Annotated in this window: 85 protein-coding genes, 1 tRNA gene, 1 pseudogene and 1 riboswitch; of the genes and pseudogenes, 35 read left to right on the top strand and 52 right to left on the bottom strand. The window is 68.0% G+C overall.

Annotated features, from left to right (window positions below; all coding sequences use genetic code 11):
- Both D472_RS0104025 and D472_RS0104020 read left to right on the top strand, forming a co-directional pair.
- The coding region (locus tag D472_RS0104025; protein ID WP_017603218.1) for an ABC transporter transmembrane domain-containing protein at window positions 1–1,147 on the top strand (1,147 nt) is incomplete at its 5' end.
- Complete coding sequence (locus tag D472_RS0104020; RefSeq protein WP_017603217.1) at window positions 1,144–2,961, top strand: ABC transporter ATP-binding protein; 1,818 nt, start codon at window positions 1,144–1,146, stop codon at window positions 2,959–2,961. The genes D472_RS0104025 and D472_RS0104020, both read left to right, overlap by 4 nt.
- 547 nt (window positions 2,962–3,508) lie before the next feature.
- Here the strand turns inward: D472_RS0104020 and D472_RS28560 are convergent.
- Complete coding sequence (locus tag D472_RS28560) at window positions 3,509–3,796, bottom strand: ribbon-helix-helix domain-containing protein (protein ID WP_017603216.1); 288 nt, start codon at window positions 3,794–3,796, stop codon at window positions 3,509–3,511.
- A 466-nt stretch (window positions 3,797–4,262) separates the two neighbouring features.
- Between D472_RS28560 and D472_RS0104010 the strand changes: the two genes are divergently transcribed.
- Window positions 4,263–4,643 carry a hypothetical protein gene (locus D472_RS0104010; protein ID WP_017603215.1) on the top strand — a complete coding sequence of 127 codons (381 nt, stop codon included), beginning with the start codon at window positions 4,263–4,265 and terminating at the stop codon, window positions 4,641–4,643.
- 61 nt (window positions 4,644–4,704) lie between these two features.
- Window positions 4,705–5,184: an NUDIX hydrolase gene (locus tag D472_RS0104005; RefSeq protein ID WP_017603214.1), complete on the top strand. Its 480-nt coding sequence runs from the start codon at window positions 4,705–4,707 to the stop codon at window positions 5,182–5,184.
- Between the two features lie 96 nt (window positions 5,185–5,280).
- Here D472_RS0104005 and groL read toward each other — a convergent pair whose 3' ends face one another.
- The 3 genes from groL to thrC all read right to left on the bottom strand — a co-directional run bounded on the left by groL (window position 5,281) and on the right by thrC (window position 8,914).
- Window positions 5,281–6,912 (bottom strand): chaperonin GroEL, encoded by a 1,632-nt coding sequence (gene groL / locus D472_RS0104000; protein WP_017603213.1) that lies wholly within the window; start codon window positions 6,910–6,912, stop codon window positions 5,281–5,283.
- Between the two features lie 413 nt (window positions 6,913–7,325).
- A complete protein-coding gene (locus D472_RS0103995; RefSeq protein WP_017603212.1) occupies window positions 7,326–7,604 on the bottom strand; it encodes a ubiquitin-like small modifier protein 1 in 279 nt (92 codons plus the stop codon).
- Between the two features lie 50 nt (window positions 7,605–7,654).
- Window positions 7,655–8,914 carry a threonine synthase gene (gene thrC / locus D472_RS0103990; RefSeq protein WP_017603211.1) on the bottom strand — a complete coding sequence of 420 codons (1,260 nt, stop codon included), beginning with the start codon at window positions 8,912–8,914 and terminating at the stop codon, window positions 7,655–7,657.
- A 13-nt stretch (window positions 8,915–8,927) separates the two neighbouring features.
- Window positions 8,928–9,066, bottom strand: a riboswitch (SAM riboswitch).
- 310 nt (window positions 9,067–9,376) lie between these two features.
- Here thrC and D472_RS0103985 point away from each other — a divergent pair.
- Window positions 9,377–10,813, top strand: a complete 1,437-nt coding sequence (locus tag D472_RS0103985; RefSeq protein WP_017603210.1) for an alpha,alpha-trehalose-phosphate synthase (UDP-forming) — start codon at window positions 9,377–9,379, stop codon at window positions 10,811–10,813.
- 97 nt (window positions 10,814–10,910) lie between these two features.
- Here D472_RS0103985 and D472_RS0103980 read toward each other — a convergent pair whose 3' ends face one another.
- Both D472_RS0103980 and D472_RS0103975 read right to left on the bottom strand, forming a co-directional pair.
- On the bottom strand, window positions 10,911–11,507 hold the full coding sequence (locus tag D472_RS0103980) for a GrpB family protein (protein ID WP_017603209.1): 597 nt from the start codon (window positions 11,505–11,507) through the stop codon (window positions 10,911–10,913).
- A 231-nt stretch (window positions 11,508–11,738) separates the two neighbouring features.
- Window positions 11,739–12,905 carry a S8 family serine peptidase gene (locus tag D472_RS0103975; protein WP_017603208.1) on the bottom strand — a complete coding sequence of 389 codons (1,167 nt, stop codon included), beginning with the start codon at window positions 12,903–12,905 and terminating at the stop codon, window positions 11,739–11,741.
- A gap of 378 nt (window positions 12,906–13,283) precedes the next feature.
- Here D472_RS0103975 and D472_RS0103970 point away from each other — a divergent pair, with 378 nt between their 5' ends.
- Window positions 13,284–13,568 carry a DUF3263 domain-containing protein gene (locus D472_RS0103970; RefSeq protein ID WP_017603207.1) on the top strand — a complete coding sequence of 95 codons (285 nt, stop codon included), beginning with the start codon at window positions 13,284–13,286 and terminating at the stop codon, window positions 13,566–13,568.
- Window positions 13,569–13,706: 138 nt separating this feature from the next.
- Window positions 13,707–14,552, top strand: a complete 846-nt coding sequence (gene otsB, locus D472_RS0103965; protein ID WP_017603206.1) for a trehalose-phosphatase — start codon at window positions 13,707–13,709, stop codon at window positions 14,550–14,552.
- Here the strand turns inward: otsB and D472_RS0103960 are convergent.
- A complete protein-coding gene (locus tag D472_RS0103960; RefSeq protein ID WP_026117360.1) occupies window positions 14,521–15,555 on the bottom strand; it encodes a serine hydrolase domain-containing protein in 1,035 nt (344 codons plus the stop codon). The genes otsB and D472_RS0103960 overlap by 32 nt on opposite strands.
- 173 nt (window positions 15,556–15,728) lie before the next feature.
- Here D472_RS0103960 and argJ point away from each other — a divergent pair, with 173 nt between their 5' ends.
- A complete protein-coding gene (gene argJ, locus D472_RS0103955) occupies window positions 15,729–16,889 on the top strand; it encodes a bifunctional glutamate N-acetyltransferase/amino-acid acetyltransferase ArgJ (RefSeq protein WP_017603204.1) in 1,161 nt (386 codons plus the stop codon).
- A 142-nt stretch (window positions 16,890–17,031) separates the two neighbouring features.
- Here argJ and D472_RS0103950 read toward each other — a convergent pair whose 3' ends face one another.
- From D472_RS0103950 to D472_RS0103925, 6 genes are all read right to left on the bottom strand, one after another.
- Window positions 17,032–18,771 (bottom strand): phosphoenolpyruvate--protein phosphotransferase, encoded by a 1,740-nt coding sequence (locus D472_RS0103950; protein WP_017603203.1) that lies wholly within the window; start codon window positions 18,769–18,771, stop codon window positions 17,032–17,034.
- 138 nt (window positions 18,772–18,909) lie between these two features.
- A complete protein-coding gene (locus D472_RS0103945; RefSeq protein WP_017603202.1) occupies window positions 18,910–19,950 on the bottom strand; it encodes a zinc-dependent dehydrogenase in 1,041 nt (346 codons plus the stop codon).
- 88 nt (window positions 19,951–20,038) lie between these two features.
- Window positions 20,039–20,479 carry a PTS sugar transporter subunit IIA gene (locus D472_RS0103940; protein ID WP_026117359.1) on the bottom strand — a complete coding sequence of 147 codons (441 nt, stop codon included), beginning with the start codon at window positions 20,477–20,479 and terminating at the stop codon, window positions 20,039–20,041.
- On the bottom strand, window positions 20,469–20,777 hold the full coding sequence (locus D472_RS0103935) for a PTS sugar transporter subunit IIB (RefSeq protein ID WP_017603200.1): 309 nt from the start codon (window positions 20,775–20,777) through the stop codon (window positions 20,469–20,471). Before D472_RS0103935 ends, D472_RS0103940 begins: the two co-directional genes overlap by 11 nt.
- A gap of 48 nt (window positions 20,778–20,825) precedes the next feature.
- The gene (gene mtlA, locus D472_RS0103930) at window positions 20,826–21,926 is read right to left on the bottom strand and encodes a PTS mannitol transporter subunit IICB (protein ID WP_017603199.1); all 1,101 of its coding nucleotides are present in this window, start codon (window positions 21,924–21,926) and stop codon (window positions 20,826–20,828) included.
- A 62-nt stretch (window positions 21,927–21,988) separates the two neighbouring features.
- Window positions 21,989–22,750, bottom strand: coding sequence for a DeoR/GlpR family DNA-binding transcription regulator (locus D472_RS0103925; RefSeq protein WP_017603198.1), 762 nt, complete (start codon window positions 22,748–22,750; stop codon window positions 21,989–21,991).
- A 282-nt stretch (window positions 22,751–23,032) separates the two neighbouring features.
- On the opposite strand from D472_RS0103925, the gene D472_RS0103920 reads away from it, so the two are divergent.
- Together D472_RS0103920 and D472_RS0103915 are read left to right on the top strand one after the other, a co-directional pair.
- Window positions 23,033–23,974 (top strand): 1-phosphofructokinase family hexose kinase, encoded by a 942-nt coding sequence (locus D472_RS0103920; RefSeq protein WP_017603197.1) that lies wholly within the window; start codon window positions 23,033–23,035, stop codon window positions 23,972–23,974.
- Window positions 23,975–24,040: 66 nt separating this feature from the next.
- Window positions 24,041–24,310: an HPr family phosphocarrier protein gene (locus D472_RS0103915; protein WP_017603196.1), complete on the top strand. Its 270-nt coding sequence runs from the start codon at window positions 24,041–24,043 to the stop codon at window positions 24,308–24,310.
- A 106-nt stretch (window positions 24,311–24,416) separates the two neighbouring features.
- Here D472_RS0103915 and D472_RS0103910 read toward each other — a convergent pair whose 3' ends face one another.
- On the bottom strand, window positions 24,417–25,172 hold the full coding sequence (locus tag D472_RS0103910) for an SDR family oxidoreductase (RefSeq protein WP_017603195.1): 756 nt from the start codon (window positions 25,170–25,172) through the stop codon (window positions 24,417–24,419).
- Between the two features lie 136 nt (window positions 25,173–25,308).
- Between D472_RS0103910 and D472_RS0103905 the strand changes: the two genes are divergently transcribed.
- The 3 genes from D472_RS0103905 (at window position 25,309) to D472_RS0103895 (ending at window position 30,431) form a co-directional block, all read left to right on the top strand.
- The gene (locus D472_RS0103905) at window positions 25,309–26,667 is read left to right on the top strand and encodes an MFS transporter (protein WP_394295611.1); all 1,359 of its coding nucleotides are present in this window, start codon (window positions 25,309–25,311) and stop codon (window positions 26,665–26,667) included.
- A 37-nt stretch (window positions 26,668–26,704) separates the two neighbouring features.
- A complete protein-coding gene (locus D472_RS0103900; protein WP_017603193.1) occupies window positions 26,705–27,742 on the top strand; it encodes a nitronate monooxygenase in 1,038 nt (345 codons plus the stop codon).
- A gap of 166 nt (window positions 27,743–27,908) precedes the next feature.
- Window positions 27,909–30,431 (top strand): penicillin acylase family protein, encoded by a 2,523-nt coding sequence (locus D472_RS0103895; protein WP_083903373.1) that lies wholly within the window; start codon window positions 27,909–27,911, stop codon window positions 30,429–30,431.
- A gap of 82 nt (window positions 30,432–30,513) precedes the next feature.
- Here D472_RS0103895 and D472_RS0103890 read toward each other — a convergent pair whose 3' ends face one another.
- Together D472_RS0103890 and leuE are read right to left on the bottom strand one after the other, a co-directional pair.
- Window positions 30,514–31,386 carry an oxidoreductase gene (locus D472_RS0103890; RefSeq protein WP_017603191.1) on the bottom strand — a complete coding sequence of 291 codons (873 nt, stop codon included), beginning with the start codon at window positions 31,384–31,386 and terminating at the stop codon, window positions 30,514–30,516.
- Window positions 31,387–31,826: 440 nt separating this feature from the next.
- Window positions 31,827–32,489: a leucine efflux protein LeuE gene (gene leuE, locus D472_RS0103880; RefSeq protein ID WP_017603189.1), complete on the bottom strand. Its 663-nt coding sequence runs from the start codon at window positions 32,487–32,489 to the stop codon at window positions 31,827–31,829.
- A gap of 545 nt (window positions 32,490–33,034) precedes the next feature.
- Here leuE and fdhA point away from each other — a divergent pair.
- Complete coding sequence (gene fdhA, locus D472_RS0103875) at window positions 33,035–34,255, top strand: formaldehyde dehydrogenase, glutathione-independent (protein ID WP_017603188.1); 1,221 nt, start codon at window positions 33,035–33,037, stop codon at window positions 34,253–34,255.
- Window positions 34,256–34,264: 9 nt separating this feature from the next.
- Here fdhA and D472_RS0103870 read toward each other — a convergent pair whose 3' ends face one another.
- On the bottom strand, window positions 34,265–34,465 hold the full coding sequence (locus D472_RS0103870) for a hypothetical protein (protein ID WP_017603187.1): 201 nt from the start codon (window positions 34,463–34,465) through the stop codon (window positions 34,265–34,267).
- 75 nt (window positions 34,466–34,540) lie between these two features.
- On the opposite strand from D472_RS0103870, the gene D472_RS0103865 reads away from it, so the two are divergent.
- On the top strand, window positions 34,541–34,735 hold the full coding sequence (locus D472_RS0103865; protein WP_017603186.1) for a DUF1918 domain-containing protein: 195 nt from the start codon (window positions 34,541–34,543) through the stop codon (window positions 34,733–34,735).
- Window positions 34,736–34,819: 84 nt separating this feature from the next.
- Here the strand turns inward: D472_RS0103865 and D472_RS0103860 are convergent, their stop codons facing one another.
- The 7 genes from D472_RS0103860 to D472_RS0103830 all read right to left on the bottom strand — a co-directional run bounded on the left by D472_RS0103860 (window position 34,820) and on the right by D472_RS0103830 (window position 41,555).
- Complete coding sequence (locus tag D472_RS0103860; RefSeq protein WP_017603185.1) at window positions 34,820–36,064, bottom strand: cytochrome P450; 1,245 nt, start codon at window positions 36,062–36,064, stop codon at window positions 34,820–34,822.
- Window positions 36,055–37,362 carry a cytochrome P450 family protein gene (locus D472_RS0103855; protein ID WP_017603184.1) on the bottom strand — a complete coding sequence of 436 codons (1,308 nt, stop codon included), beginning with the start codon at window positions 37,360–37,362 and terminating at the stop codon, window positions 36,055–36,057. The genes D472_RS0103860 and D472_RS0103855 overlap by 10 nt, the downstream gene beginning before the upstream one ends.
- On the bottom strand, window positions 37,355–37,963 hold the full coding sequence (locus D472_RS0103850) for a GTP-binding protein (RefSeq protein WP_017603183.1): 609 nt from the start codon (window positions 37,961–37,963) through the stop codon (window positions 37,355–37,357). Before D472_RS0103850 ends, D472_RS0103855 begins: the two co-directional genes overlap by 8 nt.
- Before the next feature lie 19 nt (window positions 37,964–37,982).
- The gene (locus D472_RS0103845; protein WP_026117358.1) at window positions 37,983–38,357 is read right to left on the bottom strand and encodes a DUF742 domain-containing protein; all 375 of its coding nucleotides are present in this window, start codon (window positions 38,355–38,357) and stop codon (window positions 37,983–37,985) included.
- Window positions 38,354–38,764 carry a roadblock/LC7 domain-containing protein gene (locus tag D472_RS0103840; protein ID WP_017603181.1) on the bottom strand — a complete coding sequence of 137 codons (411 nt, stop codon included), beginning with the start codon at window positions 38,762–38,764 and terminating at the stop codon, window positions 38,354–38,356. The genes D472_RS0103845 and D472_RS0103840 overlap by 4 nt, the downstream gene beginning before the upstream one ends.
- A complete protein-coding gene (locus D472_RS0103835) occupies window positions 38,764–40,242 on the bottom strand; it encodes a sensor histidine kinase (RefSeq protein ID WP_017603180.1) in 1,479 nt (492 codons plus the stop codon). Before D472_RS0103835 ends, D472_RS0103840 begins: the two co-directional genes overlap by 1 nt.
- 476 nt (window positions 40,243–40,718) lie before the next feature.
- A complete protein-coding gene (locus D472_RS0103830) occupies window positions 40,719–41,555 on the bottom strand; it encodes a class I SAM-dependent methyltransferase (protein ID WP_017603179.1) in 837 nt (278 codons plus the stop codon).
- Between the two features lie 129 nt (window positions 41,556–41,684).
- Between D472_RS0103830 and D472_RS0103825 the strand changes: the two genes are divergently transcribed.
- Window positions 41,685–42,911 carry an FAD-dependent oxidoreductase gene (locus D472_RS0103825; protein WP_026117357.1) on the top strand — a complete coding sequence of 409 codons (1,227 nt, stop codon included), beginning with the start codon at window positions 41,685–41,687 and terminating at the stop codon, window positions 42,909–42,911.
- On the opposite strand, the gene D472_RS0103820 is transcribed toward D472_RS0103825, so the two are convergent.
- Complete coding sequence (locus tag D472_RS0103820; RefSeq protein WP_193373424.1) at window positions 42,866–43,327, bottom strand: hypothetical protein; 462 nt, start codon at window positions 43,325–43,327, stop codon at window positions 42,866–42,868. The two genes, D472_RS0103825 and D472_RS0103820, sit on opposite strands and share 46 nt — an antisense overlap.
- Window positions 43,328–44,010: 683 nt before the next feature.
- On the opposite strand from D472_RS0103820, the pseudogene D472_RS28815 reads away from it, so the two are divergent.
- Both D472_RS28815 and D472_RS28980 read left to right on the top strand, forming a co-directional pair.
- Window positions 44,011–44,532 (top strand): annotated as a pseudogene (locus D472_RS28815) (lytic polysaccharide monooxygenase auxiliary activity family 9 protein); the annotation flags it as partial.
- Window positions 44,521–44,904, top strand: a complete 384-nt coding sequence (locus D472_RS28980) for a cellulose binding domain-containing protein (RefSeq protein WP_239642905.1) — start codon at window positions 44,521–44,523, stop codon at window positions 44,902–44,904. The pseudogene D472_RS28815 and the gene D472_RS28980, both read left to right, overlap by 12 nt.
- A 76-nt stretch (window positions 44,905–44,980) precedes the next feature.
- Here the strand turns inward: D472_RS28980 and fxlM are convergent, their stop codons facing one another.
- Entirely contained in the window at window positions 44,981–46,198 is a 1,218-nt protein-coding gene (gene fxlM / locus D472_RS0103810; protein WP_026117355.1) for a methyltransferase, FxLD system, read from the bottom strand.
- A gap of 206 nt (window positions 46,199–46,404) precedes the next feature.
- Between fxlM and D472_RS0103805 the strand changes: the two genes are divergently transcribed.
- Window positions 46,405–47,532 (top strand): Kelch repeat-containing protein, encoded by a 1,128-nt coding sequence (locus tag D472_RS0103805; protein WP_017603174.1) that lies wholly within the window; start codon window positions 46,405–46,407, stop codon window positions 47,530–47,532.
- 73 nt (window positions 47,533–47,605) lie between these two features.
- Here D472_RS0103805 and D472_RS0103800 read toward each other — a convergent pair.
- The 3 genes from D472_RS0103800 to cysS form a co-directional block, all read right to left on the bottom strand.
- Window positions 47,606–47,678 (bottom strand) — tRNA-Thr (locus D472_RS0103800).
- 98 nt (window positions 47,679–47,776) lie between these two features.
- Complete coding sequence (gene rlmB, locus D472_RS0103795; protein ID WP_017603173.1) at window positions 47,777–48,748, bottom strand: 23S rRNA (guanosine(2251)-2'-O)-methyltransferase RlmB; 972 nt, start codon at window positions 48,746–48,748, stop codon at window positions 47,777–47,779.
- Between the two features lie 170 nt (window positions 48,749–48,918).
- Window positions 48,919–50,322 carry a cysteine--tRNA ligase gene (gene cysS, locus D472_RS0103790; protein ID WP_017603172.1) on the bottom strand — a complete coding sequence of 468 codons (1,404 nt, stop codon included), beginning with the start codon at window positions 50,320–50,322 and terminating at the stop codon, window positions 48,919–48,921.
- A gap of 295 nt (window positions 50,323–50,617) precedes the next feature.
- On the opposite strand from cysS, the gene D472_RS0103785 reads away from it, so the two are divergent.
- Window positions 50,618–52,702 carry a chromosomal replication initiator protein DnaA gene (locus D472_RS0103785; protein ID WP_020380402.1) on the top strand — a complete coding sequence of 695 codons (2,085 nt, stop codon included), beginning with the start codon at window positions 50,618–50,620 and terminating at the stop codon, window positions 52,700–52,702.
- 290 nt (window positions 52,703–52,992) lie between these two features.
- Here the strand turns inward: D472_RS0103785 and ispF are convergent, their stop codons facing one another.
- The 3 genes from ispF to phoU form a co-directional block, all read right to left on the bottom strand.
- Complete coding sequence (gene ispF, locus D472_RS0103780) at window positions 52,993–53,463, bottom strand: 2-C-methyl-D-erythritol 2,4-cyclodiphosphate synthase (RefSeq protein WP_193373425.1); 471 nt, start codon at window positions 53,461–53,463, stop codon at window positions 52,993–52,995.
- Window positions 53,464–53,494: 31 nt separating this feature from the next.
- Complete coding sequence (locus D472_RS0103775; protein ID WP_026117353.1) at window positions 53,495–53,977, bottom strand: CarD family transcriptional regulator; 483 nt, start codon at window positions 53,975–53,977, stop codon at window positions 53,495–53,497.
- A gap of 438 nt (window positions 53,978–54,415) precedes the next feature.
- Complete coding sequence (gene phoU, locus D472_RS0103770; RefSeq protein WP_017603169.1) at window positions 54,416–55,078, bottom strand: phosphate signaling complex protein PhoU; 663 nt, start codon at window positions 55,076–55,078, stop codon at window positions 54,416–54,418.
- A 124-nt stretch (window positions 55,079–55,202) separates the two neighbouring features.
- Between phoU and D472_RS0103765 the strand changes: the two genes are divergently transcribed.
- The gene (locus D472_RS0103765) at window positions 55,203–56,393 is read left to right on the top strand and encodes a sensor histidine kinase (protein ID WP_017603168.1); all 1,191 of its coding nucleotides are present in this window, start codon (window positions 55,203–55,205) and stop codon (window positions 56,391–56,393) included.
- Window positions 56,390–57,088: a response regulator transcription factor gene (locus tag D472_RS0103760; RefSeq protein ID WP_017603167.1), complete on the top strand. Its 699-nt coding sequence runs from the start codon at window positions 56,390–56,392 to the stop codon at window positions 57,086–57,088. Before D472_RS0103765 ends, D472_RS0103760 begins: the two co-directional genes overlap by 4 nt.
- Before the next feature lie 171 nt (window positions 57,089–57,259).
- Here D472_RS0103760 and pdxR read toward each other — a convergent pair whose 3' ends face one another.
- Window positions 57,260–58,672: a MocR-like pyridoxine biosynthesis transcription factor PdxR gene (gene pdxR / locus D472_RS0103755; protein WP_017603166.1), complete on the bottom strand. Its 1,413-nt coding sequence runs from the start codon at window positions 58,670–58,672 to the stop codon at window positions 57,260–57,262.
- A 67-nt stretch (window positions 58,673–58,739) separates the two neighbouring features.
- On the opposite strand from pdxR, the gene D472_RS24785 reads away from it, so the two are divergent.
- A complete protein-coding gene (locus D472_RS24785; protein ID WP_051045932.1) occupies window positions 58,740–59,435 on the top strand; it encodes a pyridoxamine 5'-phosphate oxidase family protein in 696 nt (231 codons plus the stop codon).
- Here D472_RS24785 and dtd read toward each other — a convergent pair.
- Together dtd and D472_RS0103740 are read right to left on the bottom strand one after the other, a co-directional pair.
- Window positions 59,413–59,838: a D-aminoacyl-tRNA deacylase gene (gene dtd / locus D472_RS0103745; RefSeq protein WP_017603164.1), complete on the bottom strand. Its 426-nt coding sequence runs from the start codon at window positions 59,836–59,838 to the stop codon at window positions 59,413–59,415. The two genes, D472_RS24785 and dtd, sit on opposite strands and share 23 nt — an antisense overlap.
- A gap of 68 nt (window positions 59,839–59,906) precedes the next feature.
- The gene (locus D472_RS0103740) at window positions 59,907–61,754 is read right to left on the bottom strand and encodes a DUF2207 family protein (protein ID WP_017603163.1); all 1,848 of its coding nucleotides are present in this window, start codon (window positions 61,752–61,754) and stop codon (window positions 59,907–59,909) included.
- A gap of 117 nt (window positions 61,755–61,871) precedes the next feature.
- Here D472_RS0103740 and D472_RS0103735 point away from each other — a divergent pair, with 117 nt between their 5' ends.
- From D472_RS0103735 to D472_RS24780, 3 genes are all read left to right on the top strand, one after another.
- Window positions 61,872–62,831: a neutral zinc metallopeptidase gene (locus D472_RS0103735; RefSeq protein ID WP_017603162.1), complete on the top strand. Its 960-nt coding sequence runs from the start codon at window positions 61,872–61,874 to the stop codon at window positions 62,829–62,831.
- Window positions 62,828–63,844, top strand: coding sequence for a neutral zinc metallopeptidase (locus D472_RS0103730; protein WP_017603161.1), 1,017 nt, complete (start codon window positions 62,828–62,830; stop codon window positions 63,842–63,844). Before D472_RS0103735 ends, D472_RS0103730 begins: the two co-directional genes overlap by 4 nt.
- A gap of 78 nt (window positions 63,845–63,922) precedes the next feature.
- Window positions 63,923–66,382: a hypothetical protein gene (locus tag D472_RS24780; protein ID WP_239642903.1), complete on the top strand. Its 2,460-nt coding sequence runs from the start codon at window positions 63,923–63,925 to the stop codon at window positions 66,380–66,382.
- An 82-nt stretch (window positions 66,383–66,464) separates the two neighbouring features.
- Here the strand turns inward: D472_RS24780 and D472_RS0103720 are convergent, their stop codons facing one another.
- From D472_RS0103720 to D472_RS0103710, 3 genes are all read right to left on the bottom strand, one after another.
- A complete protein-coding gene (locus tag D472_RS0103720) occupies window positions 66,465–66,767 on the bottom strand; it encodes a DUF2516 family protein (RefSeq protein WP_017603159.1) in 303 nt (100 codons plus the stop codon).
- A gap of 168 nt (window positions 66,768–66,935) precedes the next feature.
- Window positions 66,936–67,880, bottom strand: a complete 945-nt coding sequence (locus tag D472_RS0103715; protein WP_017603158.1) for a M56 family metallopeptidase — start codon at window positions 67,878–67,880, stop codon at window positions 66,936–66,938.
- Window positions 67,881–67,885: 5 nt separating this feature from the next.
- Window positions 67,886–68,248: a BlaI/MecI/CopY family transcriptional regulator gene (locus D472_RS0103710; protein WP_083903372.1), complete on the bottom strand. Its 363-nt coding sequence runs from the start codon at window positions 68,246–68,248 to the stop codon at window positions 67,886–67,888.
- 156 nt (window positions 68,249–68,404) lie between these two features.
- Between D472_RS0103710 and D472_RS0103705 the strand changes: the two genes are divergently transcribed.
- A complete protein-coding gene (locus D472_RS0103705; protein WP_026117352.1) occupies window positions 68,405–68,836 on the top strand; it encodes a hypothetical protein in 432 nt (143 codons plus the stop codon).
- Window positions 68,837–69,000: 164 nt separating this feature from the next.
- Here the strand turns inward: D472_RS0103705 and D472_RS0103700 are convergent, their stop codons facing one another.
- On the bottom strand, window positions 69,001–70,320 hold the full coding sequence (locus D472_RS0103700) for a cryptochrome/photolyase family protein (protein ID WP_017603155.1): 1,320 nt from the start codon (window positions 70,318–70,320) through the stop codon (window positions 69,001–69,003).
- 86 nt (window positions 70,321–70,406) lie between these two features.
- Between D472_RS0103700 and D472_RS0103695 the strand changes: the two genes are divergently transcribed.
- The 4 genes from D472_RS0103695 to D472_RS0103670 all read left to right on the top strand — a co-directional run bounded on the left by D472_RS0103695 (window position 70,407) and on the right by D472_RS0103670 (window position 74,727).
- A complete protein-coding gene (locus D472_RS0103695) occupies window positions 70,407–71,366 on the top strand; it encodes a YbgA family protein (RefSeq protein WP_017603154.1) in 960 nt (319 codons plus the stop codon).
- Window positions 71,367–72,050: 684 nt separating this feature from the next.
- Window positions 72,051–73,355 (top strand): D-inositol-3-phosphate glycosyltransferase, encoded by a 1,305-nt coding sequence (mshA, locus tag D472_RS0103680; protein WP_017603151.1) that lies wholly within the window; start codon window positions 72,051–72,053, stop codon window positions 73,353–73,355.
- 32 nt (window positions 73,356–73,387) lie between these two features.
- Window positions 73,388–73,918 carry a type III secretion system chaperone family protein gene (locus tag D472_RS0103675; protein WP_017603150.1) on the top strand — a complete coding sequence of 177 codons (531 nt, stop codon included), beginning with the start codon at window positions 73,388–73,390 and terminating at the stop codon, window positions 73,916–73,918.
- 62 nt (window positions 73,919–73,980) lie between these two features.
- Window positions 73,981–74,727, top strand: a complete 747-nt coding sequence (locus D472_RS0103670) for a phosphoglyceromutase (protein ID WP_017603149.1) — start codon at window positions 73,981–73,983, stop codon at window positions 74,725–74,727.
- Window positions 74,728–74,824: 97 nt separating this feature from the next.
- Here the strand turns inward: D472_RS0103670 and D472_RS0103665 are convergent, their stop codons facing one another.
- Window positions 74,825–75,187, bottom strand: coding sequence for a DsrE family protein (locus D472_RS0103665; protein ID WP_017603148.1), 363 nt, complete (start codon window positions 75,185–75,187; stop codon window positions 74,825–74,827).
- 5 nt (window positions 75,188–75,192) lie between these two features.
- Window positions 75,193–75,975 carry a hypothetical protein gene (locus tag D472_RS0103660; protein WP_017603147.1) on the bottom strand — a complete coding sequence of 261 codons (783 nt, stop codon included), beginning with the start codon at window positions 75,973–75,975 and terminating at the stop codon, window positions 75,193–75,195.
- 197 nt (window positions 75,976–76,172) lie between these two features.
- Between D472_RS0103660 and D472_RS0103655 the strand changes: the two genes are divergently transcribed.
- A complete protein-coding gene (locus tag D472_RS0103655) occupies window positions 76,173–76,736 on the top strand; it encodes a nitrobindin family protein (protein WP_017603146.1) in 564 nt (187 codons plus the stop codon).
- A gap of 336 nt (window positions 76,737–77,072) precedes the next feature.
- The gene (gene ygfZ / locus D472_RS0103650) at window positions 77,073–78,089 is read left to right on the top strand and encodes a CAF17-like 4Fe-4S cluster assembly/insertion protein YgfZ (RefSeq protein ID WP_026117351.1); all 1,017 of its coding nucleotides are present in this window, start codon (window positions 77,073–77,075) and stop codon (window positions 78,087–78,089) included.
- A 9-nt stretch (window positions 78,090–78,098) separates the two neighbouring features.
- Here the strand turns inward: ygfZ and D472_RS27070 are convergent, their stop codons facing one another.
- The 4 genes from D472_RS27070 to D472_RS0103630 all read right to left on the bottom strand — a co-directional run bounded on the left by D472_RS27070 (window position 78,099) and on the right by D472_RS0103630 (window position 83,339).
- Window positions 78,099–78,812 (bottom strand): DUF4352 domain-containing protein, encoded by a 714-nt coding sequence (locus tag D472_RS27070; RefSeq protein ID WP_017603144.1) that lies wholly within the window; start codon window positions 78,810–78,812, stop codon window positions 78,099–78,101.
- A 300-nt stretch (window positions 78,813–79,112) separates the two neighbouring features.
- Entirely contained in the window at window positions 79,113–79,826 is a 714-nt protein-coding gene (locus tag D472_RS0103640; protein WP_017603143.1) for a type 1 glutamine amidotransferase, read from the bottom strand.
- Between the two features lie 10 nt (window positions 79,827–79,836).
- Window positions 79,837–81,093, bottom strand: a complete 1,257-nt coding sequence (locus D472_RS0103635) for a MurT ligase domain-containing protein (protein ID WP_017603142.1) — start codon at window positions 81,091–81,093, stop codon at window positions 79,837–79,839.
- A gap of 86 nt (window positions 81,094–81,179) precedes the next feature.
- Window positions 81,180–83,339, bottom strand: coding sequence for a hypothetical protein (locus D472_RS0103630; protein ID WP_017603141.1), 2,160 nt, complete (start codon window positions 83,337–83,339; stop codon window positions 81,180–81,182).
- Window positions 83,340–83,764: 425 nt separating this feature from the next.
- Between D472_RS0103630 and D472_RS0103625 the strand changes: the two genes are divergently transcribed.
- Window positions 83,765–84,292: a hypothetical protein gene (locus D472_RS0103625; protein WP_017603140.1), complete on the top strand. Its 528-nt coding sequence runs from the start codon at window positions 83,765–83,767 to the stop codon at window positions 84,290–84,292.
- Here D472_RS0103625 and D472_RS29475 read toward each other — a convergent pair.
- The 7 genes from D472_RS29475 to D472_RS0103595 form a co-directional block, all read right to left on the bottom strand.
- Entirely contained in the window at window positions 84,272–84,403 is a 132-nt protein-coding gene (locus D472_RS29475) for a 50S ribosomal protein L32 (protein WP_152447892.1), read from the bottom strand. The genes D472_RS0103625 and D472_RS29475 overlap by 21 nt on opposite strands.
- Window positions 84,404–84,409: 6 nt before the next feature.
- On the bottom strand, window positions 84,410–84,715 hold the full coding sequence (locus D472_RS0103620; protein WP_017603139.1) for a DUF1416 domain-containing protein: 306 nt from the start codon (window positions 84,713–84,715) through the stop codon (window positions 84,410–84,412).
- Window positions 84,712–85,557: a sulfurtransferase gene (locus tag D472_RS0103615; RefSeq protein WP_017603138.1), complete on the bottom strand. Its 846-nt coding sequence runs from the start codon at window positions 85,555–85,557 to the stop codon at window positions 84,712–84,714. Before D472_RS0103615 ends, D472_RS0103620 begins: the two co-directional genes overlap by 4 nt.
- A 355-nt stretch (window positions 85,558–85,912) precedes the next feature.
- Window positions 85,913–85,999 (bottom strand): putative leader peptide, encoded by an 87-nt coding sequence (locus tag D472_RS29470; RefSeq protein WP_394295612.1) that lies wholly within the window; start codon window positions 85,997–85,999, stop codon window positions 85,913–85,915.
- A gap of 164 nt (window positions 86,000–86,163) precedes the next feature.
- Window positions 86,164–86,487, bottom strand: coding sequence for a TlpA family protein disulfide reductase (locus tag D472_RS0103605; protein ID WP_017603137.1), 324 nt, complete (start codon window positions 86,485–86,487; stop codon window positions 86,164–86,166).
- Window positions 86,487–87,185, bottom strand: coding sequence for an LmeA family phospholipid-binding protein (locus tag D472_RS0103600; RefSeq protein WP_017603136.1), 699 nt, complete (start codon window positions 87,183–87,185; stop codon window positions 86,487–86,489). The genes D472_RS0103605 and D472_RS0103600 overlap by 1 nt, the downstream gene beginning before the upstream one ends.
- A 196-nt stretch (window positions 87,186–87,381) precedes the next feature.
- Window positions 87,382–88,506 carry a putative quinol monooxygenase gene (locus D472_RS0103595; RefSeq protein ID WP_017603135.1) on the bottom strand — a complete coding sequence of 375 codons (1,125 nt, stop codon included), beginning with the start codon at window positions 88,504–88,506 and terminating at the stop codon, window positions 87,382–87,384.
- A 271-nt stretch (window positions 88,507–88,777) separates the two neighbouring features.
- Between D472_RS0103595 and D472_RS0103590 the strand changes: the two genes are divergently transcribed.
- The gene (locus D472_RS0103590) at window positions 88,778–89,575 is read left to right on the top strand and encodes an HAD family hydrolase (RefSeq protein WP_017603134.1); all 798 of its coding nucleotides are present in this window, start codon (window positions 88,778–88,780) and stop codon (window positions 89,573–89,575) included.
- The last annotated feature ends 13 nt before the right edge of the window (window positions 89,576–89,588 follow it).

The raw sequence follows: 89,588 nt of genomic DNA, 5'->3' as shown, positions 1-89,588 counted from the left end.
CCCCACCCGCCGCACTCGTGTCCACCGGGATCGGCAGGCCGACCTGACCAACCGGGCCACCGATCTGGTCGCCGGCCTGCGCGTGTTGCGGGGCGTGGGCGGTGAGCGTTCGGTGGGCGAGCGCTACCGGGCCGAGTCCCAGCGGGTGCGCGCCGCCGGGGTCCGGGTCGGATGGATGGACGCGGCCCTGGAGGCCACGCGCACCCTCTATCCGGGGCTACTGCTGGTGGGCATCGTCTGGTACGGCGCCCGGCTGGCCCTGGCCGGCGAGATCACCGTGGGTCAGCTCGTGGCCTTCTACGGTTACACCGGCGCCCTGGCCACGGCGGTGCGCCACCTCATGCGGTTGGCGTCCGACCTGGTGACCGCCCGGGTCGCGGCCTCACGGGTGGTGCGGGTGCTGGGTTTGGAGCATGACCTCGCCGACCCCGCCACCCCGGTGAACGCTCCCACCGACCCCTGCGACCTGCACGATCCCACGAGCGGGGTGCTCCTCGAACACGGCCGGATCACCGGGGTGGTCTGCGCCGATCCGGCCGAGGCGAGCGTCCTCGTCGAACGGCTGGGACGTTACCGCGACGACGAGGGGGCCGCACTGGTCGGCGACCGTTCCGTACTACTGCGCGAGCTGCCGCTACGAGAGCTCCGCCGTCGTGTGCTGGTCGCGGGCAACGACGCCCACTTGTTCTCCGGCAGGCTGCGCGACGAACTCGACCCCGACGGCGTCCACTCCGACCAACACCTGATCACGATGGTCCGGGCCGCCGCTGCCGAGGACGTACTCGCCCAGTCCCCCCAAGGTTTCGACGTGGAACTCACCGAACGGGCCCACGAGTACTCCGGCGGCCAACAGCAAAGGCTCCGGCTGGCCCGGGCCCTGCTTTGGGACCCCGAGGTATTGCTGCTGGTCGAGCCCACCTCGGCCGTGGACGCCCATTCGGAGGCCACGATCGCCGAACGCCTCCCCTTGGCCCGGGCCGGCCGTACCACCGGAGTGGTCACCACCAGCCCCCTGCTGCTGGACCGGGTCGACCACGTCCAGTTCGTCGAGGAAGGCCGTGTGGTGGCCGAGGGCACCCACCGTGAACTGCTCGCGTTGGATTCCTACGCCGCGACCGTCCTGCGCACGGCGGGAGAGAGGGTATGAGCCAGACCACCGATCCGCGTTCCGACATCGTTTCCACCGGTCCGCCGACCACCCCGGTGGAGGAGGGCTCCCTTCCAGTGGCCTCCACCTCGATGGTGTGGCTTCGATTGCGTCGCGCCGTTCGCGAACACGGCCTCCTGCTGCTGTCGGTGGTGACGCTGTACGCGCTGGCCGGCGCGTCGGCGTTGGTCGCCCCGTGGATGCTCGGAGTGATCATCGACGCCGTCCGTGAAGGCACCACCCCGGCGCGTATCGACGGCATGGCCGTGGTCATCGTGGTGTCCCTGCTGGTCAACGCCGCCCTGCTGTTGGGAGCGGTGGCGCAGTCGATCCGCTTCGGTGAGGGCTTGCTGGCCGAGTTACGCGAGGAGTTCGTGCACGCGGTGCTCGGGTTGCCCCTGGGGCGGGTGGAACGTGCCGGGACCGGTGACCTGGTCTCCCGAACCGGGCGGGACATCAACTCATTGAGCATCATGGTGCGCCAGTCGGTGCCGGTGATGGCCACCGGCCTGGTGACGGTACTGGTCATCATGGTGGCCCTGGCCGTGCTCCATCCCGTGTTGTTGCTCGCCTGGGTGCCGTCCATGCTGTTGATCTGGGTGACCACCCGTTGGTACGCCCGCCGGGCCCCGGACGGCTACCTCGCCGAGATGAGCACGTACTCGCGGCTCACCCAGGGCGTGAGCGACACCGTGGAGGGCGCGCACACCCTGGAGGCGTTGGACCGTCAGGAATGGCAGGACCTGCGGACCGACGCCGACGTGCACCGCGCGTACCTGGCTGAGCGGTACACCCTGTGGCTGCGCACCGTCTGGTATCCGCCGTTGGAGTTCTCCTACCTGTTTCCCTACGCGACGACGTTCCTGGTCGCCGGCGTGCTGTTCGGCCAAGGAGAGCTGTCGCTGGGACAGATCGCCACGGCGGTCTTCCTCACGGTGCAGTTGACCAGGCCGTTGGACAACATGCTCCTGCAGATCGACAACGTGATGGTGGGGTTCACGGCGCTGCGCCGGTTGCTCGGGGTGCGGCTGACCGCTGAGGACACCCGCACCGAAGGGGCTCCCGAGCCCCGCGAACCCGGCACCGTGGAGCTGCGCCGGGTGCGGTTCGGATACGTCCCGGGCAACGAGGTACTGCGCGGAGTGGACCTGGACCTGCGTCCGGGTGAGCGCCTGGCGATGGTGGGACCGAGTGGGGCGGGCAAATCGACCCTCGGCAAGCTGCTGGCCGGGGTGCACCTGCCGGATTCGGGCAGTGTGCGCATCGGCGGCGTGGACTTGGCGGCGCTGTCGCCGGAGGAGCGTCGGGAACGGGTGATCCTGCTCAGCCAGGAGAGCCACGTGTTCCGGGGAACCATCGCCGAGAACCTGGCACTGGCCTTGGCGGAGAGGGAGGGCGACCGGGAACACCTGTGGCGGGCCTTGGAGGCGGTGGGCGCCGACGCCTGGGCGCGGTCCTTGCCCGAGGGGTTGGACACGAAGGTGGGTTCGGGCCAGGCGCCCTTGGACCCGGCGCACGTGCAGCAGTTGGCGCTGGCCCGGGTGGTGCTGGCCGACCCGCAGGTGCTGGTGTTGGACGAGGCCACGTCGTTGATCGATCCGCGTTCGGCCCGTCACCTGGAGCGGTCCCTGGCCGGAGTGTTGGCGGGCCGCACCGTGGTGGCGATCGCGCACCGGTTGTACACGGCGCACGACGCGGACCGGGTCGCGGTGGTCGACGGTGGGGGCATCGCCGAGTTGGGCACCCATGAAGAGTTGCTGGCCCGGGAGGGGTCCTACGCCGCCCTCTGGCACGCCTGGCACGGCGGCGACTGATCACCACTCATCGACCCGGCCTGTCCGACCGAGCGCAGAGGCATGTTTCGTCCCGAGCCAACAGAAGGTTCCGATCTCTCTCCGCTTGGATCTCGCACCGAGCCACCCATGGCACCCACCCCTATGGCCTGGCACTTCACGCACGTAGAGCGGGCGGGGGTGCTGTGAGAGCGTTCAGTTCGCGTCCAGGCTCGGCACTGCTGGATCTCGTGGAGGTCCAGTAGTAGGGCCAGGCGACCTGGGGCGGACCGGGAACCTGGCTCGGCGCGTTCGTGGACCCTCTGGACATGCCCCGCGCGCTCGTTGGTGGGTCGGGTCATCCACAGCCTGTGGAAACTCGACGTGACACGACCCGAGCTTCTGAAGCATCCTGTCTCTCATTCCTCTTCCCTCAAAGATCAAGGCTCGCCCGGCCATGAGCGAGCGTTGTGGACACTCGGCGCTCACGAACCAAGACCGATTCCCTCATGAAGGTGTTTTTCAGGCAGCACGAATCGACATAGGAGCCAAGGGACCACTTCGATCCAGGTAGGAGGGAAGGAGCAGGTCAGAAGAAACGCAGGCGCTCGCGCTCTTGGCGCTCGGCGTTCTCCACGTAGACACGGTCGCCCTGGGACATGGCGGCCTCCAGGTAGGCGTACACCTGTAGGGCACGGTTGATGACATCGGTCTGGGTATCGCCCGTGGCGGCCACGGCTTCCTCCAGGGCCTTGGCCGAGCGTGCGGTCAGGTTGACGGTGACGCGCGCCGACTGCCCACCGCCCCGACGACCGGAAGGGCGGCCGCGCCCCACGGAGGCATCGGCCAATTCGTTTCCTGTGCTCTTGGGTGACATGACACAACCTCGTTCAACTCGACGGCGGCGGACTCGAACTGCGGAGAGTCGCGGGGCACGCGGCCACGAAGAAGACAGGGCACAGCGCTTGTTCGTCCACGCGGATGAGGAGGAGGGTTCGGTCGCGGGTACGGTGCGGGGCGTTCGGCCCACGGACCCGCGAGCACGCGAAAGCGACCCGTGTCCATGGCGGCTCGGGGTTCTCCGAATTCCGTCACCGTTCGGCGCCAATCCCGTTCCCTCCACTCTGCACATCATTCATCCGATGCTGGTGAGTCTAGCAAGCTGATGCTCGATGCTGTCAATACATACATCATTAGAGCATTGTATGTTCATCGTGTGAGTGAGTGGTAGGCTTCACAGCGTGGACACTCGGCGCTCCGGCGCCCCGCGGTGCCGAACGGCCCGGCTCGGCCGGACCAGGAGGACACCATCTTCGATAACTCGATAGTTGGAGGTCTGGCGTATGGGAGGACCCGAGGAACAGCTCTCGCGGCATCGGGAGACTCGGGTTGACAGCCCCACCAGAAAGATCCGTCTCGACGACGAATCTCCACGAGTACGGGCCGACGTGGAGTTCGACAGGACCCCCGTGGCCTACAAGGTGGAGGGCGGCATCGGAGTGGAAGGCGCCTGGGGCGCCATCGAGGGCGAGGCGGAAAGCGGCTCCGTGGTCGAGAGGGCGTTGGCGGCCCTTCTCGCTCTCGCCGCCACCACCATCCCCACGCTCGTAGCCGGCGGCCTGGCCCACGTCGTCGGAGCTTCCCCGGTGATCAGCCTGGTGATCGCCGGAGGTACATGGTTCATCGCCCTCGCGGCGGCTCTCCGTATCACCGGCGCTCGCTGAACCCACGGTGTCCGGTCCCGGTAGGGGTCCGGGGTCGGACACCGACGGCTATCGTCGCCTCATGGATACCCCGAACGCACGCGCACTCGTCGAGGCGGCACGTCGGGACGGCATCGAAGGGTTCGCGGCGGGCGCCATCGTTCACCGGAACGCGGGAAGCGAGATCCTGTTGTTGCGCCGCCGCAGCGACGACACCTCGTTCCCCGGCGCGGAGGGGCTGCCCTCCGGCGGGGTCGGACCCGACGAGGACCTCCTCGACGGCCTGGCCCGGGAGCTGCGCGAGGAGATCGGCCTGCCCACCGGTTCCCCACTCCGGTTGGATCCCTTCGTGGCCTGGTTCGACTACGTGTCCCGGCACGGCCTGCGCAAACGCCAGTTCACCTTCGCCCGCCCGCACGATGGTTCCCCGGTCCTGCTCTGTGACGAGCACACCGGCTTCCGCTGGTTCCCCGCCGGAGCGTACGCCGACAGCGACCTCACCCCGCAGGTCAAGGACGCCGTGGGGCGGTGGCTCGACCGTCGCTCACCCGGCGCGCCCTGAAGGCCCCTGAAAAAGGCGAAACCGGGCGGCCCCTCGAAGGGGACCACCCGGTCGTCGCGGGCGAGGTCGCGTACCCGGACCTCAATACTCCTGGACTTAGAAGTCCATGCCGCCCATGCCACCGGTCGGGTCGCCGGCGGGAGCCGCGGCCTTCTCCGGCTTCTCCGCGATGACGGCCTCGGTGGTCAGGAACAGACCGGCGATGGAGGACGCGTTCTGCAGAGCGGAACGGGTGACCTTGGTCGGGTCGATGACGCCGTCCTTGAACAGGTCGGTGTACTCACCGCTGGCGGCGTTCAGGCCGAACCCGGGGTCCAGGTTCTTGACCCTGTCCGCCACGACGCCGCCTTCGAGGCCGGCGTTGATCGCGATCTGCTTGAGTGGCTCGGCGATGGCGCGACGCACGATGTCGGCACCGATGGCCTCGTCGCCCTCCAGCTCCAGCTTGGCGAAGGCGGGGACGCTGGCCTGAAGCAGCGCGACGCCACCACCGGGCAGGATGCCCTCCTCGACGGCGGCCTTGGCGTTACGGACGGCGTCCTCGATCCGGTGCTTGCGCTCCTTGAGCTCCACCTCGGTGGCGGCACCGGCCTTGATGACGGCCACGCCGCCGGCCAGACGGGCGAGGCGCTCCTGGAGCTTCTCGCGGTCGTAGTCGGAGTCGGTGCGCTCGATCTCGTTGCGGATCTCGTTCACGCGACCGGCGATGGCGGTGGCGTCACCGGCACCGTCGACGATGGTGGTCTCGTCCTTGGTGACGACGACCTTGCGGGCGCGGCCCAGCGACTCCAGCTCGGTGTTCTCGAGCTTGAGGCCGACCTCCTCGGTGATGACCTGGCCGCCGGTCAGCACGGCGATGTCGCCGAGCTGGGCCTTGCGGCGGTCACCGAAGCCCGGAGCCTTGACGGCGACGGACTTGAAGGTGCCGCGGATCTTGTTGACCACGAGGGTCTGCAGGGCGCCGTCGGCGACGTCCTCGGCGATGACCATCAGCGGACGACCGGACTGCAGGACCTTCTCGACAACGGGCAGGAACTCGTTGTTGTTGGAGATCTTGGAGTTGACGATGAGGATGTAGGGGTCCTCCAGGACCGTCTCCATGCGCTCAAGGTCGGTGGCGAAGTAGGGCGAGATGTAGCCCTTGTCGAAGCGCATGCCCTCGGCGAGCTCCAGCTCGAGCCCGAAGGTCTGCCCCTCCTCGACGGTGATGACGCCTTCCTTGCCGACCTTGTCCATCGCCTCGGCGATGGTCTCACCGATCTGGGTGTCACCGGCGGAGATGGAGGCGGTGGAGGCGATCTGCTCCTTGGTCTCGACGTCCTTGGAGAGGTTGCCGAGCTCCTCGTTGATGCGGGCCACGGCGGCCTCGATGCCGCGCTTGAGGCCGACCGGGTTGGCGCCGGCGGCGACGTTGCGCAGACCCTCGCGGACGAGGGCCTGGGCCAGGACGGTGGCGGTGGTCGTACCGTCACCGGCGACGTCGTCGGTCTTCTTGGCGACCTCCTTGACCAGCTCGGCGCCGATCTTCTCCCAGGGGTCCTCGAGCTCGATCTCCTTGGCGATGGAGACACCGTCGTTGGTGATCGTGGGGGCGCCCCACTTCTTCTCCAGGACGACGTTGCGGCCCTTGGGGCCGAGGGTGACCTTCACGGCGTCCGCGAGCTGGTTCATGCCACGCTCGAGGCCGCGACGGGCCTCCTCGTCGAACGCGATCAGTTTGGCTGCCATTGAGTTCTGTCCTCCCGTGACCGGGCTGATACGCGATGGGACGAGGCGTGCGCCCGCGACGGACGACCATCTCCCCCACGACAACCCTGCTGTCGGGGTTCGCTGGCCTCGCAGCCTCGATCCGATTAGCACTCGATGTGGGTGAGTGCTAACCACTCATCTTTTTAGCACTCGCCCATGGAGAGTGCAAACGATGTGGTCACGATTCTCGCAGCCCATGGAACAGGCCCGGCCAGGGCGAACATGCCCGTTCCGGACATTTTGAGCGTTGGGCGAACATCCGATGCCGGGTCGAAGCCAAGGCCACCACCAGGGACTCCCTTACCCGGTGCGCCGTTCCGGAACCGGCCCCTCGAACACACCAGGGGGCGGGCGCCTGGACCGGGCGCCCGCCCCCTGGTGTTCCGATCCGGTCAGCAACCCCCGGCGACGGCGGGGATGATCGAGACCTGCTGGCCGTCCTCGACCTCGGTCTGCAATCCCTTCTCGAAGCGCACGTCCTCATCGCCGACGTAGACGTTGACGAAACGGCGGACCTTGCCGTTGTCGTCGAGGATGCGGTCCCGGATCCCGGGGTGGTTCTTCTCCAGGTCGTCGAGGATCTCGGCGAGGGTGGCGCCCTCGGCGGTGACCTCGGCGGCGTCGTTGGTGTAGGTGCGCAGGATGGTGGGCACACGGACGCTGGCGCTCATGGGTGGTCTCCTGGTGGGTACGGCGGGTGGAAAGGGTGGTTCGGGACGTTTCAGGCCAGACCGGCGGCGGCGAACGCGTCCAGGGAGGGCTTGATGGTGGCGGTGACCGTGGAGTCGACCGCGTTGAGGGTCTTGAGCCCATCACCGGTGTTGACGATGACGGTCTCCGCCTCGGTGTCGAGCCTGCCCTCGCGGACCAGCTTGCGCAGGACACCGGTGGTCACGCCACCCGCGGTCTCGGCGAAGACGCCCTCCGTGCGGGCGAGGAGCTTGATGGAGTCGACGATCTCCTCGTCGCCCACGTGCTCGACCGATCCGCCGGTGCGCCGGGCGATGTCGAGCACGTACGGGCCGTCCGCCGGGTTGCCGATGGCCAGGGACTTGGCGATGGTCTCCGGCTTGACCGGCTGGATGACGTCGTGCCCGCTCTCCCACGCCTTGGCCACCGGAGAGCAGCCCGTGGCCTGGGCACCGAACACCTTGTAGGGGCGGTCTTGGACCAGACCGACCTTGATGAGCTCTTGGAAGCCCTTGTCGATCTTGGTGAGCTGGGAGCCGGAGGCGATCGGGATGACGATCTGCTCGGGCAGGCGCCAGCCGAGTTGTTCGGCGATCTCGTACGCCAGCGTCTTGGAACCCTCCGCGTAGTAGGGCCGCAGGTTGACGTTGGTGAAGCCCCAGTCCTCACCGATCTCGTCACCGATGAGCTCGGAGCAGAAGCGGTTGACGTCGTCATAGTTACCGTCGATGGCCACGACCTTGCCGCCGTAGACGGCGGCCATGACGACCTTGCCCTCTTCCAGACCGGCGGGGATGAACACACAGGACTCGAACCCGGCGCGCGCGGCCGCGGCACCGACCGCACCGGCCAGGTTTCCGGTGGAGGAGCAGGACAAGGTGGTGAACCCGAAGGTGCGTGCGGCCTCGACGGCGATCGCGACCACGCGGTCCTTGAAGGAGTGCGTGGGGTTGGCCGAATCGTCCTTGACGTGCAGGCGGGACAGGCCCAGTTCGGCGGCGAGACGGTCGGCGCGTACCAGGGGGGTGAGACCGGGGTTCATGTTGGGCAGGTCGGCCACGTTGGTGGGGACCGGCAGGAGGCGACGGTAGCGCCAGATGTTCTTGGGACCGCTCTCGATCTCCTCGCGGCTGACGTTCCCGAAGTCGTAGGCCACCTCGAGGGGGCCGAAGCAGAACCGACAGGCGAAGATCGGCGACAGTTCGTAGCGCTCGCCGCATTCCCTACAGGACAGGGCGGTTCCGGGGCCGAAGGCGCGGACGTCGGTGGATTCAGCGGCGGCAATCGCCATGGCGAGGCGTCTCCCCTCATCTTTCCTGGTGGCCACCTTGACCCCAGGCCGGAGTTGGCACCTGCCTCGACGAGCACGCGATCGCGCGTTCACATGTCGAGATGGTTGCCGGGGCTTCGTAGGGCCGGTCCCTCCACCCCTCTGGATGAGCAATATGAAGTTGTCGCGCTCCCACTGGGAGAACGCACCGTCACTGTAACCGAGGCACCGCCCGGCTTTCCATACCTGGTGACCCTTATTACACCAGCCGTCTCACATTCCGAAACAGGATGAGACGACTTCGCCCGAAGACGCCGCACACGTGAGGGGTCTCGAAAAACGTGACGCTCCTTACCTTCCGGCCCGGGACGCGTTTGGGCACCGAGCGCTCAGGCGAGACCTAGGGTGCGCCCCAATGCGCCGGGCGCCCCCGTCCTACGCCCCGCCACACCGCATTCGAGCGCCTTCGAGAGGATTCAACACGTGGACAAGGCACAACTCCTCATCGCCTCCAACAGGGGACCGGTCTCCTTCACCACGGCGGCCGACGGTTCCCTGGAGCATCGCAGGGGTGGCGGTGGCCTGGTCTCGGGAATGAGTTCGGTGGCCACCGAGATCGACGCCCTCTGGGTGTGCGCGGCCTTGTCCGACGTCGATCGACGCGCCGCCGCCGAGGCCCCGCAGGCTCGTCTGGACCAGATCTACGACCTGGACGGCATGCGCGTCCACATGTTGGACATCGCCGAGGAAACTCTGAGCGGCGCCTACACCGGCGTGGCCAATTCGGCCCTGTGGTTCGTGCAGCACATGCTGTACGACACCCCGAACAAGCCGTCCTTCGGCTCCGAGTTCCGCGAACAGTGGGAGGACTACCGCGCCTACAACGACGCGTTCGCCGAGGCCCTCGTGAGCGGGGCCGCCGAGGGCGCGCGCGTGGCCGTGCAGGACTACCACCTGGCCTTGGTCCCGCGCATCCTGCGTTCACGCCGGCCCGACCTGCGCATCGCACACTTCTCGCACACGCCGTGGGCGCCACCGGAGTACTTCCGCGTGTTGCCGAACCAGGTGGCCCGTGAGCTGCTCGAAGGCATGCTCGGCGCCGACCGACTCGGATTCCACAGCCCTCGCTGGGTCGAGGCGTTCCTACGCTGCTGCGCCGACGTTCTGCGCGCCAAGGTCGACATGGAGCGGTGCACCGTGGAGTACGGCGGGCGCGTGGTCTCGGTGGGCGTGCACGCCTTGGGCGCGGACGAGGACGTGCTTCGGGAGAGCGCCTCCGAGCCGGCCGTGGCGGATCGCAGGCGCACCCTGAGCGAACTGGCCGGCGACACGAAGCTGATCGTGCGGGTGGATCGCACCGAGTTGTCCAAGAACATCGTGCGCGGCCTGGAGTCCTACCGGGAACTGTTGCGGGCTCATCCGGAGTGGCGCGGTCGGGTCACGCACCTGGCCTTCGCCTACCCGAGCCGTGGAGACGTACCCGAATACCGCGCGTACACGGAGTCGGTGCTCAGGACCGCTCAGGAGATCAACGAGGAGTTCTCGACCCCTGAGTGGACACCGGTGGTACTGGAGGTCAACGATGACTACCCACGGTCCTTGGCGTCCTTCCAATTGGCCGACGTATTGCTGGTCAACCCGATTCGGGACGGCATGAACCTGGTGGCGAAGGAGGGCCCGGTGCTGTCCGAACGTGACTCCGTGCTGGTGTTGTCCCGAGAGGCCGGCGCCGCGGACGAGTTGGGCCAGGACGCGCTCCTGGTCAATCCCTACGACACGGTGGAGACCGCGCAAGCCCTGCATCAGGCCCTGACGATGCCCGAGACGGAGCGGCGCGAGCGTCGGGAGCGGCTGGCCGAGGCGTCGGTGGCCCTGCCACCGCGCCGGTGGTTCCAGGAGCAGTTGCGTTCCCTGGGTTGAGGGGCCGCTGGAGCGGCGCGAGCCCGGAGCGTTCCCCAAGGGCAGGACCCAGGAGGACCCGGCGGCACGGGACCCGGTCCTCGTTCCTTCGAGGGGGTCACTCCACGCCCCGCTCCGCCTTCCATTTCCGGGCCTGGGCCAGGAGTTCGGTGATGATCCCGGCCTTGGCCCGGACGTAGTCCCGGATCTGATCCCATCGGCGTTCACCCAGTTCGCGTTTGACCACCGCGTAGCGTTCGCGGGCTTGCGCGTCCGCGATGAGGAAGTCACGGAACAGGCGCATGGAGTCGAGCCCGGCCGAACCCTCGCAGAACACGTGCAGGTTTACGTTGACCCGGGTGCCCTTGAGGATCGGGTGGTCGTGCCAGTCGGTGGAGGGAGCGAAGAGGACGTACCCGATCTCCTCCAGTGCCGGCAGGTAGGTGGAACGGTCATCCGGTTCGGGGACGGCCATCTGGACGTCGATACACGGTTTGGCGTCCAGGTCGGGGACAGCGGTCGAGCCGACGTGTTCGATGAGCCGAACACGGTCTCCGAGGGCATGGCGGATACGGTCGGCCTCCTGTTGGAACAGGTAGGGCCATTTGGGGTCGTGGGAAACGATGGCGACCCGACCGTTCACCAGGCTGTGGCCGGGCTGATCGGCGCGGTGCTCGCCTCGACTGGGCAGGGAGGGGGAGCTCAGAGAGGTCACCTCACCCAGCCTTGTCTGCCCGAGTGCGCACGTCAAGACCCTGCACGTGGCTTACATATGCACGCGCGACCCGCCCGTGACACTCCGTTGGGCGGGCATGACGTTCGGCTATGGTGCTTTCCCGCCACCACCGCGGAGATGTTCGGAACCAGGCTTGGCGGTGCCCACCGAAGACGCGCCTACGACCGGCGCCCGAACCCATTCGCGGACGCCCGTCGTACGCGTCCGGCGTTACTTGGTCTTGCGGCGGCGGCCGCCCTTCTTCCGCCGGGAGGGCCGTTCCTCGGCCTTGGCCCGCTCGGCCCTCTCCGCCGCCAGCTCCTCTTCCTCGGCCGCGCGCTCGGCCTTCACCCCGTAGGGATCGGCGCTGCTACGGCGTACCCACAGCACCAGCGACAGCAGGATGAGCACGAGCACCACGCCGACGAGGGCGAACCACATCCACACCGGGACACCCGTGTCCTCCTCCTGCGCCAGGTCCTCGTCGACCAGGGGGATGTCCTCCGCCACCCCGGAGGCCTGGGAAACCGCGGTGGCCACGTGCAACGTGGGCAGCCCGTCCGGCCCCTGTTGGGAGCCCTCGACCATCGCCTCGCGCAACTGGTTCGGCGTCAGTTGCGGGTATTGGGAGGTGAGCAGCGCGGCGGCGCCGGCGGTGACGGCCGCCGCGTAGGGGGCACCGCTCACGTCGGTCTGCCCCAGGTCCTGTCCAGCGGTCCGCAGCTCGTCCCCCGGAGCGAGCAGGTCGATCTCCGAGGCCTCGGGAGAGTCCGGGATGAGTTCCCCATCCTCGTTCACCCCGGCCACGGAGAGGACGTTCGGGTCCTCGTCCCCACCGGCCGGCCCCACCACCAGCGCTCCTCCGCCGGCCGCGGCCGCTACGGCGTCGATCAGCTCCTCGTCCCCACCGGTCTCCTCTGGCAGCAGGATGATCTGGGCGCCCTCGTCCATGGCGTACCGGATCGCGTCGGGCAGGTCGTCGTCGGTGGGCAGCACCAGCACGGTCGCGTCCGGAGCGACCCCCAGGACCCCACCGTCCGCGTCCCTACCGTGCCCGTGTCCCGCCACCAAGGCGGCCGCCGCCGTGCCCTGTTCGTCATCGTCTCCGTTGGCACCGAACTCGGTGTCGATCTGGACGTTGTCCCGCAGATCGGGATGTTCCTCGTCCACGGACACCCCGGGCAACGCCACGGTGGCGCCACGGCCCTGTGTGCCGTCCCAGACCTCCTGTGCCCCGATGGACGCCAGCGCCCACTGGTCGGGGCGGAAGTCGGGGATGTCCGCGGCGACGACCGGCGTCGCCGTCTGCCCCAATACGAGCAGGGCCCCCAAGGCCCCCGCCGTGGCGCCCAGAAGATGGCGCGTGTTCGTCCCGCTACGGATGTTGCCCCCGAGCACCTCAGGCTCCCTCGAACGTTGTGGTCGGCGTTGCGCCGGGCCCTCCCCCCCGACCTTCGAGATTCTGTCATGAGCACGGGATCCAGGCTTGGACGAGTGACCCGCAGGTTTCCATCCGCGCGTACTCGCGCTTTCCTCGGACAGGGATCGGCACGATCCCGATGGACGCTGAACCTGGCTGGGACGCGGTGGACCACCCCGCCCCAGACCGTTCGGCCTGGCACGTGCGACTCATGACTCGGTCCTCAGGAGCGGTAGGACAGGTAACTGTATCCCTGGTGCCAGTCCTGGGTTTTCCGCTCCTCATCCGACATGTCGATTCGCTAGCATGAGTTGCGCCGATCCGGACAAACCAATTACCCGTTCAGGGGGTGTCCCATGCCGAACATCGGTCCGTCCGAGGACGGTCGATCGGCCCTCGCCGAACGCGAACAACGCATCCTCGCCTTCGAGCGCCAGTGGTGGAAGTTCGAGGGCTCCAAGGAACAGGCGATCCGTGACGAGTTCGGATTCTCCGCGACTCGCTACTACCAACTGCTCAACGGCCTCGTCGAACGCCCCGAGGCCCTCGCCTTCGACCCCATGACGGTCAAACGTCTACGCCGCCTGCGCGCCGACCGCCGCCGTCAACGCAACGCCCGCCAATTGGGCATCCAACTCTAGGAACGACGTCCACGGCGTGTGGCTCGGGCGATCCTCGCGCTCCACGCGACCCACCGCGCTTTGGCCCCGGCGACGACCACACGTCGACGCCAGGGACCGCGCCGCGCGGCCCACCAACGACAACGATGAGGTCCTCGCATGTCCGCAGCCGAGCACGGCGGGTCGCTCGACCCCGGTACCGAGGCGGGACGCACCGCTCTGAAGGCTCTGCTCTTGGAGCCCTCGACGGCGCTGACCGGCTTCGACTTCGACGGCACCCTGGCCCCCATCGTCTCCGACCCACGCGACTCCGCGCCCCAACCCGGGGTCGTGGAGGCGTTGGTCGCCTTGTCCGCACGGGTCGGCACGGTCGCGGTGATCACCGGACGACCGGCCGCCACCGCGGTGCGTCTGGGCGGTCTGGACCGGATTCCGGGTGTGGTCGTCCTCGGTCACTATGGCGCCGAACGGTGGGTGGACGGCCGGGTGGTCGCCGCCGACCCACCGCCCGGGGTGGCGCTGGTCCGCTCCGAACTGCCCGCCTTGGTCGACGCCGCCGGCGCCCCCACGGGTACCTGGATCGAGGACAAGGGTCGTTCATTGGCGGTGCACACGCGGCGCGCCGAGGACCCGGACCGTGCCCTGGAGCTGCTGGCCGGGCCGTTGGCCGAGTTGGCCGAACGCGCCGACCTCAAGCTGGAGCCCGGGCGAATGGTGATCGAGCTCCGTCCACGGGGTGTGGACAAGGGCGCCGCCCTCACCTCCCTCGTGCGGGAGAGGGCGGCGCGCTCGGTCCTCTACGCCGGTGACGACCTGGGTGACCTGCCCGCCTTCGCGGCCGTGCACGACCTACGCGCGCGGGGCGTACTCGGGCTGACCGTGTGCTCCTCCTCCGAGGAGGTGACCCAGGTGGCCGAGGCCGCCGACCTGGTCGTGTCCGGTCCCGCCGGACTCACCGCCTTCCTCTACGAACTCACGACGAGGATTCGTGGGCCTGTGGAATGAGCGCCGACCGGGCCTCGGTACGCAGGTCCACCAGGCCGGTGCGGTCTCGCCCATGGTGCACCGCGTTGGTGAGTACCCCCACGTAACGTCCGCTCTCCGGATGCATGAACAGACTCGTTCCCGTGAAGCCGTTGTGGTAGACGACTCCCTCCGGGGTGACGAGCCAGCCCAACCCTCGGGAGAGTCGGGCCCCCACGTCCACCTGAGGCGACCAGCTCTCGCGCACGAAGGACCGAGGGATCGCCTCATCGGCCCCGCCCTTGTACAGACGCAGCATCTCCCGAGCGAAGGCGCCCAGGTCGATGGCGGTGGTGAACACCCCGGCGTGCCCGGCCACACCACCCATCAACGCCGCCGCCTCGTCGTGCACCACGCCCCAGGTGGGTCCGGTTCCGACGAGACGGCGCTCGGTGGGCGCCACGCCCGGCGAACGGGCGAGCGGCCCGTACGTGGTGCCGCGCATCCCCAATCCGGCCCAGAAGTCGGCCGCCAACCTTTCCAACCCCGTGCCGTACAGCCGTTCCAGGAGCAATCCCAGCAGGATGAAGCCGCGATCGATGTAACGATAGCCCGGCTCCTCCAGCGGGTCCGCCAAGATCGCCTCGGCCAGGTCCTGGTCGGTACCCACGTACCGCTCCAGCCAGGTCACCTGGTTGAGCCGGCTGGTGTGGGTGAGGATCTGTCGGGTCGTCACCCAGGCTCCGGGAAGATCCTCGCCCGGAAAGTATTCGGCCATCGGAGCGTTGAGGTCCAAAAGACCTTCGGCGACCGCCCGACCGACCAACGGCCAGGTCGCCATCACCTTGGTCAGGCTCGCCACGTCGTAGGACACGTCCGGCGCGGTGTCGTGTTCGTGGTCGATCCGGCCGACCGCCACGAACTCCCACATGCCCCCGGTACCGATGACCGCCGTTCCGCCCGGAAGCCAGTCGGCGTCCACCATCACCTTCAGGACCCCACGGATCCGCGCCCCCGTCTCGGTGAGCCAGTCACCATCACGCACCACACGCCTCCCCCCGAGTGCTTTCCCCACTCTCGGCGGATACCCCGTTCACTCCGGCTTGTCACACCGGCATCGTCATCGAACAGTACGAAAACCCCGCAGGTCGAGGCCGTAATCGGAGTCCTCGGGCGTGGCGAAGTAGGCTGGCCGACACACACCTGTCGAGGAGGACGATGAGCAGCCAGACGCCCGTTCCCGCCGGTTTCGTCGGCGTGGCCGGAAACATCGGGATCAAGGATCCGAACGATGACTTCTTCACCGTCGTCTCCCGGACCCCGGCGGTGGTCTCCGCCGTGTTCACCCGTTCCCGATTCGCCGGCCCCAGTGTGCGTCTGAGCCGCGACGCGGCCGCGAACGGCAACGCCCGCGGGGTCGTGGTGATCGCTCGTAACGCCAACGTGGCCACCGGCCGGATCGGGGCACGGGACGCCAGGGAGGTCCAAGAACGCGTGGCCCGTGCGGCCGGGATCGCCCCCGAGGAACTATTGATCGCCTCCACCGGTGTCATCGGCCGTCCTTACCCGATGGAGCGGGTGCGCTCCTACCTGGACGGGCTGCCCACCGAATTCCCTCCGGCCGATCTGGACCGGTCCGCCGCGGCGATGATGACCACCGACACCCACCCCAAGATCGCCAGTGCGAAGGTGGGCGGAGCGACCCTCACCGGCATGGCCAAGGGTGTGGGCATGATCGAGCCGGACATGGCGACCATGCTGGCCTGGTTCTTCACCGACGCCGAGCTGGAGCAGCCGGTCCTGGACACGGTGTTCCGCCGGGTCGTGGACCGCACCTTCAACGCGCTGAGCATCGACACCGACACCTCCACCAGCGACTCGGCGGCCATCTTCGCCAATGGGGCGGCCGGGGAGGTGGACGTGGTCGAGTTCGAGGAGGCCCTGCGGGAGGTGGCCCTGAAACTGGTCCGGATGATCGCCTCCGACGGCGAGGGAGCGGGCAAGCTCATCGAGGTGCGGATCACCGGGGCACGCGATGACGCTCAGGCCAAACGTGTCGGCAAGGCCGTGGTGAACTCGCCCTTGGTGAAGACCGCCGTGCACGGGGCCGACCCCAACTGGGGAAGGGTCGCGATGGCGGTGGGCAAGTGTTCGGACGAGACCGATATCCTCCCGGAGAAGGTGCGCATCGTCTTCGGTGACGTGGAGACCTTCCCCACCGAGGCCACCGAGCAGACCCTGGAACGCGCCGCCCATCACATGAAGGGTGACGAGGTGCTGATCAGCGTGGACCTGGGCATCGCCGATGGTGACTTCACGGTCTACGGCTGTGACTTGACCGAGGGTTACATCCGGATCAACGCCGACTACACGACCTGAACCGTCGGCTCCGGGCGCGTGTCCCCCTACCCACGACGTTCGCTCCGTCAGAACCCTGGACGGTGGGCTCTGACGGAGCGGTCCTACCGGTAAGGGCCGTGGGGTGTCCTCGGGTCGCTCGACACCGGAGGGGTCCGGTCGGTCAGAGGAGGACCGCCTCCGGGTGCGATGCCTCCCGCACCACCTTCCTGGCCTGCTGCGGATCCTCGGCCGCCANNCGCCCCGGGAGACGGCGGCACTCGGCTTGGGTGTGCCGGGCCAGGACGTAGCGCACCGCGGGTAGCGCCGGTGCGGCCATGGACAGGCTGGTGGCCCCCAGCCCCACCAGGACCGGAGCCAGCAACGGGTCGGCTGCGGCCTCACCGCACACCCCCACCGGCTGACCGAGTCTCTCCCCCGCCCGGCCCACCCTCTCCAACAGGTGCAGCAGCGCCGGCTGCCAGGGATCGAGCAGTTCGGGCAGGCTGTCCAGGGTCCGATCGGTGGCCATGGTGTACTGCGCCAGGTCGTTGGTGCCGATCGATACGAAGTCCACCCGACATAGCAACCGCTCGGCGAGCAGCGCGGCGGCGGGCACCTCCACCATCACCCCGACTTCGGCGATTCCGGCCGAGTGCGCCATCTCGGCGAACGCGATGGCCTCGGCCGCCGTGGACACCATGGGCGCCATCACCCGGACCCGGGCACAGGGGCCGTCCGCGGAGGCCTCCCGTTCGGCGGCGGCGATGGCGGTGAGCTGGTCCAGGAGCAAGCTCGGATGTGGGCGAGCGGTTCGAAACCCGCGTACCCCCAGGGCCGGGTTGGCCTCCGCACCGGTGGGGGCGAAGTCCAGTGGTTTGTCCGAACCCGCGTCCAGGGTCCGCACCGTCACCACACGTCCCGCGAAGGCCCGGAACAGCCGGGCGTAGGCCTCGGTCTGTTCGGCGACCGTGGGCGGATCGGCTCGATCGAGGAAGAGGAACTCCGTGCGTAGCAGGCCGATGCCCTCTCCCTCGTGGGCGGCCGCCTCATCCGGATCCCCCTCACCCGCGTTGAGCAACAGGGCGATGGGAACGCCGTCCGCGGTCCGACCGGGACCGCCGGCCTCGGTCAGCAGGGCACGCCGGCGTTGGGCGCGTTCCCGGAACCGTTCGGCGCGTTCGGGGCTCGGCTCCCTCTCCACGGTGCCGGCGTCACCGTCCACCGCCACGAGGGTCCCTTCCACCAGGTGCTCGGCCCCCTGACAGCCCACCACGGCGGGCAACCCCAGGGAACGGGCCAGGATCACCGTGTGACTGGTGGGGCCGCCGAGCCTGGTAACGATCGCCTTCACCCGCTGTGGGTCGAGCCTGACCGTGTCGGCCGGGGCCAGGTCCCGTGCGACCAGCACGTACGGGTGGCCAGGGTCGGGCAGGCCCGGCATCGGTAGTCCCAGGAGCACGGCCACGGCCCGGTCACGGACATCACCCAGGTCCGCCGCGCGTTCGGCCAGGTAGCCTCCGGCCGCCAGGAGCAACTCCTGGTAGCTCCCGCAGGCCGTGTGGACCGCCCAGGCGGCGGCCCGCCCCTCCCTGGCCAGCTCCCCGATCCGCCTGCGAAGGTCGGGGTCACGGGCCATGAGCGCGAGGGCGCCCAGCACGGCACCGGCCTCACCATCGAGGCCGGTGGCGCGCCCCTGGAGTTCCTCCGCCACTTCGTCCAAGGCGGACAGCGCCGCGCCCTCCTCGGCCGCCGGATCGTCGACCACGGGTTCGTTCTCGGGCAGGGACGGTGGCTCGGCCATCCGTGCGACGGGGGCCACCGCTGCGCCCGGGCCGGCGGCGATGCCCTTGAGCAGGCGCGCCAGGTCAGGGTCGGACACCGGTGCGGAGGCCGCGTTCAGGGCGGTTTCCGTCTGGTCCATGGGTGCTCTCCTACGGCTGGTGGGCGGGGCCGACGGCTTCTCGCCGGCTGGGGTCGAGTAGGGACCCGACCAGCCAACCCCGAACGCGACGCCGGCGCCGGCCCTGATTCGGAATCTGTGAATGACTCGGCCACTCGCTCAGGGTTCGATGGTGACCTTGACGGCCGTTCCCGCGGCGACGGTCTCGATGGCCTTGTGCACGTCGGACAGGGCCATCCGCTCCGTGATGAGGTCGGCGACCGGCACCGCCCCCGAGGAGATGAGTTCGAGGGCGCGCTTGTTGTGCGCGGGACTGGAGCCGTTGGCGCCGAAGATCGAGATCTCTCGGTAGTGGACCGCGTTGGCGTCCAACCGGATGATCGGGTCGTCCTTGGGCAGACCACCGAAGAAACTGATCCGGCCACTGCGCGCCACCATCCGCAACGCGTCCTCTTGGGCCTTGCCCGAGGCGGCCGCGGTGATGACCACGTCCGCGCCCCGTTCACCGGTCAGGCGCAGTACCTCGGCGATCGCGTCGGTCTCCGAACCGCAGATCGCGGCGTCGGGGCGCACCAGTGCCGCGGACATGTCCAACCGTCCTCGGTTCAGGTCCACCAGGTACACCTGGGAGGCGCCCTTGGCCCGGGCCAGGCGCACGTGGAGGCAACCGATGGGCCCGGCGCCCATCACCACCACCTTGTCGCCCTCGTCGATACCGGCGATCTCTTGGCCGTTGAGCACGCAGGCCAACGGCTCGGCCACGGACGCCTCGGCCATGGAGACGTTGTCGGGGATCCGGTTGACACCGTCCACGGCCAGGACGGCCTCGGGAATGATCATGTACTCGGCGAACCCGCCGTCGTAGTGGTATCCCATCGACTCCTGTCGCGAGCACACCGTGAACCGACCGTCCGAGCATTCGACACAGGACCCACAGGGGATGGCCGCGATGACCTGTACCCGATCGCCCTCGGTCCAGCCACCCACACCCTCGCCCACCTCGACGATCCGGCCCGCGATCTCATGGCCGATCACCCGAGGCGGACGGATGTGGTGGTGGCCGTGTCGGGAGATCTTGACGTCGGTACCGCAGGTGGAGCAGTTGGCCACGGCGATCTTGAGCTGTCCCGGTCCCGGGGCGGGTTCGGGAGCCTGTTCCAAACGGATGTCCCCAGGGGCGTAGAAGCGGGCGACGAGCATGGTGGGGCCTTTCTGGAGAGGTCGAGGCGGGGGCGCCGCCCCGACCGTTCGAGCGAGTGGTGGACCGTGTCCACCGGGGATCACGTGGTCAGTCCGCAGCGGGTGCGAGCAGTTCGAGGACTTCTTCGGGGTCGGTGGCCGACCGCAGTCGAGCCGCCCGTTCGGGATCGGCGAGGACTCCGGCCAGGGAGGAGAGCACCTTGAGGTGTTCCTCTCCCGACGCGGCGATGGCGATGGCCACGTGCACGGTGGGTCCGTCCCAATCGACCCCCTCGGGGAACTGGACGATGGCGAGCGCGGTCCTGCGCACGAGGGCACGGGAGGCGTCGGTGCCGTGCGGGATGGCCACGCCCTCACCCATGAAGGTGGGGATCGAGGCCTCCCGCTCGTGCATGGCCCTCACGTAACCGGGCTCGACCGCGCCCGACTCCACCAACAGGTGGCCGCATTGGTCGATGGCGTCGGCGCGGTCGCGTGCGGTGCGACCGAGGCGGATGGCGTCCGCGTTCAGGACGAGGTCAGCCGGCAAGGGTTCCACCCTCCCTGATGGCCGTCTCCACCTGTGTGAAGACCGGGTCGCCGAGGAACATCTGGAAGCCGATGACGACGGTGTCGGGCACCCGGGCCCGAGCCCGGTCGACCAGGCCGGCGTGGCACAGCACCACGTCGGCGTCGTCGGGCACACGGTCCACCGGAGAGTGCTCCACGGTGACGCCGTGGGGCGAGAGGCTCTTCTTGAGCTGTGAGGTGAGCAGGACGCTGCTGCCCATGCCGGCGTCGCAGGCGACGACGAGCTTGTTGACGTCCGATCCTTCGATGGTGGCCATGTGGCCCTCCTGACTGAGTGGTCCGGCAAGCCCCTGACGGGGCGGGTTCTAAGCGGTCTGGCCGGTGGCGTTCTCAGCGGCGGCCGCCTCGCGTTCGGCCCGACGCTCGGCGCGACCGAAGCCGAGCAGCGCCGAGGCGATGACGAACGAGACGATCGTGCCGACGGCGACGCCGGCGAGGACGGCGACGTGGTCACCGCGCGGGGTGACCGCCATGAGGGCGAGGATGCTTCCTGGTGCGGGGGTCGCCACGAGCCCGGCGTTCAGGACCATGAAGGTGGTCACTCCGGACATACCGCCGCCGATCACGGCCAGGAGTAGCTTCGGTTGGGCGAGCACGTACGGGAAGTAGATCTCATGGATGCCGCCGAAGAAGTGGATGATGATCGCTCCCGGTGCGGTGGCCCGGCTGAGCTTGGGACCGAACAGCATGCAGGCCAGCAGGATGCCCAGGCCCGGACCGGGGCTGGTCTCGATGAGGAACTCGATCGCCTTGCCATGCTCGGCCACGCGAGCCACGCCCAAGGGACCGAGGACTCCGTGGTTGATGGCGTTGTTGAGGAAGAGGATCTTCGCGGGCTCGACGATCAACGACACCAGCGGCAGCAGCGACACGTCGATCAGGAACTGCACCCCCGAGCCCAGCCAACGGGCGATGACGGTGACCACCGGTCCGATGGCGTACAGCCCCAGACCCGCCATGAGACCGCCGAGGATGCCCGAGCTGAAGTTGTTCACGAGCATCTCGAAGCCGGCCGGGACGCGCGGCTGGACGAGGCGGTCGAAGTGCTTGAGCAGGTAGGCCGCGAGTGGGCCGACGACCATAGCGCCGAGGAACATCGGGATGTCCGCGGAGACGATCACACCGACGGTGGCGATCGCACCGATGACACCACCGCGCTTGTCGTAGACCAGGCGACCACCGGTGTAGCCGATCAGCAGCGGCAACAGGTAGATGATCATCGGGTCGACGAGTCCGGCGAGGTGTTCGTTGGGCCACCAGCCATCGGGGATGAACAACGCGGTGATCAGGCCCCAGGCGATGAAGGCGCCGATGTTGGGCATGACCATGCTCGCGAGGAATCCGCCGAAGCGCTGGACTCCTGAGCGGACCGAGGCGAGTCTTCCCTCGCTCTGCTGAGTGGACATCAGGGGGAACCTCCTGAGAGGCGCGGCGGTGGTGGCCCGCCGAGGTGATGGACGGTGTGGGTTCAGACCACCTGGACCATCAGACCGGCGGACTCGAGTTCGTCGGCGAGGCCATCGGCGAGTCCGTGGTCGGTGATCATCAGGTCGAGGTCTTCGACGGTGGCGAAGCGGGCGAAGTGGTCGTTGCCGACCTTGGTGTGGTCGGCGAGCAGGACGGCGCGTCTGGAGGACGCGATCATGGCGCGCTTGACCTCGGCTTCGGCCGGGTCGGGTGTGGTGAGTCCGCGTTCGACGGACACACCGTTGGTGGCCATGAAGGCGACGTCCACGTAGGACTCCGCGAGGGAACGCAGGGCCCAAGCGTCGACGCTGGCCTGGGTTCTGGTGCGCAGGCGACCGCCGAGCAGCATGAGGTTGACGTTGGTCCGGGGCGTGAGCGTGAGGGCGATGGAGAGGGAGTTGGTGACGACGGTGAGTTCTCGGTCCGTGGGCAGCTGTTCGGCCAGTCGGCCGGTGGTGGAGCCCGCGTCGAGGAGGATGGCGCCCTCCTCGGGGAGTTCGGCCAGCGCCGCCTTGGCGATCCTCTCCTTCTCCTCGGTCAGGACGGAGTCGCGCACCTTGAGCGCGGGCTCGAAACCCAAACGCTCGACGGGGATCGCGCCACCATGGACCCTGCGCAGGACCCCGTGCCGCTCCAGGGCGGTGAGGTCACGACGGATGGTCTCGTAGGTGACGTCGAACTCCGAGGCGAGCCCCGTGACGTCGACCCGGCCGTTCTGGCGGGCACGTTCGAGGATCACCTTCTGGCGCTCTTCCGCGTACATGTGGTTTCACCTGTGTTTCGGTGTGGTTTTGGGTGAGTTTAATCGTGTTGCCTGAGACACACAAGGGGTATCTCCTTCCAATATCCCAGCACCCCGAACCACCCCTCGACCAAGCCACCCCTTCTCTTCCCAGGAACGACGAGCAGGAAAGAAGCCCACCCGGAGCCACCCCCACCCCTCCCTCCGCCGACCGTCACACTGTTGACACACACAGACAAACACACATAATCAAAGACAGTCACACACTCAGACCGGGTGCCGCGCCCCTCGAAAAGAGCTCCCATGATCTTGACCCTCACCCCGAACCCGAGCGTCGACCACACCCTGGAGGTCGACGACCTCGTCCGAGGCGAGGTCCTGCGGGTACGCGCGACACGGGCGCAAGCGGGCGGCAAGGGCGTCAACGTCGCCCGCGCCCTGCTCGTAGCGGGCATCGACACCCGGGCGGTCCTGCCCGTGGGCGGTGGCGGCGGCGCCGAACTCAGCACCCTGCTGGGAGACCTTCCCCGGGTCGCCGTGCCCATCGAGGGCGAGACCCGTGGCAACCTCGCCATCACCGAGGCCGACGGCACCACCACCAAGATCAACGCACCCGGGCCGACCCTGTCTCCCGACGAGGTCCAAGCGCTACTGCGGGCCTTGGAGGGCGAACTCGCCAAGGCCCCCCACTGGGTGGTGGCCAGCGGTAGCCTCCCCGCCGGCGCCCCGGTCGACCTGTACGTTCGGGTGGCCGAACTCGCCGCCGACTACGGTGTGCCACTCGCCCTGGACACCTCCGGCGACCCGCTCGAGGCCGCGACCGGCACCGGGTCCGTGGCCCTGCTCAAACCCAACCTCGAGGAATTGGCCGATCTCGTCGGCCACGCCCCGACCACCATCGGCGAGGCCACCTCGGCGGCCCGCGAGGTGCTGGCCAAAGGGAACGAGGCCGCCCTGGTCACCCTGGGTGGTCATGGAGCCCTGTACGTGGAGCCCGATCAGGTGTTGTGGGCACGCGGCCCCCGGGTACGCACCCGGAGTACCGTGGGCGCGGGAGACAGCGCGCTGGCCGGTTTCCTCGCCCACCAGGGAACGTTCGAGGAGAGGCTGCGTCAGGCCGTGGCCTGGGGCACCGCCGCGGTGTCCCTGCCCGGGACCACGGTCCCCGGCCCCGGCGACGTCACCACCGAAGGCGTCCATTCGACCCCCGATCCCGACCCCTTGTGGCGGATCGACGAACTCTGATCCACCGACCGCTATGAACGGGGCAGGGACCACCGGCCCCGACGACGAGACCCTCCAAGGACCGACATGCCAGAGCGCACCGTTGCCATCGGCTCCCAACTGGGCCTGCACGCCCGACCCGCCGCCCTGTTCGTCCAGGCCGTCAACGAGACCGGCCTGCCCGTGATGATCTCCCGCGAGGGTCACAAGGCGGTGGACGCGCGCAGCGTGCTCGCCGTGATGTCCATGGGCGCCTCCCATGGCCAGATCGTGACCTTGACCTGCGACGAGGAGGGGGCCGACGAAGCCTTGGACGGCCTCGTGGAACTACTCGGCAAGGAACTCGACCCCAAGTAGGCGCCTCGTCGATCCCGCCGGTCGAAGGACACCGCCGATCGCCGAAGGCCTCCCCCTCCAGAACGAGGGGGAGGCCTTCGGCGGCACCGCTTCAAGAGGGGTCGGGCTACTCCTCGATCCGGTGGACCTTGTGCTGGGCGGCCTGGGCACGCGGACGGACCACCAGCAGGTCGACGTTGACGTGTGAGGGCCGGGTGAGTGCCCACACGATGGTGTCGGCGACGTCCTCGGCACTCAGCGGGTCGGGCACCCCCGCGTAGACGTCCTCGGCCCCCGCCTCGTCGCCACGCAGACGATTGAGCGAGAACTCCTCGGTCTTGACCATGCCGGGGGCCACCTCCACCACCCGGACCGGCTCCCCGCACAACTCCAGGCGCAAGGTGGCCGCCAGGGTGTGCGCACCGTGCTTGGCGGCCACGTAACCGCCGCCGCCCTCGTAGACGATGTGTCCGGCAGTGGAGGAGACCACCAGGACGGTGCCGTCTCCACTGGCGATGAGCTTGGGCAGAAGGGCCTGGGTCATGTTGAGCACGCCCAGGACGTTCACCTCGTACATCTTCCGCCAGTCGGCGGGGTCGGCGGTGGCGATGGTCTCGACGCCGATCGCACCACCCGCGTTGTTGACGAGTACGCCACAGGATTCCAGGGACTCGGCGAAGGCGTCCACGGCGGCCCGATCGGTGACGTCGAGGACCTGGCTCCGAGCCCTGTGGCCCGCCTCGATGATCTCCTTTGCCAGAGCCTCGATCCGGTCGGCGCGACGAGCGACCAAGACCACCTCGTAGCCCTCGGCCGCGAGTCCACGCGCGGTGGCGGCGCCGATCCCGCTGCTGGCTCCGGTAACGACCGCGGTCACTGTCATGTGGTTCCCTCCCTGGGGTCCGTCTGTCGTGCCGAGCGTATCCGGGCCGATGGGAAGGGGTGTCGGTCGGGTCGATGTCCCCTCGATCTCCTGGTCGGGGAATCGGTCGGACAGCAGAGAAAACGCATGATCTCGAGTGGTGGCGCGTGGTAGCTTCGGCAAAATTTCCTCCAGGAATACCTTCCATCGAAAGACAGGGGATCCCGTGCGTGATTCTGCTCCACGGAAATCATCTGACGAATCCCCTTTGCTCACCCGACTCACCCTTTACTCACTCGGATGTTCCCTCGCTGACTTCGTTTACGGTGCGGTGTTCGTGACGGTCCTTCTGAGCCGGGGCGCGGACCCGTGGATGGTGGGGACGATCGTCGCCGCGGCCAACTTCGTCGGGCTGGTCATGGAGGCACCGAGCGGAGCCCTGGGCGACCGGTACGGGCACCGCAGGCTCCTCGTGAGCGGGTTGCTCTCGTGGGGAAGTGGCTTCGTGCTGATCGGGACCGTGACGGCCCTGCCCCTCACCCTGGCGGGCATGTGCCTGGGCACCATCGGCTTCGCCCTGCATTCGGGGACCTTGCAGACGATCCTGATCAACCGGGTCGGTTCTGAGGACCGGACCACGCGAATCGCGCGCATCGTCCGGATCTGCGGCCTGTGGGGGCGGATCGGGTCCGCTCTGGGCGCGGCCCTGGTCATGGTGGCGGGCACATGGCTGCCCGCTGGGCCGCTGATCGCGTGCGGCGGTGGGTTGCTGTTACTGCTCGCCCTGGCGGCACCGGTGTGTTTTCCCTCCACTCCCGGGCGACCGGACCGACGGATCGGCGTGATCATGCTGGAGTCGGTCTCCCTGGTGCTCAGTCGGCGGTTCGCTCCGATGGTGGCTCTGGCCGTGGGGGCCATGTCGGCGACGGTGTTGTTGGTGGTCTCCTGGCAGCCGATGCTGGTGGAGCGGTTCGGGGAGGACCTACGGCTCAACGGCCTGTTCCTGCTGTCGATGACCGTGTCCTTGACCGTGGGGGCCGCCTGCGCGCGTTGGGTCGATCCCACACGACCACACCTGTGGGGTCCGTTGGCCGTCATGGTGATCGGCACGCCCGTGGTGCTGGCCGCCCATGACGTGGTCCCGCTGATCGTGGGACTGATCGCGGCCGAACTCCTCATCGGCCTGGCGGGCGTGGTGGCGGGGGTCTGGTACCAACTGATGTTCCCCGACGCCAACCGGAGCACCATGTTCTCCGCGATCACGGCCCTGGCCGCGCTCGGTGGTATCGCGACCAGTTTCGGTTTCGGTTGGCTCTGGCAACTGTGGGGTGTCCCCACAGCGGTGACGCTCCTGGCCACGGTCTCCGTCATCGCCGGCGCCACGTCACTCGTTCTGACACGTTGCTTTCCCGAGTCCACCGAATTCATCACCTCGGAAAACACGATTTCGAGAACCGATCCAACGAGCGGTTCAGGCAGGGACCGGCCCACTCGAAAAGCGCGTTTCCCCCGCTGATAATCTGCGGCCAGTCGATACGGGGGAGAAAGCGGCCATGGACCTGTCACGGTTGTTGGCGAAGCGTCCGATCATCCAGGCGCCGATGGCCGGGGGCGCGACCACTCCCGACCTGGTGGTCGCGGTGAGCGGCGCCGGCGGCCTGGGGTCGCTTCCCGCCGGTTACCTGGACGCGGGAACCCTCGCGGAGCGGATCGAGTCGGTGCGGGCCTCGGGTACGGACGTGTTCGGTGTCAACCTGTTCGTCCCCTCCGGCGCCCTCGAACCGAGCGTGGATCTGGACGCCTACCGATCCGAGCTCATCGAGGACGCCCGCCGCTTGGGGACCGAGGTGGGGCCCGCCCGGTACGACGAGGATGACTGGACGACCAAGGTCGACCTGTTGCTCCAAGCCCGGGTCGGGCTCGTGAGCTTCACGTTCGGTTGTCCCTCCGAGGAGGTCCTGGACCGGATCCGCGCGGTGGGCTCGACGACGGTCGTCACCGTCACCACGGTCGAGGAGGCCCGGATCGCCGTGGCCCGGGGTGCGGACGGGGTGTGCGTCCAAGGGGTGGAGGCCGGTGGCCACCGCGCCACCTTCGATCCCGCACGCGGCGACGACCGCCCCTTGGCCGAGTTGCTGCCCGAGGTGGCCCGCGCGGTGGACGTGCCGATCATCGCCGCCGGCGGGATCATGGACGGTGCCGACATCGCCGCCGCCTTGGCTTCGGGGGCGATGGCGGTGCAACTGGGCACGGCGTTCCTGCGTTGCCCCGAAAGCGGTGCCCGGCCACCGCACAAGGCCGCACTCGTCGATCCTTCCTTCACCCGGACCTCCTTGACGTACGCGTTCACCGGGCGACCGGCGCGCGGACTGACCAACCGCTTCATGCGCGAGCACCAGGACGCCCCCAGCGCCTACCCGCAGGTGCACCACATGACCAAACCGCTGCGCGCGGCGGCCACTCGAGTCGCCGACCCCGAGGGCATGGCGTTGTGGGCCGGTACGGGTTTTCGTCGCTGCCGGGAGCTGCCGGCCGCCGAGCTGGTGGCCGCGCTGCGCGCCGAGGCCATCGACGCGGGTGCCCGGCTCTGATCCCGAACGCATGGGCATCTACTTCGGTCTCATGGGCCTGGCCGTCTTCCTCCGCGTGCCCCTTCCGCTACGCACCGCGAAAGCGGACCTACCAGTTGGTAACAATTAGGACCAGTCAGAGCATGAGACCTAGAGCACGTGAGGTGGGGCACTCTACGCTTCCGCCATGGGTGTATTGCGTAAGCGTGTCCTCCTTCGTGTCCTTTTGGGCTTTGTGGCGGTTATAGCGTCACTTGCACTGATCGCGTCCTTGTTGGGTGTGTGGGCGGTACGACGCTCCTTCCCCACCACGGACGGAGAACTCGGCCTGTCGGAACTGAACTCGCCGGTCACCGTGCTACGGGACGACCACGGGGTCGCGCACGTGTACGCGGACAACGCCGAGGACCTGTTCATCGCACAAGGCTTCACCCACGCCCAGGACCGCTTCTGGGAGATGGACTTCCGTCGCCACGTCACCGCGGGCCGCACCGCCGAACTGTTCGGCCAGGCCCAGGTCGAGACGGACGTCTACCTGCGCACCATGGGTTGGCGACGGACCGCCGAGCAGGAGTACGACCTCCTCTCCCAGGAGACCCGGCTCTACCTGGACGCCTACGCCGCCGGGGTGAACGCCTGGCTCGACGACAACCAGGGTCTGTCCGCGAGTCTGGAGTACGGACTCCTGGGCATCACCGCCGACGACTACACCGTCCAACCCTGGACCCCCACCGATAGCCTCGCCTGGCTCAAGGCCATGGCCTGGGACCTGGGCGGCAACCTCCAAGACGAAACCGCCCGCGCCCACCTGCTCGCCAACGGACTCGACCGGGAACGGATCGAGGAGTTGTACCCGGCCTACCCGACCGAGCGCCACGCCCCCATCACCGATACCGACGAGCACGACGGCACCGCCCCCGAGGCCGACCTGTCGCCCGCCCCGGACCTGCCCGAGGACGCCCTCGCCGCCCTCGACGGCCTGGACAGGATCCACGAGGCCATCCCCGACCTCCTCGGTCCCTCCAGCAGCCCCGACCTGGGCTCCAACTCCTGGGTGATCTCCGGTGAACACACCGACACCGGCGCTCCCCTGCTGACCAACGACCCGCACCTGGGCGCCTCCATGCCGTCCACGTGGCACCAGATGGGCCTGCACTGCACCGAGGTGACCCAGGAGTGCCCCTTCGACGTCAGCGGATTCGGGTTCTCCGGACTGCCCGGAATCGTCATCGGTCAGAACGAGTCCATCGCCTGGGGCTTCACCAACCTCAACCCGGACGTCATGGACCTCTACCTGGAACAGGTGGAGGGCGACCACTACGTGGTGGACGGTGAGGAACTTCCCCTGGAGATCATCGAGGACACCATCAAGGTCTCCGGTGGCCAGGACGTGGACATCACCATCCGCTCCACCCACCGCGGCCCCATCCTGTCCGACACCGAGGTCGGGGCGAACCTGAGCGAGGTCGGCGCCAACCCCTCCGAGGGCGACGACGCGCCCTACGCGGTCTCCCTGCGATGGACCGCCCTGGAGCCGGGCACGACCGCCGACGCCGTCTTCGCCCTGAACCGAGCCCGTGACTGGGACGGCTTCCGCGACGCGGCGTCGAAGTTCGAGGTGCCCGCGCAGAACCTCATCTACGCCGACAACGAGGGCAACATCGGTTATCAGTCCCCCGGCCTGGTGCCGGTGCGCGGCGAGGGCGACGGTCGTTGGCCCGTGCCCGGCTGGGTCTCCGGCCACGACTGGGAGGAGGAGTACCTGCCCTTCGACGAGCTGCCCAGCGTGTTCAACCCCGAGTCCGGGGTCATCGTCACCGCCAACCAGTCGGTGGTCGACGAGGACTACGAACACTTCCTCACCAGCGACTGGGACTACGGTTACCGGAGTCAGCGGATCAACGACCTGCTGGCCGAGGCGATCGCCCAAGGGCCGGTGACGGTCCAGGACATGGAACGTGTCCTGATGGACTCCCATCACGGCGCGGCGGTCGAGATCACCCCGTACCTGCTGGACGTGGACGTGGACGGCACCACCGCCGAGGCGCAGTCCGAACTGGCCGAGTGGGACCACTTCAACGAACCCGACTCCGCCGGCGCGGCCTTCTACAACGCCACCTGGCGCCACCTGCTCCCCCTGCTCTTCGACGAGATGGGCGAGGTGACCATGAACAGCAGCTCACGCGGCATGTACGTGGTGACCGAATTGCTGCAGGACCCCGAGTCCCCATGGTGGGACGGCCAAGAGGTCGACGGCCGCGACGCGGTACTCGCCGCCGCCATGGACGAGGCCACCGAGGAGCTCACCGACCTGCTCGGCGACACCCCGGCCGACTGGCGCTGGGGCGACCTGCACACCCTCACCGCGACCCACGAGTCGTTCGGCACCTCGGGCATCGGCCCGGTGGAGTGGCTGTTCAACCGTGGCCCGGTGGAGAGTTCGGGTGGCTCCAGCATCGTCAACGCGACCGGGTGGAACGCGGCCGAGGGTTACGGCATCACCGCGGTCCCGTCCATGCGGATGGTCGTGGACCTGGCCGACCGGGACGCCTCCACCTGGATCCACCTGACCGGCAACTCGGGGCACGCCTTCCACCGCAACTACGACGACCAGTTGGAGCTGTGGGCGCAGGGTTCGTCGCTGCCGTGGGCGGTGACGGAGGAGGCCGTCCGCGAGGCGAGCACGGACGAACTCACGCTCACCCCGTGATCCACGTCCCGTGCCAGACCCGGCGGCTCCGAGGCGGATCATCGCCTTGGGGCCGCCGTTCGTTCGCGTCCCATGGTGCGACTCACAGTGGGAACGAGGCGCCGGTCATCTCCTCGGACAGCTCCCACAACCGTCGGGCGGCGGCGGTGTCCTGAGCCGCGGCGCTTCGCCGCACCAGGCCGGGGGCGCCTCTCATGAACAGCCCCGTGGGACCGGCGTAGGCGGCTCCCGGCACGTCCTGGGTGGCGGCGTAGATCGTGGGCAACGCACCGGCGAAGGCACTCTGCGCGACGAGCCTGGTCAGCACCCCCATGAACCGGTCCTCCCACACCTTCTCGGTGCGACCTTGGAGGTTGGTGGCGGCGTAGCCGGGGTGCGAGGCCACGGCCAGGACCGGGGAGCCCGCTTCCTCCAACCGGCGCTGCAACTCCAAGGTGAACAGCAGGTTGGCGAGTTTGGACTGGTTGTACGCCCGGTAGGGGGTGTAGCCCCGTTCGAGGTTCACGTCGTCGAAGTGAATCCCGGTGGCCCCCGCGTGCAACCCGGAGGAGACGGTGACGACCCGGCCGGTGACGTGTTCCAGGAGCAGGTTGGTGAGAGCGAAGTGACCGAGGTGGTTGACGCCGAACTGGGTCTCGAAGCCGTCCTTGGTTCGGGACCTCGGGATGGCCATGAGCCCGGCGTTGTTGATCAAGAGTTCGAGGTCGCCCTTCCATCCTCGCGCGAACTCGCGGATCGAGGCCAGGTCGGCCAGATCGAGACGACGAACCTCGGTCTCGCCCGGGACCTCCCGGACGGCTTCCTCGCCCTTGGCGGTGTCGCGTACGGCCAGGACCACGCGGGCTCCACGCCCGGCCAGGATCTTGGCGGCCTCCAAGCCCAGGCCACTGTTGGCTCCGGTGATGACGACGGCGCGACCGCTCAAGTCGGGTAGGTGGATGCTTTTCTCGGTCATTTTCTCAACGTAGGGGCCCGGCCGGAAGGGTGCAATGACAACGATGCCGGCGCCGCCGACATCCCCTTGTGCCGCTGAACGCGGTCCACCGCCGCCCCTACCATCACCAAGACCCACGCGCCGCCCCGCCGACCATCCTCCTCGATCCCATCACCCATGGGCGACGGGAGGGGGATCATCGAAGGCGACCCCATCGCCTTCACGCTCGCCTCCACCCTGCACGGCTTCGCGTCCCTGAGCGCGGACAAGGCGGTCACGGACGTGGAGAAGGGCCTGCCCGAGGTCGTCCGCCACCTCCTCGTCGGCCTCGCCCCCCCGCTGACCGGCACCATCTCCGAGCGGGCTCGGATCATCCGAGTGCTCGGGGTCGTGGCAGGGCGAACCACTCCCACAGATCAGGGGATCGTCATTCCTCCTTCCAGCGCCCCCTGCCACCACGCTCAGGCACTGCTGAGCGAGAGCTTCACCGCGAATCCCAGGAAGAGGGCGCCCGTCACCGAGGTGGCCCCGGCCGTGAGCCGTCGGCTCGGTCCGAAGACCGCCGCCAGCCGGGTCCCGCCGAAGATCACCGCGGTCAGGTACAGGAAGGTGACGAGCTGCATCAGCAGGCCCAGGACCAGGAAGGACAGCGCGGGATGGGCGTAGGCGGGATCGACGAACTGTACGAAGAAGGAGATCAGGAAGAGGATCACCTTCGGGTTGAACAGGGAGACCAGGAGGGCTCGGCGATAGGGGCGCTCTCCCACGGCACCACCACCCGAAGCGTCGGCGGCGCGCTGTTCCTGCGCCCGTCGATGCCGAGCGCTCCACATGGCGTACGCGGAACGCAGCATCCCGATCGCCATCCAGATGAGGTAGGCGGCACCCGCGTACTTGACGATCGCGAAGATCAGGGGGTTGGTCCTCAACAAGGTGGCGGCTCCGGCGGCGGCCAGCACCATGAGCACCGCGTCGCCGGTGAAGACCCCTGCGGCCGCCGTGTACCCGGCTCGAGTTCCCCCACGTGCCGCGACGGAGAGCACGTACAGCGAGTTGGGCCCCGGTAGGAGCACGATCAGGATGAGTCCTGCCAGGTAGGTGGGCAGGTCGGTGATGCCGAGCATGAACGGAGTGTTTCATCCGAGGTTCGAAAGCACCCGCTCGGTCTCCGCGAACCCGAAGGGCGCCCGGCGGAACCCACACCCCACCGGACGCCCTCCATCGTGGGCGTGCCCGTACACGCCCACCCGGGCTTCTTCCCTGCCCGTCCTCGCCGACCGGTCCGTTTCGGCCCCGATCGGACCACCAAGGGGAGGACCCTTCCCTGAACCCGCCCCCTCGGAGTGGCGATGGTACGCACTCCCGTACCCAAGGACTCGACATCCACCTTCTTTGGCCGTATGCGGCCAACGGGTATCAACTCAGCGGCCGCGTCCCCTACGCCGACCACCGCGTCCGTTCGGGCGGCGCGGTCGGCTTCCTCGAACTCGCGACCCACCTCCACGGTCCCGAAAACGAGGGTTCCCGTGGCCGCCCCTGACCAGACCCGAACCCACCGGACCGATTATTTCCCCTGCTCCGCGGATACGAGAGGGGCAAGGCCTCCCACAGGAGGCTTTCCTCATACGACGGTCGTCGCCACACCGGCGGCGGAGAGGTGGGAAGGAAGATGACCGGCAACAGAGGAGTGGTCTACCAAGGGGCCGGGCGGGTCTCGGTCGAGGACATCGCCTACCCGGAGTTCGAACTCAAGGACGGCCCCGGCGTGAACCCGGACAACGTGGGACGCCAGGTCCGGCACGGGGCGATCCTGAAGGTCGTCGCCACCAACATCTGTGGCAGTGACCAGCACATGGTCCGCGGTCGCACCACGGCGCCCGAAGGCCTGGTGCTGGGGCACGAGATCACCGGCGAAGTGGTCGAGACCGGCCCCGACGTGGAGTTCGTCAAGGTCGGCGACCTGGTCTCGGTCCCGTTCAACATCTCCTGTGGGCGCTGCGTCAACTGCAAGACGCGGCGTACCGAGATCTGTCTGAACGTCAATCCCGACCGCCCGGGTTCGGCCTACGGCTACGTGGACATGGGCGGCTGGGTCGGTGGACAGGCACAGTACGCGCTGGTGCCCTACGCGGACTGGAACCTGCTGAAGTTCCCCGATCGCGATCAGGCCATGGACAAGATATTGGACCTGACCATGCTTTCGGACATCCTGCCCACCGGTTACCACGGTTGTGTGACCGCCGGGGTGACCGTGGGTTCAACGGTGTACGTAGCGGGTGCGGGGCCCGTCGGCCTGGCGGCGGCGGCCTCGGCTCAGCTCCTGGGCGCGGCGGTGGTGATCGTCGGCGACTCCAAGAAGGAGCGACTGGCCCAGGCGCGCGAATTCGGCTGCGAGACCATCGACATCTCCGAGGGCACCCCCGGCGAACTGGTCGAACGGATCCTGGGTTCCCCGGTGGTGGACAGCGCGGTGGACGCGGTGGGCTTCGAAGCGCACGGCAGCGGGAAGAAGGCCGGCCAGGAGGCCCCCGCGAGTGTCCTGAACGACGCCATGGACGTCACCAAGGCGGGCGGTTCCATCGGTATCCCCGGCCTGTACGTGACGGGTGACCCGGGAGCGGCGGACGAGGCCGCCAAGGAGGGTTCCTTGTCGATCCGCTTCGGATTGGGCTGGTCGAAGTCGCACGCGTTCTTCACCGGACAGTGCCCGGTGATGAAGTACCACCGTGAACTGATGAGGGCGATCCTCAACGACCGCATCCAGATCGCGAAGGCGGTCAACGCGGTGGCGATCCCGCTGGAGGAGGCCCCGGAAGGGTACCAGTCCTTCGACAAGGGCGCGGCGAGCAAGTACGTGCTCGACCCGAACGGTTACCTCGGCACCGGCTGAGCCCGAGCGCTACTCCAAGAGCCGGGACACGTACAGGATGGCACCCGCGGCCAGAGCGGCCAGAGCCATCGAGGCGACCAGGGAGGCGAGCCCGAGGACGACGCCTTCGAGGTCCACCCAGGAGGCCAGGAAGTTCTGGGCCGGGGTCCTGGTGGCCACGAAGACGAGCATGAAGGCGACGAAAGCGATGACCGGGGCGACCTTGTTCACCCGGACATCCTAGGGGGCGCCCTGAACGACCCTTCGCCGGGTCGACCGGGGCGACGGTCGATAAGGGGAGGAGCCATGCGAGCGGCAGTAGGAGACCGCCTGCGCACCCACGGGGTCAGCAGTTCCAAGGGAGAGCGGGAGGCGGAGGTCATCGAGGTCCGTGGCGCCCACGACGGGCCGCCCTACCTGGTGAGGTTCGCCGACGGCGAGGAGCGCATGATCTATCCGGGCCCGGACACCGTGGTCCACCCACGAGAATCGAAGGACTGAGCACGGCGGGGACCCAGGCCTGCGGACCACCGGATCGTCATGGTCGGCGAACATGACGACCCCGGCGGCCCGCCGGCCTCGGACCTACTTCAAGCGCACGTCGAGGCGGGTGTGCGAGTTGACCACGATCGTGGGCGAGCGCGGCACCTCACCCACGACCGACAGTTCGGGCCAGCGGGCGAAGATCCGTTCCAGGGCGATCCCCGCCTCCAGTCGGGCCAGCGGCGCACCGATGCAAAAGTGCGCACCATATCCGAAACCGGTGTGGGCCGCGTCGCCGCGCCGCACGTCGAACTCACCCGCCGTGGGACCGTAACGCTCGGGGTCTCGGCCCATGGAGATGTAGGAGACGAACACCGGGTCGCCCTTGGCGATCCTCACCCCTGCGGCGTCCGGGTGGATCTGGGCCCCGTCCACGTCCTCGGTGGCGAATCGGGTGAAGAAGTTCGCGGTGGGCGAGTCCCAACGCATGGTCTCCTCCACCGCGTTCTCCCAGGGCACCTCGCCCGACAGCAGGAGCCCTAGTTGTTCGGGGCGTGCGCTGAGCGCGCGCACGGCGTTGAGCAACAGGTGGGTGGTGGTCTCATGGCCGGCCGCCAGAACCACGTACAGGGCCACGACCAGGTCCTCACGGGGGAGGCGGTCTTCTTCCGGCAACGCCAGCATGGCACTGACCAGGTCATCGCCGGGCTCTCGTTCGATTCTCGCCACGTGGGCGTCGAGCCAAGAGTGCAGACTCAGTTCGGCGTTGCGGCCATCGCTGAGGGTGTCGTCGAACAGGGCGTTGTACAGCCGGCCCAGTTCGGCGTGGTCGGCCTCGTCCACACCGAGCAGGTAACCGATCACGCCCATCGGCAGGGGCCAGGCGAACAGCGAGCGGAAGTCGACCACGCCGTCCTCGGAGGCCCGCGCCGCCTTCTCCAAGTCTTCGAGGAGCCGCTCCACGAGGGAGGTGACCAGCGGGGTCAGCGCCTCGACCCGGCGGGCGGTCAGCGCCTGGGCCAAGGGGCGGCGCAGCTTCCGGTGCTCGGGGCCATCGGCGTTCACGACCGAGTTCCCGGAAGGGGCCGCGATGCTGAGCAGCGGCCAGTCCTGCGGGATCTCCCCCTCGTGGAGCGCCCGCCAATACTTGGGACTCTTGGCGAAACGGGCGTTGTCCTTGAGGATGTTGCGGCCCGCCTCGTCACCGACCACGCCCCACATCACCACGCCACCGGGCAACTCGACCGGAACGAGGGGGCCGTGTCCACGCATCTTCGTGGCGTCTTCGTGCAGGTCGGGGCTGAGGGGATCGAGTTGGTGGACCGGTCTGGACAGGTTCAGAGCCACAGGGAGTCTCCAAGGGGATCAGCGGAAACGACGGGTGGGGTGAAGCGGACCGGCAGCGATTCCAGGGCCCGGATCAGGACCTGGGGCTGCCAACGCAACTGGTCGGCGGGGACGGCCAGATGCAGATCGGGGAGGTGGGTGAGAAGGGTCTCCAGGGCGGTGACCGTGATGATCTCGGCCAGGGTACGGGCCGCGTGCGGACAACCGTGGGGACCGTGCGAGAACGACAGGTAGGCGCGGCTGTGGTGTCGCTGGCGGACCTGGCCGGGGGGACGGAACAGCGGATCCTGGTGGGTGGCGGCCAGACCCAACATGACCAGGTCACCGCTTTGGATGGTCGTGCCGGCCAGCTGGGTCGTACGAGTCGCCCAACGTCCCGCGAAGATCTGGGTGGGGCTGTCGTCCTTGAGGACCTCACGTGCGGCGTCGGTCACCGAACGACGGCCACGGGTGAGTGCGTTGGCGTGCGTCTGGTCGGTCAGCATCAGCCTGATGGTGTTGCCGATCCAGTTGGCGCACGTCTGGTGGCCGGCGATGATGGAGACGTAGATGTCGGCACTGAGCTGCTGCCGGGTCAGACCGAGCCCACTGTGCGCCAGGTGGGAGGCGATGTGGGGCCCGGGTTCACGTAGGGCCTGCTCGGCCAACTCGTCGCAGACGGCCTGCACCTTGACCATCCCCTCGTTGGGGTCGCCGCCCACCGCTCCCATGAGCTGGAGGAACCCGGTGACCAGGTCGTCGTGGTACTTCTCCGGGGCGCCCACGGCCCACCCCAAAGCCAGAACCGGCAACCGTTGCGCGTAGGCGAGGATCAACTCGGCCTCGCCCTCTTGCGCGAACTCCTCGATCAGCCGGCGCGAGGCCCTACGGCAGAACTCCTCGAACTCCCACTGATCGATGCGGGCGAAGCCGTCACCGAGCACACCCGAACGACGCCGGTGCTCCTCGCCTTCGGTGTAGAGCATCGACTCCGTGGCGAAGCCGCCTCCGACCAGTGGCCACATCGGCCACTGGGGCGGTACCCGATCTCCCAGATTCCATCGCCGGAAGGACCGGGCGAACAGCTCCGAATCGGAGGTCACCTGGAGCAGCTCCGAATAGCCGATCACCAGCCAGGCGGGTACGTCCCAGGCCATCAGGACGGGCACCACCGGGCCGTGACGGCGACGCATCTTCGCGAACAGGCCGGGCGAGTCCCGCTGGTAGTGCTCGTCGAGCAGACTGATCGCGTCCCGATGCGTATCCGGGATGGGGATGTCGAGCTCGGGGTGTCCGGCCTCGGTGTTCATCTCACTCATCAGCCCCCTCCTGTTCCAACAGGTTCTGACGGTGCTGGACCAGAGCGGCCAAGGCTTCGCGCACCTGTGCGGGATCACGGGCATCGCACCGCAGCAGCGGCGTTCCAGGATCGACGTCCAGGCTGGCGCGGATCTCCTCCAGGCTCCACCGCTCCGCCTCGTCACCGAAGGGGTTGTGGGCGACGAGATAGGGCAGTTTCGCCCGTTCGACCCGGTCCAAGGCGGCGAAGGAACCCTCCGCGTCACGGGTGTCGACGAGCACGATGGCGCCCACCGCCCCCTGGCAGAGCCGTTCCCACAAGGCGTGGAAGCGTTCCTGGCCCGGTGCCCCGAACAGGTAGAGGACGATCTGTTCGTCGATGCTGATCCGACCGAAGTCGAAGGCGACCGTGGTCGTGGTCTTGTCCGGCCTCAGTTCCAGACCCTCGTCGACACCGGCCCCCGCCTGGGTCATCTCGGCCTCGGTGGTCAGCGGGGTGATCTCGCTGATCGCACCCACCAACGTGGTCTTGCCGACTCCGAAACCCCCGGTGACGAGGATCTTCATGGGGATCGTCGCGGACGCCGCCAGGGGTTGGTAGACCCGGTCTTGGTGGGACATGGGTTCACCAGAGGGGGGATCAAAGTGCGAGGTTGATGAGCCCAACACGCAGTTTCTCCAAGAGTTGACGGTCGTCGGCCGGGGAAGAGAAGGCGGACGGATCGGCGGACCGACGCGTGGGCCTGCCCACCGAACGCAGACTCACGTGGCCCTGGTCGATGAGGTCGGCCAGCAGGATCGTGACCGCACCCAGCGGAATCGTCAGGCACGCGCTGATTTCGGCGGGGGTGATCGGTCGCTCGCAAAGCCTCACGATGTCGGCTTGTTCCAGGGTCAGCCCCGTGGTGTCGGAGCGTTCGGTGACCACCAGCGTGAAGGGGTCCAGCCGCAGTGAGGTTCCACTACGCCCACCGACGATCATGTAGAGACCATCGGGCACGTCGGGATCTATCACGAGGTTCCGACCTCACCGCCGTGACGGCTCGGCGTGGCGAGCTGTTCGGGCAATCGTTCCACCAGGCGTCCCATCTCGGTGGCGACCACACCCAGGTCCGCGGAGGGGAGGGAGAGGTCGGCCAGGACCGCGAGCGCCGAGCCCGACCCCGCTCCCATCACCAGCAGGTGGTGCGGGTCGAGGTCGACGGTGACGGTCCGCACCGGCTCATCGACGCCGAAGACGGCGTTGACCTGGCCACCGGTGGCGAGCAGGCCGCACGCGGAGGCGGCGAGTCCGTCGGCCTCGTCTCGGCCCAGGGTGCTGTCGGCCGAACGGACCAGACCGTCCGTGGACAGCAGGAGCACGTGGCGCACACCGGGCACCTCGCGCAGCTTGTCCATGAGCCAGGTCAGGTTGTTCTGCATCAGGAGTCCTCACGATTCTCGGCAGGAGGGACCGGCGTGGGCCGGGTGTATGCGTGCCACTGGGCGATACGGCGACCGGCGGCGGCCGGGTCTCGGGGGGCTTCGACTGTTCTGGGTTTGGTGTCCTCGTCGGGCAGGGTGGCCCCCCGGCGTCGGCGTGGCAGCTGCCGTGGACGTTCGTCGGCCTCTTCCCGGGGCGTGGGAGCGGACCGCTCCACCACGGAGAGCCGGGTGGGCGTGGGGGCCACGGGAGTGGGCACCGTGGGTGCCTGGGGTGCCGGCTCGGGTATCACCGCGGGCGCGGGTACCGAAGGGATCGATCCCGACCCGGGCAGGGACGCCGAATGGGCCAGGGCTTCCTCGTCGGTGCGCAGGATCCCATTGCGGGGAATCCACACGGTGGCCCGGGTCCCACCTCGCGGGGAGGGGCCGAGGTCGACCCGGATGTTCAACGGGTCGGCGGCCCGGCGGACCACGAGCAGGCCCAGCTGGTTCGCGGACAGTTCGGTGATGTCCGGTGGGCGGCTCGGGTCCAAACGGCGGCGCATGTCGGCCAACTGTTCCTCGGTCATGGCCAGACCGCTGTCGTCGATGTGGACGCCCAAGCGCATCGCGGTGTTCTCGTAGTGCACCACGACGGCTTCGGAGGGAGCGGAGAAGGAGGTGGCGTTGTCGATCAGTTCGGCCAGGACCTGGATGATCGAGTTGACCGCGCGGCCCTCGACCACCATCGGTGTGGCCGGAGGGTGCATCTGTACCCGGGCGAACTCGGGCACGCTGCCGATCGCCGCGCGCACCAGGCGTTCGATTCGCAACGGTCGTGTCCAGTTGCGCCCGATCCGGTCCGCTTCGGCCACGGTCAGCAGGCGTTGGATGAGCATCTCCAGGCGAGAGAGCCCGGCTTCCATGGCCATGAAGTCCTCACGCATCCGGTCGTTGGTCCCGGTGCCGTCGAGCGACTTCCAGTAGGGCTGACTGCGTTCTTGGACCTCGGCGCGCAGTTGGGCGACGCCGGCGCGAGCACGGTCGGCGCAGCCCTTGACCACGCTGAGCAACCGTCGCCGCTGCTGGTGACCGCGCCAAAGGGAGCGGGTCACCGATTCGGTGAGGGGACGAGTGGCCGGATCGGGTTCACCGAGTTCCGACATGATGGTGTCGGTGGAGGCACCTTCGCGCACTCGCCTCATCACCAGGGGGAGGACCTCCTCGGTGATCGCCCTGGCGGACCGGTCGCGTTCGGCCAGGGCCGCGCGCAACCTGTCGACCTGGGCTTGGGCGCGTGCGGTCTCGGCGCGGGCCTCATCGAGGAGTCTGGCGTGGTGCCGTGCCGCACTGGTGGCGTGCCTTCGGCTCTGCGTCAACCGGAAGATCAGATAGGCCGTGGCCGCGAGGAGGGCGACGGTGCTCGCGGCGAGGACCCACGACCAGATCTGCCCGGTGACGGGCTCCACCGGGGGCACGGTGGCTGTCAACAGCATGTGTCGGTCGATTCACGTCGAAAGCGGGCTGGGAAGGGACGTCAAGGACCCAAGGCGGGGGATTGGAGTGGCTCGGAAGGAGAGGACGTCAGCGGGGCCGATGGGCGAGCGGCGTGAGGAGGCCTTCGGGGAGTGGCTCCGTGGTGGAAGGGGTCGCTGGAAACATGCGGTATCACTCCGACCACCGACCGTGGTTCCGTGTCGGCATGGTGCTCAAAAGGTAGGAATGGCACGAGCGTCCACCGACAAACCAGGACCGATGGCGCGTACGGTTGGTCATTGTGCCATCAGAAAAGGCGCTCTGCGGGCATCGTCGGCGGCCCGAGCGGGGATCGACTCGTGCCCCTTCGGCACGGTCCGGCGTTCCCACTGATCACAGCGGCCCCACCCTTCTCCGGAGGGTGACCCAAATCCCTGAAATTTCTTTGCGGAAGTCCTCCGAACCCTGCACCAAAGCGCCCTTTTCGCTCTGGCCGCTACGGCTTGCTCGCCCGCAGGGAGTACATCAACGGGATCGCCGGACGCCCCTTCGGGAAGCGGTAGTACCCGTCGTCTCCCCGCTCGAAGGAGTCGAAGCGGGGAAAGAGCGACACGTCGTGTTCGTGTAGGAACTCCAGCCGCAACCCCTCCGCGGCCAGAGCCGACACCACGTCACCGATGGGGTGCTGCCAATCCACGGTCCGGTTGTTCCGGGTCAGGGCCTTGTGGTCCGCGTAAGTACCAGCGGCTTCGTACACGTGGGGATCGCGCGCGAAGTAGTCGTGCACCACCTTCGTGCCGGTCTCGTCGTCGAGAACGTCCGTCAACGGGTGGAACTCCGCCAGGTAGAGGAATCCACCGGGGGCCACAAGCGAGGCGGCCACCCGAGCCCACTCCCGAATGTCGGGCAGCCAGCACAACGCGCCCACCCCCGTGTAGACGATGTCGTAGGACCCCTCGGGCACTGCCTCGACGGCGTCGTACACGTCGGCCCGCACGAAACCCGCCCGTGCTTCAGGGATACCGATCTGGGCGGCGATCCCACGTGCGGCCTCCACCGCCGGACCGGAGAAGTCCAGACCCACCACCCGAGCGGCTCCGTGCCGAGCCCATGACAGAGTGTCCAATCCGATGTGACATTGCAGGTGTAGCAGCGACTTCCCGGTGACGTCACCGACCTCGACCAACTCGAAATCCCGCAACGCCTCCTGACCGGCCATGAAGCCGTCCAGATCGTAGAAGTCGCTCGCGACGTGGAGGGGGACGCGTTCGTCCCAGTGGGCACGGTTGGTATCACGCCAGTCCGGGGGTACCACGGGGATCGATGCGTCCATGGCTCGAAAGCCTAACGGCCGACCGGTAGCGAGCGCCGGCGATTTCCCAGCGCACGCCTTCCTGTACACGCGATCCGGAGCTTTGTAGGTTGAGGTCCCGAACACCTACTCCACGGTCGAGGTGGCCCCATGTCCCGAACGACGTGTTGTGTGATCGGCGGTGGCCCCGCCGGAATCGTCCTGGGCCTGCTGCTCGCCCGGTGCGGTGTGGAGGTCACCGTGCTGGAGAAGCACGGTGACTTCCTGCGGGACTTTCGGGGCGACACCGTGCATCCCTCGACGTTGGAGTTGTTGGACGACCTCGGACTGGCCGAACGGTTCGCGAGGCTGCCCCAGCGTCGCGTGGATCGGGTCCGGTTGCCCGTAGGCCCCGACGGGCGTTTGGTGACCTTGGCGGACTTCGGTCGGATGCGCAGCGCCTACAACTACATCGCGATGGTCCCCCAGTGGGACCTTCTCGACCTTCTGGCGGGCTCTGCTTCCCAGGAGCCCGGTTTCACCCTGCGGATGAACACCGAGGCGACCTCCTTCATCGAGGAAGGAGGCCGGATCAACGGGGTCCGGTACCGCACTCGCGAGGGGGAGACCGGTGAGGTTCGGGCGTTGATCACGGTGGCCTGCGACGGTCGCGATTCCCTGGCGCGTGGGCTGACCCGGTTGGGGTCGCGGGACTTCTCCGCTCCGATGGACGTGCAGTGGTTCCGACTGCCCCGTGACTCCGAGGACCCCTCGGGCGGAGTGGCACGAATGGGCGAGGGCAGGTTCAACATCCTGATCGACCGGGGGGAGTACTACCAGGCGGCGGCGATCATCCCCAAGGGCGCCGACGCACGGAACCGGGCTCAGCCCCTGAAGGAGTTCAACGAAGGGTTGGTCCGGCAGTTTCCGTGGTTCGAGGGGCGCCGATTGGTGGCCGGTTGGGATGACGTGAAACTGCTGGACGTGCGGGTCGATCGGTTGAAGCGGTGGCACACACCCGGGTTGCTCTGCATCGGCGACGCCGCGCACGCGATGTCGCCGGTGGGAGGGATCGGTATCAACCTGGCCGTGCAGGACGCGGTGGCCACCGCCCGATGTCTGGAGGGGCCGTTGCGGCGTGGGAGGGTGACACGGGCCGACGTGGCCGCCGTGCAGCGGCGCCGCCTGCCCGTCACGGCGCTGATCCAGGATCTGCAACGTGTGGCGCACCGCCGGGCGATCCTGCCCGCGTTGGAGGGGCGTGTCGACCTGGGACGCCAGAGCCCGCCATTGCCGTTGCGGATGGCCGAACGGGTGCCGTGGATCAGGGGGATTCCGCCCTACCTACTGGCCTATGGGGCTTTGCGGGAGAAGCCCCCGAAGACCGCTCTTCGCTGATCGGCACATCCCCCTTCCCCGGCCCTGCGCTGGTCATCGAGGAGGCTCTGGGGTCGTCGCAGCGCGGCGTGTGACGAGACGATGAGACCTGCCGCCGCGCTGTCACGAACACGGAGTCGGTGAGCCGCGGAGAACGCTTGGACGGCCGCCCCGTAGTCACCATCGACGAAGTGCGTCTTGCCCAGGTGCCGCCACATCACGGCTCCACGCGCGGTCCCGCCGCATTGGTCGAGGAGGTGCTCGTACTCCTGCACGGCCCGAGTGGTCCGCCCCAGGTCGCGGCGGACGTCGGCCGGCGAGGCTCGGTGGCGAAGGGTCGGTCCGGTTCTTACGAGGTTCAGAGCGAGGGGTTCGGCTTCCTCGGGCCTGCCGCTCCAGCGCGCTTCCAGAACGTGCAACGCGGGGTCATCGGCCAACGCCCCCACGGAATCCTTCCACGTTCTCGATGACCGGAAGAAACGTCAGGGCGTCGATGCGCCGGCCCGGACCACCCGGAACGCGAGTCTGCTCCGTTTCGCTCGACCCTCCTGCGGGAGATGAAGCCGTAGGCCGCAGGTTGTCTCCGGCAGGGCGGTAGCCGATTCGACCGCCGCCCATGAGGCCGAATCAGCCGCGCACCTGGAGGTGGGCGCGGATCGAGCATGGAGCGGGCTTGCCGAGGACAGGTAAGGAAGATCTAACTTCGAGGTAAGGTCCAAGCTTTTCCACCCGTCCTCGCTCACTTTCTTCCCCTTTTTTCGGATAGACCAGAAAGCGATCTGTTAAGAGTCTTTCCAGTTCGGAGTGCGCGCGCTTCCCGAAAGGGCACAAGACCAGTCGTCCGAGCACGTCAGGCGGCCTTACTCCAGGACCTCCCCAGAGGCGTCACCACCGCACGAGGACGGCCTTGACGGTCGATCAGACGCTGTTTACGGTCGTCGCACCGGATGACCAGAAGCAATCGGTACGACCAAGAATCTCTGGGACAACGGTGTCCGTCCGGCACAGGAGGCACCCGAGCCCGCTTGTGCGTTCCACCCGACCGGACTGGAACGGTCCGGCCATCCCCCGCTACGGCCCCGTGGTGCAGACCCCGGGAACCGTGAGCCGAACGAAGGGCATGCCCCCCTTGAAGAAACACCTCCTCAGCTCCTCCGCCGCGATCGCCGGAGCCACCGCGTTGATCTTCGCCCTGATGCCCGCGGGCACCGCCAGCGCGCACGGCTACGTCTCCGACCCGCCCAGCCGCCAGGCCCAGTGCGCCGCCGGCGTCGTCGACTGCGGACCGATCCGCTACGAGCCGCAGAGCGTCGAGGGCCCCCAAGGCCTGATGCAGTGTTCCGGTGGCAACGAGATCTTCGCCGAACTCGATGACGACGACTACGGCTGGGACGTCACCCCCGTCGGCACCACCGCCACCTTCGAGTGGATCATCACCGCCAACCACGCCACCGCCGATTGGGAATACTTCATCGACGGGCAGCTCATCGACAGCTTCGATGGGGGCGGTGCCCAGCCGCCGTCCCGTCTCTCCCACCAGGTCGACCTGTCCGGTTACAGCGGTGAGCACACCGTGCTGGCCCGCTGGACCGTGGCCGACACCACCAACGCCTTCTACGCCTGCGTCGACGTGAACATCGGTGGCGGCGACGGTGGACCGGTCGACCCGCCGCCCACCGAGGAGCCCACCGACCCGCCCACGGAGGAGCCCACCGACCCCACCGGGGAGTGTGTCGCCGACTACCGGATCAGCAGCCAGTGGGGCGGCGGATTCTCGGGCAACGTGACCGTGACGGCCCAAGAGGACATCAACGGTTGGACGGTCTCGTGGGACTCCGGCGGTGGAACCGTCGCCCAGGCGTGGAACGCGATCGTGTCCGAGAACGATGGCCGGGTCACCGCGACCAACGTCGGGTACAACGGCACGCTGTCGGCCGGACAGTCGACCTCGTTCGGCTTCACCGGTGCCAACCCGCCCTCCGGTACGCCCGAGGTCGAGTGCGCCGCCTCCTGAACAGAGGTCTTCCGTGAGAGCCCTTGACCCTTGAGGGCTTGGGGCGGGGCCGATGCGGCCCCGCCCACTTCCCCGTTCAGGGTGTGGGCCAAGAGAACGCGATGTGGGTGTGCCGCTTGGTGATCACCCGATCGGCGTTCAACCGGTCGATGGGGGTGGAGACCGGATACACCTGGATCCGCGGCCCCGGGCCGCCACGCCGATCCCGGTCCCATTCACGAATCCGCCGCGCTACCTGCTCCGCGAACGCCCCCGCCATGGGACCCAGGCCATGGACCCCGTACTCGACCCAGGTGCCAGTGCGCCGAGTGACCAGGTAGGCGAAGTCACCGCCCTCGACGGCGGCCATGGAGAAGCGGTGGCTGTTCGGAGCGACCAACCCCGTGTCCAACGCCGGATCGACCCTCATGACACAAAAACCCGGCAGGGTGGTGGCCAGGTACAGCTGCAGGCCGTCGATCGGCTCCTGAGGAGCGACCCTCACCCCCGTCCACAGTTCCACCCTGGGAGTACGTAGGGCGTGGTCCAGCAAGCGCGGATCGGTGGGTGCCTCGTCATCGAAGACCAGAACGATCTCGCCGGTGTCGCTGAGCCGGAGCGGGGTCTGTTGATGATCGTCCTCGCCCCGCATGGACACGAACCCGCAGACCAGCGCCGACGTCGACTCCAGCACCTCTCCGCTCCTGACGAAGGCGATCGACCGAGTCAGGTCGCGCACCCGCAACGGCACCACCAGTCGGCCGCCCTCGACCAATTGAGCGACCCATGCGGGCGGGATGTCCCAAGCCCCGGCCGTGACGATGATGGCGTCGTAGGGAGCACCTTCCTCGACCCCATGAGCGGCGTCGGCGGTGACCACCCGCACCCGCTCGTAACCGTTGGCGTCCAGTAGTGTCCGGGCTCGATCCGTGATGTCGGGGTCGATGTCCACGGTGGTGACCTCGCCCTGGGGTCCGATCACCTCGGCGATCAGAGCCGCGTTGTAACCACCCGAACCGACCTCCAGAACATGGTCTCCAGGCCCAAGGTCCGCCTGAGCGAGCATCATCGCCTGGATCTGCGGCGCGGAGACCGAGCTGACGACGACCTGCTCCTCGTCGCGTTTGGTCATGACCGGGCTGAAGGGGTCGTACGCCTGTGGCAGATCGGCCTCGGGAATGAAGAGGTGGCGCGGCACCATGCGCAGCGCCCGCTCGACCCGTGGGGAAAGGAACTCCGCTCCCACCACGCCGGGCCGGCGTAGGACCTCCACCATCCGATTCCGCCACTGTTCGGGGGTCGGGTCCGCTGTCACCGGGCGGCTCCCAGGGTCGAGTACTCGGTCCCTTCAGTCTTCCCCGGTCCACCCGGTCACACGCGTACGGCCCCACCGTGGGCACGGAACCGATGGACGTTGAGGCTCGGGTTCCGGCCGGACTTCGGCTCACTCGATGAGCCCACGCCCGACCACCACACCCTAGACTGCGCAGGCTCGACACTCCCCTGGGAAAGCGTGGTCGGATGAAGCGTGTGTTCGCGGCGATGGTGCCATTGCCGGCCCTGCTGTCCGCAGCCGTCTCCTGTGCTCCACTCCAGGACTCAGCTGAACTGAAGGTTTCAGTGAGCGCCCTTCCTCAATCCCCACTCGACCGACGGCAGGACCATGGACTCGTCTGGTCCGGCGAGGAGGTCCTGGTCTGGGGAGGACACGGTTCGAACCAGCACGAACCCTTCCCCGACGGTGCCGCCTACTCTCCCACGACCGGTTCCTGGCGTCTCCTCGCCGAGAACGACCTGAAGCCCCGAACGCGTCACAGCACCGTCATGGTCGGAGAACGGATGCTGGTCTGGGGAGGGTTCACCTCGACTCACTCCGGCGACCCCGACGGGCACCTGGCCCGGGACGGGGCTCTCTACGACCCCGAACAGGATTCCTGGGAACCGATCGCACAAGCGCCGCAGGGCAGGTCCTCGGCGCGCGGGGTGGTCGCCGGAGAACACGTGGTCTTCGCGGGTGGACACAGCGAGCGGAGGCAGAACGATTTCCTCGTGTACTCGGTGGAAGAGGACACCTGGCGCACCATCCCCATCGAAAGCGCGGACGAGGCGTTGACCGTGTACGACCTGACGTTCGCGAACGGGATGGTGGTGGCCGTCGGGGGTTCCCCCACCGGTGTGTTTCTGACGTCGTTCAGCGTGGACGCCGGCTCCACCTCGTTCCAGGAAGCACCCGAACTCGTGAAGACCGATCCGGAGAACGTCTTCGTCGGCCTGGCGACCTCTCCCGGTGGCAAGGTTCTCCTCGCGTTGCGAGACCAGGAAGGCGCGAGCCTGTACGAGCTCGGTCCGAACGGACACTCGAACCTGGTGGCCGAAACGGACCATGCCGCCTTCCGCCCTCCCGTCTGGGCGACCACCCACCCCTTGCTCGCGGGAGACATGGGCACCGTGGGCGGCTTGGGCCTACTGGCCACCGGCCCCGGAGAGTTCAGTCTCTGGAACCCCGAGACCGAGCAGATCCAACGCTTTCAACGCCAGGAGTTGTCCGACTACTGCGGCCCTTCGGTCCCCATCGCCGATGACACGGTGATCGGTTGGGGCGGTCTGGGGTGCTCGACCACGGGCGTTCGCGTGTACCTCGAAACCTGACCCTCGCCGGCATCGCGAACGAGGGCCCGAAACGACTCCGGCCCGGTCGTGTGACCGAGCCTGGGAGCAAGAGAGCCGACGAGGGGACTTGAACCCCTAACCTATCGCTTACAAGGCGATTGCTCTGCCAATTGAGCTACGTCGGCCGACCATCGGGACCCACGGTCCCGACGTCCACCCGAATGGTACCGGGTTCGGAGCGAAGTGGCCTACTCGAAGCCGAACAAGCGACTCCGAGCCACTCCTACGCCTCGGCCCCGCGGCGGCGGGCGACCTCGTACAGGGAGACTCCGGCGGCCACCGAGGCGTTCAGGGACTCCGCCCCACTGATCGGGATGCTCGCGACCACGTCGCAGGTCTCCCGCACCAGGCGGGACAACCCCTTGCCCTCGGCGCCCACCACGATCACCAACGGCCCGGTGGCCAATTCCAGCTCGGGAAGTCGCGTGTCACCACCGGCGTCCAGCCCGGCCACGAACAGCCCGGCCTTCTTGTAGGTCTCCAGCGCACGTGTGAGGTTGGTGGCCTGGGCGACCGGCAGCTTGGCCAGGGTGCCGGCGGAGGTCTTCCACGAAGCCATCGTCACCCCGGCGGCACGACGCTCTGGGATGAGCAGGCCGTGGGCTCCGAAGGCCGCGGTGGAGCGGGCGATGGCGCCCAGGTTGTGCGGGTCGGTCACCCCGTCCAAGGCCACGATCAGCGGAGTGGTGCCGGAGTCCAGCGCCTTGTCCAGCAGCCCCTCGGCCGCCCAGTACTGGTACGGGCGGACCTGGAGCACGATGCCCTGGTGGGTGGCACCGGGCAGGCCGTTGCTCTCACATCGACGGTCCAGTTCGGAACGGGTCACCTCGACCACGTCCACGCCCTGGGCACCGGCCATCTTGGCGGCCTCGTTGACGCGCTCATCCGGGTCGAGGCTGTTGGCCAGGAACAGACGGGTGGCGGGCATTCCGGCGCGCAGCGCCTCCACCACCGGGTTACGACCGATCAGCAGGTCGGAGTTGTCGGGCCGATCGGGAGAACGCTCCTTACGAGGAGTGTCCGAACCCGTGGTCGGACCGCCGGCCTGGGCACGCTTGCCGGCCTTGTGCCGCTGTTTGCCCTCGTACCAGTGCCGCTGTTCCTTGGGCAAGGTGCCGCTCTTGCCTTCGAGGGACCGACGTCCCTTGCCTCCGCTGCCCTTGGTCGGGCCCTTCTTGTTCTTCTTCGCCGGCATGGTCGCCGCCTCCTGATACGTGTCGCGAACATGCCGGAAGAACACTTCCGGCCACTGGAAAATCCGTCTCACCAGGGATCGACGGCAAACTCACAGCCTAATGGTGACACGCCACCACACGCGTCGTACGGGGCCCAGGGCCGTCCTCGGGCCCCGGCCCTCGAAACCGTTCAGCTCCGGCGCAGGTCCCAGCGGGGCCCCTGCGGGGTGTCCTCCACCACCACGCCCGCTTCGGTGAGCTGGTCGCGGATGGCGTCGGCGGCCGCGTAGTCCTTACGGCCACGGGCGGCCTGACGTTGTTGGAGGGCGACCGCCACGAGCGCGTCGACGACCTCGCGCAACCCTTGGTCCCCTTCCGTGGCCCACTGTTCGCTGAGCGGGTCCAGACCGAGCACGTCCAACATGGTGCGCAGTTCGGTGGCCAACCCTTGGGCGCGTTCCTTGTCCCCCGAGGCCAAGGCGGTGTTGCCCTCACGCACGTGCCCGTGGACGACCGCCAAGCCCTGCGAGACCCCGAGGTCGTCGTTGAGCGCCTCGGCGAACTCCCGGGGAACGTCCAAGGCGTGCTCGACGGGGCCCAGTACCTCGACGGCTCGGGTGAGGAAGCCCTCGATCCGCTGGTAGGCGGCCGCGGCCTCTTGGAGCGCGGAGTCGGAGTAGTCGATGGTGGAGCGGTAGTGCGCCTGCCCCAGGTAGTAACGCAACTCGACGGGGCGCACCTTCTCCAACATCTGCGGGATGCGCAGCGAATTGCCCAGCGACTTGCTCATCTTCTCGCCGCCCACGGCCAGCAGACCGTTGTGCAGCCAGTACCGGGCGAATCCGTCCCCGGCGGCCCGGGACTGGGCCTGTTCGTTCTCGTGGTGCGGAAAGACCAGGTCCAGGCCACCACCGTGGATGTCGAAGCTGGGGCCCAGATACTTGGTGGCCATGGCCGAGCACTCCAGGTGCCAGCCGGGCCGTCCCCGTCCCCAAGGGGTGTCCCAGCTCGGCTCACCCGGCTTGGCGCCCTTCCATAGAGCGAAGTCGCGAGGGTCGCGCTTGTCCCGTCCGGGGTCGGAGTCGGCGGACTCCACGACCTGGTCCGGGCGCTGGTTGGACAGCTCACCGTAGGCGGGGAAGGAATCCACGTCGAAGTAGACGTCACCGGAACCGTCGTCGGCCGCGTAGGCGTGCCCGGCGTCGATGAGACGCCGCATCAGCTCGATCATCTCCGGCACGTGACCGGTGGCGCGCGGCTCGACGGTGGGCGGCAGGCAGCCCAAAGCGTCGTAGGCCTGGCTGAAGGCGCGCTGATTGCGCTCGCTCACCTGCCACCACGGCACGCCCTCTTCGGCGGCGACGTTGATGATCTTGTCATCGATGTCGGTGACGTTGCGGCAGAAGGTGACCTCGTAGCCCAGGTGGGTCAGCCACCGACGCAGGATGTCGAAGTTGACGCCGGACCTGATGTGGCCGATGTGGGGAGGTGCCTGCACGGTGGCACCACACAGGTACAGGGAGGCACACCCTTCGCGCAGTGGGGTGAACTCTCGGACCTGTCGGGCACTGGTGTCGTAGAAGCGCAGACTCACGCTGGCAAGCCTATCCGCTCTCCCCTCACGCATGCGTCACGAACTTGGAAGCCTTGTCAGGCCCTCCGTCCTCTCTGGACAGGACCGAGCACTCATAAGTGATGAACCGTATTCGCCCTGCTCGAATGTGAATCGATCCCTTCACGAGGGACGACACACCTGGCTCAGGACTGAGCACCCTCCGACAATCGCCACATAACCGGACATGACTTCCTATTCCTCCACCGTTGGAGAGCAACCGGAATCCGTTGGAATCTCGTGTCGGCGCCATGGCCTCGGCTACGCTGCGGTAACGATGGCCCCTTACAACAACGCCCCCGAAACAGGGACACGTAGCGGTCGGAGCGCGAATCGCGGCGCGGGAGCCGGTGCTCTCGTCGGTGGCGCTCTGTTCGTCAGTGTCATCGCCCTGTGTGCCCTCTTCATCGCCTACGAAGGCATCTACCGCCTCGCCGCGATCGTGCACGCGGACAGCTCACTCCCTCTGGCCCACGTCTTCCCGGTGACCTTCACCCTGCTGGTCCTGATGGCTTTCTGGGTCAGTTACCTCCTACGAGCGGCACCACCGCGTGAACGCCTGTGGATCGACGTCGGGCTGATCCCCTTGTTGATCCTCAGCGCCGCGGTGCCCATGGTGGTGACCCGAACCGAATGGTTCGGTCGGCTCGGTGACACCCTCCCTCGCGGACTCACCGTGGTGGTGGCCGTGGCCCCACTGGCCGCGCTGCTCGTCGCCTTTTTGCTGTGGATCGCCGTTCGGGCACACGTCCGACGCAGAGGTGTCCAGGCCCTTCCACGGCCCAAGCCCAGCGACGATCGCACCACGGTGCTGCGTGGTGCCCCCAGGCCTCGCCCCGTGCCCGAGGAGAAGGCGCCCGAGGCATCCGAGGCCCTCAAGACACGCCTGTTGCGGCTGGGCGGGGAGCCGGAGCCCGACCAGGAGCACGAAGCATCGCGAGAGTCCTACGGCCCCGACGAGTGGCGGGAGGGTTCGGACGAGACCGAGCGTGGGGGCCTCCTCGCCACTCGAGGCCCCGCCTCGAACCGAGAGCGGGACGAGCAAGGGGAGGAAGGAGAACGACCGGGATGGTTCGATCACGAGACCTCCACCGAGACCGTTCCTGATCCTTGGGATCCTTCCGGCGAAGGAAAACCCACCAAGACGCCTTCTCACGACACGGCTCACTCCGAGCCCGAGGGCTTGGCGGTGGCGGCGTCCGAGCCGAACGAACCCGAACCCTCCGCCGCCCCGCTGCCCCGACGTACACGTATCGGGGACAACCCGATCAAGCGGGCGGCCACCGAAGCACCGGTGGTGCCGGGGGCCGCGGCACCCGAACCGGAGCCGGCCCGAAGTACGAATTCGTACGCGCGCACCTGGGACACGCACCACGGGACCGAGGAAGGACCGTCCTCGGAATCGGAGCACTCCGTGCAAGAGGGCTTCGTGCACGAACCCGACATCGGTGATCCCAGCTCGGATGAGGCCGAAGCACCACAGCCGCTCCCCCGGGCCGATCCACCGACCACGGACGTCGAAGCGGAACCGGTGGAGGTGGCGAAGCGTTCCGGGGAACTGCCCGGAGTACGCCTCTTCTTCCCCGAACGCACCCACGAGTCCCTGGACGCGGACGGGCGGGAGACGGACGGCGGGCAGGACCCGGACGGGCGGGCCAAGAGCGTCGAGGAGGTCGACCCCTCCCCGGAGGGGCCCGCTCGGACGTCGGCGGAGACTCCCATCGAGTCGGTGAGCGCGAGCACCACCGACGAATCCGACACCGGGGAGGACGCCGATCCCCCGAACCATGGCCCCCTGCTCTGGGAACCTCCCTCCGATGTTCCCCGGGGCTCCGCCCTGGACGACTACGTACCGCCCGTGTGGACCCCACCCGAGGACGACACACCGGCTTCACGGATCCCCGGTTCCTCGATCGACACCGGTGGCGAGCGCACCGACCCGGTCGCCGGTCTCGCCCTGGACCACGACACCGGACCGACGGTACGCGCCGCCTTCCGGCTGAGCTCGACGCCACCGGGTTCCGCGCACCCCGAACGGGATCCCCGTCCGCGAGCCGGGCTCGTCACCGAGGAAAGCTCACCGAACCGACGGACGGACTCACCGGACGTGCCGGAGGAGGAACCCGGGCTCTCCCCGGACACGAGGGAGACCGCCGACGGGCCGGCCACCGAGCCGGAAAGGGCCATGGAGCGACAGGAGGAGCCCTGGCAGGCGGCTCCTTCGGCACCCATCCGGCGTGCCGAGCCACTCGAGAAGCGTCCGATGGTACTCAAGCCACCGCGACCGCCCATGCCGGACTTGGCTTCGGGGCCGCCCTCCCGACGGGTGCGCAGTGAGCCGCTGCCTCCCGAAGACGGCTGACCCCGCCTCGGCCCCGGAAACCCCGGGTTCCGGGGCCGACATGTGTCGACAGGCCCTTCAGGGCCCGACCGGGAGGTCGTGACCGCCAGACTCACGGCATGGAGCGAGGCCGTCCCGCACCAGCCCTCATTCGCAGGTTTCGGCCCTCGGTCCTGCCCAGGGCAACGGTCCGGATACAGGATCCCTCCGCTCGGCCACCGGGTCCGAGAACGCCCGGCTTCGATGCCCCGAGAACACGTGTGGTCCCGCACCCGGCTCGGGGTGCGGGACCACACGGGAGACGTTCTTCTTCAGTCCCGGAACGCGCAGAGGGCCGTGGCCACGGCCGCGATCCCCTCACCGCGTCCGGTGAGGCCCAGGCCGTCGGTGGTGGTGGCCGAGACGCTCACCGGCGCTCCCACGACCTCGGAGAGCACCTTCTGCGCCTCCGCACGCCGGGGCGCGAACTTGGGACGATTACTGATGATCTGGATGGCCACGTTGCCGATCTCGAAGCCGGCGGCGCGCACACGCGCGACGGTCTCGGTGAGCAGGGCCACGCCCGAAGCACCCTTCCACCGAGGATCGGCGGTTCCGAAGTTGGATCCGAGGTCACCGAGTCCACAGGCCGACAACAATGCGTCACACGCCGCATGGGCCGCGACATCACCATCGGAATGGCCACTCACACCTTCTTCTCCCGGCCATTCCAAACCCGCGAGAAAAAGTGTTCGTTCAGGAGAAAACGGGTGGACGTCGGTCCCGACACCCACCCGAGGCATTTTCGTCATGAATTACGTGATTCCGCGAGTATCAGGTCGTCAGAATCTCGTCGAGGAGGGCTTCGGCCTTGTCCTCGTTGGTCTTTTCCGCGAGCGCGAGTTCACTGACGAGAATCTGACGAGCCTTGGCGAGCATCCGCTTCTCACCGGCGGACAGGCCACGTTCCTTGTCTCGGCGCCACAGGTCCCGAACCACCTCGGCGACCTTGTTGACGTCGCCGGACGCCAACTTCTCCAGGTTCGCCTTGTAACGCCTGGACCAGTTGGTGGGTTCTTCGGTGTGAGGCGCGCGCAACACCTCGAAGACCTTGTCCAGGCCTTCCTGTCCCACCACGTCGCGAACGCCGACATCCTCGGCGTTCTCAGCCGGTACGCGCACCGTCAGATCGCCCTTGTCAACCCTCAACACGAGGTAGGTTCTGTCCTCGCCCTTAATAGTGCGAGTCTCGATCGCTTCAATACGAGCAGCCCCATGATGGGGGTAGACAACAGTGTCGCCGACCTTGAAAGCCATGTGACAGGTACCCCTTCCGCTACAACGAGGATACCATGAATCTGTGACTTAACGTACCTATTAGCTTTGCGAACACGCAGGTCAACCCGCACTTTTTAGGCCTTGACAAAGTGTACCCGAAGCGTTCCCGGCACTTGTTCGGAGTGATCCCAAGAGGCCCCGAACCCCTTCTGGCCAGCCGAAGCGTGATGCCTCGACTCGGAAACCAGGGTAGGGTTCGCCCTCACCCGAGTACCCTCCGCACGGGCCCAGGGCGATCTTGGTCACGATTTTCGGACGGGGTTGCTCCGACCTTGCCTCGTCCGGATCTCGGGTCCCTCCGCCTCGCCCCCTCCGAGCCACGAACCCCCTGGCCACTCCGCCCTTTCACGACGAAGGCTCCGGAGCGTCGGGGGTCGCTCCGGAGCCTTTGACCTTCGTGTGACCGAACCTGCTCGGTCACAGCTCCTGTTCGTAATCCTCGCGCCTCTCCCCGGTCACCATGTAGACCAGGTTGTCGGCGACGTGCACCGCGTGGTCACCGAAGCGTTCGTAGAACCTACCGACCAAGGTCACGTCCATGGTCGCCTCCACCCCGTACTCCCAACCCGGGGCCAGGATGCGCTGCAGCAGCTTGCGCCGCAGCCGGTCCATCTTGTCGTCGTCCTTGTCCAGCTCGAGGGCGGTGTCGGGGTCCTTTTCCAAGATCACCTCACCGGCCTTGGTGACCAGCATCTCCGCCTCGTGTCCCATCTCCAGGACGATCGAGCGGATCGGCTTGGGGATGGCCGAGTCCGGGTGCCGGCGGCGGGCGATCTTGGCGAGGTGGACCGCGTGGTCGCCCATGCGTTCCAGGTCACCGCGCATGTACAGGGAGGTGATGATGGTCCGCAGGTCGGAGGCCACCGGCTGCTGCCGCGCCATCAGGCTGAGTGCGGTCTCCTCGATGTCCGCGTCCAAGCGGTTGATGGCCTCGTCGCCGGAGATCACCTCCTGCGCCGCAGTAAGGTCGCTGTCCAGCAGCGCGGTGGTGGCACGCGCGACGGCGTGCCTGGCGAGCCTGGTCATCTCGACGAGACGCTCGCTCAGGCTGTCAAGGTCCTCATGGTAGGTATCGCGCATGTGATCAATGCTCCCAGTGTCGATTTGAAGGAACGGCCAAGAATCGATGAACTGTGGAAGAACCTCCGCTGTGTCGTGTGCCCTCACCGAGTAAAGCCTTGGTCGGCACGTTTACGATCGAATCGTGCAAGGGGAACTTCTCGCCGCTGTAGCGGGCATCATCGGACTCGTCATCGGCATCGTCATCGGAGTCGGTGTCGCCGGTCCGTTCTTTCGTACGCGAGCGGAGCGACTGGAACCGCGACCGTACCCGGAAGGCAGTCCGCTTCCCCCCGGAATCGCCGAGGTGCTCTCCGCGCTTCCCTCCTCCGCCGTGGTGCTGGACTCCGGTGACAAGGTGTTGCGCGCCTCCTCCGCCGCCCGCGCCTTCGGGATCGTCCGCGGGGAGGAACTCGTCATCGGCGAACTCCTCACACTGGCTCGCAAGGTCAGGCGGGACGGGGTCATCCGCGAGACCGACATCGAGGTGGCCGTCCGTAAGTTCGGCCCCGACGCCACATCTTTCGCGGTGCGGGTGGCTCCACTCGGCGGCACCGGCCTGGTGTTGGTCCTGGCCGAGGACCAGACGGAGCACCGCAGGGTGGAGGCGGTCCGTCGAGACTTCGTCGCCAACATCTCACACGAACTGAAGACCCCGGTGGGCGCACTGTCCTTGTTGGCGGAGACCGTACAGGACGCGAGCGATGACCCGGAGATGGTCCGTCGCTTCACCGAACGCATGCAGACCGAGGCCTCTCGACTGACCGCGGTCATCCAGGACCTCATCACACTCTCCCGGATCCAGGGCGCCGAGCCGATCAGCGAACCCGCCCCGGTGGACCTGGAATCGGTCGTGGAGGAGGCGATCGACGCCCTGGGCATGCTCGCGGAGGCCAACGGGATCGAGTTGGTGGGCAGCGGCGCCGAAGGGCTGACCGTCCTGGGTGATGAGGCCATGCTCGGTACCGCCCTGCGCAACCTCATCGCCAACGCCGTCGCCTACAGTCCGAAGGACACCCGGGTAGCGATCTCCGTGGGCGTCTCCAGGTCCAGCGTCGACGTCAGCGTCGCCGACCAGGGCATCGGCATTCCCCAGCAGGACCTGGAAAGGATCTTCGAGCGGTTCTACCGTGTGGACGCCGCTCGAAGCCGGGCCACCGGCGGTACCGGACTCGGCCTGGCCATCGTCAAGCACATCATGACCCACCACCGTGGAGAAGTGACCGTGTGGAGCAAGGAGGGGTCGGGGTCGACGTTCACTCTGCGTCTTCCCAGACCCGAGAGCCGGGAGTTCGACTCGACCCGGAACGACAAACACCAGGAGACGGCAAAGTGACGCGTGTTCTCGTAGTAGAGGACGAGGAGTCCTACAGCGACGCCCTGTCGTACATGCTGCGCAAGGAAGGTTTCGAGGTCGCGGTCGCTCCCACCGGCACCATCGCCTTGGAGACCTTCGACCGAACCGGGGCCGACCTGGTACTGCTCGACCTCATGCTGCCGGGCCTGTCCGGCACCGAGGTCTGCCGAACCCTGCGGCAAAAGTCCAACGTCCCCGTCATCATGCTCACCGCCAAGGACTCCGAGATCGACAAGGTCGTCGGCCTGGAACTGGGTGCCGACGACTACGTGACCAAGCCGTTCTCCTCCCGAGAGCTCGTGGCTCGGATCCGCGCGGTGTTGCGCCGCCGGGGCGAGGACGAGGTCGTGCTGCCCGCCGCGCTGGAGGCCGGTCCCGTCCGCATGGACGTGGAGCGGCACGTGGTGACGGTGCGCGGCGACAACGTGCAGCTGCCCCTGAAGGAGTTCGAGCTGTTGGAGGTACTGCTGCGCAACGCCGGGCGGGTCCTCACCCGGATGCAGCTCATCGACCGGGTGTGGGGCGCCGACTACGTCGGTGACACCAAGACCCTCGACGTGCACGTCAAGCGACTGCGGGCCAAGATCGAGGAGGACCCGAGCAGCCCGCGCCACATCGTGACGGTGCGCGGCCTGGGGTACAAGTTCGAGCCGGTGACCGGCGAGGCGGAGTAGAGGCGGAGTAGGAGCGGGCACGGGGGCCCTCCTTGGGGCCCCGCGATCCACCACTCCATCGAACCTTCCGTTCCCAGGTCCCGGGTGGTGGCTCCGCCATCGCCCGGGACCCCTTCTTTTCCTAGGGCCGTTTCCGCATGTCGCGACCCATCCACACTCACTCCACTTTCGTTACCCTGCGTGGTGATCCACGATCCTGGACAGGACCTCACAGGCTCGCCGCAGTTCCGTATACGAGACGGATCCGTAACCGATGACGAGCCCGTGCACCCGTGGCGCACCCTGACTGGTCCGGCTCGTGTCCTCCACTAGGACACCTTCGGCCTTCGCGGCACGGACCACCGCATCCACCGCGTTCTTCGGCAGGCAGAGCAACACGTGCAGACCGGCGGTGTCCCCCGCCAGGCGAAGTCCCAGATGTTCCACGATCAGGGCTCGGCGGCGAGCGTACTCACGGCGCATCCGCCGCAGATGACGATCGAGGTCCCCCCGTTCCAGCAACCGTGCGGTGGCCGCTTGGACGGGCCCGCTGGTGCGATCGGTCAACTCCGCGCGCAGAAGCGATAGGCGATGGACCAGCTCGGGTTCGGCGACGATCCAGCCGATGCCCAGGTCCGGATCGAGGGTCTTGGAGAGGGTACCGAGCAGGACGACCAGGTCGGGGTCGAGTCCGTACAGGGCCGGCAGGGGCGCCACATCGTAGCGGAACTCGGCGTCGTAGTCGTCTTCCACGATCAGGGCCCCGGTACGTGCGGCCCAGGCGAGAAGGCGTTCACGACGAGGTACGGGGAGGCGTCCGCCAAGCGGATACTGGTGGGCTGGTGTGGTGTAGACGAGGTCGAGGTCCTCGGGCAGGTTCTCGACACGTAGGCCATCGTGGTCGACGGGGCAGGGGACGACCTGGGCGCCGCGCGCAAAGAGAATCGTACGGGCCCTGGCATAACCGGGTTCCTCCACACCCGCTCGAATTCCGGGTCCGAGCAAGGCTGCGACCAGATCGAGTCCGTTCCCGGTGCCCCGGGTGACGAGGACGTTCTCGGGGCCGATCCGGATGCCGCGGGCACGGCGCAGGTGTTCGGCGAGGAGTTCGCGTAGTCGGGGCAGACCGTGCGGGTCGGGCTCCTCATCGGGAAAGTGCTCGGCGGCGTGCCGCCAGGCGCGGCGTAGGGCCGCTCGGTCATGGTCATGGACCCAGGGGGCTCCGGGTCGCAGATCGATCATGCCCTCGTCACGGACCTGCACGCGAGAGGGCCTGGTGTGGAGTCTCTCCGGTGAGGGCCGATGACCTGGTCCGGACGCCTCTCGGGGACGTTCCGACAGGGGTTCGTGTTCGGCGACGAAGGTCCCCGAGCCGTGGCGTCCTTCCAGCCACCCCTCTGCGTAGAGCTGCTGATAGGCGTCGGTGACGACGGTACGGCTCACACTCAGTCCGGCGGCCAGGGAACGGCTGGAGGGAAGTCGCTCGGTAGGGCGTAGGACTCCGGTGGACATGGCCGTGCGCAGCTCCGACGCCAGCTGCGTAGTGAGCGGGATGGGGCTGGAGCGGTTGAGGCGGACGACGGGATCGGTGAGCGGTCGAGGCAAAGTGGTCCTTCATTCTTGGTGAAGAGTGGCCATGGTCGAGATATCCACTTCTTTCTACGCTGAACACATGACCTCCATCGAGCCCGAACTCTCCAGCACAGAACGCACCCGTCTCAATCGGGGCAGACACAAGACCAGGACCGACCGCGCGGAGCTGTATCACCTGCTCGACGAAGGGCTGGTCTGCCACTTGGGCGTCCTTGTGGAGGGAACGCCTCGTGTACTGCCCACCGGGTACGGGCGAATCGACGACACCCTCTACCTGCACGGCTCCACCGGTGCCCGGTCCCTGAGGGAGCTCGGAGAGGTGTGCGTGACCATCACCCTGCTGGATGGGATCGTGATGGCGCGCTCGGCCTTCCACCACTCGATGAACCACCGGTCGGCAATGATCTTCGGCACTCCACGGGTGGTCACCGCCCCAGAGGAACACGAGGCTGCACTGCGCGCGATCACCGAACAGCTCGCCCCTGGCCAGTGGGATGTGGTACGCAGGCCCGACGCCAAGGAGACGGCGGCCACCCGAGTGCTGGCGCTACCCCTGACCGAGGCGTCGGTGAAGGTGCGTACGGGCCCGCCGACCGGCGATGAGGTGGACTATGACCTCCCGGTCTGGGCGGGGGTGTTGCCGGTACGCACGGTGTTCGATCCTGCGATCACCGCCCCTGACCTCGTGCACGACCTGCCCGTTCCCGAGCACGTGACCGCCCGTGTCACCGGCACGGCTCAGGACGTCCGGGTCAGGCCTCGAGGACGACGGTGAAGGGTCCCTCATTGGTCAGACCAACGGACATCTGCGCGCCGAACACCCCCGTGGCGACTTCGGCGCCCCGTCCACGCAGTTCCTTGACCACGGCGTCGACGAGGGGTTCGGCGACCTCCCCCGGAGCGGCCGCCTGCCAGGTGGGACGCCGCCCCTTGCGGGCGTCACCGTAGAGGGTGAACTGACTGACCACCAGGAGTGGGGCGTTGATGTCGGAGCAGGACCTCTCCTCCTCCAGGATCCGCAGCGTCCACAGCTTGCGGGCGATCTTGGTCGCCTCGGCCTCGGTGTCGGTGTGGGTGACCCCCACCAGTGCCATGAGCCCGGGGCGGGTGATCTCCCCGACCACCTCGCCGTCCACCGTCACCGAAGCGTGCGACACCCGTTGCACGACCGCGCGCATGGGTTCCCCCCTCGTTCCTCGTGTTGGCCATCGGATCCCTCGACGTCCCGTTCTTCGGAGCGTCGTCGCTACCTCGATCGTTGCAGCTGGTCGAACAGGCGCGCACGACGGGTGTTGGTGAGCACCCCGGTGAGGGTGAGCACGAACGTGGTGATGGAGTTCGTGAAGTCCTCGATCCGCCACTCCTGCGGCCCCGTGTACCAGGCCAGACCGTCGCCCGTGAGTTCCGCGGGGCTCAGGTCGGTGATGGCGGCCTCGGCCAGGACGTTGGCCCAGCGCTCCACGTCGTCGAAGATCACCGCGTAGGGCAGGTAGCGCGAGTACAGCTCGACCCGCTGTCCCGGCGGAGCGCTCTGGGCCCGCGGGCTCAGCAGGTAGTCACGAAAGCCCATGGTGTGCGCGAAGACGGAGCTGCCCAGTTTGGTCTTGGCCGGCATGTACTGGGCGCCCGCGGTGATGGCGGCGCCCGCGATGATGACGGCCAGGCCGGTGAAGGCGGCGCTGGTGAACGCGGCGAGCAGTCCGGTCAGGAGTACGCCCACGGCGGTGGTGGCCATACCCGAAACGGTCCAGATCCCGCGAACTCGGCTGGGTGAGCGGGAGAACCAGCGCAGACGCACCATGTCCTGGTACAGCTCCTCGCGAACCCGGTCGATGCGCTCCAGAAGGTCATCGGAGGCACGGGAGGATCCGAGTTCGGACAGGCGCACGGTACGTCTGTCGCCGAAGAAGGCGTCGAGCAGCAGCCATTCGGAGCCGAGCAAGGTCTCTCCGGGCGGCCCGTCCAGACGGACCAGGCGCCAGTCCATCGAGGTGAAATGCTCGTGCGGGAGTTCCTCCACCCGGATGTAGCCGCGCACCGCCAGGTCCAGGACGGCGGCGGTGAGGTCGGCGATGTTCACCCGTTCGTCGAACAGGGTGCCGATCTGGCCGGGATGGACGTCATCGGGTGCGTGGAAGCGCAGACGCCCGTTCTCGCCGGGTTCGACCGGTGCGTGATCGCCTTGGGACGCCTCGCGGCGCAGGGCGCGTTCGTCACGTCCACGGATCCGGACGAGTGCGATCAGGCCGCCCACCAGTATCACCAGGAGCAGGCCGAACACGCTCGCGGTGACGGGAGTGATTTCGAAGGCCGAGGCCAACGACCAGCGGCGGGTCAGGATCGGTTCGCCCTCGGCGGTGCCGGGCGGATAGTTCACGACGATGTCGAGCCGGTCCGTAGGCCCCATGTCGACCTGGAGGAAGTGGGCGACGACCGCTTCGTCACCCATGTCCGAGGCCGTGCAGTACATGGAACTGCGAGGTTCGCCCGCCAGACAGGACAGGGCCTCCGGCGGCATGGGCGCGGTGACGACGACGTCGGTGGTCTGGACCGGATGGCTGTAGGCGCCCACGGCGCGCCACTCCAGCTGGGTCCCCTGGGCGACCTCGCCGACCGTGCCGGCCACCCTGTAGGACAGCCGTACACCCCGTGTTCCCTCGGTGGGGAGGTGGACCAGGAGAGCACCGCCCGTCTCCTCGGTCTCGATCTCGAGCGTGGCCCCGTCGGCGTCGACCGCCGAGATACCGCTGATCTCGAACCCGCGATCGTATTCGGTGTCGTAGATCATGGTGGCGGTCAGTGCCCGAGTGAAGGTTTCGGGGGCCCCACCCTCGAAGCGGATGTTCTCCTCTCCGCTCAGAACGCCGTGTTGGTCCAGTTCTAGACCGATCTCGTTGGTGATGGTCGGTTCCGAGTCGGAACGGGGCACGATGCCCGGCAAGGTGTGCCCCGGTACTGTGGTGGACGGTGCGGCCGCCGCCGCGTGGGCCTCCCCTCCCGGCCACGCCAAGGTGACCGCTGTGACCAGCGAGGAGAACACGAGCCAGACCGTCGCTCGAGCGACGGTCTGGCACCAGGAGCCGACCCACCACATGACGCGAGAGCCTATCCGGTCTTCCCCCGGGCCGTGCCCCCAGGGCGCCCTCCGTGGCGTCGTGGGCCGGCGTTCCCGAACGCCCTCCACCCCTGTGTCCCAAGAGGACGTGGACAGATGGTGAGGCGAGGGCGCACCGGCGCCGATCTCGACCCGTGGGACGAACACCCCGGGTTCCTACAACGGATGGGGCTGGGGGCGTCCCTGTCGTTGGGCACCGGGCTGGCCGCGGTCGGGTTCACGGGGTTCCTGGCGATCTCATCGATCTTGCCGACGGCCGAACCGGCTTGGAGTGGAGCGGCCGGGAGCGGCCTCACCGAGGCCTCGGCACAGGAGCGGACGATACATCAGGTCGACCATCCGGACGCACCGATCGAGGACCCCCTCGGCCTGAATCCCCTGTACGCGGTGGGTGAGATGGGTGAGGTGACCTGTTCCCCACCCCCGCTGGACCAGGAGGATCCGCGTTCGGTGGAGGTGTTCGCGCACGCGATCGCCGACTGCCTGGACACCGCTTGGGCGACCTACTTCGATGAGGCCGGCCTGCCGTTCACCTCCCCCAACCGTGTGTACTGGTACGCGGAGGGGCACAGTCCATGCGGCCCCTTTCCCTCCGAAGGCACGGCCGCGTTCTACTGTCGGGCCAACCAGGGTCTCTACCTGGGTGTGAAGGACATCGTGGCGGCGTCGGCCGGCAATGACGAACCCGAGGCGTACACGTTCCTACTCAGTCACGAGTACGGCCACCACGTACAGGGGCAGTCCCGGATACTCGCCGAATTCCACGCCCTACGCGCCAACGCGGACTCCGAGACCGCTGATGAGTTGACCCGCCGCAGCGAGCTTCAGGCCAACTGTCTGGGCGCGGTGTTCGTGGGCTCCTCCGAAGACTCCCTCGGCTACGGAGAGGCGGAGCGGGAGAACATCCTCGACGACGTCACGCGCCGCTCCGATCACGCCGGGACCGGCACTCACGGTTCGGTGGAGAACGGGCGCCTGTGGACGGACCATGGCCTGGATCGCAGGGATCCGGCCTCCTGTAACACCTGGCAGGCTCGCGAGGAGCTGGTGCGGTGAGCGTGGGCCTGGACCGTGGTGGATCCGACGAACCCTCCCGGCCGGCGCGGGCGCGCCGGACGCATCGGATCAATCGCCGGGTACTCGGTGCGGCCTGTGGCCTCGTGGTGGCGTTGCCGGCGTTGTCGTTGCTGTCGTTGGCCACCGTCCAGGAGGAGGACACCAGGGCCGACACGGTGACCGAGCAGCACACCCGGGAAGGGGACGATAAACCCGGCCAGGACGGCGCGGTCGAGGACGCCCCCACCGGCCGGTTGGAACTACCCGGTCGTGTGGTGCCGGACCGCCCCGACGGGGAGACGGCGTTGATCGCCAATCCCTTGTACCAGACCGGGCGGCTGAGTCCTCTGCCCTGTCCCGTTCCCGAGGTGGACGTGGACCGTGTCTCCTCCATGGAGGAGTTCCTGCACGGTGTCGCCGACTGCCTGGACCAGGTGTGGCGAACCCAGTTCGAACGTGCGGGGATCCCCTTCGAACCACCCGAGCGGGTGTTTTGGACCGAACCCGGTGCGAGTCCCTGTCGTGCCTATCCCTCCGCGGCGGGCGCCTTCTACTGTCGGGCCAATGGAGCCATCTACATCGGCGTCGAGGACGTGGTGGAGAAGTGGCACGGGGCCGAGGACAGTGTGGTGTACGCGTCCCTACTGGCCCATGAGTACGGGCACCACGTGCAAGGCGAGTCGGGGCTGTTGGAGTACTACCACGAGCAGCGTCAGTTGGAGGAGGAGGTCACCGAACGCAATTCGTGGACACGCCGCAGTGAGTTACAGGCCAACTGCCTGGCAGGGGCCTTTCTCGGATCGATTCGAGTGAGCTACCCACTGGACGAGGACGACCTCGAAGCCCTGCTGGAGGACGCCTCGGCGACCGCCGACAGGGAGGGCGGCCCGGAGGAGGAACGCACCCACGGCCAAGCGGAGAACAGTGTGCGGTGGACCCACACCGGCTGGGAGGAGCAGTCTCCGAGCGCGTGCAACACCTGGGACCTGGAGGACGAGTCCCTGGTGCAGTGAAACGTTTCCCGCCCCAGATCATCCACCGGTGAGACGACTTCGCTGTTTCACCGCGACGGAGCGTGGCAGGATGCTGACATGCCGGAGACAGCCCGCCCCCCGGGTTCGCTCGAACCCGAATCCCGAGCCCCCGCCCCTCACACGCCTTCGATCCACATCCGTTCGCCCCACGTTCCCTCACCTCACGCACCTTCGACGTCGGCCGCACCCGACCCTTCCTCGGCGCGTCCACCCAACTGTGTGGAACTTCGTGTCCACGGTGTGAGCGGTGGGCAGGCGGAGGAACTCCTGGACGTGGAGCCCGCCATGCGAGTGGGGGGCGACCGATTGGCCGGTTTCTTCCGATGGCGACGCGAACCGGACACCGAGACCGTGCCCGGGGTGCGCCGGGAGATCTTCGCCTGGGGCAACCTCACCTCCGGCGCCGCCTCACGGGCCTTCTGGCTCCTCCTGCTGCCGTTCATGATGCTCAACGTGGCGTACTGGATGCGCCCGGGGCGGATGGACGACGGGCAGACCGGCACCCGCCGGGCCGCCAACATCGCCTACGGCACGGGGGTTCGGCTTCTGGCGCTCTCCCTGACCATGCTCATCGTCCTGGCCGCCGCCGGGGTGGGGATGGACCTCGTGGCCTGGCAGTGCGCTGGGCAAGGCGAAGCGTGCGTACGGACCCGGCCGTGGCTGGCCTTCCTCGCCTCACCTTCCTCTCCCTTGTCCACCCCCGGCCGGTCCTTGTTGGTCGGTGCGGTACTGCCGACCGTGGTCGTGTTGGTGTTGTGGCGGCTGTCCCGCCGCACGGCCTCGGCCTACGAGGTCGTGACCGGCCCGGTACCGCCCCGGCACTCGGATGACGCCCCGCTCAGCCATCCCGACTTTTGGCGCAACAGCGAGATCATGGCCCGACTTCGGTCCGCGCACGTCGCGATCGCCATCGGTACGATCGCCGCGCTGCTCCTCCTCCCGCCCCTACTGCACGACCTGGGCGGACGGAACACGCCTTTGCCGGACACACCCGGACGCTGGATGGTCGGTCTGGGGCTGGCCGGTTCATTGGCGATCGTGTCGGCGGTCAGCATGGTCGGTGTACTGATCCCGGGCAAGGACGCCCGATGGAACGCTCGCGCCGATCTGCTGTGTCGGGTGCTGCGCGACACCACCCTGGGTTTGACCGCCGCGGTGGTCGTGTACACGCTCTGGCCACGGCCGGGATGGGCCTTCGAAGGGCGTCTGCCCGGCAGCGGCACCATGCTCAACACCCTCTTCGCGGTCCAGGGCGTTCTGGTCCTGGTGCTGCTGATAGCGGCACTGGTGCTGTTCAGGGTGGATCGTCCGCACCGGCGCACCGCCATGCGTGGCCTGGCCGGACCATCGACCGCTGCTCTGGGCACCCTCCTGGGCGGTGCCTTCTCCGCCGCCCTGGTCTACCAGGGAGCCCTGTGGCTGAGCGGCTGCGGTTCGTTGAACTCTCCGGCGGCCGACTGTCTTCCCCTGTCCCCGCCCACCATCTACTTCTGGCTCCAGTTGGCCTTCGCGTTCCAGGCCGCCATCGTGCTCATCGTGGTGGCGGTCCTGGCACTGCGCCTGCGCGGAGCGATCCGTGCCCAACTTCCCAAGGTCACCGCGTTGTACTCGCGCAGTATCCGTGATCGACGCACCTGGGACATCGCGCGCGCCCGGGCGGTCGGGAGGATGACCGAGGTGACACCCAAGGTCCTGGGCGCGCTGCTATTGCCGGTGGTGCCGCTGGTGACCCTGTCCCTGTACTCGGTCCTCACCGGAAACCTGATGGCCGAACCGACCGCCCCTCCCATGGCCGCCACCGGTGGGGCCCGGGAACTCGCCCAAGAGATCCTGGACGTCATGGTGGCGATCGGCTCGCTTCTTGGTGGTCTCGCCCTGGTCACTCTGGTGTGGATCGGGCGCAGCGCCTACCGGGATCGTCCGACCCGGCAGGCCGTGGGCGCGGTGTGGGACGTCGGCACGTTCTGGCCCCGGGTGGCGCACCCGTTGGCACCACCCTCCTACGCCGAGCGTGCGGTCCCCCAACTCGCCGCTCGGGTCCGTCGGATGGCCCAAGAGGGCACCGGAGTGGTGTTGTCGGGCCATTCCCAGGGATCGGTCCTGGCGGCGGCCACGGTGTGGCAGCTACCGCAGGAGTGTGCCGACAGGGTCTCGTTGATCACCCACGGTTCTCCACTGGACCGCCTGTACGCCCGCTACTTTCCCGCCTACTTCGGTCCGGTGGCCTTCGCCGACCTGGATCGGAGGGTGTCCTCTTGGCGCAACCTGTGGCGGGTCACCGACGCCATCGCCGGACCGGTGCGTCGCAGTGGGCCCAGCGGAGAGGAGACCATCGAGACCGCCGACCCGCTGCCGGACCCGCGTTCCTATGACGCCCTGCCCGGCGAGGCCCGCCGACCAGAGATCCTCGGTCACTCCTACTACACGGGCGATCCCGCCTACGCCGAGGCGGTATGGCAGGTGCTGCCCACCGAACGCCCCCGGGCCGACTCGAACACCACCGGCTCCTCCGCCTGAGCCCTCGACCGGACCACACGTGAGGGGCCGCCTCCCCAAGACGTGAGACGCCCCGCCCCGGCCACGCGTGGAGTGTGTGCTTCTACCAGGGGCCGTAGGGACCGTTGCTCTGGTTGCCGCCGCCCACACCCTTGACCGCGGGGCGTACGTCCAACAGGAAGATGAGGGTGGCCACCAAGCCCAGGATGACGAACATGCCCGTTCCACTCATCACGGCGAGCAGGGACAGGCCACTCGCGACACCGGTCAGGATCACCCACAGCTTCTTCGTTTGTTTGTCCATGATCTCGAAGGCCTGTGCCGGTGTCCGTAGCGCCTCGATGAACGCGTAGAGGCCGGCGACGAAGGTGGCCAGGTAGATGAGCTGCCAGATCAACGAAAACAAGACATTCTCCAGGGCTACGCGTGATCGAGCGGTGGTTCGTCCACTCTCCACGGTAAACGGATCGGGAGTGACGATCGTGCCCGACCGAGGTCGGGATCACGGGTGTCGCGGCTCACCGGCCCGGCCCAAAGGTCCGACCGCGCCCTTCGTCGTTCTCGGCGTACCTGGTCAGACCGGGATGTGCCACAGACAGGTGACCGTGGCCAGCAGGAAGGCCGAAGCGCCCATGATGAAGGCGCCCGCGTGGTACGAGAGTTCACTATCGGGGTGCAGGAGGCGGTTGACGCGGCGCATCACGGTGGGCTCCGCCTGTTGCACGGCGGCCATTGCTCCCGCCGGCACGGGGGCCGGCCCGGCGGCTCCGAAGCGCAACAGGGCCATGGCCAGCTCACGCGGCGAACTCTTCCGCCGAGCCTGGTCGTCGGCGCACATCTCGATGAGCAACGCGACACTCTCGTAGTAGGTGCGCACCAGGCGCACATGGGGGAACGCCCGCTTGAGCGAGGAGAAGGGCAACAATACGAGATCGTGTCGTTGACGCAGGTGAGCACGCTCGTGGGCAAGGACCGCGGCCAGCTCTCGGTTGTCGAGGACCTCCAGCGCACCGGCGCTGATCACCACCTGGGACCGCATGACGCCCGGAAGGCAGTAGGCGGCGGCCGCGGGGTGGTCCACCACTCGGGCTCCGGGGACGTCCGGATGGTCGCTGGCAACCAGTTCGAGCAGGTCGTGGTGGCGCCTGCGGACACGGACCACCTGGACGAAGGAGGCGACCAGTCCGAAGAAGAGCACGAGGGTAAGGGTGAGGGCCAACGCGACGGCGGCCAAGTGGCTTACGCCCTCCCACCCCTGGGAGAACTCGGCGAGTATGAATTCACCGGTGACCAGGTCGGAGAACAGGGCCATGCTGCCGCCGGCCGCACCGAGCCGATAGGAGGACAGACCGTAGGCCAGCAGCGCGCCGATGGTGGACACCCCCCAGGCCAGGCCCAGGGCCTGCCAGGTGATGACCGCTGTGTAGGGACCGCGGGAAGGCCATTTCGCCCGGTGCAGGGCTTCCATGGCGATGAGGCAGCAGACCGCGACAAGGGTGAGGAGGGCGGCACTGACCATACGGGCTAGTTCCTTGACTGCTCGGTTTCCGAGAGCGCGCGCCGAAGCGCTTCGGCCTCCTGGCCGTCCATGGATTGGACGAAGGCGGCCAGGGCCGCGTCACGGTCCACCGTCTGCCCGAGTGCGTCGAACATCAACTCGGAAACGTAGTTCTCACGGCTGGCTGCCGGACGGTACCGCCACGCACGCCCCTCACGTGCCCGGGTGACGACCTTCTTCTTGGCCAGCCGGTCGAGCACGGTCATGACGGTCGTGTGCGCCAGGTCCCGCTCCGCGAGCGCTTTTCCGACCTCGCGAACCGTCATTGGTTCGTTGCGCTCCCACAGTACATCCATCACCGCGCGTTCAAGTTCGCCAAGCCGATTCATACACCTGAGTCTACGCGCAGTAGTACTACCGGTCGTGGCACCCCCACGTTAATCCAGGATGGCTTGCGAGCAAGGGCATCGGGACCTTGACGGCAAGCGCGGGGAACACCTCTTCTCGCTACCGGTGACCTCGCGGAGCGTCGTACGCTCCCCTGTATGGGACACCGGCATCCGAGCAAGCTCAAAAACCCAGAGGTGGGTCACGCACGCGCGCGATGGCTATTGCGTGCGGAGCTCGCCGGATGCGACGCCTGCCGGATCGAGGGTGACAAGGACGCGCTGGCCGACCTGGCTTCGGACGGCGTCTTCGATTCCCTGCTCACGGGTTTCGTGCTCGCCCGTGTCCAACGGTGGCACTCGCACAGCAGGCCGTCCCGGTATCCGGCGACGGTGTACCGCATCGCTCCGATCCACGAGCGGGACTTCTGGCGAGCCCCGACCCAACACTGCATGCGTGTGTGCACGGTGACCGGGACCGAAGGCGTCGATACCGTTCCCGCGCTCCGGGAACTACGTCTGATGTCGAACACGGACCGTGCCCTGGTCCTGGACGACATCATCGACGGGCTGGCCGAGACGGAGGGTTGACGCTTGAGGCCGATTGTTCCGGGGTCACCGCACATGTCCCCAAAGCATGACAAACCCATCGTGGGTCAGTGCGAGAGATGCGGTGAGTACCTCAACGCCGGGGTACACACCTGTCCCAACTGCGGCCACTACAACTCCTAGGAGTACCGACCACGGAGGTCGAGTCAGCCCCTCCCGGGGTCGGCGATCGGCGGTGGATAACCCTCGGCCCCCTCGCCATCCTCCTCCAGCCACGGAGTGTGCACACGAGCTCCGGGCAACCCGGCGAGTTCGGCCACGTACCTGCGCACGTACGTCCCCTCCGGATCGAACCGCCTGGCCTGGCGCGTGGGGTTGAACCCCCGACCGGGGCGGGTGTCGTTGCCGGTCCCGGCCACCCACTGCCAGTTGCCGAAGTCGTTGGCGACGTCGCCGTCGACCAGGTGGGCGTCGAAGTGCGCACCGCCCTCGCGCCAGTGCACCATCAGGGTTCTGGTGAGGAAACTCGCGGTGATCATCCGGGTCCGATTGTGCATGAACCCTTCACGAAGCAATTGACGCATACCGGCGTCCACGATCGGCACTCCGGTACGACCCTCCTTCCAAGCCGCGAGAGCATCCGGGTCCCGTCGCCATGGACGGTCCCGGGGGCGGTAGTCCCGGACGTTGATATCGGGGAAGGCCGCGGTGACCTGGTAGTGGAAGTCACGCCAGGCGAGTTGGCGAACGTATTCGTCTCCGCCGGGGAGGTCTCGGGTGGCTCGGGCCACCTCCAGCGCGGACAGACAACCGAAGCGCAGGTCGGCGGACAGGTGCGAAGTGGCCGCGCCGGACAGGTCATCGTGTCGATCACCGTAGTCGGCGAGCCCTTGGTCGATCCAGTTCCGCAGACGTTCTCGCGCACGAGTCCACCCTCCCACCCGGCGCTCCGGGGCGAGGGATCCGACGCCGCCGCGCACGAGGTCGTCCGAGGTCGGCAGGTCGCCCGGGGCGATGCCGTCGGGGAGTTCCATCCGTTCGGGGACGGGAAGCACCTCCCGCCATCGGGCCTTCTCCCAGGCTCGCCAGTAAGGGGTGAACACCTTGTAGTGGTCACCACCGGCAGGCGTGATCCCACCCGCGGGAACGACGGTCACCCCAGGATGCACGTGTACGGCCGGCCCGGCCGCGCGTAGTCCGGCGAGCCTGCGCTCGGCGAACCGGCTCACCCCCGCACCGAGGTGCACGGTGCAGGCACCGATCTCTTGGGCCAGGCCGAGGGTTTCGGTGACCGTGTCCCCCCGACGGAGCACGAGGTCGCCGCCCAGGTCACGTAGACCGGCACGCAGGTCGGCGAGTGCTTCGGCGAGGTAGGCCAGGCGATTACGAGCGGCTCGACGGAGCAGCACGGGGTCGAGGACGAAGAGCGGCACCACCGGTCCGGCCGAGCGCAGAGCCGTGGTCAGCGCGGGATGGTCGTGCAAACGCAGGTCCTGGGTGAACAGGACGAGGACGGGCGTGGCCAACGGAACTCCCTTACTCTATGCGATCATTCAACCACCGCAAGAAGTCATGCGTGGTTATCAAGGGCGCGAGCGGGTAGGGCTTCGACATGAACGCGTACGAGCGTCCCGTCCTCGGTGTCTCCAGTTGTCTGCTCGGCGCCCCCGTGCGTTACAACGGCGGGCATTCTCGGTACCGCTTCCTCACCGATGAGCTGGATCGGCACGTGGACTGGCTGCCGATCTGCCCAGAAACCGAGATCGGTCTCGGGGTGCCCCGCCCGACCCTGCGTCTCCAGGACTCGGACGGTGCGGGCCGGGTGATCTCCAGTGCCGACGGCGCCGACCGCACCGACGAGCTCGCCGGTGTCGCCGACCAGCACTTGAAGCAACTTCGTCGGCTGGACGGTTACGTACTCAAGAACAAGTCACCGAGTTGCGGACTGTTCGCCCTGCCGGTCTTCGATGACAACGGCGACCTCGCGCGCGGCACCGGCCGCGGTGCCTTCGCCGATCGGCTCACCCGACTACTGCCGAACCTGCCCGTCGAGGAGCAGGGACGCCTGTCGGACGCGGTGCTGCGCGAGCACTTCGCGGAGCGGGTCTTCGCCCACGCCCGCCTACGAGCCCTGTTGGAGGGCGACTGGACCGCACGTGACCTGGTGGAGTTCCATACCCGTCACAAGCTCCAGTTGATGGCCCATTCCCCCGACGGCTACCGGGAGACGGGACGCATCGTGGCGCGGGCCGGTCTCGAAGACCTCGAAGGGGTGGGGGCCTCCTACGGCGAGGCGTTCCGTCGGACGCTGGCGGTGAAGAGCAGTCGGGGCAAGCACGCCAACGTCCTTCAACACGCCTTCGGAATGATCAGCCCCCGGCTGGACGACGCACGCCGGCACGACCTGCTGGCCGAAATCGAGACGTATCGCCGGGGAGACGCTCCGCTGAGCCTGCCCATAGCGCTTCTGCGACACCACTGTGCCGCCGAGGACGTGGCGTGGGCGAATGAACAGAGTTACCTGCGCCCCTACCCGGACTCCTTGCGTCTTCGGCATCCGGTGGCCGTTTGAGGACACAAGGAACGAGCCGGGACACGAAATGGCGAAGGTCCGCGCGGACACACCGCACCACTCGCACCGATCGTTCACATCGAAATACCCTGCGCCACCATCCCTCGGTCATGAGATGAGCGGTCACCGGCTCGTCCCGACCCCTGAGGTTTCGACGCGTTCGCCTCCTTCTCCCGACGCGCCACGGTGCCGTTCGCCTCCTGCGCCGTGGTCCTGACAGCCGCGTCCTTGGCCACCGTCCCTCCTGAACGGTTGGTCGAGCGGATCGGTCGACACCTGCCCCGCCCCGGGCTCGTCACCGATCACGTACACGTTCGGCCAAGATTCGGCCCCACCGCCCTCCAAGCCGATTCCCCGCCCCGGCCGAGTCACCTCCTGTGACGAACCCGGCAGCGACGAGGTCATCCCCCTCCCCGACCCGGGTCCCCCGAGCAGGAGGAGCGTTCCCTGTGGACCCGGCGCGCGTATGACGGTCACCACCCTGCGGCCTCGGAGCGGCCACGACCTCGACACGTGGAAGCGCACCTTCCCGGAGACCACGGACTTCCTGGTGTCCGCTCGGGCCGCCGCCCCCTGATCCGAAGACGTGTCAACCCCCGCCCCTGGGACGGCCCGGTCGGGAACAGTGTGTACCTTCGTCGCTGTTGACGACTACCGACCGCACACACGACCTGGAGGGCCACGGTGTCCGGACCCGTTCCGTTGGGAGATCAGGCGTCGCTTCCCTCGAGGATCGCGACCGTCAGTCTGCACACCTCACCACTCGACCAACCCGGCACCGGTGACGCAGGTGGAATGAACGTCTACGTGGTCGAGGTGGCCCGCCGGATGGCGGAGCGAGGCGTGGCGGTGGACGTGTTCACCCGAGCCACCAGCCCCTCGCTCGCGCCCGTGGTCGAACTCGCCCCCGGTGTGAACGTGCGACACGTACCCGCCGGCCCGTACGGGGAGTTGGACAAGAACACCCTCGCCGAACACCTGTGCCCCTTCATCTTCGGCATGTTGCGGGCCGAGGCCCAAGGCGCACCCGGCCACTACGACCTCGTACACGGCCACTACTGGTTGTCCGGCAAGGCCGGGGTGGTGGCCGCTCGGCGCTGGGGTGTGCCGATGGTCCAGTCGATGCACACCATGGCCCGAGTGAAGAACGCCGCCCTGGCCGACGGCGACGACCCCGAACCCGAGGAACGGGTGCGCGGTGAGGACCAACTGGTCCGCCAGTCCGATCGGCTCATCGCCAACACCGATGACGAGGCCCGTCAACTCACCGAGTTCTATGGCGCGCGCGGTGAACAAATCCACACGATCCCGCCCGGCGTAGACCTGGAGGTCTTCACCCCGGGGCCGAGGGCCGAGGCCTTGGAGCGGATCGGCCTGCCCCGTGACACCCACCTCCTGCTGTTCGTCGGCCGAGTACAGCGGCTGAAGGCCCCTGACGTGCTCATCCGCGCCGCCGCCGAACTCTTGGAGCGGGATCCGTCCCTGCGCGACCGTCTCGTGGTCGGAGTGGTCGGTGGGCTGTCCGGTGCCGGGGTACGTGAACCAGGTCTGCTCACCGCACTGGCCCGATCGTTGGGAGTGGCCGACATCGTGCGCCTGGAGCCCCCACAGCATCGCCGACGTCTGGCCGATTACTACCGAGCCGCCACTGTGACGGTGGTGCCCTCCTACTCGGAGTCCTTCGGCCTGGTGGCCGTGGAGTCACAAGCCTGCGGCACCCCGGTGGTCGCGGCCCGGGTCGGCGGGCTGACCACGGCGGTCTCGGACCGAAGTTCGGGAGTACTGGTGGAGGGACACGATCCATGCCACTACGCCGCCGAGCTGTACCGGTTGATCCACGAACCGTCATGGCATGCCAAGCTGGCCGAGGCCGCGCCCAGGCACGCTGCCACCCTGGGTTGGTCACGGACCGTGGACGAATTGTTGAACGTGTATCGGTCCGCCCTCACCCCGCGCGAGCTCCCGCTGGCCGCGGCCGCGTGCCGGTGACCGGGCCGACCGAGGACAAGGGAGGAACGCACGTGGCGGATACGACGGCGCGCGAGAACGCGATCAAGGCGATCGACGAGGCCACGACCGAGGCGGGGCTGGAGGTCGAACGACCACGGGAGGGCTCCTTCCTGGTCACCATCCCCGGCAAGGCCAAACTCAGGACCCTGGTGTGGTTGGAGGCGGGCTCGCACAGCCTCACACTGACCTCGTTCTTCTGTCGACAACCGGACGAGAACCACGCCGCGTTCTACCAGTGGCTGACCCGGCGCAGCGCGGACATGTACGGTATGGCCTTCACCTCCGACGAGTCGGGCGACGTGTACATCCGTGGCCGTCTCCCCTTGCCCGGCGTCACCGTCGAGGAGGTCGACCGGTTGCTGGGCTGCGTGCTCACCTACTCCGACGAGAACTTCAACACGGCGTTGGAGCTCGGCTTCGCTTCGGCGATCCGCAAGGAGTGGCGGTGGCGGACCGAGCGCGGTCACGACACCCGGAACCTGCGAGCCTTCACCCACCTGCTCGAGCCCACCGACGCGGAGCGGACCACGAACGGGCGTTGAACCTTCGATCCGGCCAAGGGGCGGCTCCCGAGCCGGACCCTCGAGTGACTAGGCTTGTCCCCATGGGAACTCTGGTACTGCTGCGCCACGGTGAAAGTGTTTGGAACGCGAAGGGTCTGTTCACCGGTTGGGTGGACGTGGATCTGTCCGTGAAGGGCGAGGAGGAGGCCCGCCGAGGCGGCGAACTGCTCAAGTCCGCCGGGGTGACCCCGGACATTCTGCACACCTCGCTGCTCAAGCGCGCCATCCGCACCGCGAACCTGGCCCTGGAGACCGCCGACCTGAACTGGCTGCCGGTCAAGCGCACCTGGCGCCTCAACGAGCGCCACTACGGCGCCCTTCAGGGCAAGGACAAGGCGCAGACCCGTGAGGAGTACGGCGACGAGCAGTTCATGATCTGGCGTCGCTCCTACGACACGCCTCCGCCGCCCATCGCCGACGACGACACCTACTCGCAGGCCGGGGACACCCGTTACGAACTGCTTCCGCCAGAGCTGTTGCCGCGCACCGAGTGTCTCAAGGACGTGCTGGACCGCTTCCTTCCGTACTGGTACGACAGCATCGTCCCCGACCTGTCCGCGGGCAGGACCGTCTTGGTCGCCGCGCACGGCAACTCGCTGCGGGCCCTGGTCAAGCACCTGGACGGGATCGGTGACGCCGACATCGCCGGGCTGAACATCCCCACCGGCATCCCGCTGGTCTACGAGCTGGACGGAGAGTTCAAGCCCACCAACCCGGGTGGCACCTACCTCGACCCGGAGGCCGCGAAGGCCGCCATCGAGGCCGTCGCCAACCAGGGCAAGAAGTAGCTTCGTTCCCGCCCGGGAACACCCGTGCCCGTACCGCCCTGGGCGGTACGGGCACGTTCGCGTGGGACGGGCACCCGGGATCGATACACGTGTGCGCTCAGTAGACGAGGGCCTGGGCTCCGTCCTGGAGGGTCTCCTCCACGAAGGTCGGGGCCCCCGCGATGCGCACCCCGTCGATCAGGTCGTGCTGGGCGAGGTCCCGTCGGACCGCGCACTGGGTGCACACCGTCACCCGGCCGGTGTCGAGCACCACCGCGAGCAGGTCCTGTAGAGGGGCCGCGTGTGGAAGTTCGAAGGTGGCGGCCCGGCCGGGAACGGCGAACCACGCGGACTCGCCGGTCAACCAGAGCGAGACGTCGACGCCACTGGCCACCGCCGCGGCCGCGACCGTGAAAGCCTGATTGCAGCGCTCCGGAGCGTCCTCGCCGACCGTGACCTTGATCACCAGAGTACGAGACATGTCCGTCAGACTACCGAGAGCCCGACCAACGTGAGCGCCGCTCCCACGATCACGCACAGGGTGAGGGCGACCGCCAGGCTCAGAGCCTCGACACGGCGGGGGGAGACCCTGATGGGCCCTTCGTCCACCCCATGTTCGATGGTCACGGGCGCCTCGTCCGAACCGGTCAACACCACCTGGCCGTCACGCACCCCTAGACGTCCGGTGACACGAACACGGGCTCCGGGCCGGACGACCCACTCACGGTACTCGAACTCGATGGTCTCTCCCCGAAAGACCCCGAGGATGCGACCACGGACCCGGGGGAGCAGGTCGTCGGCGGCCGCGGCCACTCCTGGCTGGGGGCGCCCCACCAGGCGTTTGAGACACAACTCGGCGTCTTTGGGTTCGGTGCCGGCGGGGTCGACGAAGATCCGGTCGCAGTCCTTGGGCCGTCCCTCGGCGATCAGGCCGAACAAGTCCTCGGAACCGTAGTCGGCGATCGAGTCGCAGGTGCGTTCATCCACTCGGCCCCCGGCCTCGTCACGGGCCGGCGGTCGATAATGACGCAGAACCTCGTGGCCGTGCCAGCCCCCCCCGCCCCCCGCCAATCCGGACTCGATGGTGCCGGCGGGACCGGGTGCGGCCACACCGCTCAGGGTCACGCGCTGCCCCTGACGGGCGGCGAGGGCTCCCGGCAGGAGCCTGGCCAGGTCACGCTGACGTTGCCATCGGCGCAGCGCTTTGATGGTCAGCGGCAAGAGGGCCACCGCTGTGGCGAGCAGTGCCACACCGATCACCAGTAACACAGGCAGCCCCTTAGGAAAGTGCGTCGGAGGTCGTAACAGTGGTCGCCGGCGAGCCCCATGACCGCACCGTGTCCGTTCACCATCTTTACCAGTTCTCCGGGAAAGCGGGGCCAATTGGGCATGTCCAGCCCAAGGCCCGAAGGTGGCGACACGGACGGCGTTCCCGGCACCCCGTCCACAAGCTAGTCTCGGAGGTTATGGACGCTGCGGTACACCCTGATCTGGCGAAACTGTCCTTCCTGTTCGGACGTTGGGAAGGCGTCGGCGTCGCCGGTTACGTTGAAGAGGAAAAATTCCAGTTCGGCCAAGAGGTCGAGTTCGCCCCCCGCGCGGGACTTCCCTACCTGGCCTACACCAGCAAGGCCTGGCGGATGAACTCCGACGGCGCCACCGGCGAACTGATCACCGAGGAATCGGGGTACTGGCGTGCTCTGTCCGAGGGGGACACCGCCGAGTACGCCAAGGACGACGAGGAGCGGATCGTCCACCTCGAGGTGCTGATCGCCCACAACGAGGGCTACCTGGAGTCCTACGAGGGCAACGTGTTCGCCAACCGGGTGGAGATGCGCAGCGCGGGAATCGTGCGCACCATCACGGGCCTGGAGGTACAGGGGTCGCACCGACTGTACGGACTGTTCAACGACGGCAGCGGGAACCTGGGCTACGCCTGGGACCTGGCCGCGCGTGACCAGGGCCTCCAGTCCTATATGTCCGCTCAGCTCAAGCGGGTGTCCCAGATCGAACCGAACCAGGGCAAGTAGGCCGGGTCGGGTTCGTCCACCAAGGGTTCCGGACATGAACGAACCCCGGGCCTGCTCCCATGTAGGGGTCGGATCGGACAAGGTCCGACAGCCCGGGGTTCGGGTGTCCGTCTGAGATTCGCCGGCGACGAGCGTCGAGCGAATACCCGGCGTCGTCCTAGCGGACGGACACCTCGCAAGTCCTAAGATCAATCATCTTTCGGACCACCTCCTTTCCTGCGTGCAGTCAAGGTACGTCCTGGGCCCGGCGCGACGCAAGTGTTTTTTCAACCTTCGTAAGCGCAGGTCATCAGGCGTGTCGGCGCGCCCTCGCCCAAGGCGGCTACCCTCGGCGGTATGACTTCGCCGCTGATGACCACACCCGGTGCCGTGAGCGCCGCAAACCCCGACTCCGACGTCGCCGCGCACTATGGTGACCCTTCCCACGAGGGCCGCGCGATCGCAAGGTCCAGTGCCTGGGTCGACCGGAGCAACCGGGGCGTGGTCCGGGTGAGCGGTCCCGACCGTCTGGGATGGCTCAACGACCTCACCAGCCAGTCGACCCGTGACCTGGCCCCGGGGGTGGGTACCGAAGCACTGATCATGGACGCGCGTGGCCGCTTGAAGCACCACCTGTCCCTGGTGGACGACGGTGAGTCCACGTGGATCCACACCGAGCCGGGCGATGCCGCCGAACTGGCCCGCTTCCTGGACTCCATGGTGTTCATGCTGCGTGTGGAGATCGAGGACCTGTCCGATTCCCTGTCGGTCCTGACCGTCCTGGGCCCCGCACGGGAGAAGGTCCTGGTCTCGGTGGAGGGTCTGACCACCCGCCCGACCGAGGACGAAACCGACTTGTTCGTCCCTTCCCAGGAGCTCGTGGCCACCGCGGAGAAGCTGACCGAGGCGGGGGCCCGCCCGGCGGGTCTGTGGTCCTACGAGGCCCACCGGATCGCCGCCCATCGGGCTCGGGCGGGACTCGACTCCGATGACCGCGCGATCCCACACGAAATGGACTGGGTCGGCTCCGCCGTGCAGCTGGACAAAGGCTGCTATCCGGGACAGGAGACGGTGGCGCGGGTGCACAACCTGGGCCGACCACCGCGCCGCCTGGTGATGTTGCACTTGGACGGGACCGCCGAGCGACTGCCCGAAGTGGGCGCCGACATCGAACTGCAAGGGCGCAGAATCGGCCGGGTGGGAAGTTCCGCCCGCCACCACGAGCTGGGCCCGATCGCCCTCGGTCTGGTCAAGCGCACCGCGCCGATCGACGCCGACCTCGTCGTGGACGGTATCGCCGCGGGCCAGGAGGTCATCGTGGATCCCGACACCGGTGCCAACGCCCAGATCGACCTACGTCGCAGGCCCCGCTGAGACGGATCCTCAGGAGGGGTGGAGCTCGCTCTGGCCGGAGACCCTCAGGTAGGAGAGCTCGGTCCCCTCGGGAAGCAGGAACATGATGTGCGTGGTGACCGTGGTGCCCGGATTGATCTCGTCCCAGTAGTAGTCCCAGGCCACGGTCACCTCGGCCTCGATGTCGTTGGCGTACGAGGTCCCGTCGGGAGTGAAACCGCGAGTACCGTACGTGTCGAAGATGGCCGGGGAGGAGCCCTGGTTGGTGACCTTGAGCCGGTAGATGTAGTAGGTCATCCCCGACGGGGCGGTGGCGTGTGAGCCCATCCCGTCGGTGACGGTGGGGTCGGTGTAGGCCGTTTCGACCACCACCCGCAGGGAGCCTACCGACGTCGAGGAGCCGTTGAAGGACGAGAGCGGAACCGCGTCGGCGGCCATCAGCTTCGCCGCACCGATGTCTTCGGATCCGGATGAGGTCTTCGCCACCGCTTCGGCTTCAGGTTCGATCGAAGCCTCCGTGGCGGACTCCGAGGAGGTCCGTGCGGAACCCGTGGGTTCGCTTCGAGGCCCTTCCAGCACCTGCGCGGTGGAGCCCGGTGACTCGTCCCAGGTGGCCAGGGCGGCCGTACAGGTACCCGTGGCGAGGAGTACCGCAGCGGGGATCGCGAGCGTGCGTGTGAACCTTCCGCTGCCGGCGGAGTGGTTCGCTCGCGAGGCATCCTTTCCCATGTCGATGTGACGCATGACACCGGGGCTTCATTCCGCTTATGTGCCCCGTTTACCCACTCTCGCCCGAAAAAAGACCGTGGACATTCGAAGGAGCCCGCTCCGAGAATCCTCCGAGCGGGCTCCTTTTGGTCCTGTTCGACCGCGGGCCCAGGCAGTGTTTTTCACAAGGCTTTTGGATCGGTGAGCGGCCCTCCAGGCGAGCCCTCGCAAGGCGATGCGCGAGGTTCGGCCTGGCCGTGCCCGACGAGCGCACAGGCACGGCCAGAGGCGGCCTGCCTGATGGACGCGAGCCCGAAATGATCCGAAAAACGCGATCTAGCGCAGGGCCGCGGCCAGGCGCTCCTCGTGCAGACGCTCGCCCCAGGCCGGCGGCAGTGGGTCGAGCCGCCCCACACGCCAGCGCAGCAGCAGGTCGGCGAGCTGCGGGTTACGCGGCAGCGCCGGCCCGTGCAGGTAGGTGCCCAGCACCTGCCCCTGGTAGGCCCCCTCGGTCCGGTCATCGTTACCGATGCCCTTCACCGTGGTCGACAGCGGGCGTGCCTGCGGCCCGATCGTGGTACGGCCCTGGTGGTTCTCGAAACCGGTGATCCGACCCACGCCCAGGGCAGGGTCGACGTCGGCGACGATCTCCCCCACGGCTCGGCTCTGACCGCGACCACTACGGATGTCGAGGATGCCCACGCCCGGAAGCGGGTTGTTCTCATCGTCACCGTAGCTCTCACCGATGATCTGATAACCGGCGCAGACCGCGAAGACGCAGGCACCACGAGCGGCCGCCCGCGCGAGTCCGCCATCGGCGCGTAGACGCTCGGCGGCCAGGATCTGCGGCCGATCCTCTCCACCACCGAGCAGATAGACGTCGCCCTGTTCGGGCACGGAGTCACTGGAGTGGACGTGCACGACCTCGGTGGGGATGCCCCGCAGTTCGGCGCGGCGCTTGAGGATGAGGACGTTGCCCTGGTCCCCGTAGGTGCTGAGCAGGTCGGGGTAGATCCACACGATCCGCAGGGCGCTGCTGGTGTTCGACATGGGTGGTCTCCTACTGGACTCGGCCGTACGCCGTGCGGATCTGCTGGAAGGCGGTGTAGTTGGCGATGACGTCGACCTTGGTGATGTCGGGGCGCTCGGTCTTGAGCTTGGCCAGAACCTCGTCCACCCGGTCGGCGACCTCGAAGGGGACTTCGTCGGTCTCCAGGCGCAGGGCGAGGTCGGTGCGGCGTTCACCCATGACGAAGACACGACGATCGCGCAGGACACGGTAGTCCACGTCCCACAGCCAGGAGGTGTCCTTACCGTCGGGGACCTGGGCGTTGACCGCCAGGATGACCGGAACCCGCGGCGGGTCGAGGACGGCGAAGGACTCCAGCCAGCCGGCCGGGTTCTTGGCGAGCAGGAGCCGGACCTCCACGCCCATGGTGACCACGGAGGTGTAGCGGCCGGCCACCGAGGTGATGTCGCGCAGACGTTCGACGGTGCGCTCCGGATGGATGCCATAGGCGGCGGCGGTGGCCGCGGCGATCGCGGCGTTGGAGCGGTTGGCGTCACCGGGCAGATTGAGACGGAGCTTGATCTGCTGTCCCTCGGGGGTGGACAGGGTGTCGGATTCGTTGTCCACCGACCAGGTGGTCCGAGGACGGGCCAGGCCGCACTCGGGGCACTCCCAATGCGGGTCGACGTCACGCTTGAGGTGACCACCGCACTCGGGGCAGCACCAGGAATCCTCCTTCCAGCGCTGACCCGCCGACACCCAGGTCGCGTTGGGAGCGCCCAATCCCGCCCAGGCGACGAGCGGATCGTCGGCGTTAGCGATCACGTGGGTGTTGCTCTGCGCCAGGGTGGTGCGCCACTTCTTGGCGAGCAGGTTGATCTCCGAGGCACGATCCATTTGATCGCGGCTGAGGTTCATCAGCACGACGAAGGTGGGGTTGGTGGCCTTGATGACCTGGGGGAGGTACTTCTCGTCCACCTCCAGCACACCGTTGACCGCGGATTTGTTGTCGGACAGCGCGGTGATGTGCCCGGTCGGCATGTTCGCGCCGTACTCGTTGGTGGCCACGTCACCGAACTCGCGCAGAGCCTGTGCGATGAGACGGGTCGTGGTGGTCTTTCCGTTGGTGGCACTGACCAGGGCGAGGCGGCGCCCTTGGGCGAGTTTGGCGAGCAGGTCGGGCTCGACCTTGAGGGCGACGCGGCCGCCGATGACGGAGCCGTCTCCGCGTCCGGTGGCCCTGGACAGGCTTGCCGCGCTCCTGCCCAGTACCGAGGCCAGTTGGGCGCGCAGGGGAAGCTCGCTCATCAAATCTCCACGATCGCTAGATCACCCGCACGAACGCGCTTCGGCGGCGGGCGATGTGTCGGGCCAAGCCTAATGTCCATCACCCCTCAGACCCGCCAGTCCAAACGCTCGGGTGGCGGCCCCAGATTGGGTGGCACCCGGGTCGGATCGGTCCTGACGTCGACCGCCGAGGCCTCTGGTACGTGAACGTCCTCGGGCTTTCCACCACCCCTTGGCCCATCGGCCCGGACGCCCTCACCCGTCGACACGATACGTGGTCCGGTGTCCGGGGATCGCCGGGACGTCCCCGCCCGGGGAGCGCCGTCCTCGAACCCGTCCTTAGGAGCCAAGCCTGCGACCGCATCGGACTCGCGGTGGTCCTCGGCGGTGGCGAGAGTGGCTGTGGACAGGGTGAGGATACCCGGGTTGGTGTCGATCAGGATCGGGCCATCGGGGGTCAGGACGAGGGCAGCGGTGGGGGGGAGTCGCACAAGGGCTCTCCAGTCCAGCCCCGTGAGTCCTACCGTGGTCTCCTCCTCACGTTCCACCGCGTCCAGGGCATCGACGTCGGCCGCCTGGGTGGTGACACGCCCCCACACCGTGGCGGATCTCACATGGCGCACCAGGTCCAAGGGGGCGATCGCGGCGGCGGCGTTGCGGATGAGCGCCCCTGACTCGGTGTGCGGAGACGGAAAGAGGGGATCGCCCTCGGTTTCGACCTGGTCGTCACCATCGGCTCCGACCGCCATGTCACCGACGAACTTTCCGACCACCTCGGTGAGGCGATGGACCTCCAGGTCCTTCCGGGTGTGCGTCCACGCATCCGGCATCTCGGCGAGCAGGCGTCGGAATCGCTCGCCCCCTCCGGGCGGACGCATCACCACCGGCACACACGTGGGTCCCCTCACGTGCCGTAGGGCGGCGGGGACCGCGTCTTGGAACATCAAGATCACCTCGACCCCGCCGTCCTCGGCAGCGGCCAGGACCTGCTCCACCTCGTCCTCGGGGAGTCTTTCGGCCCCGCAGACCACCACACTGCGGGTCCGTCCCGGACGTACCCGGGGTGGTCGGCCACCCGGGGTGGCCGGGGCCGGTTCCCGTGCCTCCAGAAGTTCGCTGAGCGCGGCCACCGCGTAGGTGCCGTACATCCGGGCCGCGTCGGGCCCGGAAGCGCGGTCGGTGGAGATGATCTTGACCTGGGCGTAGGTCTCGTCCCGCGCACGGGTTCCGACCGCTTCGAACGGGGCCAGACGTTGCTCCAGTGCCCAGGCCCGTCCCCGGATCTGCGGATCGTCGGCACATCGTGCCCGGACCCGGGCACGCTCCCGTTGCGTGAGCAGGGCCAATGCCGGGTCGTCCTCGGCCACGTCGTCGACGGGGGTCGACAGGGCGCGTAGCCCTCCGATGAGCCGAGCGATTCCGACCTCTTGGCCGAGCACCTCCAGCAGGCGCAACAGGAGCGTCTCATCGGCGTCGGCGTCCTCGGCCCGCCCTGAGGCCGCGGCCACCGCGGACAGGACGCGAGCACGCTGTCCGGCGTCCAGGTTGGTTCCCAGTGTCATCCTCGGCAGGTCGGCCGGAAGGACCCAACGTCTGGGTTCCACCGCACATCTTCGACTCAGGCGAGCGAGTTCGCGGGTGATGGCGTGTCCGGTGAGATCGACGACGGTGAGGTCTCCGCCCTCCCTGAGACGGGAGACACCGATGGTGGTGAGCAGGGCCGACCATCCCGTGTCCGAGCCACCGACCACGACCACCGCCGAAGTGTCGGAGGGCACCGTCATCCCGTACCACCGGGGTTGAGCCTCGTAGGCGCGGGACGCGGCCTGCCACTCGGTGTACCGGGCGGCGTGTTCACGCTGCCGCTCGTGCAGGATCCGATCTCGATCGGCGCGTTCGGCGGCCAGCCGTTCCTCGGCGCGTTCGAGACGTTGGGCCATCACCTGACGACTCTGGACCAGCGCGAAGGTGACCGGGGCCGCGATGGCCATACAGGCGAAGACCCCGCCCAGGGCCAGGCTGCCCGGCAGGATACGGAACAACCACAGCAGTGGGCACAGGAGCGCGAACAGTCCGAGCCCGCCCAAGGCGACGTGGAGTGGCCGATTGGTCTGTGCCTCACTGTCCCGCTGGCCGGCGATCCATTCCTCACTGACGGTCCGCACGTCCTCGGGGGCCGGACGGCGGGGAGCGGGCCCGGGCGGTGGGATGAGGACCTTGTGTCGCCATCCGAGGTAGGTGCGCCCCGCTTCACCTCGGGCCGCCATCACCGATGACCGTGCTGTGGGCACCGTCCGAACACCTCCTGGCCGGCGGCGGAGAGGAACCACCGGGGAATCGTCCACGCGGGGGGGCTCCGGTCCCCGGGCGATCGGAGGCCGGGTGCCCGGAATCGGCGCCCCGCGTGCTTGCCACGGTCGGCCACGCCCAATGGTCGAAGGCGGAGGGTGTCCACACACCCGAACGGTGTGGCCATGGTCATCAGTGAAGCAGGGCGGCCGACCGCTTTCCAGTCCCGAACCCCCACCCGTGGAAAACTCCGCGGAAAGACGTTCCCCCGACCATCGATCACGGGTACGTTCACTCGAACGGGTCCGGGGCGCGAGGGGACAATAGGGTAGGAACCCGGAACACAACGGAAGATCGAGCTTCGAGGAGCGCCCCCATCGCCGAGTTCGACCCCCGCATCGTTTTGGCCCTATGCACGCCCCTGCTCGCGGTGGCGCTGATCTTCTGCGCGGTGTCGGCCTGGCGCTGGAATCGACGCCACGGGCAGCCGGGGTGGCTGCTGCGCGAGCAATGGCGTACCCAGACGCCCGACATGGCCGCACAGCGCAGGGTTCGCCCCTACGTCAAGGGGGCAAGACCCGCGCCCGACGCCGAGTCGGCCCGGCTGACCGTCGCCACCGCCCGAGCCCGACTCCGGGCGTGGGAGAACCCCTGGCAGGTCGCCCTACAGTCCCTGCTCGTCTTGGTCATGGCCCTACAGGTCGCCGCCCTGGGAGGTGTGTACCTGGCCTGGCCCTCGGCCCTGGTGTGGCTTTGTGTCCTCGTCCTGGTCTCCTTCGCCGTATACCTGCCCTTCCGCCTACGGAGCGTGGTCGGCCACTCCCGCAGAGCCCTGGAACTCAACGAGGGACTCGCGGCTCGACGACCCACCGAGTGCCCGGACGACGGCCCTTGCGGCTTCGGCCCGGGCTCACGCGATCCGGCCCCCTGACCCCGAGAATCGGTGCACTCGAACCACGACCCCGACGGGAGGACACCGCACACACGACGGCGCCGGTGCCGACGGATCGCTCCGTCGGCACCGGCGCCGGGTTCGTTCCACTGCCGGTCAGGCCTGGACTTGGACGTCCACGACCTTGCCGATCTCGGCTTGGACGGGGTACTCACCGGTGAAGCCCTTGGAGGCCAACACCCGCACCTTCCAGTCGCCATCGGTGGCGAAGAACCGGAAGGTTCCTTCGTCACCGGTGGCGACCTCGCCGACGAAGTCGTCGGAGGAGCTCAACAGACGGGCGTAGGCACCTCGCAACGGCTGTCCGTCACGGGTCACCGTGCCCTGGATGACCGCCTGGTTCCCGGCGTCGACGTCGGCCAGGGCGACACCGCCCTCGGGGGCTCCGCAGCTGTCACTCACTTGGGCTCGGCCTCCCCGACCTCGACCGGAACGCCGACCAGGGAGCCGTATTCGCTCCAAGAGCCGTCGTAGTTCTTGACGTTCGGAACTCCGATGATCTCCTTGAGCGCGAACCAGCTGTGCGAGGAGCGCTCCCCGATCCGGCAGTAGGCGATGATGTCCTTGTCCAGGTCGACACCGGCCTCGGTGTACAGCTCGCGCAGTTCCTCGGCGGTCTTGAAGGTGCCGTCCTCGTTGGCCGTCTTGGCCCACGGGATGTTGCGCGCCGTGGGGATGTGGCCACCCACCTGGGCCGCTTCCTGCGGAAGGTGGGCCGGGGCGAGCAGCTTGCCGGTGAACTCGTCGGGCGAGCGGACGTCGACCAGGGCCTTGGTCCCGATGGCCTCGACGACCTCGTCGCGGAAGGCACGGATCGAGGTGTCCTGCTCCTTGGCCTGGTACCGGGTGGGGGTCCGCTCAGGGACCTCCGTGACCAGTTCGCGGGAGTCGAGCTCCCACTTCTTGCGGCCACCGTCCATCAGGCGGACGTTCTCGTGTCCGTAGAGCTTGAAGTACCAGTAGGCGTAGGCCGCGAACCAGTTGTTGTTGCCGCCGTACAGGATGACCTGGTCGTCGTTGCCGATGCCCTTGGCGGACAGCAGCTTCTCGAAACCGGCCTTGTCCACGAAGTCGTGGCGGACCGGGTCCTGGAGGTCCGTCTTCCAGTCGATCTTGACGGCGCCGCGGATGTGGCCCTTGTCATAGGCGGACGTGTCCTCGTCGACCTCGACGAGAACGACGCCGGCGTCGTCCAGGTGAGCCTCCACCCAGTCGGCGTCCACGAGGACGTCGGAGCGGCTCATGAGAACCTCCTGTGTTTCTTGTGCGGTGTCGCGTGTGTGATCGGTGGGTCAGGGTTTCGGGCGTGGTGGCCGAAAGTGGGAGATCGCGCCGTTCTCGTTCGTCCGGGGTCGTCGGAGTAACCCACTAGACCCGGGGAAGTACCGGGGCGAGCACGGAGGAAGAGTCAGGGTTGAGCGGGGCGGACGCGGTCGGGTTCCGCCGTCCTGGGCGCACGAGGGCGTCGGGGGCTGATCGGTGATCAAGGCGCTGAGGCGCTGCTCGTCGAACATGACCCGCATGAGATGTCATCCCTGTGTGCGTCGAGATACGGAGGAACCGGCTCGCACGGTGCGGTGGGCACGAGGCCCGTCCGCCCTAGGGACACAGACAGAGCGCGGCGGCGACGCGGCAGAAATCAACCGCCCGTCGCTTCGTCAGATACGCGCTCAGCAAGGAAGTCACGCCTTAGACGCTACAGGGAGTCCCTCGCGTTGTCACTAGTGCCGTAGATCACAGGAAGCTCCGTTCGCCCCGACAATCCTCGCTTCAGGGCCGTTCGGAGTGGTCCGAGATGTGGGAACGGCGTCTCAGGAACGAAATCGGCGGCTTCGAGGGCCGTTCCCGGGTCAAGGGACCGCTTGGCCGAGCGCGGCGATCACGTCGGCCTTGCGAGGCTGCCCTTGAGCCCTGCGCACGATTCGGCCGGAAGCGTCCAGCACGAACACCGTGGGTGTTCCCCGCACCTGGAGTCGGCGTACCAGGTCCAGGTGTGATTCGGCGTCGACCTCGACATGGGCCACGCCCTCCACCATGGACGTCACGTCCGCCAGGATCCGTCGCGTGGCCCGGCAGGGCTGACAGAAGGCACTGGAGACCTGTACCAGGGTGGCCCTCTCCCCTAGTTCGGCGCCGATCTGCTCGGCGCCGAGCGTCTCCACGGCGGGGGTCATCAGGCGACCTCGGAGCCCATCAGCGGGATCTCCGTTCCGGCACCGGTGATCCGCAGGCCGCTGGAGGTGGGCTCCATGTCGGTGATGGTCAGTCCCAAGGGCAGGTCGGGTACCTGAGCGCCGAAGGTGAGCATGGCGGCGACCTGGTCGTCGACGTTGATGGGCAGGTCACCGACCTCGATGTCGACGGGGGTCACGGCCAGCACGCCGTCTTCGACGGTGAACTCGCCACCGCTGGAGACCGAGGTGCTCAGGCCCAACTCCGGTAGGGCCAACTCGCCACTGATGCGCGGTTCACCGTTCTCGGTGCCGATGGTCATGCCCTCGGGCAGGTAGGGGTTGAAGTAGGAGTAGGGGACCACGAAGGAGCCGTCGACCTGGCCGGCGGTCACGGTGGGCTGATCCATCAGGTCGCTCAGCGGGGCCTCGACGTCGGAGGCGGTCGCCTCGATCTGCTCGACCGTCACCTCACTCATGGTGGCACTGTCGGCGTTGATGTCGACCTCCGTGTAGGTTCCGCTCAACACCTGGGGCAGGAAGGCCCACCCCTTGATGGCCACGTCCGGTTCCTCGGACATCTCCATCTGGTGGGCCAGACGTTCGGAGAGGGTGTTCTGCGCGAACGAGCGCGCCCCGATGTCGGCCACGACCACGAGTGCCGCGAGAAGGATCAGGAAGACGACAAGGAACTTACGCATCGGAAATCCCAGCACACTTTCTTTCGCTCCGGCGCGCCGCCCGGCTGGGTCATCCGGCCGCTCTTGGTCACACGCCATCGGCACCCGATGGGTGCCGGTCATGAAGAACCTGTAGGGAAGAGTACTTCACCCCGTATTGGACGCGGAGTGCACCGAATCGGTGCGATGCCGACCACGTCGGGCCGTGATCGAAGCGTCAGCGGGGCGGCAACATGGCGGCGAGGCCGTCACTGGCCGCCGCACCGGAAAGGGAGAGCTCGATCACGTTGGTGGCGACCACGTACCCGGACAGGTGGCGGGTGAACTCCATGGTGTGCGGCTGCTGCTCGTGTTCCTCCTGCGCCGGCTCGTCACGGTAGATCGCGTAGACGATGCGCTGTAGAGGCGCGCTCGGCACGGTGTGGGAGGCGAACAACAGGGTGTCCGGTTCACGGGCGGCCACCTCGGCGACCATGGCGTTGGCGAGCTGGTCGAACCCCTCGCCCCGCCCTTCGGCCAGTGTGTAGATGGTGATGACACCACGCAGCTCGTCGGTGGCGGGGTTCGAGGGCGGGTCCCCGTAGAGGTCGTCGTAGGGGTCGGCTTTACGGCGCTTTCGGCGCACGGGCTCCTCCTGCGGGTCGTCGAGTTCGTCGTCCATGTCGTCGTACTCGTCTTCGAAGTAGTCGTCGTCATCGTCGTCGTAGACGTCGCGACGAGGTCTGGCCGCCAGGGCGCCGGCCCCCCAGAGGGCGGAAACGGCGCCGAGCATCAGTGACGGTCCCATGACGTCCAAGCCCATACGACCGACGAGGACGGCCAGGAGCGTGGCCAGGGCCAGCAGCCCGAGGACGGCCAGGTCGGTCCTCCCCCGACCACGGGTGCCGCGACGCGCGGCGGCGACCAAGGCGGTGACGAGAAGGACGGCGGCGAAGATTTGCGCACTGTTCACCAACACGCGCGGGATCAGGTCGTAGTGCTCGGCCAGCGGGGGGAAGGAAGAGCCGAAACGACCACTGAGGCGGTCGACGGCCAACACCACGATGGGAACGATGGTGAAGACGCTGAGGAACAGGCGGGAGGTGAAACGAGCGTTCGGTACGCGGACCGCGTACTCGAAGGCTCCCCAAGCCATGTAGACGGGGCCCAGAAGGCTGACGCCCAGTTGCAGGAGCCGGAAGGTGAGTTCGCCGAAGTCGAAGAGCGCACCGATCACCGCGGCACTGAGCCCGACGGTGATCCCCAGCGAGGCGATCAACCAAGCGATCGCGGCGACACCGGGACGACGTTGGGCATACGCGGTCAGCGCGGCGGTGGCGCTCCAACCCACCAACGCGCTCATGAATGTCAGTCCTACCGTGACCATCACGACAATGATGTCGCACCCCGATGGGTGGATGTGCCCAACATGCACTTTTGGTGGGGTCGCTCCAGGCGAGATCTCGCAGAGTGCAGGCCGAAACCACACTTGACACTGTGAGCTTCATCACCAGCCCCACGTGGAGGTGCAGCGACAGCACGAGGGCCCACGGGGGCCCGTAGGCTCACAGTGTTCGGGGCCCGGCCCCGGTCACCGGAGGACAGCCTCCCCACCCCGATTCCAGGAGAGAACCGTGTTGCAGGACGCTCCGCCCCCCGGCCCCGGAGCCGCCTTCTTCGACGTGGACAACACCCTGATGCGGGGCGCGTCGATCTACCACTTCGCCAAGGGCTTGGCCGCGCGTGACCTGTTCACCACACGCGACCTCTTGCGCTTCGCGTGGGGTCAGACGGTGTTCCGGGTGACCGGCAGCGAGCAGCCCGGGCACATCAACGCCGCTCGGGAGGCCGCCTTGGCCTTCATCGCCGGACACGACGTGGCGGACCTGGTCTCCCTCTGTGAGGAGATCTACGACGACTCCATGGCGAGCCGCGTCTGGGAGGGCGCGCGAGCGCTCGTTCAGGGGCACCTGGACGCGGGCCGACAGGTATGGCTGGTCACCGCGACACCGGTGGAACTGGCCGAGATCATTCGATGTCGGCTGGGGTTGACCGGGGCGCTGGGCACCGAGGCCGAGAACATCGACGGGGTGTACACGGGTCGTCTCAACGGCGATCTACTCCACGGCCCGGCCAAGGCGGTGGCGGTACGGAGACTGGCCCGTGAACAGGGCTGGGATCTGGCGTCCTGCTCCGCCTACAGCGATTCCTCGAACGACCTGCCCCTACTGTCGCTGGTCGGCTACCCGCACGCGGTGAACCCCGATGCGGAGCTGCGTCGGTACGCCCGGGCGCACGGCTGGCCCATCCATGACTTCCGCACGCACCGGACGGCGCTCAGGGTGGCGCTCCCCGCGGCCGCGGCGGGAGCCCTCGCGGGCGCGATGGCGGTACGCGCGCTCAGGCACCGTCGAGCGCTCAGCACCCGCTGAGCGCCGTCCGGCC

Source organism: Nocardiopsis alkaliphila YIM 80379 (assembly GCF_000341005.1).
Lineage (GTDB): Bacteria > Actinomycetota > Actinomycetes > Streptosporangiales > Streptosporangiaceae > Nocardiopsis > Nocardiopsis alkaliphila.
The sequence above is the reverse complement of the archived record's forward strand: the minus strand, read 5'-3'. Positions and strand labels throughout refer to the sequence as shown.

Excerpts from the sequence above, each read along its gene's own strand:
- D472_RS0103600 (WP_017603136.1), bottom strand. The coding sequence starts at position 87,185 with ATGCGTAAGTTCCTTGTCGTCTTCCTGATCCTTCTCGCGGCACTCGTG.
- ispF (WP_193373425.1), bottom strand. The coding sequence starts at position 53,463 with ATGCCTCGGGTGGGTGTCGGGACCGACGTCCACCCGTTTTCTCCTGAA.
- D472_RS27070 (WP_017603144.1), bottom strand. The coding sequence starts at position 78,812 with ATGCGTCACATCGACATGGGAAAGGATGCCTCGCGAGCGAACCACTCC.
- D472_RS0103615 (WP_017603138.1), bottom strand. The coding sequence starts at position 85,557 with ATGAGCCGCTCCGACGTCCTCGTGGACGCCGACTGGGTGGAGGCTCAC.
- mtlA (WP_017603199.1), bottom strand. The coding sequence starts at position 21,926 with ATGTCCACTCAGCAGAGCGAGGGAAGACTCGCCTCGGTCCGCTCAGGA.
- groL (WP_017603213.1), bottom strand. The coding sequence starts at position 6,912 with ATGGCAGCCAAACTGATCGCGTTCGACGAGGAGGCCCGTCGCGGCCTC.
- D472_RS0103855 (WP_017603184.1), bottom strand. The coding sequence starts at position 37,362 with ATGAGTGAGATGAACACCGAGGCCGGACACCCCGAGCTCGACATCCCC.
- D472_RS0103670 (WP_017603149.1), top strand. The coding sequence starts at position 73,981 with ATGGGAACTCTGGTACTGCTGCGCCACGGTGAAAGTGTTTGGAACGCG.
- D472_RS0103715 (WP_017603158.1), bottom strand. The coding sequence starts at position 67,880 with ATGGTCAGTGCCGCCCTCCTCACCCTTGTCGCGGTCTGCTGCCTCATC.
- D472_RS0103850 (WP_017603183.1), bottom strand. The coding sequence starts at position 37,963 with ATGTCCCACCAAGACCGGGTCTACCAACCCCTGGCGGCGTCCGCGACG.
- D472_RS0103655 (WP_017603146.1), top strand. The coding sequence starts at position 76,173 with ATGGACGCTGCGGTACACCCTGATCTGGCGAAACTGTCCTTCCTGTTC.
- D472_RS0103705 (WP_026117352.1), top strand. The coding sequence starts at position 68,405 with ATGGGACACCGGCATCCGAGCAAGCTCAAAAACCCAGAGGTGGGTCAC.
- fdhA (WP_017603188.1), top strand. The coding sequence starts at position 33,035 with ATGACCGGCAACAGAGGAGTGGTCTACCAAGGGGCCGGGCGGGTCTCG.
- D472_RS0103740 (WP_017603163.1), bottom strand. The coding sequence starts at position 61,754 with ATGTGGTGGGTCGGCTCCTGGTGCCAGACCGTCGCTCGAGCGACGGTC.
- D472_RS28560 (WP_017603216.1), bottom strand. The coding sequence starts at position 3,796 with ATGTCACCCAAGAGCACAGGAAACGAATTGGCCGATGCCTCCGTGGGG.
- phoU (WP_017603169.1), bottom strand. The coding sequence starts at position 55,078 with ATGCGCGATACCTACCATGAGGACCTTGACAGCCTGAGCGAGCGTCTC.
- D472_RS0103890 (WP_017603191.1), bottom strand. The coding sequence starts at position 31,386 with ATGACCGAGAAAAGCATCCACCTACCCGACTTGAGCGGTCGCGCCGTC.
- leuE (WP_017603189.1), bottom strand. The coding sequence starts at position 32,489 with ATGCTCGGCATCACCGACCTGCCCACCTACCTGGCAGGACTCATCCTG.
- D472_RS0103895 (WP_083903373.1), top strand. The coding sequence starts at position 27,909 with ATGGGTGTATTGCGTAAGCGTGTCCTCCTTCGTGTCCTTTTGGGCTTT.
- D472_RS0104010 (WP_017603215.1), top strand. The coding sequence starts at position 4,263 with ATGGGAGGACCCGAGGAACAGCTCTCGCGGCATCGGGAGACTCGGGTT.
- rlmB (WP_017603173.1), bottom strand. The coding sequence starts at position 48,748 with ATGCCGGCGAAGAAGAACAAGAAGGGCCCGACCAAGGGCAGCGGAGGC.
- dtd (WP_017603164.1), bottom strand. The coding sequence starts at position 59,838 with ATGCGCGCGGTCGTGCAACGGGTGTCGCACGCTTCGGTGACGGTGGAC.
- D472_RS0103900 (WP_017603193.1), top strand. The coding sequence starts at position 26,705 with ATGGACCTGTCACGGTTGTTGGCGAAGCGTCCGATCATCCAGGCGCCG.
- D472_RS24780 (WP_239642903.1), top strand. The coding sequence starts at position 63,923 with ATGCCGGAGACAGCCCGCCCCCCGGGTTCGCTCGAACCCGAATCCCGA.
- D472_RS0103605 (WP_017603137.1), bottom strand. The coding sequence starts at position 86,487 with ATGACCCCCGCCGTGGAGACGCTCGGCGCCGAGCAGATCGGCGCCGAA.
- D472_RS0104005 (WP_017603214.1), top strand. The coding sequence starts at position 4,705 with ATGGATACCCCGAACGCACGCGCACTCGTCGAGGCGGCACGTCGGGAC.
- D472_RS0103920 (WP_017603197.1), top strand. The coding sequence starts at position 23,033 with ATGATCTTGACCCTCACCCCGAACCCGAGCGTCGACCACACCCTGGAG.
- D472_RS0103825 (WP_026117357.1), top strand. The coding sequence starts at position 41,685 with ATGTCCCGAACGACGTGTTGTGTGATCGGCGGTGGCCCCGCCGGAATC.
- D472_RS0103735 (WP_017603162.1), top strand. The coding sequence starts at position 61,872 with ATGGTGAGGCGAGGGCGCACCGGCGCCGATCTCGACCCGTGGGACGAA.
- D472_RS0103635 (WP_017603142.1), bottom strand. The coding sequence starts at position 81,093 with ATGAGCGAGCTTCCCCTGCGCGCCCAACTGGCCTCGGTACTGGGCAGG.
- D472_RS0103865 (WP_017603186.1), top strand. The coding sequence starts at position 34,541 with ATGCGAGCGGCAGTAGGAGACCGCCTGCGCACCCACGGGGTCAGCAGT.
- D472_RS0103595 (WP_017603135.1), bottom strand. The coding sequence starts at position 88,506 with ATGAGCGCGTTGGTGGGTTGGAGCGCCACCGCCGCGCTGACCGCGTAT.
- ygfZ (WP_026117351.1), top strand. The coding sequence starts at position 77,073 with ATGACTTCGCCGCTGATGACCACACCCGGTGCCGTGAGCGCCGCAAAC.
- D472_RS0103665 (WP_017603148.1), bottom strand. The coding sequence starts at position 75,187 with ATGTCTCGTACTCTGGTGATCAAGGTCACGGTCGGCGAGGACGCTCCG.
- D472_RS0103945 (WP_017603202.1), bottom strand. The coding sequence starts at position 19,950 with ATGCTCGTCGCCCGCTTCTACGCCCCTGGGGACATCCGTTTGGAACAG.
- D472_RS0103785 (WP_020380402.1), top strand. The coding sequence starts at position 50,618 with ATGGCCCCTTACAACAACGCCCCCGAAACAGGGACACGTAGCGGTCGG.
- D472_RS0103910 (WP_017603195.1), bottom strand. The coding sequence starts at position 25,172 with ATGACAGTGACCGCGGTCGTTACCGGAGCCAGCAGCGGGATCGGCGCC.
- D472_RS0103935 (WP_017603200.1), bottom strand. The coding sequence starts at position 20,777 with ATGGCCACCATCGAAGGATCGGACGTCAACAAGCTCGTCGTCGCCTGC.
- D472_RS0103775 (WP_026117353.1), bottom strand. The coding sequence starts at position 53,977 with ATGGCTTTCAAGGTCGGCGACACTGTTGTCTACCCCCATCATGGGGCT.
- D472_RS0103995 (WP_017603212.1), bottom strand. The coding sequence starts at position 7,604 with ATGAGCGCCAGCGTCCGTGTGCCCACCATCCTGCGCACCTACACCAAC.
- otsB (WP_017603206.1), top strand. The coding sequence starts at position 13,707 with ATGTCCGCAGCCGAGCACGGCGGGTCGCTCGACCCCGGTACCGAGGCG.
- D472_RS0104020 (WP_017603217.1), top strand. The coding sequence starts at position 1,144 with ATGAGCCAGACCACCGATCCGCGTTCCGACATCGTTTCCACCGGTCCG.
- D472_RS0103915 (WP_017603196.1), top strand. The coding sequence starts at position 24,041 with ATGCCAGAGCGCACCGTTGCCATCGGCTCCCAACTGGGCCTGCACGCC.
- D472_RS0103830 (WP_017603179.1), bottom strand. The coding sequence starts at position 41,555 with ATGGACGCATCGATCCCCGTGGTACCCCCGGACTGGCGTGATACCAAC.
- argJ (WP_017603204.1), top strand. The coding sequence starts at position 15,729 with ATGAGCAGCCAGACGCCCGTTCCCGCCGGTTTCGTCGGCGTGGCCGGA.
- thrC (WP_017603211.1), bottom strand. The coding sequence starts at position 8,914 with ATGGCGATTGCCGCCGCTGAATCCACCGACGTCCGCGCCTTCGGCCCC.
- D472_RS0103970 (WP_017603207.1), top strand. The coding sequence starts at position 13,284 with ATGCCGAACATCGGTCCGTCCGAGGACGGTCGATCGGCCCTCGCCGAA.
- D472_RS0103695 (WP_017603154.1), top strand. The coding sequence starts at position 70,407 with ATGAACGCGTACGAGCGTCCCGTCCTCGGTGTCTCCAGTTGTCTGCTC.
- D472_RS0103840 (WP_017603181.1), bottom strand. The coding sequence starts at position 38,764 with ATGCAGAACAACCTGACCTGGCTCATGGACAAGCTGCGCGAGGTGCCC.
- D472_RS0103925 (WP_017603198.1), bottom strand. The coding sequence starts at position 22,750 with ATGTACGCGGAAGAGCGCCAGAAGGTGATCCTCGAACGTGCCCGCCAG.
- D472_RS0103630 (WP_017603141.1), bottom strand. The coding sequence starts at position 83,339 with ATGGCGGCCCGAGGTGAAGCGGGGCGCACCTACCTCGGATGGCGACAC.
- D472_RS0103640 (WP_017603143.1), bottom strand. The coding sequence starts at position 79,826 with ATGTCGAACACCAGCAGCGCCCTGCGGATCGTGTGGATCTACCCCGAC.
- D472_RS0103805 (WP_017603174.1), top strand. The coding sequence starts at position 46,405 with ATGAAGCGTGTGTTCGCGGCGATGGTGCCATTGCCGGCCCTGCTGTCC.
- D472_RS24785 (WP_051045932.1), top strand. The coding sequence starts at position 58,740 with ATGACCTCCATCGAGCCCGAACTCTCCAGCACAGAACGCACCCGTCTC.
- D472_RS0103835 (WP_017603180.1), bottom strand. The coding sequence starts at position 40,242 with ATGCTGTTGACAGCCACCGTGCCCCCGGTGGAGCCCGTCACCGGGCAG.
- D472_RS0103710 (WP_083903372.1), bottom strand. The coding sequence starts at position 68,248 with ATGAATCGGCTTGGCGAACTTGAACGCGCGGTGATGGATGTACTGTGG.